The organism is Spirochaetia bacterium 38H-sp (assembly GCA_039023545.1).
In the GTDB taxonomy this organism is placed as follows: domain Bacteria; phylum Spirochaetota; class Spirochaetia; order Winmispirales; family Winmispiraceae; genus Rarispira; species Rarispira pelagica.
Genome location: JBCHKQ010000005.1, coordinates 1 through 115,343, shown reverse-complemented (window position 1 = coordinate 115,343; position 115,343 = coordinate 1). Strand labels below are relative to the sequence as shown.

The window sequence follows — 115,343 nt, the reverse complement described above, 5'->3', positions numbered from 1 at the left end:
AATCATTGATATTATTACAAATGCTTATTATCCCGACAATTCCAGCCTGTTTTGCTTCTTGTGTAATAATGAGTCTTTCTATAGCATCCTCATGTATGAGGCTTATGTGAGAATGAGAGTCAAACAACCGCATATGTCCCCTGCTTTTTTTATGGAATGTGTAAAACTTATATATAAGACAATAGCATGTTACCTTTTTTCAGTCAATAAAAATATTTTGTTTGACAAAATCTTTTTATTTGTGATAATCTATAATGTGCAATTTATAGCCAAGGAGCAAAAACGTGTCTGTGACACGAGAATATAAAAAATTGGAAAAAGGTTTTTTTTCTAACCTCTTCAAAAAGTTAAAAAGCGTTGGATATAGGGTCCTGAACGTTTTAAAAAAAGGTTTTGCCTTTTTAGGTAAAAAATATACTATAATGTTTATTCCCCATTCAGAGAATAAGGTTATAAATGTTCAGTTTTCCTTCGTCACCCTGCTTGTTTTTTCTCTGATTTTTATTTCTGTTTCTGCTGGTTTTTTATGGACAGGTTCAAAGATAGCAGGTGTTATGACAGAACTCACCAGAAAGGAATCTTCTTTGAAGCGAGCAGAGGCTAATCTGGATAGTGTCAGAGAAGAAATTATAGAACTAAGGGAAATTGCCAGCATATTTAAAAAAGCGCTTTCTGAGACTGCCGGTATAGTAGGTACCGGGCTGAGTGAGGATTCTCCTACTGGAGAGGGGGACTTGTCAGGATTGACAGGAACTTTATCCCTTACAGAAGGTGAGCTTAAGGATGTTGCTGAGCTTAGAGAGCTTAAGGTTACGCTTAGAAAGGCTATAGATTCTTTTTCTCAGATAAAGAATGTGCTTGGAGCTCAGAAGGATCTTCTTGTTAGCATACCCAGTATTTGGCCGGTTAAAGATGGCAAGGGTATAATAACGCAGTATTTTGGACCTGCCTTGCATCCTTTTTATAAAAACTGGTATTTGCATAAAGGGGTGGATATTGCCTATCCTTATCCTGTACCTGTTCTTGCTACTGCAACAGGTAAGGTTGTGGAAGCCAAATCCGATCCTCTTGGTTATGGAAATTATGTGGTAATCAGACATAAGTATGGATTCTATACTCAATATGCACATTTAAAGTATTTTACGGTGCAAAAAGGACAGGAGGTTCATCAGGGGCAGGTGATAGGTCTTATGGGGTCTACTGGCTTGTCTACGGGAAGGCATGTTCACTATGAAGTTATAATTGGTTCTGAGGTTGTTGATCCTCTAAAATTTCTGAATATTTCTGAAAATAAAACGAGTTCAAAATGAAGGCATTGAAAGAAACGCATATTAATTCTATAGTTGGTGCCGGATGTAGAATAGAAGGAAAAATTAACGGAGCTCATTTCTTAAGAATAGATGGCGATGTTATAGGTAGTCTCAGTGCAAGTGGTAAGATTGTGGTGGGAAAGAGTGCGAGGTGCGAAGGTTCTTTATATGCAAAAGAGATAAGTATAGGTGGTGTGGTCAGAGGTGATTTGATCGCAGAGGAGAAAATAATAATCCTGTCTTCTGCAATAGTCATGGGTAATATAGAAGCTCCTTATCTTGTTGTAGAGGAAGGAGCTGTTCTGCATGCCACTTGTATTGTGGGAATGGAAATCTCTTCCGGCAAGACTGCTGTTGGAGCAGGTTGATGGAATCCATAGAACCTCAAGCCGGGTACTTTTTTTCTGCGGCCAGACAGCAAAATCTGGAGAAGAAGAAAAAAAGCAAAAAATCGGAAAAAGCTACGTTCTCTAAAATACTAAGAAACAATGCTGGTAATAATATAAATGCAGAGCCAGAATTAGTGGGAAAACATGATGAGCTCTCTTTGGAAGAAATGCTGGATGACATTCACAGTCTTGGGGATAGATTAAGAAACTCTCACTCTTTTGATGATATAAAGGCCTACAGAGATGCTGTAAAAAAATTCCTTGCTTATGTGGTTGATAATATGCTGTGTTTTGAACAACATGTTTCTGGAAGTGGTATAGATAAAAGAAAAAAATATTCTCTGATAAGAATAATAGATAGGAAGATGGAATCTTTGGTCGCAGGTATAATATTAAACCAGATAAAACAGCTGGATATTCTTGAGAAGTTGGAAGAAATACAGGGCATGCTTGTTGATTTGTTGTCCTGAAAGATGTAATCTTTTGCCATGCAACATCTAAAATATAAGACATGTAATGATTGTGCTGTTTCTTGTGATAAGAAACAGCGCTATAAGATAGAAACTCATTTTGTTCTTGTAAAAGTCTTGCATACCAGTGAGACGGAAATTTGTTCTGTCCCGCAAGATTTGGAAATTTTCTCTACTGACTATGTAATTGTTCAGAGTAAGTATGGCAGGGATCTTGCCATTGTTCTTGGTCCTGCCAAATCAGAGAGAGAAAGCCTGTCAGAAGAGAAGGATACTAGCGTAAAAGAATTATATAGAAAAGCGACAGAAGAAGATATAGTTAAGTACAATAAAAACATAGAAGAGGAGAAAAAGGCTTTTGATCTTTGCCTTGATAAGATAAAAGAGCATGGGCTTGATATGAAGCTCGTTTCTGTCCATTATCTTACGGATGAACCCAAAATTCTCTTTTTCTTTACTGCTGATGGGCGTGTTGATTTTAGGGCTCTTGTCAAAGATCTTGTTTCTATGTTTAAAAAACGGATAGAGCTTAGACAAATCGGAGTCAGAGATGAGGCTAGACTTGTAGGTGGGGTTGGCGTCTGCGGAAGAAGTCTTTGCTGCCATTCTGTAACAGATCATTTGGTGCCTGTTTCCATAAAAATGGCTAAGGTCCAGAATATATCTCTTAATTCCATGAAAATATCCGGGCCCTGCGGTAGACTGTTGTGTTGTCTTGCGTATGAATATGACATATATGAGCAGGAGAGACAGGAGTATCCTGTTGAGAATACCAGGGTAGAATACGATGGGATGTTTTTTAAAGTCACGGAGGTAAATATTCTGTCGCAAAAAATATATCTTTCCGGACCTGATGGACAATTTTTGGTTGTCGGAAGAGAAAATATTGTTTATTCTAATGACAGGTGGATGATAAAGCCTGATGTTGAGTTGTGATTGACACAAAAATATATGTTGTGCTAACATCAGTTCCACTGTAAAATATATGTTGGAGGCTATATATGGGTAAGGTGAGTAAAAACGCTAAGGTTAACCGTGGTGCTCAAAAGCTCCTGTGTTCCTGTGGCGGTGAGATACAGGTTAAAGCAGTATTTGAAAACGGCAAGCTCAAAACTCATGCCGTATGCAGTAAGTGTAAAAAAACAGGGCGTCGCCCTAAAGACCTTTTTTAATAAAATATTGACGTATCAGAAATTGTGTGTTATGTTAGTCTGACAGGAGGATGGATTTGGGTTCCAAGAATGCGCAGAAGAGAGAGCGGCAGAATAAAAAAAGACAGCTGCGAAATAAGGCCGCAAAAAGCAGAGTAAGGACTGAGATTAAGAAGTTTCTTCTTGCTGTAAAAAGCAATAACAAAGAAGAAGCAGAATCGCAGCTTAAATTGGTTGTAAAACAGCTTGATACGGTTTCCCGTAAGGGAATCCTTCATAAAAATACTGCAGCGCGTAAGAAGTCCAGGCTTTATAAAAAGCTCAATGCTTTAGCTGCAGAATAATTCTTCTGGGGGGACTCCCTCCATAGTAAAGGAGTGCCTGTGGACAGAAAAATAGAAAAATTGACAAAGGCACAGATTGTCGAGAGTATTTCTCAGGATTGTGATTTGAGCAAGAAGGATATCCAGTTTGTAATTGACTCCTTCTTTGAAGAAGTGAAGAAGGCTCTAGTAGACGGTAAGACTGTGGAACTTAGAGGCTTTGGCACTTTTGAAATCAGAATCAGAAAGGGAAGAGAGAGGGCCAGAAATCCCAAGACAGGTGAGATTGTGACAGTCTCTGATCACGGCGTTGCTGTCTTTAGGCCGGGGAAAGAGCTTAAAGAGTCCGTCTGGAATGTAAAAGAATAATTTTCTTCTCCATGAAGAAGCTATTATCTTTTTTTGAAGGAAGGAGCATATCCAAGCGCTTCTTCCTCGTATTGTGTTCTGCGGTTCTGTTTGCTCTTTCTTTTCCCAATCCACTTGTCAGGGGTGGTATAGGGGTTCTTGGCTTTTTTGCTCTTCTTCCTATCTTCCCTGTTATAAGACATTCTTCTTGGAAAACCATATGGCTGTATGGCCTTTATCATGGTTTTGCTTCTTATGCACTTTATAATTTTTGGCTTGCTACGTTTCATCCACTTGCCATATTTATTGTTCCTCCTATATATGCCTTTTATGGAATTTTTTTATTTCTTGCTTTGAAACTAGCAATATATTTTTTCCCCAATCGTGGATATATATTGCAGACTTTTATCTGGGTTGCTTATGAGTATCTTAAGACCACTGGATTTTTGGGCTATCCCTATGGGATTATAGGTTATTCTCAGTATGCGTTTATACCTTTTATACAGATAGCTTCTTTGGGTGGAGTTTGGCCAGTATCCCTTATGGTAGTATTTCCCTCTGCCTTTTGGGGAAATCTGCTTGCTTCTTCTAATGTTTCTTTATCACTCAAACAAGAAAAAATCCCAGCTCTTGTCTATGTTGGGCTTTTTACGCTTATCTTGATATATGGCTTTTTTTCTCAGGTTGATTATTCTGCTTCTCCCACATGGAGGGTAGCTCTTGTACAGCACAATAAAGACCCATGGAAAGGAGGTCTTGTAGCTTATCGGGATGGTTTTAACAGGCTTAGAAGATTGTCGGAAGATGCTATAAAAGAATCTCCTGACTTGGATGCTGTAATATGGTCTGAAACAGCCTTTGTCCCATCTCTTTACTGGCATATGTATGTGAGGACAAATCCTCTTTCTACTAGGCTGGTTGAGGAACTATTGGCATATCTGGAATCAAGAAAGGGCTATACATTTGTTTTTGGCAATGATGACGGGAGACCTGTGAGGATTGATGATGGAAAAGTGGAGCGCATAGATTACAACGGAGTTTATGCCTATATAAACGGCAAACTCTCAGAGCCGCCTTACAGAAAACTGCATCTTGTTCCTTTTACGGAGCATTTTCCATATGAAAAACAGCTCCCCTTTCTCTACAATTTGCTTAAAAATGCAGATACCCATTTTTGGGAAAAAGGTACTGATTATACCATCTTTGATGATGGTAAAGCTAGATTTTTTACGCTTGTATGTTTTGAAGATACCTTTGGTTATCTTGCCAGGGAGTTTATAAAGCGCGGTGCACAGGTTATTATAAACGTCGGCAATGACAGCTGGGCTGGTGTTGTTTCCAACGAGATGCAGCATATGACAGTCGCTCTTTTTAGAGCCATTGAGAACAGACGTTTTTTTGCCCGTGCTACCAATGGTGGCATGACTGTTGTAATATCGCCAAACGGCAGAATTCTTGCACAACTAGAGCCTTTTACAGAAGATTATCTTATATATGATATACCTGTATATGATTCTGTTACAACACTTTATACCTTATGGGGCGATTGGTTTGCTTATCTTTCTCTTTATGCATCAGTTTTGGCACTGGCAGCCGGATTTGTTCTCAGACTTATAAAAAAAGGCAGGGCGGATTAGCCCTGCCGTTCGGTTTTTTTATTTTTAGACCGAACGCGTTTTGCCCAAGTCAAAACGCTTTTTTACAGAAGAGATTTTTCCAGCTCAGCTACGTGAGAGGCAAAAACTTCAGAAAGTCTTTTGTACGGAGCGTCACTCATGAGGTCTACCCCGGCTTTTTTCAGGTTTTCTATGGGGAAGGATGAGCCTCCGTTTGATAAGAATTGTCTGTATGCTTCTTTTGCTCCGGCTTTATCCTGTTTTACAGCCTCTGCAAGATTGAGAGCTGCTGTTATGCCTGTTGCATATTTGTATACGTAGAATGCTCTGTAAAAGTGAGGAATTCTTAATGATTCGTAGCAGTCTATTTCTCCTATCTCTACTGCAGGACCGAAGTATTTTTTTAGCAGTTTTTGGTAAATCTCCAGGATGTTTTGCCCGGTTACGGGTTGTCCTGCATCTGCAATGTTGTGCACAGCCAGCTCAAATTCTGCAAACATTGTCTGTCTAAAGTAGGTGCCTATCAGCTCATCTGTATGTTTGAGTATGAGTGCTGTTTTTAAGGTCTTATCCGCCTGCTTGAGCATGTAGTCCAAAAGGAGCTCCTCGTTGAATGTGGATGCTACCTCTGCTTCAAAGATTGAATAGTTATAATGTGGGAAGGGGTTATTTTTTACACTGTAATATGAGTGCATGGAGTGTCCGGCCTCATGTGCCAGTGTAAAGACGTGTCTCAGCACTGTGGGATCATAGTTGAGCAGGATATAAGGTTCTCCGGAGTAACAGCCATAGGAAAATGCTCCAGAACGTTTACCCTTGTTCTCATATCTGTCTACCCACCCTGAGGTGAGTCCTTTCTTTAAAACATTGGTATAATCCTCTCCCAGCGGGCTAAGTGCCTTGCAGACAATTTCTACAGCCTCTTCATACGGGTAATTGATTTTTGGCTCCGATGTGAGAGGAACTTTTGTATCATAGAGCTTTAGTTTATCCAGGTTTAACTTGTTTCTTCTAAGCTCATAATATCTATGCAGCACAGGGAGTGCTTCTTCTACCTGTTTTATCAGATGTGTATACAGTTCTGTAGAAACATCGTCAGGATAAAGCTTGGCTTCCAGGGATGACTTGTAGCCTCTTAACCTTGCTTCTGTTGAATTTTGCTTTACCTGAGTTGTATAAAGCGTGGATATTGTATTGTAGTGTTTCTTATATTGGTTAAGATACTGCATATATGCTTGTTCTCTTATAGCCCTGTTTCTATTTTCCATAAAGCGCATATATGAGCCATGAGTCAAAGACTCCAACCCCTTTTCTGTCTCCACAGTGCCAAATTCCATATCCACATCATTAAGAGCAGAAAAAGCCCTCTGAGCAAGAGACCTGGACTCGGAAAGTTCTGCAAGAAGTTTTTCCTGTTCTTCCGTAAGTATATATTTTTTATACCTCAAAAGCTTTTTTAACCAGATGTGATAATCTTTTTGAGAATCATCTTTGAGCACATAATCTGTTATTTCTTGAGGCAACTTTAGAATCTCTGGTTCTACAAAACTGAGTGCACTTGAAAATTGTGCGGAAAATCCCAGATAAATACCCCATAATTTTTGTCTTTCTGCTTCTCCTCCGTCCTCAGAAAGTCTTAGATATGCATATACACCTAAGGCTTCTGCTTTTTGTAATAAGGAGAAATATTTAACCAGAAAGTCCGAAAAAACTTTAACGGATTGGGAAAGCTTTCCTTTATACTCTAGCAGAACAGGAATCTCTTTTTTTATTTCTTCTAGTGTTTCTTCCCACTCTTTATCGTTTGCAAAGAGGCTAGATAAATCCCAGCAATCCTGCTTTTTTTGTTCTTTTCTTGTGATGAGTTTCATATATCCTCCAAAAGTTTTGATATTCTTTTTGCTGCCTTCCCTCTGTGGGATATCTTGTTTTTTTCCTCGGGAGATAGTTCTGCAAGGTGTTTATCATATTGTGGCAGATAGAAGATAGGGTCATAGCCAAATCCGTTTGTCCCGCGTTCCTCTGTTGCAATATAACCTTCCAGTGTTTCCTGCACAGCATATATTCTCAATGGGTTTATAAAAAGAACCATGCAGCAGACAAATGCTGCTTTTCGTTCTTTTTTGTCACCCATAAGTTCCAAAAGAAGTCTATTCTTTTCTTTCTGGTTAAGCTTTTTTCCTGTTTCCTGTTCTCCAAATCTGGCAGAATGTATTCCAGGTCTTCCGTCAAGTGCTTCAACACTAAGCCCAGAATCATCGGAAAGAACAGGTTTCTCTATCTGTTTGTATAATGTCTGTGCTTTTTGTATCGCATTTTCTATGTATGTCTTTCCTGTTTCCTCGCAGGAGAAGCTTATACCCATGTCCTGAGGCAATAGTATGGTGTGGGGATAAAGTATCTTCCCCAGTTCTTCTTTTTTGTGCTGATTGTTGCTGGCAAGGATTATTTGCATCTTTTATTCTCCGGGTACTGTTCTGTTTAAATAGCTGGAATAATCTCTCTTTATGGGCTGGTATTGCTGTTTAAACAACTCTGATGAGATAATAAAGTCTGCTGTGGATCTGTTGTTTGCTATGGGAATATTATATAGAACTGCTATTCTTAATAAAGCCTTAACATCGACATCATGTGGTTGAGGTTCCATTGGATCCCACAGGAATATAAGTATATCAACTTTCTCTTCTGCTATCATAGCGCCAAGCTGCTGGTCTCCTCCCAATGGTCCTGACTTTAATCTTATAATGGGATATGTCTGTCTGTCTCCTTCTTCCATAAGACCTGTTATGGTTTCTTGTACAAGCTTTCCTGTAGTACCTGTGCATACAAGCTTATGCTGGATAAGAGTTTTATAATTCCATCTTACCCACTCAAGTAAATCCTGCTTTCTATTATCATGTGCAACAAGGGCAATTGTCTTTACATAATCCATTTTTTCCTCCGTATAATGCATATTACTCGATAAATTACCATAAGAAAAGTATTGTCGTATTTTTTTATATATTGAGTGTTTTTAGAGTCTTATATAATCTTGTTATATGAGTTCTTACTTTATGATATCTTCCGTTTCCATGGCAGAATATACTGTAAAGCGTTCTCGTTTTATATCCTATGCTATTCCCGTGATAGATAGGGATACGGCAGAGATAGAGATAAAAAAGAAACGAGAAGAATATTCTGATGCAACTCATGTTGTATATGCATATGCCATAGGCAAGCCAGGTTCTGAGATTATTGGCATGAGCGATGATGGTGAACCACATGGAACAGCTGGAAAACCCGTTCTTTCTCAGATAACAGGAAGGAACCTGTGGAATCTCCTTGTTGTTGTTATTAGATACTTTGGTGGAATAAAACTTGGAACAGGAGGACTTGTTCATGCGTATGCGGAGGCTGCCAGACTTGCCCTTGATTCTTCCGACATTCGTGAGTATGTTCCTATGTGTGAGTTTTCCCTGTCATGTTCTTACGAACTTTATCACAGGATAAAACCGCTTGTTGACAAGTATTCTTTGAAAATAAAGAATGAAAACTATGCGAGCTCTGTTGAGCTTGATGCCTCTATTGCAGAAACTAAGTGGCATAATTTTAAAACTGAGCTTATGAAACTTTCTCAGGGAGGCAAAAACCTAGTGCTTAAATTTAATGGAGGGAATAATGAGTGCTGAAAAAATAAAAGCCTATATAAAATCCAGAAAGTCCGATATGATAGAGCTTCAGAAGCTTCTTACAGCAATTCCTGCTCTTGCTCCTGATATAGGAGGCAAGGGAGAGTGGCAGAAAGCAGAAGCTCTGATTGCTTGGCTTGACGAAAACCTCATATCTGTTGCAAAAGATAAAGGATACAATGCAACCATCTCTGTTATAGAGGTTCCTGACCAAAGAGCAGAGAGAGGCTCCAGGCCTTCTGTAATCTGTTCTATAGATAATATAGATAAAGATAATAATTCTTCTTCTTTTTGGATTATGACTCATCTTGATGTTGTTCCTCCCGGGGAATATTCTCTGTGGGAAACAGACCCTTTTTCTGCTGTTGTTAAAGATGGCAAGATATATGGAAGAGGGACAGAGGATAATCAGCAGTCTTTGGTAAGCAGCATTTTTGCAGCGCTTGCTATACTTGAGCTTGATTTGGAGCTGACTTGTTCTCTTAAGCTTCTTTTTGTAGCTGATGAAGAATTTGGCAATGAGTATGGAATAATTGCACTACTCGAGCAGCATGGAGAACTGTTTAAAGAAGGGGATGTCTTTCTGGTTCCTGATGGAGGTTTGCCTGACAGCTCTATGATAGAGGTTGCAGAAAAAAGCCTTATGTGGCTTAAGTTTACAACAAGGGGAGTTCAGTGCCATGCTTCTAGGCCTGATTTGGGTAAGAACGCATTTGTTGCCGGTTCCGAGCTTGTTGTGAGGCTTGCTTCTCTTGGTGAGATTTTTTCTACTACCAATGAGCTGTTTACTCCACCTTTTTCTACTTTTGTTCCATCCAAGAAAATGGCAAATGTTCCCAATATCAATACGGTTCCAGGAGAAGATGTTTTCTATGTGGATTGCAGAATACTTCCTGAGGTTGATCTAGACGAAGTCTATTCTAAGATAGAGTCTATCTGTAAGGAGGTCGAGAAAAAATATGGAGTGGAGATTAATATAGAGACTGTACATAGGATAACCTCTCTCCCTACCCCTTCTGATGGCAAGCTTGTAAAAGCTCTTGAAGAGGCAATAGGTGAAGTCTATGGTATAAGAGCAAAACCTATGGGAATAGGTGGTGGGACTGTTGCAGCTCCACTGCGTAATAAAGGCTTTGAAGCTGTTGTGTGGTCTACTGTTGGAGAAATGGCACATCAACCCAATGAGTATTGTCTCATTGATAATATGCTTAGAGATGCGGAAGTCATGGCTCTTCTTGTATCACGTTGTCACAGATAATAAGAATTTTACCTTCTTGTAATATTTTTCTATTTTCATCCTTTGCCAGAAGAAGTTTTATAGCTTCTTCTGGTAAGACTATATCTGTTGGATTTTTACCAAATATTGCTTTTGCCTTTATCCTAAGAGGTTTTTGACCTATTCTGTTCAGAAAAGGCTTTTCGTCATACGAATCGGTGTAAGCTGCAATGCCTGTTTTTTTTGCTGTTTTTGGATCCAGCATTTCTACTGATAATATTAATTCTCCACGGCTGTTAAATATGCGAGGAAATATAGCTGGAATCAGCTTTCCTTTATTTTCTGTACCATAAATAGGGAGTTCTCCTTTTGCGTCTATTACAAGACCAGTAAAACTATCTGCTGCAACCCATCCGAGTCTGTGAGGTATTTCTTCTGTCATACTATGATTTATAAGAAGCTCTGCTATTGACGGAAATAGCTCTATGTCTACTGATATTGTAAGACTATCAAGGTCATCGCTGTAACTTATATTTTTGTTCTTTATTTCCTTATCTATTTCCAAAAGCTGTAGATTCAATTGTGGTTGTTTTAAAAGAATATCTGATATATTTTCCCTTGAGTTTACTTGTATCTTTTCCATTGCAAGTTTTATGTAATAAGGTAGAAGGGATTCTATTTCTCTTTGTGTTATGTAAGGTGATATGGGACTTAGTTCTTTCTCTCGTGTTGATTGGGTTAGGCTTATGCTAAGCTTTCCTGATTTCCAGTCCAGAGTATATTTGAGTTCTGCTTGTTTTTCTTGTTGTGATGACAATGTTATCGAGGATATAAAAGAGAAAAACAAAAATATGATTGTTTTTTTATCCATTAGTTTATTATTCGACTTTTGGTACAGGTATCTTGAGGTTCATGCCGGGTTTTATTATTGAATTTATGCCTATATTGTTTGCTTCGCTTATCCATTCTACTTTGGTTGAGTATAATCTGGATATTCCCCATAGAGTTTCCCCATTTTTAACAATATGTTCTGTCCAAACAATATTTTGGGGCATTGATGATTTTTTATCCAAGATTTTATTCCCTACTAAAGGTATTATTATGCTACTTCCAATCTGTATTTTTCTTGGGTCTTTGTCTGGATTGTAAAGATATATAAGCGAGAGAGGTACTCCATAATCTTTAGATAATTTTGAAAGTGTTTCTCCTGTTTTTATAGTGTGTATTTTTATATCCATAAGAGGGATATTATGGTTTTCTATGATGTTTTTTGCTGTTTCATAGTATTGTTTTTTTATTTTTATTATGTGTCCTGGTGGACTTATACCCAAAATAAGTTCTGCATTAGCTTTTCTCAGCTCATGCGTAGGTATATTGCATGCTTTTGCAAGAAGATTGAGCATTATAGGTTTTTTTGTTTCCAAGCTTTTCCACTCTACGGCATCTGGCCATCTTATGCTTATGTCAAATTTGGTCTTGTTGCTTAAGATATAGGTTACTGCAATAAGCCTTGCAACATAATATTGTGTTTGGTACGGAAGAAGTCTATTATCTGTTAGTTGAAAGTAGTCTCTTGTTGAGGAAGAACTTATTATTCTGCTTATCTTACCCAATCCTGCATTGTAAGCTGCTACGGCAAGAAGCCAGTCTCCTGTTATTTCCTTATTGTATAATAATTTTTCTATTGCCGCCTCTGTAGATTTAAAGAAGTCTCTTCTTTCGTCCATCCACTGGTTGATTGTCATCCACGGATGTATGGAATTGAGCATAAATTGCCATAGCCCTGTTGCTCCAGATGATGAGACTGCGTAGATATTGTAATGAGATTCTACTATGGGAAGATATATTAGCTCCCATGGAGCTTTATATTTCACAAGCATCGTCTCTATATAATGCCAGTATTCTTCTGAGTGTATTATGCTAAGTTCTAAATCCTTTTTATTATAGCCTTGAGACAAACGTTTTATTTCTTGTTGTATTAACTGATGATTGGGGATATTGATACTATAATATTTTGGCCAGTTATGGTGATATATATCTTCTTTATGTTTTTCTACATTTTTTGTTCTATAAAAGACAGGGTTTTTTTTATTTTCCGAGAAGGAATTCCCTGCTACAAGAGCAAAAAATATGAGAGTTATCAAAGCTTTTCGCCAAAATATATGCCTGCCCATTCCCACTTTCCGTCTATTTCCGGATCAAAAGGATAATCCACCTTTCTAAAATACAAATACCATGTATTTATTCGGTATGACCAGCCCCATGTCTTTAGATATGCTTCTTTTGCATTGGACGACTTATCTATATTATCACTGAATCTGACTCTTCCACCAGAGAAAAATGCTCTGAAATCAAAGATAATCTGTGCATTTTTTGCTGTTTTTTCTTGTTCCCAAGATATGGAAAAGAAGTTTACCTTTGCTCTGTATCTTGCAAGAAGAGCCGAATTTCTTGTGTAAATTGCATACTTTATGGCATCTACAAGGCTTTCTAGATCTTCAAAAAGCCAATTTTTTGACGAGTTGTGAAAATCCAAAAGTTCCGAAACCTTGAGATATGCATTGGGTTCACCTGGTATATTGCTGTCAGGATAATTTAAAAATATCTTGTAAGTTTTGAGGGCTTCATCCCACATGCCCGCATCTTTATATGCTTCTGCAAGGAAATAATAGGCCACACCTGTATCTATCTGTGAAGGAAATTTTTGTATAAGTAGGTTATAATATTTTATCCTTTCCCACGGATCATCAAGCCTTTCTACGATTTCTTTAAGACTTTCCAAGTGTAAATGCTGGCCTTTTAGAACAAGGTCAGGATATGTGTTGACTATGCGTTTATAATAATTTATGGCAAGGTTTGTTTTGTTATTCTGTCTGTATTGTTCTGCAAGCAGAAAAATATAATATGCACTTATGTTTTCTTGAGGAGCTCTGGAAACCATATATGATAGAAAACCTGCTCTTTTTTCCCATTGTTTTGTTTCCGCTAGATAGGTTGCTATTTTCTTTGCAGCTATAAAAGAAACATCAGGAGAAGATGTTTCTATAAGCTGGTAAAGTTCTCTTAATGTTTTCTTTTCTATATTGTTTGTGCCTCCCAAATATACAGAAACCCATGGAGGAGAGGGGACAAAGAAAAAAATCAGCGATAATATACTTATACTTATAATTATAACAAGTTTATTGAGTCTCATAAACTTTGTTAATACTATCTTTTGTAAAGAGGGTTGGCAAGGTATAAGCTGGCTGTGTATAGTATTTTATAAATAAAATTTCCAAGGAGAACGCAAGTGGCGGAAAAGATAAGAAAAGAAAATGACAGGCTTATTGTTCCGGATAATCCTATTATCCCTTTTATCCAGGGCGATGGTACTGGACCGGATATATGGAATGCCTCTGTCAGAGTTTTTGATGCTGCAGTAGAAAAAGCATATAAGGGAAGTAGAAAAATAGAATGGAAAGAGGTTCTTGCGGGGGAGAAGGCTTATAAAGAAACAGGTAATTGGCTTCCTGATGAGACTCTTGATTCATTTAGAGAATATCTTGTGGGGATAAAAGGTCCTCTTACGACTCCTGTAGGCGGTGGGTTCAGAAGTCTCAACGTTACTTTAAGACAGGTTCTTGATTTGTATGTCTGTTTGCGTCCCGTAAAATATTATCCAGGAATTCCTTCTCCTGTTAAAAAACCTGAGCTTGTGGATATGGTGGTTTTTAGAGAAAATACGGAGGATGTTTATGCCGGTTTTGAATCTCCTGCTGGTGATGAAAAAACCTTAAAGATAATAAACTTTTTCAAAAACGAGCTTGGCTGGAGTATCCGTGAGGATTCTGGTATAGGAATCAAGCCTATAAGTTCCTTTGGTACAAAGAGGTTGGTTAGAGCTGCCATAAAGTATGCGATAGAGAACAACAGAAAATCGGTAACACTCGTACATAAAGGCAATATTATGAAATATACCGAGGGAGCATTTAGAAACTGGGGCTATGAGCTGGCAAAAGAGGAGTTTGGCGATAAGATTGTTACATGGGATGATATACCCGATGGTAACATCCCTGAAGGTAAAATTCTCATCAAGGATGCCATTGCGGATGCTTTTTTGCAGCAGATTCTTACAAGAGCTTCCGATTTTGATGTTATTGCCACTATGAATCTCAATGGAGACTATATGTCCGATGCTCTTGCGGCTCAGGTAGGCGGTATAGGTATTGCTCCCGGAGCGAATATCAATTTTGATACCGGATATGCTATTTTTGAAGCAACGCATGGGACTGCTCCCAAGTATGCAGGTAAAGACATGGTAAATCCAAGCTCTGTCATTCTTTCTGGTAAGATGATGTTTGAATATATGGGTTGGAGAGAGGCTGCAGAGCTTATAGAAAAGGGTATAACAAGAGCGATTGAAGCAAAAAAGGTTACTTATGATTTTGCAAGACTTATGGAAGGTTCTACAAAGGTAGCAACCAGCGAGTTTGCAGATCAGATTATTTCTCACATGTAAGGAGATATTATGTTAAACAGGAGATTGGGAGTCGCAGGACTTGTTTTTACTATAATAGGAGTTGTTCTTCTTTTAAGAACGACAGGTATTGTTGTTTCTATGACACACCTGTGGCCCTCTCTCCTCATAATTTTGGGGATTTCTTCTATATTATTTAAATTCTTTTTTGTAAAAAGCAGGAAGATAAGTATTGCTCTTGGAATAGTCCTTTGTTTCTGGGGTGTAATGCTTATTCTTTCCAACGTGATTGGTCCCTCTTTGTCTCTTGGCAGAATATGGCCTATTTTCCCAATGGGTGTGGGAATTGTACTTTTTTTCTATGGCTATGGTAGGAAACCGTCCAGATATTACTCTTTTTCCATACCCGGGATTGCTATCTTTTTTATGTCCGTATTTTTTATGCTTTTTAGTCTGGATGTGATTAAAGATGATTTTAAGTTGTTTGTCATACGTTGGTGGCCTGTTTTGTTTATAACTCTTGGGATATCTCTTTTTGTACTGTCTGTGTTTGACAGAGGGGATAAAAGACCGGATGATAAGTAAATGCATTTGCTTCTTCTATTTTGTTGACGATTTGTTTTTCTTTGCGTAATTTTCCTGCATGAGTAATGTACAAAAAACAAAAGATGCTGTTTTGAAGGCTCTGTCTTCCATAATGGATCCAGATCTTGGTAAAAATATTGTTGAGCTTGGCTTTGTAAAGGATCTTGTTATAGAAGAATCCAGAGTTTCTTTTAATCTTGAGCTTACCACTCCCAGCTGCCCCATAAAAGAACAGTTTGTTGAGCAGAGCAAGAAAGCTATATTGTCTTCTGTGCAGGGTATAGATGAAGTTGATGTTAAGCTGACATCTAGAGTACGCTCCGATAACCGAATAGCCGATAAGCTTAATGTTCCAGTAAAAACTGTTCTTGCCGTAGGAAGCGGAAAGGGTGGAGTAGGTAAATCCACGGTAACAGTTCTTCTTGCAAGGCTCCTCGCGCAGGACGGAGCAAAGGTGGGTGTGCTTGATGCTGATATATACGGTCCCAATATACCCCGTCTTCTGCCTGCAAAGCATATGCCTGCTCAGGCTGGAGAGAAAATTGTTCCTGCAAGAACTGCCGACGGGATAGTTTTTATGAGTGTTGGTTTTCTTGTGGAGGAAAATCAGGCGCTTGTCTGGCGCGGTCCTATGCTCCACAGCATGCTCAATTCCCTTATCTCTCAGGTTGATTGGCCGGAACTTGACTATCTGCTCATAGACATGCCTCCTGGTACAGGCGATGTCCAGCTCAGTGTCAGCCAGCTTCTGCCTGTTACCGGCGGAGTACTTGTTGCGACACCTCATCCGCTAGCGCAAGAAGACCTTGTGCGAGGCATAGATGCATTTGAAAAGCTGTCCATACCCCTTATAGGAATTGTCGAAAATATGGCAGGTGATGTCTTTGGCCAGGGAACAACGGCAGAAACTGCAAAACGCTTTGATGCTGATTTTCTAGGTTCTATCATGATGGATGCAAAACTCGCTGCTGCCGGAAGAAGCGGGGACTTCTCTTTTCTTACAGAGAACGATGAGTTTAAAAAGCTTGCACAAGCTGTTGCCTCCAAACTTAGCATAAAGACTGCGGAGTGATTGCAAAAAAGGCGGACAACCGCAGTGGTGTCCGCCGTTCGATATGAAAATTTGTTCTTAAGAATTTTAAAACCGAACGCCTCCTTGCGGAGGCTTTTTTATGCCCAGAGAGCTTCCTGCCTTTTGTAGTGATCCTCCAGAACGATTGCAGCCATTGCCTCTACGACAGGCACTATGCGGGGACATATGCATGCATCGTGGCGACCTTCTGTTACTATGTTAACCTCGTTTCCCTCAAGATCTACAGTGTTTTGAGGTCTAGAAATGGAGGAAGTAGGCTTTACAACAACACGGAAGACAATCTCCTCGCCTGTGGATATTCCGCCCAGAATCCCTCCTGCATTGTTGGTAACAAAACCGTCTTTATCCATAGCATCGTTGTGCTCACTGCCAAACATATCTGCAGCCTTAAATCCTGCGCCGAACTCTATCCCCTTGACAGCTCCTATGGATAGCATGGCATGTGCAAGCTCTGCGTCGAGCTTATCAAAGACAGGCTCACCCAATCCTGGATCAACACCTGTTATCCTGCACTCCACTATACCGCCTACACTGTCCTTTTTATCTTTGGCCTCGCGTATGCGCTCCAGCATGAGCTCTGCAGCCTCCATATCGCAGGCTCTGAGCGGATTTCTTTCTATAACCGAAAAATCAAGCTTCTTACACTCTACTCCTGCAGCCTTTAAAGTATATGCAGTTATTTTTACCTTTCTTTCTGCAAGCAGCTTCTTGGCGATAGCACCTGCCGCGACTCTACCTGCGGTTTCTCTACCCGATGCTCTTCCGCTTCCACGCCAGTCACGTATCCTATATTTTTTGAGATAAGTATAATCAGCATGTCCGGGCCTAAAAAGCTTGTGGATATCGTTATAATCCTGAGGTCTTGTATCCTGATTGTAAAGAATCATCATTATGGGTGTACCTGTAGTTTTGCCCTCAAAAACACCGGAGTATATGTGCACAATATCCGATTCTGCACGCGGAGTTCCTACCTCTGATTGTCCGGGCTTGCGGCGGTTGAGCTCTTTTTGTATGTCTTCTTCCGAGAGCTCAAGCAGAGGTCTTACTCCGTCCACAATAACCCCCACAGCCTTGCCGTGAGATTCTCCAAAAGTACTTATCCTAAAAGCCTTACCAAAGCTGCTCCCAGCCATATTCTGTCTCCTTTAATTTCTGTAAAAGCATTTCTTCTGCTTCCTCCGGGCTAGCACCACTTAGAGTAAGCACTATATCAGCGTATTCTTTATACGCACTATGTCTTTTATTGTAAAGTGCCACAAAGCTTTCCCACGGATTGTCAGCCGACAGAAAAGGTGGGATGCCACCTTTTCTAATCCTATCAAAAAGTACAGCAGGTTCTTCCTCAAGATAGACAATTATACCGTTTTCTTTAAGAATAGAGAGTGCTTTCCTATTGTCTATTATCCCGCCACCTGTGGCAATCACCACGGAGTTTTTCTCAGCCAGGCTTGCGGCTGCCTCAAGCTCCATCTCCCTAAAAAAAGCCTCACCTAGTTCTTTCCATATCTGTCGAGCAGTCAGTATCTTGTGGGTCTTTTTGTATGCCAGCCTCTCAAGCTCTGTATCCAGGTCGTAGAATAGCGTATCAAATGTTTTTGCAATCATATATCCCAGTGTAGACTTACCCGCATGCTTAAGCCCGGTCAAAACAATATTTTTCATTGAAGCAAGTATAGTATCTTGCCGGCATGCTTTCAATATATGTGCTTATTTGTAAGAGACACCTGCATACATAAATACATATGAGTTTACAAAAAAACGAACGTCGCAAGCGCGCTGTCTTGAGAATAAAGAAAAAGAAATGCGCGCTTTCTCCTTTTTTTGATAAAGAGTTATTATACTCATACAGAAGACAGCTTGAATGTCTTATAAAAGACAAGAGTCTGATAAAATATATTTTGCGTTATTGCCATGTTGTTTTTTGTATGTTATAAATATATAATTATCGGTAAAGCTTTTTGATATTTTAGAGAAATTTGACTTTTATGTCATTTTATTTTAAAATGTATATAGGGAAATTTCATGTCACCTGATATTTTTAAAAAAATAGTAGGTTTATTTCCTCAAGAAATTATTATAACAGATTATGCAGGCAGGGTATGTTGGTATAACTCTGCTGTAAAAAAGACGTTCTCTACACTTGAAGAAGGCACAAACCTGTTTGATGTCTTGTTTTTTTCTGACGAAGATGCATCCTCTGGTTCTGCTCTTTTAAAGATTGATTCTGAGACTGTTGTTTCACGACATGTTTCTGCTGAGGAATTTTTTGACGGTTCCGATAAGTATACAGTTTTTTTTCTGGAATCCGATAGAAAAAAAGAAAACTTGCCGCAGGGCATAAGAGATTCTCTTACTGGACTCATGCTGAGGGATACTTTTATAACGGCTGCACAAACACGTCTAGATTTTTCTGCTAGGTTAGATAAAAAACTTGTTCTTTTTATAATAGATATAGACGGATTAAAAAAAGTAAACGATGCTTATGGGCACGACGCTGGGAATAATGTTCTCAGGACATATTCCCGCAGAATATTGGAGCATGTAGGACCGAATGATCTTGTTGCAAGAAGCGGTGGTGACGAGTTTATAATTCTTTTGCAGCCGGATGATTCCTTTTCTGACTTTGGGGAAGGTTTTTCCATAGAGGAAATAACTGAGAGGATATTGAGCTCCATACGGGATGATGTGGACATAAACTCTGCAAAGATATCTCTTTCTGCAAGTGCAGGTATAAGCGTGTTTCCAGATGATGGAGAAGACTTGCCTTCTCTTATGAGAGCTGCTGATGCGGCACTAATGGCTGCAAAAAGAAAAAAGAATGCTTTTTTCTTCTGTACGCCAGAACTTCACAGTATATTAAAGCGCAGGCTATGGGTAGAGCAGGTGATACTAGATAGCCTCAAGAATCAGAATATCCAGCTTCTGTATCAGCCTATAATTGACCTTAATACTTCTTCCATACATGCAGTAGAAGTCCTTTCTAGGATGAGAGAACCTGAGGGAACGATTCTAAAGCCAGATGAGTTTGTCCCTATAATGGAAGAGAACGGGACAATTCATCTTCTTGGACAGAGAGTTCTGTATGATGCCATGATACAAGGGAGTATGTGGCAGGAAGAACACTTTTGTCCTCATATTTCTGTCAATATTTCTACTCGTGAGTTTCTTGATCGTTCTTTTCCCGGCTTTGTATCAGAGCTGCTGGAAGAAAGCGGATTTGATTCTTCTAGGCTTATTCTAGAAATAACAGAGTCATCTCTTATCAATGATATAGAAACAGCGCTTCATGTTATGAAAACTCTCCGTGAAATCGGGATAAAGATAGCTCTGGATGATTTTGGTACCGGTTATTCTTCTTTCTCTTATCTAAAGCTGTTGCCTGTGGACCTTATAAAACTCGATAAGAGTTTTCTCTCTCAAGCGGAAAACAGTCCGACTGACAGGGTAGTTCTTGCCAGCCTTATAGAAATGAGTCATGTGCTTGGTAAAAAGGTCATAGTAGAGGGAGTAGAGACTTATGAGCACAGAAAACTGCTGGAAGAATTGGGCTGTGACTTTGCTCAAGGATATTTGCTTGGCAGACCTATGAGAGAGATTGCAATCAGTCAGCTTGTATCCTATAACTACAAATAATGAGCCCTGCGGAAAAAAAACTGTCAGACCTCATGTTTCTTGCGAATATCTATCTACTGTCTTCTTATATGTATCTATCAGGAAAAAGTGTAGAAAAAATTTCTGTAGTGCTGAAAAAAATACCGCAAACAGATAAGCCTACACCGGAAGAATTAAGAAGAAGAATATTTGCCCTAATCTCTGCAGAAAAGGATATGGCCGGTTTTTTTACTAAGGAAGAAAAAGCTGTGATAAAAAAGGGAGATGCAAGGGATATTGAAGAAAGCAATTTCTATGCAATATGTCTCAGGATAGGTTTTATGAGACTATCTTCTGCTCTGTATAAAGAAGAAGAAAGAACACAGGATATGGAATACAAAAACAGACTTGCAACATACAGAGAAAAAATCGATAATCTTGCTGCTGACCTGTGTAGAATATCCTCAGTTGTGTACGGAGAAGAAAAGCTTGCTTCCTGCCTTTCGTCAATGTGTGGTCTTGCTATGAGAACGGGTAAAGAATCCTGTGAGCTGCTTTCTTCTGTATTTGAGCTCATAGAAAAGATTTATAAGGTGTTGCGGCAAAATACAGGGAAAAGAATAAGAAACAAAGAAGAGCTGCTTTTGCACATAATGGAGATAGAAGAATTTTTACAAAAAACAGAATTATAATTACTCCGGCATTATAAGCGGTTGTGGTCTGCCAAGAAAGTAACCCTGAACATAATCCACAGGAATGGATGCCAGCATGTCAAATATATCTTTATCTGATACAAACTCTGCAATTGTCTTCATTCCCATTATTCTGCCTACATTGTGTATGGTTTTTACAAGCTCAAAATCCACATCGTTTTTTGTGATTGTCTGGACAAAGGAGCCGTCTATCTTTAGATAGTCCACAGGCAGTTGCTTGAGATAAGCAAAAGATGAAAATCCCATGCCAAAGTCATCCAGAGCAAAAGAACATCCCAGATTTTTAAAGCGTTTTACAAACATCATTGCTTTTTTAAAATTCTTTATTGCTGTTGTTTCTGTTATTTCAAAGCAGAACATATCGGCTGGTAGGTTGGATTTGACAATCTTTTTTTCTAAAAAATCAGAGAAGCTTTCGTCAAGGAGTGTTGTGCTGGATAGGTTTATTGCATAGACAGTGTTGTCCAGTTTGCCTATTGCCTTTAATCTCTGTGCATACTCAAGCATCTCATCCACTATCCATCTGTCAAGAAGCGGCATTATATTGTAACGTTCTGCTATAGGTATAAACTCTCCTGGAGGTATGAGAACTCCTTCTTCTTCCATTAATCTTATTAGAATCTCTTTCTTGGGTGTGTCTTCCGATTTTACAGGTATTATATCCTGTGCATACAGTATCAGCTTATGGCCTCTCATTGCCTCGTGGAGCCTTGTTATCCAGCTAAGCTCTCCCCGTTTTTCTGTAAAGTCATTATCTTCTTTTTTGTATACTTTTACTCTGTTTCCACCTTCTTCTTTGGCTACGGAACACGCGCTGTCCGCCGCAGATATAATCTCGTATACATCACCGTATTCTCTGCTTATGTTGACAGCTCCCGCACTATAGGCAATGGGAATTTCATTGCCTTCCCACTCAAAATAGTGCTGTAAGGCGCGTATTATATTCCTTGCAATCCTTTCCGCCTTAGTAAAAGCTGTGTTCTTGATGATTATCCCAAACTCGTCGTCCCCAAGCCTTCCTAGTATGCTATTTTCTGGTATTATTTGTTTTAGCTTTTCTACAGTTTCTTTGAGAAGCATATCTCCGCCTATTTGCCCGCAGAGATTGTTGACAACCTTAAACTGATCTATATCGATAAATATGAAAAAGCTTTCTTTTTTGTTTTTTTCGTTTTCTCTGAGCATTTCTTCAATATTTATGAGTATTTGATTTCTGTTTATCAGTCCGGTAAGAGGATCATGACCACTGTGATATTGTAGTGTGGATGTGAGATTTGTGAGGGCTGTGTTATCTCGTATTACAAGGACATAGCCCTCTTCTAGATAAAAAGGCAATGGATTGTGCGTTTCTCCTTTATTCTGCAGGGATATAGGGATGATTGGTGGCTTGATTCTGGATACGCTACCTTCTATGTATATCTTATTGCCCTGTCTGTCCTTAAAATATATGTTTTTAAAATACAGTGCACCCTCAAACTCAGGGAAACTGCCCAGATGTGTAAGTGGAAACTCGAAGTCTGTCTCAGAATCAAAGAACAGAACAAATTCTCCTATTTCTTTATTTTTTATTTCATTTATATTAAAGCCAAACAGTTCTTCTGCCTTGTGGTTTAAGAATATGATTTTTTCGTTATTATCCAGTACAATAAGGCTATCTCCCATCGATGAAAGAAGTGATGTGAGCCACTCTTTTTGTATTTCTGTCTGTCTTGCCATATCGTGTTTAAAAAGTCCCAGCTCAATTGATGCTACAAGTTCTCTTTCGTTAAATGGCTTGGTGATGTAGCCTACTGTGCCTTCTTGTGATTTTATAAGATCTATGGTTGTGTCGTCCGCATAAGCTGTCAGAAACAATGCGGGTATGCCGTATCTGTTATAAGCTATTCTGGCTGTTTCTATGCCGCTTATAGGTCCATCCAGTACTATATCCATGAGCACAAGGTCTGCTTCCTGGTTTATTGCGTGTTTTAAAAAATCTTCTCCTGAGTGAAAAACCCCAGTTATCTCATATCCTAAGTTGGCTAGTCTTCTTTTTATATCAAGGGCTATGACAGCTTCGTCTTCTACTATTGCGATTCTTATGGTATCCACGTCCTCTCCTATGGACTTTAGGCTCTCTATAATAGAGTATAGTGTCGAGCATAAAAATATGCAAATCTTAGAGGAAAAAAATGATAAGTCCTGTTTTTACGAATAAGGAAGAATGGAAAGCCTTTCTGGATTATATCTATGAGAAGTATAATGATTTTTCTTATATAGGTACGGATCCTGCCATGTGGATATATCGCTTTTCCGACAGGGGAGATATGGAAAGAGCAGGGTTTTATGCTTCTTCTCTTGCCTTGGGAAATGTAAAGAGTATGAATAAGTTTTTGTTTTCTTTTTTTTCCGCACTTCCTAAACCTATGTCATTGTGTGGTGCTCTTTCTTATGATGAGATTCTTTGCAGAATAGACGGGCTTTATTACCGCTTTTTTGATTCTAGGATGCTTGCTTCTCTTGTTTTTGCAACGGAGGCAATGTATAAACGCTATGGCAGTCTGGAACTGTGGTTTAAGCATCATCTTTGTCATGTTTCTGATATGCGTCTGGTTCTCTCGTCTATGAGCAGGGAGCTTAGGGAGAATATGCCTGTGGATGTTGGGATTATGCTTCCACTTCCTGAGAGTAAGGGAACGTGGAAGAGGTTGCTTTTGTATCTCAGATGGATGATAAGAAGGGATAATATAGATTTGGGATTGTGGGAAGGTGTTTCTCCTTCTGTTTTGTATGTGCCTCTTGATGTGCATATGCAGAGGTTGTGCAGGTCAGCAGGTTTTCTCAAAAGAAAGAGCAATGATTTTAAGGCTGTATCAGAGGTTACGGATTTTTTTCGCAACTTGTGTCCTGATGATCCTGTAAGGTATGATTTTGCTCTCACAAGGCTGGGGATGAAGGCTGAGGCAGAGTCTTGATGTTTTGCTTTTTATGTGCCGCAGGCAGGAGGGATCGCTGCTTTTGTTTTTGTGCCGTATGAGCGCGCTCCCGACGTTCGGTATGTCAGTATTTTCTGTTTTGTTCCCATTTGTAGGCGGTTTTTATTATGTATTCTAGGTCATTGTGGACAGGTTGCCATCCAAGTGTTTGTTTTATTTTGCTTGAGTCTGCTATGAGTATGGCTGGATCGCCGTCCCGTCTCTCTGTTTCTTCTACTGGGAAGTCTTTGCCTGTGACTTTTTTTGCTGCTTCTATTACTTCTCTTACGCTGTACCCCTCTGAGTATCCGCAGTTGAATACGTCCGATTTTCCACCATCTGCAAGGTAGTCTGCTGCCAGCATGTGTGCGCGGGCAAGGTCGTCAACGTGTATGTAGTCTCTTATTGCTGTGCCGTCGGGAGTGGGGAAGTCTGTGCCGAATATGGAGATGCTTTTTCTTTCGCCTGTTGCTGTCTTGAGAATGAGCGGGATAAGGTGCGTCTCAGGATTGTGAGCCTCCCCTATGCTTGCATCTTCACTTGCCCCTGCTGCATTAAAGTACCTTATAGCTGTGTATTTGAGACCTGCCCACTGGCTCAGGGACTCCAGAAGCTCTTCTACCATGAGTTTGCTTGTTCCGTATGGATTTACAGGTGATTTTTTTGCGGTTTCACGGATTGGTGTGGTCTCTGGATATCCGTAAACCGCAGCCGTGGAAGAGAATATGAGTTTGTTGACACCACAGTCCAGCATTGCTTTTGTCAAAGCCAGTGTGCCCTCCGTGTTGTTGGCAAAAAATTCAAAAGGCTTTTTTACTGACACGCCAACTTCTATAAATGCTGCAAAGTGTATAACAACATCTGGCTTGTATGTTTCAAGAAGTGTTTTGAGAGTACCTGTGTGTTGTATACTGCCTACAATAAGGTCATCTGTCTCCACTGCCTCTGCATGTCCGTTAGATAGATTATCGTACACTTTTACGGTGTGACCTTGTGCCTTGAGCAGCCTATATGTATGGCTTCCTATATAGCCAGCTCCTCCTGTAAGTAAAAGCTTCATACCCTTCTCCTATGATTTTATACTGTAGTTTTATGATATTTACAGAAAATTATCTATAAATATATCACATGTTTGGCATCTTTTTATTTGGACCGAACGCACGGCCCGCTGTGCGGTCCGTGCTGCTTCCTTGCGGAAGAAGTGCAGTAAAAAGCTGCCTCTTTTGCATAATACTTGCTGCAGGCAGTAGGGATCGCGCATCTTGCCTTTGTCCTTTATGAGCGCGCTCCCTACGTTCGGCATAAATTCCCTTGTTTTTATTGTAATACGGGGATGTCTTTACTTTATCTCTTTGTTGGTATACATTTTCTCAACTTTTTAAAAAGCGGTGTTTTATGGGGCAGTATTTTCTGGGACAGATTGCAGGGCTTGCTACTGCTGTATGCTGGACTGTTACGGCTATTGTCTTTGAGCATGCAGGCAGAAGGGTTGGTTCCCTGGTTGTAAACTGGATACGTCTTGCGATTGCTCTTATAGGTTTTGCACTGCTTTCTCTTGTGCGCTACGGCTCTCTCTTACCCTACGGCGCTACGACTGAAATGTGGATTGCTCTTATGGCATCCGGTGTTGCAGGTCTTGCGCTGGGAGACCTCTTTCTTTTTGAGGCCTTTGTTATGATTGGTTCCAGACTTTCCATGCTGGTCTATACTTCTGTACCTATTCTCACGGCTTTGCTTGGCTGGATTTTTTTGGGAGAAACAATGCGTCCTGTGGAATTTGCCGGGATGCTGCTTATAATATCGGGAATTGTTCTTGCCGTAGTTTTTCGCACTCCGCCTCATGGTGCAGACAGGCCTAATATTTCTCTAAAGACGTTGCTTATGGGTGTTCTTCTTGCTTTGCTGGGTGCACTTGGCCAGGCGGGAGGTCTTGTCATAAGTAAACATGCTGCTCCGGATTTTGATGCGTTTTCTGCTACTTATATCAGAGTGATAGCCGGGCTTGCGGGATTTTCTATAATCATACCTGTTATGAGAAGGATAAAGCGATTGTTTGCAGCTTTTTCCGATTCTTCTGCTATGAGGAGCATAATAATAGGTGCCTTTTTTGGCCCTTTTTTGGGTATATCTCTTGGTCTTTTTGCTGCGCAGGCTACTACAGCAGCTCTTTCTGCTACGCTTATGGCTCTTGTGCCGGTTTTTATTATACCGCCTTCTGTAATAATTTATAAAGAGAAGCTTGGTCTTATGGAAATAATCGGAACAGTGTTAGCTGTTGCTGGGACAGTGGTGGTGTTTTTGTAATTATTTTATTTTTTCTACAGTATAGCAGAATCTGTATGAGACTGTAAGATTGGTCTTGCTCTTCTTTTATTTTTATGTATAACCAAGCATTTATTTGTAATCTATAAAAATCATATTAAAGTTTATTTCTTTCTATGATTTATATCTGATTATAAAAGAAGCAGGCAGTGGCAGCTGCCTGCAAAAAGATGCGAGAGGTTTATTGAGTAACCGTTCTTGTAGGATGATATGCGTTTTGTTTCTACGGGTCAATATATATTTTTATAGTTTTGTATCGTCTGCAAAAACAGGGGGGGGGATAGAATTTGAGATATTTGAGATTTTTAACTTTTTGTTGACTGCTACAATCAACCGGGTATATAATATGTTTACGGAAACAGACAGTGGCAGCTGTCTGCAAAAAGATGCGGGAGGTTTTTATGAAAGCATTAGAAAAAGCAATGTTTTTGTTGTTTGTATTGGTCTTTTTGTTTTCTTGTCAGATGCCTAATCTGATAGAAATAGGAAACAAAGTACTGACTGATACGGATGTAATAGTATTGAAAGCAGGCGGAAACAGTATTGTATCGCAGCATGGTATGCTTAAGGTGAGCGGAGGGAAGGTTACTGACGAGGCAGGGAATCCTATACAGCTCAAGGGTATGAGTTTGTTTTGGAGTCAGTGGAGCGGTTCTTTCTGGAATGCGGATGTGGTGCACACCCTTGCAGCAGATTGGGGTAGTACGCTTGTAAGAGCAGCTATGGGAGTGGAGATGGGAGGATATCTTACCAATCCTACAGCTGAGAAGCAGAGAGTTATTACAGTAGTGGATGCAGCAATAGCAGAGGGCATCTATGTGATAATAGACTGGCATGCACATGATATTCATACCAGTGAGGCGGTAGGATTTTTTACGGAGATGGCAGGTAAGTATAAGAATGTGCCCAATGTTATCTTTGAGATATACAATGAGCCGGATTATGAGAGCTGGGCAGATGTAAAGGCATATGCAGAGCAGGTGATAGCAGCTATAAGAGGGCAGGGAGCAAATAACTTGATAGTGGTAGGAAGTCCTACATGGTCACAGGATGTGGATATTGCAGCGAATGATCCTATAAAGGGATACGATAATATAGCTTATACGCTGCATTTTTATGCTGGGACACATAAGCAGTATCTTAGAGATAAAGCAGTGGCAGCGATGAATAAGGGACTTGCGCTATTTGTAACAGAGTGGGGCACCTGTGATGCATCTGGGAATGGAGGTTTGGATCTTGCAGAGAGCCAAGTATGGCTGGATTTTTTAAATCAGTATGGGATAAGCTGGGCTAACTGGTCACTTTTTGACAAGCCTGAGACAGCCTCTGCATTGGTTCCTGGTGCAAGTACAACAGGTCCTTGGTCTGATAGTCAGCTTACAGAATCAGGTAAGTTTGTAAAGGCTAAGATAGCAGAGGGGTCAGTCTTGCCTACAGCTACTCCGACTCCGACTCCGACTCCGACTCCGACTCCAACTCCAACTCCAACTCCAACTCCAACTCCAACTCCAACTCCAACTCCAACTCCAACTCCAACAGCTACGCCGACTCCTACTGTAAGTCCAAGTCCAACTTCTACACCTGTTTCCGGTACTTATGAGCTTATTACTCTGCCTTTTACATATGATGGTGGAGGTGAGTTCTTCTGGAAGACGGATGCTTTTAGCACTGCTGTTAACTGGAATAAGTTTATCAACTCCTGGAATGTTGATGTTCTTACGGTAAACGGTGTTGATGTTGCCAACAATTGGACTGCTCAGCATACTATTCCGGCCGAGGCTGATGGTTTCTGGTATATCCATTTTAAGGCTTCCGTGGGCTGGGCTCATGTTGAGATAAAATAGTCTTGTTTTTTTGACTACAGAAGGGGCAGTCCATTTTATGGGCTGTCCTTTTTTATACCGAACGCAGTGGATGCTGCGCATCCTCTGCTGCTTACGGGCGTAAGAATAGTTGCTGTCTGATTTATTTTTTTTGCCGTAGGCAGGAAAAAGGCGTGTTTTTTTCTACTTTGTATGACAAGAATAGGCGAGCCTTTTTCCGTTCGGTATAAAGGTAAAAAGGTACTGGTATTTTTTATTAGCTTTGGTATACTCGTTATATGTCGTACATAGAACTTGCTTCTGGTAAAAGGCTTTCTTATTCCAAAAGTCCTCTCATTATGGGGATTGTTAATGTTACGCCTGATTCCTTTTTTGCGGGTAGCAGGGCTCTGGGGATTGATGCTGCGGAAAGGGCTCTGGCTATGGTTGAGCAGGGTGCGGATATCATAGATGTTGGGGGGGAGTCTACTAGGCCTGGAAGCGATTATGTCAGGATGGATGAGGAGCTTGAGAGGGTTGTGCCTGTTGTGGAGGAGATTAGAAAGCGTTCGGATGTACCTATATCTGTAGATACCAGGAAAGCGGAGGTGGCTAGGGCTGCGCTGGATGCGGGGGCTGATGTGATAAATGATGTTTCTGCCCTGGAGGATGATGAAGCTTTGGCCGCTCTTGTTGCACAGAGGGGTGTGCCTGTTGTGCTTATGCATAAGAAGGGAACGCCCAAAGATATGCAGAATAATCCTTACTATGATAATGCCGTAGCTCAGGTTCTTTTTTATCTTTTGAAGAGGGCAGAGTATGCGGTTTCCTGTGGAATAGACAGAAGCAAGATTATAATTGATCCGGGTTTTGGTTTTGGCAAGCGGGTGGAGGATAATATTGCGTTGTTGCGTAATGCGGATGTTTTTGTAAAGTCCGGTTATCCTGTTCTTATTGGATTATCCAGGAAGAGTTTTATAGGTTTTACTGTTGGCAGGGATGTGGAGGACAGACTGGCTGGCACGCTGGCTTGTCATTATCATGCTGCAGATTGTGGGGTTGCTATATTGCGTGTGCATGATGTTGCAGAGACAAGGGATTTGCTTTTTATGCGCGAGGCGATAAAGGGGGCTTCTGGCGGGGGGACGTGTTGGAAGGTCTGAGTTATATATGGCAGAACATTCTTGTTCCTCTTTTGGATATTGCAGCTCTTTCTTTTCTTATATTCAAGGTGTATGAGTTTCTTGTTGCTACCAATTCTCTCACTGTTCTAAAGGGGCTTCTGCTTGTCGCTTTTGTCTATGCCGTAGCCTTTTTACTTAATTTGCCTACTCTCAAGTGGATTTTGGGGTTTATTGCTCCGGGGGTTGTTGTTGGTGTTTTTGTTGTTTTCCAGCCGGAATTGCGTAAGATTTTTACACAGCTTGGACAGGGTCTTGGTTTTAGGTCTGCTGCAAAGGCGGTTGAGCTGGAAGCTATTCTCAATGCTATGGAACTTTTATCCGATGCTCGCAGGGGTGCTCTTATTGTTTTGGCGAGGAATATGAATCTAAAGAATATCCTTGATACTGGAATCAGACTTGATGCTGAGCTTTCTTCCACTTTGCTTGTTACCATATTCGGTCATGATACGCCTTTGCACGATGGTGCTGTTATAGTGGATAACGGAAGGATTGTTGCTGCTTCCTGTTATCTTCCTCTTTCTGATGATCCTGGTATCAAGAAGAGTTTTGGTGCACGACACAGGGCGGCTTTGGGGCTTGCTGAGCAGACGGATGCTATTGTGCTAGTTGTCTCTGAGGAGACAGGGGCTTTATCTGTGGTTTATTCTTCCAGTTTTATTTATAATACGGGGCGTGATGAGATAGCACATATTGTTTCTTCTTTGTTTAAGAAGAGCAAGCAGCCTCAAATATCGGAGAAGATTTTGGATGAAAAATAGTATAGAAGGGATAAGAGGGCGTTTCCCTGCGCTTATTGTTTCTATTCTTATAGCTGTTACCTTGTTCTTTATCCATAGGCTTGGTTCCATAGAGGAGCGTTTCCTCTCAGTTCCGATAGAGGTCAAAATGCCAGATAATCTTATATCCAGAAATCCTCTTCCAGAGAAAGTAAGACTCACCCTTAGGGGAGAGAGCGATGAGATATATTCTGTTATTCCGGAAGACCTCTCTGTGTATGCCGATTTTACTGCTATCAGAGTACCTGGGGAGCATACTGTTGCTTTACAGCTTATAAGGAGTAGTTCTGCTACCAATGCCAATGTGGAGTATATTCTGGAACCTTCTTCTGTAAGATTGGAGCTTGCGGAGAAGCTTTCCAAGACTTTGGAGGTTATTCCACGCTTTTCCGGTGTTCCTGCACCTGGTTATACTCAGGTAGGATATACTGTTTCTCCTTCTTATGTGTTAGTGGAAGGTCCTTCTGACGTCCTTGGTGGCATAGATAGCATTTCTACAGAGCAGATAGATTTGTCTGGTAAGAAGAGTGATATTGTTTCCAAGGTAAGGCTGGTCATCCCTGCACCTGGTGTTGTAGTACCGGGAGGTAATGTCGTAGATCTTATTGTCAATATAAGGGAACTTGTGGAGGAAAGAGAGTTCTCCAATTTGGATGTGGTTTTTCTTGACCTTCTCCCTGAGCTTTCTGTAGGAAGTGAGGTGGAGAAGGGTTATATTCTTGTCCAGGGCAATAGGACTCGTATAGAGGGGCTTATTGCCAGTGATTTGCAGCTTATTGTGGATTGTTCTTCTGTTTCTGCTGCAGGTTTCTATGAGCTTCCTGTTATACCAAAAGCGCCAGAAGGAATTGCTGTGCTTGATTATAAGCCAAGAAGGGTTTCTGTTTTTATAACAGGCGCTGTAGGAGAGGAAGGAGCAGTCAGATGATTCTTGGTGTGGGACTCGATGTTGTCAGAATAGACAGGATTTCTCACTGGCTGGATAATCTTTCTCTTCTAGCAAGATTTTTTCATCCTTATGAAGTTGAAGCCTTACTGAAAAAAAAAGAGAATCCTGCGGGTTCTTTGGCTGCAAGGTTTGCTGCAAAGGAGGCTTTTGCAAAGGCTCTTGGTACGGGTCTAAGAGGGCTTGCTCTGCGGGATATTGAGGTAAAAAATGATGATAAAGGCAGGCCTCATATTGTCTTGTATGGTACTGCACGGGCTGTTTTTGAAGCTATTGGAGGGCGCTTTGTTCATGTGTCGCTTACTCACGAGAGGGATAATGCTCTTGCTGTAGTTGTTATAGAAGGGGATTGATATGGGTGATTTTTCTGATAACCAGAGGCGTATTACTTTTTTTTCCAAGAAGTCCACTACTTGTCCTGTTTGTGATACAGAGTTTTTCCGTGAAGATCTTCTTTCTGGTAGGGGAAGGCTAATAGCCGGTCCTCTTACTATGGAGTTGCGTCGTCTGTATGAGCCATCCAAGAAGTATGGTGCCGTATATCCTCTAATATATCCTATTACTGTATGCCCTTCTTGTCTTTATGCTGCTTATCCCGATGATTTTTTAAGGCCTTCTGACTCTGCTTTGCCTGTTTTGTCAGCTCAGATATCGGAAAGAAAAAAATATATGGAATCTCTTTTTCCTGATCTTTCTTTTGTAGATAATCGCAGACTGGAAGAAGGTATTGCTAGCTATATACTTGCCATGATGTGTTACGAGCACTTTGACAAGGATTTTGCTCCTACGTTTAAGATGGGTCTTTCTGCTCTGCGGGCTGCCTGGCTTAGTCTTGATTTGCAGACTGTCACCGGTGATGAGTCTTGGAATCTTCTTGCAAGACATCTCTACAGGAAGGCGCGCTTTTTGTATCTCCGTGCTGTAGAGTTGGAACAGAAGGCAAAGGAGGTTTTCTCTAGACAAAAAAACATGGGTCCGGATCTTGACAAAAACTATGGTTATGACGGTGTTCTTTATCTTGCTGGTATTCTTGATTACCGATATGGCCCAAGAGAAAATAAAGAGCAAAGAATAGCATCGCTTAAAAAGGCTAAGCAGATTGTTGCTAGGATATTTGGTATGGGCAGAGCATCCAAGAATAAACCCCAGGTGCTTCTTGATAATGCTCGGGATATATATGATGCAATGAGAGCGGAGCTTAAAGAAATGGGTGTGGAGGGAGATTAGCTGCAATGAGAAACATAAAGCTTGTGCTTGCTTATGATGGTACTGATTTTGATGGATGGCAAAGACAGCCAATGGGAAGAACAGTTCAGGAGGTTGTGGAAAAGGCTCTTGCAAAGATGCATAAACATCCTGTACATATACATGCCGCCGGCAGGACTGATGCAGGTGTACATGCCACGGGGCAGTGTATCAACTTTATAACGGATATTGATTCTATTCCTGTGGAAAAGATAGCTGTTGCATGCAATTCTTTTTTACCAAGGGATGTACGGGCTGTTAGTGCTGATTGTGTGGATGAAAACTTTCATGCACGGTATAGTGCCACTGCCAGAGAATACAGATTCTATGTTTTTCCTTCTTCTGTCCCCTATCCTCATATGAGGCGTTTCTCCTTGTGGATACCATGGGTTCCATCTCTTGATTTGCTCAACGCATATGCCATGAGAATAATAGGTGAGAATGATTTTACCAGCTTTGCTGCTCCCAGTGATCAGAGTCCCAGCAGGATAAGGCATATTTTTTCTTCTTTCTGGTATACAGAGGGTTCTTTGCTGGTTTACAAGATAATAGGTTCTTCTTTTTTATGGAAAATGGTAAGATGCCTTGTTGGTACGATGCTTGAGCTTGCAAAAAAACAGGCTCATCCTGATATGATGAAGGAGATTCTGCTTGCAAGGGACAGAAGCCTTGCCGCAGATACTGCTCCGCCTCAGGGATTGTTTCTTCACAGGGTATATTATGGAAAAGAATATAAAATCTGAGTTATGGGATATTGCCTGGTGTATCCAGGATATTGCTGATGGAGGTTGGAGAAAGGAACACCCGCCTCTTCCTGTAGAGAAAGTAATATATTCCGAGCATTCTGTGACAGCCTCGGATAATGGAGAAGAAGTATCTAGTAGAAATTCTGCCCATGATATAAGTGAAGGTACTGTATCCGTGGATATTATTACCAGTGATATACTTGAGTGCAAAAAGTGTAGACTTGCTTCTGGCAGGATACAGGCTGTGCCTGGCATAGCTATAAAAGGGCTTCCTGTTCTTGTTGTAGGGGAAGCCCCTGGAGCAGATGAAGATAGAATGGGGGAGCCTTTTGTCGGAAAAGCCGGTAAATATCTGGATAAGTGGCTCGCTGCCATAGGTCTTGAGAGAAAAAAGGATGTCAATATCCTCAATGTTGTAAAATGCAGACCACCCAACAACAGAGACCCTCTTCCAGATGAGATAGAGGCATGCATACCATATCTTAAAGCTCAGATAAGTTTGTTAAAGCCGGTTGTTATACTTACTTTGGGGCGTTTTGCGACATCTGTGCTTACTGGTTCAGAGGAAGGAATAACAAAAATAAGGGGCAAAATATATAAATATGATGGCATTCCCCTTGTTCCTACTTTTCATCCCAGTGCTGTTTTGCGCAATCAAACTCTCAAGCGTCCCGTATGGGAGGATCTTAAGCTTCTTAAAATGATTCTCAACAAGCAGCTTAAGGGTTGAGTAATATGTTTGCAGAGGTTGTTTTTAATATTCCTCATAATAATTCTTTTTTTTATCGTGCGATAGATGGTTGTCAGGTTGGTGTACGGGTAAGAGCATCTCTCAAAAGGAGAGTTCTAACCGGATATGTTATAGGTATGACAGAGACTCTTCCGTATGATATTCCTGATAGTCGTATAAAAGATGTAGAAAAGGTACTGGATAGTGAGCCACTGTTTTCTAGAGACGGGGCTTTCTTTGATATGGCAAAGTGGGTGAGTTCTTATTATATGTGTAGTCTAGGGGAAGCTCTTGCTATGATGGTACCCCTTGGCAAAACACAGAGAGAGAATCCTGTGCCTTACGAAGAACCATCAAGCTATGTAAAACATGAGCTTACGGAGGAACAAAAAGAAGCGATTGAGACTTTTTATTCATCCGATTCTTACCTGTTTTATTTATATGGGATAACTGGCTCTGGCAAGACAGAGGTTTATCTTAGCATTGCGGAAAGACTCTTAAAAGAAGAAAATGGCTCCGTTCTCTATCTTGTGCCGGAGATTTCTCTTACATCTCAGATTGTTGAAAGCATGAGAAACAGGTTCTTGGATATAACTGGTGTTGCTATTCTTCATTCTAGACTTTCTGCAGGACAGAGGCTTAATGAATGGAAGAGGATTCTTTCTGGTGAAGCCAGGCTTGTTATAGGTGCAAGAAGCGCTGTTTTTGCACCACTTAAGAATTTGTCTCTTATTATATTGGACGAAGAACACGAATCATCTTACAAGTCCGGTTCTACTCCCCGTTATCATGCCAGACAGGTTGCTATGTGGAGAGCAAGAAAGGAAGGTGCAAGACTTATTATGGGTAGTGCCACTCCTTCTTTTGAGGCCTATAGAATGATGCGGGATGGTAAACTCCCTTTCTATGCGCTTACCAGTAGGGTAGGAGGTGGTGCCGAGCCAGAGATGAGAGTGATTCATCTCAAGGAGTTTCCGGGCCCTTTGTCTGCCCCTCTCTTAGAAGAAATAGAGCGGACACATAAGGAAGGCAGACAGACCATCTTATTCTTAAATAGAAGGGGGTTCGCTCATTATATACAGTGTCTTTCCTGTGGATATGAGATGATATGTAGGCACTGTTCTGTCCCTCTTACTTATCATGAGGCTCATAATATAATGATCTGTCACTATTGCGGATACAGGACAAGACCTATAGATGTGTGCCCTAAGTGTAACAGTGTAAATGTGAGATATGGCGGACCAGGAACAGAGCAGATGGAGAAAGAGCTGTCAAGACGTTTCCCTTTTTATAGGATAAGGAGGCTTGATACCGATACCGCTGCAAAAAGTGGCTATGTGGACAAGGTTATAGATGAGATGCATAGAGGGGAAGTGGATGTTCTCATAGGAACACAGATGATAGCTAAGGGGCTTAACTTTAAAAAACTTGGACTTGTGGGGGTTGTTCTCGCTGATACAGGTCTGCACATACCCGATTTTAGGGCTTCGGAGAGGGTTTTTTCTCTTCTTATGCAGGTTGCAGGGAGGGCTGGACGCTTTTTACCCGACGGAAAGGTTATTATTCAGACCTATCTTGCCAACCATCCTGCAATTGCGTATGCAAAAAAAAACGACCTGGAAGGATTCTATCTACGTGAGTTAAAGCTTAGAGAAGAGACCAATTTCCCGCCTTTTTCTAGACTAATACGAGTCCTGGTTCGCGGTAAAAAAGAATCTCGTGTAAAGTCGGAAATTTATAAACTTGCAGATGTTTTGAGGAAAAATCTACCTGCCGGAGTAGAGCTTCTGGGACCTTCTACCTGTCCTATGGAGATGATAGCAGGTAATTACAGATATCATCTTTTTCTGCGTGCAAAAAACAGCTCTATAATGCACGCTGTGCTTAAGAAGGTTCTATCAGGTTTTGAACTTACTTCCGGATTGTTCCTTGAGATAGATATTGACCCTGTAAACGTCACCTAGCATGGTGCAAAACAATATGACGGAGGATTTATGAGTCCCTTTGAAGTTTTGATGCTACTTTGTTTTGGTTCTGCATGGCCTTTTTCTATCTATACTTCCATAGTTTCTCGTTCTACACGCGGAAAAAATCCCGTGTTTTTGGTCGTCCTTCTTGCAGGCTATACGGCAGGTATATTGCACAAGCTTTTTTACTCCATGGATGCGGTAATTATTCTTTACTGTCTCAATTGGATTATGATTGCAATAGATTCTGCTCTCTATGTAAGAAACAGAAGACTGGAAAGAGTGTCTGATGCATAATGGTCAAAAACAGTTAATCAAGTCTGTTTTGCCACAAGCCTTACCTTATACAACAGGTAAGGCTTGAGATATTTTTACCAGCACCTTCCAACCTCTTTTTTTCTACAATTCTGCCGGTCGCATTTGTAGCATATTTCGTTATCAAGGGCTTTACCCTCTGCAAAGGCCCTGATATTTTCCATCGTTGTTTCCACAATGTTGGTAACAGCTTCACGTGTGAAAAAAGCCTGATGGCTGGTTACCAGCACATTGGGAAAGGTCATTAGCCTTGCAAGCACGTCGTCCTGTATATAGCTGTCAGAGTGGTCTTCAAAGAAATAATCCGTTTCTTCCTCATACACATCGAGTCCGGCAGCACCTATATGGCCGTTTTTGAGCGCTGCTATAAGATCACGTGTGGATATAAGCTGACCACGGCCTGTGTTGAGTATAATCACTCCAGGCTTGGTCAGCGCCAGACTGTCTTTGTTGATAATATGTCGCGTGTTTTCCGTAAGCGGACAGTGCAGCGATATCACATCCGATTCTTTGTACAACTTCTCAAGCTCAACATAACTAAAACCGTTATTCTCTGCCCATTCCGTCTGAGGGTAAGGGTCTGAGACAAGTACCCTCATACCAAATCCTTTGCCCAAGATTTCTGCAACAATCCTACCTATTTTACCTGTGCCAATTATGCCTGCTGTCTTACCGTGCAAGTCAAAACCCATAAGTCCGTGCAGGCTAAAGTTAAAATCACGCGTTCTCCAATACGCTCTATGGATTTTTCTGTTGAGGGCAAGAAGCAATGCGACAGTATGCTCTGCAATAGCATGCGGAGAGTATGCAGGCACCCTTACAACATGGAGTCTACCGTACACAGCATCCAAGTCAACATTGTTGTATCCTGCAGAACGCAGAGCGATCAGCTTTACCCCGTTTTTATAAAAAATGTCAGCTACCTGTGGCGTAACATAATCGTTTACAAAGAGACTTACAACATCATAGCCATTTGCCAGGACTGCATTGTCCTCTGTCAATCTGTCAGGAATAAATTTTATAAAAAAGCCATAGTTCTTATTGAGCTTTTCAAAAAACTCTATATCATACGGCTTGGCATCAAAAACCAAAATCCTTGTGTCTGCCATAGTCCCTCCTGGAATTTTGTTTACTAAAATAATAATAAATAATATCCGTAAAGTAAATAGTCTATAAAAAAATATAGATAAAAGGCTATTTTATCCCGAAACGCTCAGCCCGCTAGTCGGGCTGAGCTGCCTCCTGGCAGGAGAAAAGCATAGAGATTTTGTCTGCTTCATCTTTTATTTGCCGTAGGCAGGCTTAACCGCAGCTTTGTTATTTTTTGTTATGCAGGCTGCGGGTAAGCTGTTCGGTATAAAACGGTTTTTATTGGACTTGTTTTGATTTTTACTGGACTTTCTATGTTTACTTGATAAAACTATATGTTAAGGGCATATTATGATATGCAAAATAGAGGAGTTGTGATGTCCGATTTATCCGGCATACTGGATGAGTTTGAAAATGCAAATTCTGTGCAGCAGAGTGATGAGCTTTCTCTTTTAAAGTATTATGACTTGTTAAAAAAGATTGGAATATATGATCAGCTGGAGTCTTACAGAAATCAGGTCAATGACCTTGAAGATATTATCTCCAATGCAGTGGAGATTCTCAGTAAGTCTTCCATAGATGATGTGCTCAATCTTGTCGTAAGAATCCTCAATGAGAAGTTTATTCCGAGTTATCTTACGGTCATTCTACAGGAAGCAGGACTCAATGGAGATATTGTCATACGTTGTTATCAGAGGCTCAAGCAGGTAGAACCGCCTTTTACTATGGATTCTATAGAAGGTTATAAGCATTTCTTTGAGGAATACAGTTCTTCTGTTGCTTTTTCTCTGTTTTCTCTCAATGTGAACGATAAGTCTCTTGTGGAGCCTCTCAAAAAAGTGCGTGCGTCTATACTTGTGCCTGTTATAGGTATGGGAGGAGTATACGGATTAATCGTTTTTGGCGAAAAGGTTCTTGGAGATGAGTATACTCAGCACGAGCTGAGTTATATTGCAAAGCTTGTCAGCTTTGTGTCCATAAGTTTACAGAATAATATTCACTATCGTTCTTCTATCATAGATTTTAAGACAGGGCTTTACAATAATTCTTTCTTCAAACGCCGATTGGAAGAGGAGTTGTACGGTGTAAGACGGTATGGAAATAATCTTAGCCTGATAATGATGGATGTTGACCACTTTAAACTCTTTAACGACCGTTATGGACATCTTGCTGGAGATGAAGTGCTTATTTCTCTTGCAAGGGCTGTAAAAACCTGTCTCAGGACAGGTGATGTGGCTGCACGCTACGGAGGAGAGGAGTTTGTTATTCTTCTACCCAAGTGTTCTCGAGAGGATGCCATAAAGGTTGCCGAGCGTATAAGAAAGACAGTAGAGGCTATGGATGTCATGTTTGGGGGACAGCTTCTCAAGGTTACCATAAGCCTTGGCGTATCCACATGCAATTACTACAGGAGAAATGTCTCATCGGAGAGGTTTATAGAAGAGGCGGATACTGCGCTCTATGAGTCCAAGAAAAATGGAAGAAACAGGGTTACTGCCTTTAGAATAGGACTTCTTACCATGGCGGCTGCCATAAGGGACAGACAAAAATCCTTGCAGGAGAAGGGCTAGATAGACTCTTGCTAAGGTATTATCTTATAGTGTATTTTACCCGGTTTGTCTCAATAGTCATCGTCTGCAATATCCTGCATTTTCTCGCCAGTGCTTGCGCCTACCAAAGCCAGGAAAAAAGCAAGTCCTCCTGATAATGCAGAGAGAATAAGTCTTCCTATGCCAAAGTGTCTGGAGTCAAGTATGATACCAAGCACAGCTATGATAAAGGCTCCTATAGCAGGCTCTTTTATTGTTATACCAGGTGATATGTATCCTGTTATAAGCCCTCCAGCATAATAAACTACTGGCTTGAGTATCAGAAAAAGCAGAAAGCCTATTCCCAATGTCATAATACCCAAAATAGAAAAAGCAATACTAAAGATTATCTGAGCTATAAAAAATATTATAATGCTTATTCCTACCCACTTCCAATCTATGTCACCCATCTTATTTCTCCTTTATATTTTCCATAGGTATTTGTATAGTTGTTTTTGTTCCCTCTCCCTCTTGTTCTATGACAAGAGCGCCCTGATAATTATTTACCAGTATTTGCTTGATTGTTGCAAGTCCCATGGCTTCTATCCCAGTATCCAGAGCCTGCTCATCAAAGGCTCTTATTATGGATTTCCTTGATTCTGCATCAAGGCCTTTTCCTGTATCTGTTATCTCTATAAAGACAACTCCGCCATGGAGATAGGCTTTTACCATTATTTTACCTTCTTCGGAAGAGGATATAATGCTGTCTGCGGATAAGAGAAGATTGTGAGCAAGAGCCAAAAACAAATGGTTTCTATCTATGGTTGTTTTTTCTTCTATCGGTGATATTGTTATGCTTATGTCTATTGTAGCCGGAAGTATTGGGACTATTTCTTCTATTGCCATTTCTATCTCTTCCGATAGATTAGTCGGATCCATGTCTGTGTGTGTAACATGGTCTTTTAACATTGAGAAATATTCCTTGATAAAGAATAGTCCGTTGCTTATTGTGCTGTGGTGTTTTAAGACTTCTCTTATCAGGACAATATCTTTTTGTAGCTCAGCCTTTGAAAAAGCAGAAAAAATCTCCTTGGTTGCTTCTGGAATATTCTTTGCCAGGACTTCCTTGTTATTTACAAGATAGTTTTTTGTGACCAGGAATATTTTTTCCATCTGTGCAAGTGCTATTGTCGGATCGTTTTGGAGGAAAAGCTCTCTGTCCTTTATCATCCTAAAGCGCTGCTTAATATTTTCATAAATTGTTAGAAACATGAGTTTCTCATAGAACATTTTTCTGTTGGAAAACTCAAGATTGTTTATTGTCCTTGTATCAAGTTTTTCTGATTTGTCTTTTTTTTGTGATTCTTCTATCAATTTTTCCTGTTCTCTGATTCTAAGCTGTGTTTCTACTCTCTTGATGAGCTCTCTTGCATCGTATGGCTTGGCTATATAGTCCTGTCCCCCCAGCTCAAGTCCCTCCATAACACTTTCTCTGTCTGTCTTCGCAGATAGAAAAATTATGGGGATTTTTTTTGTTTTTGGATTGCTCCTTACTCTCTTGCAGACTTCAAAACCGTCCATCTCCGGCATCATAATATCCAAAAGAATAAGGTCAAAGTCAGTTTTCTCCAATCTTGCAAGAGCCTCTTTACCGCTTTCTGCAAAGGATACAACATATTTGTCCTGCAATATGCTTCCAAGAAGTTGTATGTTGGCTGGTGTATCGTCTACAATAAGAATTTTTTTTCTTGTGTTTTCTGTTGTCATGTTTGCCCTCCTAATTTATGCTATTTATAAAGTTTTCTATCTTATTTATCAGCTCTTTTATTCCTGGTATGTTAAAGCTGTCTATTGCCGTGTGCATCATTTTTCCCCATATTTTGTAATATTTGCATGGTAGATTTTCTCCGTATTCTATTGCAGTATCGGCGAGCTTCTTCATATCGCTTGTAAGACCTGTATCTTGTGCAATTTCTGCTAGTTCTTTTATTGTATCATGATAAGCTTTTTTTATTTCATCTTTTATTGCAAGTTCTTCATCAGATAAAGAGTCTGGTAGCTTTTCTACTGTAGATTTTCTTTTTTTCTGTTTTTCCTGTGTTGTTGTATCTATTCCCAGGTATTTTGCAATCATCCTGTAGAGTATTTCTCTACTAACTGGTTTTGTTATAACTTCTCTAAATCCCAGTGTCTTAAAATATTGATGTCTTTCTTTTAATATGGATGCTGTAAGAGCCAGGATTGGAACTTGTCGGTTTTTTTCGTCTTTGTAATATTCTTTTATAAACTCGTCTCCGCTCATTGATGGCATTCTTATGTCCATTAGTATTATGTCTGGCGGGTTTTTTCTGACCTCCTCCAGAGCTGTTGTACCGTCATCTGCCAAGATACAGGATGCTTTTGTAGGTTCAAGATATTCTACAAGAAGATTTCTGTTGAGTTCCTTATCGTCCACTATTAGCACTTTTTTTCCTTTGAGATCGGGTATGCCAGTGTTGGATATTATTTCTTTCTCCACTTTTTTTGTAGAATATTTAAGCCCAGGTATTTCTACAGAGAAACATGAACCTTCTCCGTACTTACTCTTAAGGCTGATTTTTCCCCCCATCATTTCTATGAGTCGTTTTGATATGGATAGGCCAAGACCTGTGCCTCCATATTTCCTATTATCCTGTCCTTCGCTCTGATGAAATGTTTCAAATATTGCTTTTTGCTCTTCTTCTTTTATGCCTATGCCTGTGTCTTCTACTTTTATATGTATATCCACTGTATTATCTGTCTTGTTTTTGCAGTGAAGAGAAATTTTTATATGACCTTTGTCTGTAAATTTTATGGCATTACCTACTAGGTTAAATATCACCTGTCTTAGTCGGAGCTCATCGATTTCTATGGATGGGGGGATGTCTTCATTGTATTCTTTTATCAAATCAATGTTTTTTTGTTGGGCTGCATTTGTAAATATGGAGGCAATCTCGTTTATAAAGTCTATCATATTTACCATGGTGTACGATAATTGCATTTTACCTGCTTCTATCTTGGAAAGATCCAATATGTCATTGATAAGAAGAAGCAAATTTTTGCCGCTGTTTTTTATTGCTTCAAGATATGTGAGTTCTCTTTCATCTTCTGCAATGTTATACAATAAATCTGTAAAACCAAGAATAGCATTTAGCGGCGTGCGTATCTCATGGCTCATGGTAGCCAAGAATTCACTCTTAGCTCTTGCTGCCTGCTCTGCCTGTGTTTTTGCCATGAGGAGTTTCTTTTCTGCTTCTTTTTGTATGCTCATGTCTATGGAAATAATTCCTATATAATTTGTCATACCCATGTCGTTCTTTATAAATGTTGCTGTTGTGAGCATAGGAAAGTCTATACCGTTTTTGTACTTATGCCATATTTCTTGCGCGGGCATTATTCCTGTTTCTTCCGATTTCTTTAGCTCTTCCTTTAACTTATAGAATTGTTCTTCTGTATGCAAAACAGATAGATTCTGTCCCATTATCTCACCAATTTCCATGCCGTGTATTTTTGCGGTATACGGGTTGGCGTATATTATTCTAAAAGAGGAGTCGACAATGATGGTTCCATATGGCGCGGATTCTGATATAGCTTTAAACAGCCGCAACTGCTTTTCCATTGTTGCACGCTGGGTTATATCCAGAGCGATTATTGTTGCACCTATTATATTTTTCTCTTTGTCCAGCTTGGGCGAGACTACAACTTCCATTTCTATGGGCATGAGGGCTTTTCTGGAGAAGGAAAACCGTGTTGTTATTGTAGAGCCTTTTAATGCCCGTATAAGGTATTTTTCTGCTGCTGTTCTTATCTTCCTTATGGGGAATATGTCTAGGAGATTTTTTCCTCTCTGAGGCTGTCTCTTAAAGTACATTTTGCTTAGTCTTTCCATTGTTGGGTTAAATATTTGTATGTTTAAGTCCGTATCCATGGAACATATTGCAACGCTTTCTGTACTCCTAAGGATAGCTTCCATCTCGGTTGCAACGCGTGTGAGTTCCGCACTTTTTCTTTTTACTTCTTCTTCCAGATGTTCTCTGTATTTTGCGAGTTCTCTATCCAATTTCTTTTGTTCTGTTATGTCGTCTACAAGGACTAGTATGTGGTCTACGTCTCCCAGTGGTGTAAGTATTGGTATCTTTCTGATATTTATAATTACAGAATCTGTTTTGTCCGGAAAACTTATTTCTAGTTCTTCTATTTCTGCTTCTTTTTTGGTTGATATTATTTCCTGGTTAAGTACTGCGGTTTCTGCAAAATATTCTTGGGGAAATACCTGCTCTTCTTTTAAGCCTAGGGTTTGTGCTCTTATTATACCGCTTATTTCTTCCATGGACTTATTCCATAGTGTTATGAGAAAGTCGTTTAAGGGATCAAGAGTGTATACGCCTATGGGTGTTGCCTCCAGAACCTGCTGATAAAACTGTCTCTGCTGCATTATAAGCCGCTCTGTTTTCTTCCTGTTGCTTATGTTGTGGAATATGATAAACCATTGTGCGGCTTCATACTGTTGGTGTATGGGAAAGACGGTTGCTTCAACCACAAGTTCCTGCAGACTCATGTGCCAGGCTATTTCTCTCTGTATTTGACTGCCTAGTTTCTGTGCTTCTGTTATTAAGGGTTCTACTTTGTTTGCTATTGTTTTTGATATCTCTGGAAGAGTCTTGCCTATGAGGCTGGGGAGAGGTTTTTTCTCCATAAGATAGATCCAGCTTTCAAAGGCGCTATTGGCATACAGTATTCTCGATTCTTTATCCACTACTACTATGTAATCTGTAAGAGAGTCCATTATTATGCCCAGCAGTCTGGATTGTTCGCTCATAGAGCGTGTAAACATCCTGTCTGCATGAATATCAATAAGTATTAATATGTCCTGTTTATTATTTCTTCTTATGGGTATGAGAAGGAATTTTTTTTTGCCGTAATCTGTAACTATTGTTATTTCTTCTTCTGTAAAAGTTCTTTTTCTTATCAGTATGTCTTCTGCTGTTTTTCTTGATTCTGTTGTTATTTTTGCAAGAAAGCTTTCTAATGTAACGGATGAGAGGTCCTTATTATCTTCTCCGGGCATGATGTAGTCCACTGTGGATTTCTCTTTGTTATAAATCAGTATGCCGCTCTTAGGGGTTATAAGGTGGTCTGTGAGTGCTTTTATATATTCTGGGCTGTTTTCCTGACAGAACAGATTTTCCTCCGGCTTGTTCTCCAGTATATTAAATATGTCGTCTTTGTTTAAATCTGTTTTTGGGTTTGCAAGAGCTAGTACTGCAGCAAGTTTCTTTTGTTCTGTCAGTGGGATTAGAAGTATACTTCCGTCCATTATCTTGATGTTTCTATCCGGATTTTTCCTTATTTCCTGCAGCCATATGTCAGCATATATTCCCGATGTTTTGAGCATTGCGATTATGTTATTATTTTTGCTACTGTGTATGCTTTCTGCTATTGTGTCTTCTTCTATACGCATAAAGGAGGCGTTCTCTGCTCCACTTTTTTTGCATGTTCTTTCCAATAGTTCTTTTACTTCTTTTGTGGAGATTTTGCTAATGAGATGTGTGTTTTTTGCTTCTGTACTCATTGATTTAATTATAGGTTTTTGTGTGTGTTGTTTTCAAATTTAATCGGGTTTTTTGTTCTTTTTTGCAGAATCTCTTTGCTGTATTTTAAAAAAAGCCGGCCTGCTTGCAGGCCGGCGTTCGGTATAATGTGTTTATTCGAAATATGTATAGCCTCTTAGTCCTTCCTCAAAGGCTTGTGCTATTTGCTTTTTTTCTACGAGGTCTATTTCCTGTCTTTTTAGTGCTGCTTCTATTTTTTTTCTGAGTTTTTGCAGGATGTTTTTGGGGATGTATTCTACATAGGTTAGTATGTCTTCTACAGTGTCTCCTTCTACTTCTCCCATAAAGGATATTTCTCCGTCTTCGTCAAGGCCTATGCTGACTATGTGAGGGTCGCCAAACAGGTTGTGCAGGTCTCCCAGTGTTTCCTGATATGCGCCTACCAGGAATATGCCCAGTATGTAGTCCTCGTCATCTTGCAGCTTGTGTAGCAGCAAATAGGGTTTTGTATCATATATGTCTATAAATTTGTCTATCTTTCCGTCGGAGTCACATGTTGTGTCTGCGATTATTGCGGGGATTTCCGGTTTCTGGTCAAGTTTGTGTATCGGGACAACCGGAAAGAGCTGGTCTATTGCCCAGGAGTCCGGTAGGGACTGGAATACGCTGAAATTCCCGTAGTATATGTGAGCAAGGGCTGCTTCTGCGTCTTCTATTTCTTCTGGTATGTACTTTCTCTGTTTTGCCAGCCGGACTATTTTTTCTATGCTGTTCCAGAAATAAAGTTCTGCAAGCCCGCGCTCCCTCAGATTGACATCCCCCATAAGGAACTTGGAGCGCATCAAATCACGGTAATATATCACATCGTGGAATGCTTCCTGTACGTTCTTGACAGTTATATTATTATAAATTTCTACAAGGTCTCGCAGCTCCGTGGATGCATCCTCCTGTATACTAAGGCTCTCTGGTGGGACAGTAAGGCTGCTGGAGTCAAGCACGTTAAAAAGCAGAACACTGGAATGCGCAATTACAAAGCGCCCGGACTCGCTTATAATAGTAGGATGCTCTAAGCCTTCTGCATCCAAAAGCTCCTTGACTTCTTCTACGATATCCGTTGCATACTCTGCAAGGTCATAGTTTCTGCTGGAGTGAAAATTGGTCTGAGAACCGTCATAATCAACGGCAAGACCGCCACCGACATCTATAATACCCATGGGAGCGCCTTCTCTGCACAGAGAAACATAGTAACGTACTGCCTCTTTTACCGCACCCCTTATGTGCCTTATATCCGGTACCTGCGAGCCGAAATGATAATGGAGCAGCTTAAGATGCTGCAGCATACCTGCTGCTTTGAGCTTCTCCACGGCAGATACAATCTGATGAGCCGTCAATCCAAATATGGACTGGTCTCCGGCACTCTCTGACCACTTACCGGGTACACTGGAGGACAACTTTACCCGCAGTCCGATAAGCGGCTCAATATCCAGCTCCTTAGAACGCTCAACAATAGTATCAATCTCAGAAAGCCTCTCTACAACAATTACCACCTTGTAACCCAGCTTACGCCCGTAAAGAGCAAGGTCAATAAACTCGCTGTCCTTGTAGCCATTACATATGATAAAACTCTCTCTGTCTTTGACATAAGACAGAGCAATAATAAGCTCTGCCTTGCTGCCAGCCTCAAGCCCATAATGATAAGGCAGCCCCATCTCCGTGATATCCTCCAACACCTGCTGCTGCTGATTAACCTTGATGGGGAAAACCCCCCTGTAGACCCCCCTGTAGCCACTCTGCTTGATAGCCCTTGCAAAGGCGTTATTAAGAGCTGCAATCCTGGAACGCAAAATATCTCTAAAACGTACAAGCACGGGAAAAGAAAGCCCGCCTTTTACAATCTTCTGCGCAAGCTCGTACAAACTAACCTTCTGCTTATGCTCGCCATAAGAAAGAGACACCTCAATCTCGCCATTCTTTCCCGGGGAGAAAAACCCCTCACCCCATCTGCTTATACCGTAATATTCATCACAGTCGCTTACTGACCATGCCTTAATCTCTTTTCTTGCCATAAACACCTCTATAATTTGACATAATATACAACACAATGGAAAAATAGAAAAGGATAAAACAAGCCGAACGGCATAATGCGCGCAAACAACAAAGATTACAATATAAAGAAAACAAGCGCACATTATGCCTGCCTGCAGGCGCATAAAAACAGAGCAAAGAATCTAATAAGGCCACACGGGATCTTTACCTCTGTCCCTCTTTACAAGAAACTCCAGCAATAACAGACGCATGTTTGAGAGCACATCTTTATAGGAAGGATAATCTGCCAGATTATTACGGCAATACACATCATTATTGGCGTCCCATAAGAACTCTTTACCATCATCTTTTATAAGATATCTGTACTCCTCTGTGCGTATGGTTTTCCAGCCTCTATGCTCTGTAAGAGCAAAATCTTTATGTCTATCTCCATTTATGAGATTACATATACTCTTACCATCCAGATGAGGGGGGCGCTTTATACCTGCAAGTTCCAGGACAGTCGGCAATATATCAACACCTTCGCATATATCCTTTATTCGTATTCCTCTGCCGGGTTTGCATACATCCGATACGGATTCTGGAATTCTTATAAGAAGAGGAACTCGACTTACAGCGTCGTCTGCAGGATACCCCTTACTAAAACGCCCGCAATCGCCGAGCCATTCTCCGTGATCGGAAGTAAATACAATTATAGTATTCTCATATTCCCCAGAATCCTTAAGCGACTTGATAATTTTGCCGACATTATAATCAACCTCTGATACCATTGCTCTGTAACCCAGAATAAGCTCTTTTACTGTGTCCATAGAAATATTTGCATTTCTTAGCCTGTCTAATTCTTCCTTAGTATATTGGGGAAGCTGTATAGATGTTGCATCATATAAATTAAGAAAGTCTTTTGACGCAATCATTGGAGCGTGAGGAGCAAAAAAGCCTGCCATGATAAGCCAAGGAGAAGATGAGGAAGTAATCTTTACTGATGTTTTGTCTGCAACAAAAGAACTGTGACTGAGCTCTTTTGGGATTTTACTTATCCATGTTTTTAGAAAATCATCACGAGGAACATCCGGAAAATACGGACTGTTTATTGATTTTTTGCCCATCAGTCTGTACCAATCAAAGGCAGCCGGTGGCATGCCTGGATTTATTCTGTCTCTTATATTTTTTTCTTTTGATACTGCCCAATAATAATAATCATCTTCATATGCACCCGGCTCGTCACTTATTTCCAAGTGAGAAAAACCATAAGATGGATGCAACTCCCTGTGATCACGGTTGGCATGTGGTATAAAATGCATCTTACCAAAATATGATGTATCGTATCCGTAAATATTAAATATATGCGCAATATTTATTTGATCTTCTGGAAGAGGTATAGCCATATCCAATATTCCAAGAGAAGAAGGATATTTTCCTGTCCAAACACTTGCTCTGCTTGGCATACATAATGGATTTTGTACAAAACACATGTCAAACATATATGATTCTTTTGCTAGATTATCCAGATTTGGTGTTATGTAATTGGGGTTGTTGATTCCCAGCGCATCCCACCTTTGCTGGTCTGTGTTTATAATAAGGATATTGGGTCGTTTCATTTTGCCTCCATAATAAACCGTTTTCTATAATATATATTGGTATTTATTTTTTGTAAATATTTGTTTTATTGATAATTTTGTAATATATTGATTTTTTATAGAAAACGATTTAATAATAAGCTATGATAACGGTTATGCTAAAGCCTGTTTCTTCGCTGTGTAATCTTTCTTGTCAGTATTGCTACTATAAAGGTGTGCATTCTGATAACGTAAAGACGACGGATAGTGTTATGCTGGTTGATACTGTTGAGCTTCTTGCTTCTCAGTTTAAGAGTGCAGGTGTAAAAAAGATTGCGATAGGATTTCATGGAGGAGAGCCTCTGATTGCTGGGCATGAGTTTTATAGACAGTTTTTTTCTATTATGGATTACTCCGGTATTGATTGCGTTTATAGTATACAGACTAATGCTACAATCCTGGATTATGATTTGTTAAAATTATTCAAACAGAATAGAGTTCTTGTAGGTGTTTCTATTGATGGATTAAAACTTTTGCATGATAGAAATAGAAGGTTCCATAATGGAAGTGGTTCTTATGATATTGTAAAGAAAAATATATCTTTGTTTCAAAAAGAAGGATTGTGTGTAAACTGTCTTACAGTAGTAGATGATTTGATTTCAATAAATATAAAGAAGGTGTATGAAGCACTGAAAAAAATGAGACTTCGCTGGTTTCAGTTTATTCCACCTTTACCTTTTACCACAAAAATAACAGCTGATGAATATGCTTTTTTTCTCCACTCTTTATGGGATTTGTACGTATCCGATATTATGAGCGATAATCGTATCAGTATAAGATGGTTTGATGCTGTATTGTCCAGGGCACTGGGAAAAACGGTGTATTCCTGTGCTGCGGGAGGGAAATGCATTATTACTCCTGTCATAGAAAAAAACGGAGATGTCTATCCTTGCGATTTTTTTTGTACTGCCGAGTGGAAATTGGGTAATTTGTGGGATACTGATCTTTTTTCTATTTTAAACTCCAATACTCTTAGTGCCTTCATGAGTTTTGCAGGTGATAAGGGCTTTTGTAATAAATGCGAGGTCTTTTATCTCTGTGGTGGTATATGCTATGCTTATAGAGATTCGTATCTCTGTCCTGCTGTCAGAAGATTTCTTATTGCAAGAGAAAAGCAGATAGTATCGTTGGCAGGATATATAAAACATGCTTTTGGAGAGGCCATTGGAAAATAAATCCATATCTGAGATAGAGCTTCTTGGCACTTTTTTAAAAATAGGCGCAGTAGCTTTTGGTGGTGGTTATGCTATGATTCCTATAATCAGATACGAGGTTTGTGATAAGAAAAAATGGCTGGATTATTCTGCTTTCTCTGATATAGTAACTATTGCTCAGACTATTCCGGGACCTGTAGCTATAAATACAGTGGGGATTATTTCTTACAGGCTGAGGGGCCTGGCAGGACTTTTAGCAGCTCTTTCTGGTGTTATTCTTCCTGCTTTTTTTGTAATTCTTGTTTTTTCTGCGTTTGTATATAATTTTTCTGATAATGAGACAGTAGGGGCTGCTTTTGTTGCTGTTAGGGCTGCGGTTGGGGCGCTTGTTTTTTCTGTGTTTCTGTCCCTTTTGAAGGATATAAAAAAAACGTTTTTGTCGTTTTTGCTTGTTTTTACAAGTTTTGTTTTAATATTGTTTTTTGATGTGGAGCCTGCTTTTGTGCTTCTTACTGCGATTTTTATTGGGCTTGTCTGTTATCTTGTAGATAAAATATCCGGGAGAAACGGATGATGTTGGTTGCAAGACTTTTTGTGTCGTTTTTTAAAATAGGGATAATGGGTTTTGGTGGAGGGTATACTATAATCTCGCTTGCTTCTCATGAGTTGCTTAAAAACAATTGGGTCGATGTTGGGACTTTCTCTGATATAATAGCTATCTCTCAGATGACGCCTGGACCAATAGCGATAAATCTTGCAACATTTACAGGCTATAGGGTTGCTGGGATTTTGGGTGCTGTTGTTGCTACTCTCGGGGTAGTAAGTCCGTCTGTATTGTTGATTATGATATTTGCAGAGCTTATATCAAGGGCGGAGAAACACCCCATAAAAGAGCATGTGTTTTATTTCCTAAGGCCTGTTGTTCTTGGTCTTATTCTCTATGCTGTTTTCCTTCTTGTAAAAGGGGCGTTTTTATCAACAGGGGCTGAGCTGTCTGTAGAGATAGGAGGGAATGCTTTTTATGTGCCTGCGGTTATTGTTTTTTTTATAAGTTTTTTCCTTATAAGGAAGTTGAGATTGTCTCCTCCTTTTGTTATGGGTATAGCTGCATTTTTTGGTGTTGTTATGCACTTTATAGGTAATGCTCTATTCTGATTTTTCTGTGTCCTTTTATCTTATTTTGGTAGCTTTGATTTTCTTTGCCAAGGGCAGCGGGGCACGCATGAGTGCCCCGCGTTCGGTATAAATTTTTTATAATCAGATTTATATGAAATTACGGTTTTTTTCTGCTTTTATATTGACTATAAAATGATGATATAGTAATTTTGTTTTAAATAGGATAAAAAATGTCCTATTTAAGGAGTTGGTGTGATAAGGATTCACAGGGATATGGAGTATGCTTTGCTTGCGTTGCTCTATATGGATAAAAAAAATGAGCTTGTCTCTGCTAGAGAGCTTGCGGAGGCTGAGGGGATTCCCGAGGCAAGACTCAAGAAGCTGCTTCAGAAGCTAGCACGTGGTGGGGTGGTGGAGGCTCTTCAGGGTGCTTATGGTGGTTATAGGTTAGCTGCAAATCTTTCTACTTTGAGGTTGGGGCAGGTTGCAGAGGCTTTGAAGGATAGTTCTTCTTATCTCCCTTGTGATAAGGATACTGTTGACTGCAAGAAGACGGCGTCATGTAAGGTGAGGAGTGCTCTTCTTGGGATAATTGGTCTGATAGAAGAAAATATATATAGCCTGTCAGTAGGGCAGGTTTTTGGAGGCTTAGATGTCAGAGAATAGTGTAACAAGAGAGGCTGTGTATAATGCCTTGTCCAATGTTTACGATCCGGAGCTTGGGCTTCCTATAACGGATTTGGGGCTTGTGTACAGGGTGGATGTCAAGGATGAGAGTATAGAGATAGATTTTACTCTTACGTATCCAGGGTGTCCGCTTGAGGATGTTATAAAAGAGTCCATAAGGGCTAATGTGGCTGCTCTTACGCAGTCTCATAGGTTAGATATCAATCTTGTGTGGGAGCCTGTGTGGACTCCCGATTTTATGAGCGAGGCTGCAAGGTTTAGTCTCGGTTATCCTATATGAGGAGATGTTAATGGCAAAACTTGAGATAAGAGAGCTTTATGCTGAGGTCGAGGGTAATAAGATATTAAAGGGTGTTAATCTTGTTGTAAATGACGGAGAGATTCATGCTCTTATGGGTCCAAATGGTTCTGGTAAGAGTACGCTTGCCAATGTGATAATGGGGCATCCTTCTTATATCGTTACGTCTGGAAGTATATTGTGGAACGGTGATGATATAACGGCTTTGCCTGTAGAGGAGAGAGCAAGAGCGGGTATTTTTCTTGGTTTTCAGTATCCTGTTGAGGTCCCCGGACTTACCATAGGTAAGTTTATAAAGAGGGTTCTTGATAAGCAGGATAATAAGAGTGTCTCTGTGTCTGATATCATATCAAGACTTAAAAAATCTGTAAAAACGGTTGGGCTTCCGGAGGATTTTATCAATCGTTCTCTCAACGATGGTTTCTCAGGTGGTGAGAAAAAGAGGATGGAGATTGTTCAGATGCTTATGATGCAGCCTAAGCTTGCAATGCTGGATGAGATAGACTCTGGGCTTGATATAGATGCTCTCAAGGATGTCTCTGTTGGGGTTAATTCTTTGCGTGGAGGTGATTTTTCTGCTCTTATTATTACGCATTACCAGCGAATTCTGGAGCACATTTCTCCTGATTATGTGCATATCATGTACAGGGGGAATATTGTTAGGTCTGGAGGAAGAGAACTTGTGGAGCTTCTGGAAAGAGAGGGGTATGAGAGTATAAGGGCTGAGTACGGTATAGAGGAGAGTGATGATGAACTCGTCAAAAGTTGATATAGGCGATTATAAGTTTGGTTTTTCCGATAATGTTAAGCCTGTTATAAGAGAAGAAAAGGGTCTTTCTGAGGAAGTTGTAAGAAGGATATCGAAGCATAAAAACGAGCCTGAGTGGATGAGGGATTTTAGGCTCCTCGCTTATAGGATGTTTATATCCAAGCCTATGCCCAATTGGGGGGTTGATCTGTCAGAGCTTGATTTTGACGATATTTATTATTATGTAAAATCTACTGATAAGGCTGAGAGAACATGGGATGATGTTCCTGATACTATAAAGAAGACTTTTGATAGGTTGGGTATTCCGGAGGCGGAGAGAAAGTACCTGGCAGGTGTAGGTGCTCAGTATGATTCTGAGATGGTTTACCATAATATACAAAAGGGGCTTGAAGAAAAGGGGGTTATTTTCTGCGATCCGGAAACTGCTGTAAGAGAGCATCCTGAGCTTGTAAAAAAATATTTCGGTACGGTTATTCCTCCTGGGGATAATAAGTTTGCTGCATTAAATTCTGCAGTATGGTCGGGTGGAAGTTTTGTCTATGTTCCCAAAGGGGTTAAGGTGGATATCCCTTTGCAGGCCTATTTTAGGATAAATACTCAGAATATGGGACAGTTTGAGAGGACTCTTATAATTGCAGATGAGGGAAGTTTTGTTCATTATATAGAAGGGTGTACTGCTCCGGTATATACAACGGCTTCTCTTCATAGTGCCGTGGTAGAGATAATAGCTCTTCCCGGCGCAAGGGTCAGATACAGCACCATACAAAACTGGTCAGGTGATATTTATAATCTTGTCACAAAGCGAGCTGTTGCTTATGAAGGTGCTACGGTAGAGTGGGTTGATGGAAATATAGGCAGCAAGAAGACTATGAAATACCCCTCTGTTATTCTCATGGGTGAGGGTGCTCATGGCGAGGTGTTGTCCATAGCTTTTGCAGGGAAGGGACAGGAGCAGGATACAGGTGCCAAGATGATACACGCAGCCCCGCATACTTCTTCTGTTATTACTTCCAAGTCTATAAGTAAGGATGGGGGTGTTGCAAGTTATAGGGGGCTTGTTAAGGTAGAGAAGGATGTTAAGGATGTAAAGTCGCATGTAGTATGCGATGCCCTTATTCTTGATCCTAGTTCTACCAGTAACACTTATCCTTATATGGATATAAAGTCCAGTGATGCACGTATAGAGCATGAGGCTAGGGTTAGTAAGATAAGCGAGCAACAGCTTTTTTATCTTATGTCCAGGGGATTTTCTGAGGATGAGGCTGCAAGTATGATAGTCAATGGTTTTTTGGATCCTCTTGTTAAGCAGCTTCCTATGGAATATGCAGTAGAACTCAATAGGCTCATAGAGCTTGAGATGGAGGGCTCAGTTGGTTAAGCAAATGGATATGAATACAATAATAAGACGAGCAGAAAAAATGGCAGAGAATATGGCTCTTCCTTCCGGTTTTGAGGAAGAGTGGAGAAGGACAGATATATCAGGCATAGATTTTGACAATTTTAAGAAGAGCGACTGCAATGTCCATGTGAATGGAGCAGCTGCTCTTATGCCTTATGAGATAAAAGACAATGCCTTTATTAGTATGCAGGAGAATATGTTAAGCAAGGCTGATAATGTTTTTATTTTGCGAGCCATGTCTTCTGCTGTTACCAGATATATAAGAATAGAAAAGAACGTTGATATTGAGATAGAGCTTGAGCAGGATCTTGGAACAATCTCCGATGTGCATCTTATGTTTTTTGTGTTGCCTTCTGTTACGGCCAATGTGGTCATAAAGCATAATGCAGGTAGAGGCTCCTTTATCAATCTTGTCTGCAGTGGCCTTGTAGAGGATAATGCATCCTTAAACATATATGATCTTGGAACAGAGCTTCTTAGTCCTTACAGGATGGCGCATTCTTATGTAGAGTTAAAGAAAAATGCTAGATTTGTGCATTTTTCTGGTATGATGGGATACTCTTTTATAAAACAACGTATATGGGTAAATCTTTTTGGCAGCGGTGCGGATGCACTTCTTCTAGGTGCTTCTGTGCTGTCCGGTACTGAGCATTATGATTTTAGAACGGTACAGGAGCATTCTTCAGAGAGAACTCATAGTGTATCAAGGTATAACCTTGTAGCTGGTGATAGAGGAAGAGCAGTATATCAAGGGCTTATAGATGTAAAGGAAAGGGCAAAAGGAACGGATGCATATCTTTCCAACAAGAATTTGCTGTTATCAGATGATGCGGAGGTTTCTTCTATACCTACGTTGTCCATATCTACGGATGATGTACGATGCAGTCATGGTTCTACCAGCGGAAAGGTAGGGGATAAAGAATTGTTTTATTTGAGAAGCAGGGGGCTAGATAAGGCTCAGGCAACAGCATTGCTTTCTTCTGCTCATATCAAGGATGTCCTTGATTTGATACCTGATAGAGAAGCAAAAATAATATATAGGCTTGCAGAAAAAAAGATTAAAATGCTTTAAGGGGAAGGTGTGGCTAAGTGGTATAAGACTATCAAGGCAGATTCCTTTGATAAAAGCACAGGTGTTATGTGTGGAAAAAATAAGATAGCTTTGTTTAAGCTTGATGGAGAGGTCTTTGCTCTGGATGATGTATGCTCTCATGAATATAGTCTGCTTTCGGAAGGAATGGTGTGGAAGGAGCATGTGTATTGTCCCAAGCATGGTTCTCGCTTTGATATAAAGACAGGCAGGGTATTGGATTTTCCTGCCACAAAGAATGTTAAAAAATACGATGTTAAGATAGAAGATGGGTATGTCTATGTCAAAGTATAATAATATTGCACATATAAAAGAACAGTTTCCAGTATTAAAACAGACTATACATGGAAACCGCCTTGTATATCTGGATAATGCTGCATCAACTCAGAGGCCTATACAGGTAATAGAATCAATGACGGATTATGCAAGGAACAGTCATTCCAATGTGCATAGAGGCATACATTTTTTATCAGAAAAAGCTACTTATCTATATGAGAAATCCAGAGAGAGAGTAGCGGAGTTTATCGGTGCTAAATCAGACGAGATTGTTTTTACAAGAAATGCAACAGAGGCAATCAATCTTGTTGCAAGAACCTGGGCTGAGCAGAACTTATCAGAAGGTGATATTGTACTACTGTCCGAACTCGAACACCATAGTAATATAGTGCCTTGGCAGTTGCTTTCGGAAAGAAAAAAGATAAGACTCAGATTCCTTCCTTTTAATGATATAGGGAAAATCGATGTTTCTGTGCTGTCAGATATCTGGGATGAATCTATCAAGCTTGTTTCTGTAAGCCTTATGTCTAACGTCTTTGGCACCATTCAGCCGGTTGAAGAGATAATAAGCTATGCTCATGCAAGGGGTGCTATAGTGATGCTTGATGCCGCTCAGGCAGCAGCACATATGCCATTGTCAGTAAAGGCTCTTAATTGTGATTTTATGGCTGTTTCTGCACATAAGATCTACGGGCCTACGGGAATAGGTTTTCTTTGGGCAAAAAGGGACATACTGGAAGATATGCCCCCGTTTCTTGGCGGAGGTGACATGATATTATCCGTGGATTTATATTCTTCCTCATGGAATGATATACCTCATAAGTTTGAAGCAGGGACTCCCAATATAGAAGGGGCTGCGGGGTTTGCCGAGGCAGTTTCTTTTATTTCTTCTTTGGGCTTTGATACTATCATAAAACATGAGAGAGTGTTGACGGACTATGCAATAGAAAGGTTAGAAGATATAGAAGGGCTTACTGTCTACGGGAGTAAGGATTCTTCTCATAGAGGTGTTATTTCTTTTTATGTCGATAATATCCATCCTCACGACGTAGCTCAGATTTTGGACAGCAGAGGAGTAGCTGTAAGGGCTGGTCATCATTGTGCTCAGCCTATTATGAAGCGGCTTTCTGTCCCTGCTACTGTAAGAGCGAGTTTTGCAATATATAATACTGTAGAGGACATAGATGTTCTTGTTTCTGCAATAAAATATGCTAAGGAGTTCTTTTAATATGCAGTTTAATGATCTTTATCAGGAGATACTTCTTGATCATTATAAACATCCGCGGAATAGAAGGGATTTATCACATATTCCTGATTCTCATCTTCATAATAACCCGACATGTGGAGATTCTGTAAAACTTGAGGTTGATGTAAAAGACGGAATAATAGAAAAGGTGTATTTTGACGGTCATGGATGTGCCATAGATATGGCTTCTGCTTCTATTATGACAGATATAGTAAAGGGGAAGAGCAAAGAAGAAGCCATATCTTTTGTAGAGAACGTATTGGCTGTATTGCGAGGTGAGAGCAAGGAGCCTCTGGATAACTACGGAGATCTTGTTGTTTTCTCCGGTTTGCGCGATTATCCTGTGAGAGTAAAGTGTGCTACATTGCCATGGCATGCCTTGCTTGCAGAGTTGAAATCGCTAAAATAATTGTTTATAAAAGATGTTCCCTCCTGAGAGCGTTTTATTATATAGTATATACCTGAGTCAATTGTTCCTTTTGGAATGTTGAGAACTTCTGCTATATCGGAGTGTTTTGCACGGATTGACATCTTTTCTAGTTTTCTGTCTAGTTTTTTGAGTCTAATTTTTTTCTTTTCTATTTCCTCTATAAGTTGTATTTTTTCTTCCTCACTTGCAAGTTCAATTTGTTTTTCTAGCAGAAGTATTCTCATATTTAATGCATTTCTCTTTTTTTGTACGATTTGTCTTTTTATTATTCTGCTATGGCGTCTTTTTCTGAGTTCAGAAAAAATATATTGCAGATGGTCTGTTTCTATTTCCATTATTTCTGCTATTTCTTCCTCATAATCTGGAGGGAGGTATTCTATTTCTCTTAAAATAAGGAAAAAAAGTCTGGTTCTTTCTTTCCCTTTTGCATTTTTTAGTATTTCTGCAAGCATTGATGTTTTTTTATCATGTGCACTATTAAAGGATAGTGCTGACCTGTTTAAATATAGCTCCTGAAAGTCAGAACTTGATAGAATATCTTCCAAATTATTGCGTGTGGATATTTCTTTTAAAAAACTTTTATATTGCCATTTAATTGTCTTTCTAAGGTAATGAGAAAATGGTATTCCTTGATATTCAAATGTTTTACAAAGCTTTTTTAATCTAGGATAAAAGAATATCAGAAATCCTCCTCGGTGTTCTTCGTTTCTTGGATAATTGTAGATTTCTTCTGCTAGGATAGAAAAAATGTTTTCAAACTTTTGTCTTTTTTCTTGATACTTGATGACTTGTTTTGACAGATAGTCCATATATATCCCCCTTATGATATACTTGAGGACATATATGCAATTTTTATGCCAGAAAAATGTCTATTATTTATACTTTTTTTACAATTATTTACAATTTTGTTCGAATAGAGATTTTATTGTTTTTTTTATACTCTCCAATTTTGCTTTTGTTTCAAAACCTGCAGCATGTTTGTGACCGCCTCCTCCGAATGATTTTGCTATACTCGCTACATCCAGATATTTTTTTGACCTCATGCTAACCTTACAACCGCCATTGGGTTCTTCTCGTATAGCAGCTATTGCTTCACATTGATCTGTATCCAATACAATATTGTATAGAAGGTCTGTCTGCCTGTCTCCATCGGGATATTCATTTCTTATGGTCATTGTTTCTGAGAATATTACAAACTTTCCGTCACACAATATTTCCATATTGGATAGCATTATCCCAAGCCATTTTCTTGATTTTAATGTTTGACCTTTCTGCGTGGCAAGATAGAGATTCCTTGGGCTTATTCCGGCATCTACCAATCTGGCTGCAGACTTAAAGACATGGGCACTGCCTTCTTCCAAAAATCTGAAAAATCCGGTATCTGTTGCCAGTCCATAAAATACAAAGAAAGCTTCCTCTTGTGAAATGCTACCTGTTTTTGTTTCTATTATGCTTTGTACCATATAAGTAGTAGAAGGTGCGGAAGGCTCTTCCCATTTTAAAGTGCCAAAGTCTTCTCCTGCTATGTGATGGTCTATTACCAAAGTAGGGTATCTGTCAGTAAGGTAAGCAAATTCTCCAAGTCTATCCTGTGTGGATGTGTCCAAAACTATTATTACAGGGTTTTGCAGTCTATTGAGTTCTGTTTCTGTTATATTCTTAGTAAAAAATTTTTCGTAGCTTTTTACTTCTGTGGTTTTAAAGGCTCCTTTTGATAAAGGAATCGCAGTTTTCCCTATCCTATTTAAAAACCTGGTTATGGCAAGCTGGGAACCCACACAGTCACCATCCGGATCCTTATGTCCCAATATTAAAAAAACAGAATTATTATCTATCCATTCAAGCACATTGTTGGGTGCCTGCATAATATCTCCTGATTTGAGAGTCTGCTATTTTTATCTCAATTATATGTTAATTGCAAGCTGTTCTGTTAAAATTCCATTTCCAGAGTATCAATTTCAAATTTATCCGCTTCTTGGTCTGTTTTTGATGTAAATCCCCATGCCGGATTTCTGGGATCATCGGGTATGTAGAGAATAACTCTGTAAAATTGACCTTCTTTCCAGTATATGGACATGTATGGATAGAGTGGATCATTTCCTGGTACGATTATGGCCTTTTTTTCTTTTACCCACTTGAGCGGTATATATGCTGTCCCTATATCTAGGTTTTGCTTTACATATAATACCTTGTACCCTTGGTCATATGTATAGACTTTGGACACATATACTGTTTTTACATACAGAGAAGAAAGTTCGAAAGCAAATAGAATTGATGTTGCAGAAACCAATATCAGAAGAACCAGCAGCTTTTTTTTTGAAAAGATATTCATAAGAAGCCTCCTTGCAGCTCTGTGTCTATAGTTATATTATAAGTTAGAATCATGCATTATCAAGGAATTTTTTAACTTGTTTTTGTTTATTGCAATGTTTTAAGGAGAAAACTATGAATATTCTTATCACTGGAGCCAGAAGGGGCTTGGGGCTATCTCTTGTATCTTATTTTTTAAAAAAAGGATATAATGTATACAATATAATTAGAAGTGATTCCTATTCTTTGGATAACTTAAAGAAAGAGTATTCTGATTCTCTTTTCTTGTATTATGGAGACGTGACAAAGGAAGAAGCGCTTACTGATATTGTTTTTTCTCTTAAAAAAGATACTGATTCTTTGGATATTCTTATTAACAATGCTGCTGTACATTTTGAACAAAATGCTCCGGATATAGATGAGCTCGATTTTTCTATATATGCACCTACTTTTGAGGTAAACAGTATAGCTCCTTTAAAAGTAATAAAAAATTTCCTTCCGTTTTTAAGACGAGGTAAGAAAAAATGGATAGCAAATATTTCGTCAGAGGCAGGTTCCATTGCTAATTGTTGGAGAGAAGCGGAGTTCTCATATTGCATGTCAAAAGCGGCTCTTAATATGGCTACTGCCATATTAAGAAACAGATTGTCCAAAGAAGGTTTTACAGTGTGTGCTATTCATCCTGGATGGTTTAGCTCTGATATGGGTGGTTCTGAGGCTCCCATAAGTCCTTATGATGCCGCAGAAAAAGTAGGTAATATAATACTATCGCTTGATACCAGACCAGCATATGTTGATCTTGAAGGAAATGAAATGAGTTGGTAGTTACCAGTTAAACACATCCTTACCAAATAAGAGTTTTAATGCTTCCATGAGATTGTTAACCGGATAGAAGGTCAATGTCTTTTGTACTTCCTGAGGGATTTTATCCGTATCCTTTAGATTATCTTCCGGAAGGATTATGTTGTTTATATCATGTCTTTGTGCTGCCAGAACTTTTTCTTTTATTCCTCCCACGGGTAAGACGCGGCCAGTTAGAGTTATTTCTCCGGTTATTGCAAAATCAGCTTTTACGGGAGTATTGGTAAGAGAGGACAGTATGGCCGCTGTTATTGTTATACCTGCAGATGGTCCGTCCTTGGGAATAGCTCCTTCTGGTACATGCAGATGGATATCTTTTCCTGCAAAATCTCTTATTCCAAGGTTAAATTTTCTTGCATTGTTTTGTAAGAAGGAGAGAGCAGTTCTAGCGCTTTCTTTCATTATATCTCCAAGACTGCCTGTTAGTATTAGTCTTCCTGCTCCCTGAAATGTTACTGCTTCTACTGGCAGCAGCCTTCCTCCCACTTCTGTCCATGCAAGGCCGTTGGCTAGTCCTATTCTGTTTTGTTTATCTGTTTTCTTTTTTATGTACTTTGCAGGTCCCAGATGCTTTTCTATTGTTTTCTCTGTAATTACTCTAGAAAAATTTCTTTCTTCTTTGTTTTTTTTATGCTGTTCTTTTTTTACTGCTTCTCTGGCCAATTGTCTCATTACTCTTGCAATTTGCCGTTCTAGTTCTCTTACTCCTGATTCCATAGTGTATTGATGGATAATATTTTGCAATGCTTCTCTCTTAAAACGTATCTTTGCCCATTCTAAGCCGTTTTCTTTTTTTTGTTTTGGTATCAGATACTTTTCTGCTATGTGTATTTTTTCTATATCCGAATATCCTGGTACTTCTATGATTTCCATTCTGTCACGCAATGCATGGGGTATGGAATAAAGCGAGTTGGCTGTTGCTATAAACATAACGGAAGAAAGGTCATACGGAAGTCCTATGTAATGGTCAAAAAAGGCATGGTTTTGTTCTGGATCCAGTACTTCTAAAAGAGCTGCTGATGGATCTCCTCTAAAATCGTTACTCATTTTATCTATCTCGTCAAGCAAAAATACCGGATTTATTGTTCCTGCGCTTTTCATTCCCTGTATTATCTTTCCGGGAAGAGCTCCTACATATGTTCTTCTGTGGCCTCTTATTTCTGCCTCATCTCTTACTCCTCCAAGAGAAATTCTTACAAATTTTCTGGATAGAGCATGTGCAAGAGATTTACCCAGAGATGTCTTGCCTGTTCCCGGTGGGCCGACAAAACATAATATAGGTCCTTTTAACTTATCTGATAATTGTTTAACAGCTATAAAATCTAATATTCTTTCTTTGGGCTCTTTAAGATTATAGTGATCTGCATCGAGAATCGCTTTTGCTTTATCTATATCTCTGTTATCTTCTGTTTTTTCCTGCCAGGGTATATCTAGAAGCCAGTCTATATATGTTCTTGCGACACCTGCTTCCGGAGATAGTGGCTGAAGTTTTTTTAATCTTGATAACTCTTTATATGCCTTTTCTTTTGCCTCTTGAGAAAGTCCTTTTTCCTCTATTCTTTTCTCTATTTCACTTATTTCGTCTTCTGTAGATATATCTTGCCCCAGTTCTTTTCTTATTTCTTTTATATGCTCGTTAAGTATATATTCTTTTTGCGATCTTTCCATTTTTTCTTTTACTTTTTTTTGTATCTTATTTCTTATGGAAAGGCTTTGGATTTCTGTTTCTATTGCTTCTTCCAGTGCTGGCAGATATTGAGCCGGTTTTTCTAGGTTAAATATTAATATTTGTCTTTCTACGGGGATGGGTATACTAAACATGGCAAAGTTTAGCATAGTGAGAGGATCTTCTATCCTTGCGAGCAGTTCTTCTAGTCTTGTTTCTTTTTGTTTTGCTTCTTTTGCAAAATCCTTTATCAGGGTTTTTATTGTTCTTATATGTAGTGCTGTGTTCTCGTCTATATCTTTTTCTTCTACTATTTCTTTTATTTCTATATTAAAAAATGGTGATTTTTCCAGTATTTTTTTTATTTCTGCTCTTTTTTTGCCTTCTATAAGTAGATGATGCTCTTTTCCCTCATGTCCCTGTATTCTAAGTATTCTTGCAATAGTGCCGATTGGTGCTTCTTCTTCTGTTTTTCTTATGCCGGGATATCGTATAAAAATGCTTCCTGAGTTTTCCATGGCTTTTTTTACAGCTGCTATGTCTTCCTGTTTTGTCACCCGTATGTGGATGGGATGATTGAGAAGAGATATTCTTTCTATAATGAGTATGGATGGGAGAACAATGGGAATTGTTCTCCCTGCATTCTTTATGTCAAAAAGCTTCATGCTGATTTTTTTATGATTTTTATTTCTGGTTTTTTTTGTTTTTGGATATGTTCTTTTGTGATTAATACTTGCTTTTTACCTTTTATGGAAGGAATGTCATACATAACGTCCAGCATTATGTTTTCAAATATGGATCTTATCCCTCTTGCACCTGTTTTTCTTTCTATTGATAATTTGGCTATTTCTTCTATTGCATCATCTTCTACTATAAGTTCCACATCGTCCAATCTTAATGTTGCCTGATACTGTTTTAATATGGAGTTTTTGGGTTCTTTTATTATTCTTACTAGGTTTTCTACAGAGAGCTCATGTAGTCCAACATGGATTGGAAATCTTCCTACAAACTCGGGAATCATGCCGAATTTTATAAGATCATCTGGCTGCAATTGCTTATACAGGAAGGACAGCTCTCTATCGGAAGAACCTTTTACATCTGCACCAAAGCCTAAAACCTGCTTTTTTATCCTTGATTCTATTATTTTATCAAGTCCTACAAAAGCGCCGCCTGCTATAAAGAGAATATTCTTTGTGTTTATCCTTATCATTTCCTGATTGGGGTGTTTTCTGCCACCCTGAGGAGGGACGGATGCGATTGTACCTTCTATTATTTTTAATAGTGCCTGTTGTACACCTTCTCCCGATACATCTCTTGTTATGGATACGTTTTCTGACTTTTTTGATATCTTATCTATCTCATCTATATAGACTATGCCTCTTTCTGCAGCCGAAATATTATTACCTGCAGCCTGTATAAGCTTGAGAAGTATGTTTTCTACATCTTCTCCCACGTATCCTGCTTCTGTAAGAGTTGTTGCATCTGCTATGGCAAATGGTACGTTGAGCTTTTTTGCCAATGTTCTTGCAAGAAGAGTTTTTCCGCTTCCTGTTGGTCCCATAAGCAGTATGTTGGATTTTTCCAGCTCTACCTCATCTTCCAGAATGTTAAAGCTGTTTATTCTTTTATAGTGGTTGTATACTGCAACAGAGAGAATCTTCTTTGCATCTTCCTGACCTATTACGTATTGATCGAGATGGGCGTGTAATTCCTGCGGGGTAGGGATATCTTCTGTCATTTCCCAGTTGATTGTGTCCTGTTCTTCATCTATTATTCTTTTGCATACATTGACGCACTCGTCACATATATACACTCCGGGTCCTGCTATCAGTTTTTTTGCATATTGTACGCTTTTTCCGCAAAAAGAACATGCTCTATCGTTTTTTGCATTTCTTGCCATTTCAACCTCTTATAAGTATATCGTCAATTATACCGTATTTCTTTGCTTCTTCTGGGCTCATAAAATAGTCACGTTCAAGGTCATTGGCAATATCTTTTTCTTTTTTACCTGTATGTTTTGCCATATATGATATAATCAGCTTTTTTAATCTGACTATTTCCCTTGCCTGTATTGCAATATCTGCAGCCTGCCCTTGTACTCCTCCCCAAGGCTGGTGGATAAGTATCCTTGAGGAGGGAAGTGCCAGCCTTTTACCAGGGGCTCCTGCCGTAAGCAGCAGAGCGCCCATGGAAGCTGCTTGCCCCAGACATATTGTCTGAACATCGGGTTTTACATACTGCATTGTATCGTATATTGCAAGTCCGGCTGTTACTGAGCCTCCTGGTGTGTTTATATATACGCTTATATCTTTTTCTGGATCTTGGGATTCCAGAAAAAGAAGCTGAGCCACTACCAGGTCTGCCGTAATATCGTTGATTTCGCCGTCTATAAATATAATCCTATCTTTAAGCAGTCTTGAGTAAATATCATAGGATCTTTCCCCCATGCCTGTCTGTTCTATGACTATGGGGACAAGATTGCTCATTTTTGTTGTCATTGCTTTTCCTTTACCTTTTTGTTTATATAATTTACTCATTTGCTTTGGTTAAGTCCACATAAGATATTTTTTTGCCTTTCTTTACTTTTATTTCTTCCAATATCTGATCAAAGAGCTTTTTTTCCTTGAGGTCATAGCTAAGCTGTTCGTTGGTTAATCCCATTTGGGCATAATATTGCTTTACCTGCTCCACATCCACACCTGCACCTTCTGCTATTTCTTTATAATAGTTTTCCATCTCTTCGTCGCTGACTTCTATTTTTTTGTCTTGGATGAGCTGGTTGATTATCAGTCTTTTTTTGAGAGCTTCTGTTGCAGAAGGTTCCCACTCTTTATATATGTCCTCCCTTGTTTTTCCTTCTTTTTCCAATGCCTTGTCCAGATTTTCTTCTGTTGTCTGGTACTGGTGGGCGAGCTGGTGGTAAGAATTATCCAGTTCTGCTTTTATCATACTTTTGGGTATTGGGATTTCTGTCTTTTCAGAAAGTTTAGCAAGAAATTGATCTATTTTTTTCTGTCTTATTATGGAGTCTGCTTCTTTTATAAGTCTGTTTTCTATGTCTTTTTTGAGGTCATCGAGTGTTTCGTACTTTTCGTTTACATCCTGTGCAAAGTCATCATCTAGGTTTGGTATATTCTGTGTTTTTATGGCCTTTATTTCCACTTCTATTTTTTTTGTAGTGCCTGCAAATTCTTTTACCTGATAATCCTCTGGAAAAGTTTTTTCTATTGTTTTTTTCTCACCCTTCTTGAGACCTATAAGTTCGTCATCAAACTCATACAGGTTATACTTGGTGCCTACCGTAAAAACATAGTCTTCTCTTTTTGAACCTTCTATAGGGGAGTTGTTTTCATCCAATTCTTGATAATTTACAGTTATAATATCGCCTTCTTCTACTCTGCTGCCTTCTTCTTTCTCTACGACTATTGCGTTTTGCTTCTGCAGTTTTTCCAACTCAGCGTTTATTTCTTCTTCTGTTATGCTTACCTTGGGTTCTTCCACTTCTATGTCCGTGTAGTCTGGTACAGAGAACTCTGGATAAATGTCGTATTCTACTTCAAAGGTTATGTCCTTGGTAAAGTCTTCTGGAAAATCTGATATTAGAGTGGGAATAGAATAAGCAAGTGGTTTTTCTTCTATTTCTTTAAAGGCCTCATCAAGAGCATCCTTTATGAGATTTTCTCCTGCTTCATATCTGATTCCTCTACCAAACTTTTTTTCCAGGATTGCTGCAGGAACTTTTCCTTTTCTGAATCCAGGTATCTGAGCTTCTTTTGCATACTGAGCCAAGACGCTGTCATATGCCTTTTTTGCATCTTCCTTATCTATTGTTATTGAAAGTTTTACGGAAGAATTCTCGTTTTTTTTGATATCCTTGCTTTTAATCACAGTATTCCATCCTTTGCAAAGAGTTTTTTATGTATTTTTCTTACTATAACAAAAAAATAAACAAGAGAAAAGAACCGTTATAGTGTTATGAAAATAAAAAAAAAGTGTACCGGCAAACCGGTACACTAGAGCGGGAGACGGGACTTGAACCCGCGACATCCACCTTGGCAAGGTGGAGCTCTACCGCTGAGCTACTCCCGCGTTTTTTTCTGGTAGACTTCTGCGAGAGAAGGGACTCGAACCCTTACACCTTGCGGCACTAGATCCTAAGTCTAGCGTGTCTACCAATTCCACCACTCTCGCATCACATCGATGCGGATAGTAGCGTAAAAATTATTCCCTGTCAATAGGCAGGGCTAGGTGAGCCGTGAAGGGATCGAACCTTCGACCCGCAGATTAAGAGTCTGCTGCTCTGCCAGCTGAGCTAACGGCCCACATTTTACCACGCGCCTGGTAGGATTCGAACCTACGACCCACGGATTCGAAGTCCGGCACTCTATCCAGCTGAGCTACAGGCGCATGCCGGGTGGATGACGGGACTTGAACCCGCGACCCCCAGAGCCACAATCTGGTGTTCTACCAGCTGAACTACATCCACCGCTTTTGCGTGATGTAGATTGCAAAAAAACCGGCTCTTTGTCAAGTCCTACAGGCTGTCGTTATACTACAAAATCCTTGTTTGATTGTCAATTAAAATTGTTGTTTTTGTTTTTTCATTTCTGCAGATATTATGCAGATTTCTCTTTTCCATTGGATTTCTCTTTCTGCTAGGCTTGTTATTGCTTGTTCTCTTATTGTTTCTGTCTTTTCTACTCCCAGCTTTTGTCTCATAAAGCTGCTATAGGGGCTGTTTGTATCTCCTAGCCATTTTTCTATTTCTTGTTTTTTTATTATGCGTTTTACTCCGTATCTTATTCTTTCTGCTTTTTTTATCGCATATCCTGCTTGTATTAGCATTTCTTGTAGTGTCTCGGGCTGCCAGTTGAGTCTGGGGTCATTGTTGGAGGAATAGAACTCTTCTTCTGCCTGTTTTAATTCTTCTCTTAGTATCTCGTTGCCGCGGAAGTTTATAATTTCGTTGAGCCTTTGTCCTTCTCTATATATTGTTTCTGTTATTACGATTTTACCGTTGTTTTCTGTGAGTGTGGCGAGCTGCTTTATGATTGTCTCTTTGTTGCTTTTTGTTCCCAACAGATTTCTTACTAGTATGCGTTCGAATTGTGTGTAGCCGATTTTGTCATAGATATTGTTGTCCTCAAGTTTTTCTGGTTGATAGATGAAGGTTATGGGGGCAAGAAGGCTGTCAAATTGTTCTGCTATTGCTTTTATCTTTTCTTCTTCTTTGCTGTTTAAAAGACCTGCTGTGACCTGTCCTTCTGCTGCCTGTCTTACTGCCTGCCAGAGTATAAGGCCGGGGGGTGTCTCCAGCACCAGGACTCTGTTATGTCGTGTTATCTTTGCATGTTCTGTTATCTTTGCCAGAAGTTTTTCTGTATTTCTTTCTGCTGCTTCTTCTGTTCTGTTTTGCCATCCTGTTATGCTGTTCGGTGTAAAGCTGAGTATTTCTTCTGTGTCTTCTGTTTCTATGTCCATTAGAATTGTTCTTCTTTTTTCCACTTCCTCTGCAAGCCGGGCTTCGTATCCTGTTTTTGCCGGTCTGTAGAAGATTCTGTTTTTGAGTCCTGCCGGCAGATAGTTCTGTGCTACCCAGTGGTCTCTATATGCATGGGGATAGATGTATCCCTGCCCGTGGCCAAATCCTTTGGAGTCTCTTGATGAGTCTTTGAGATGTGTGGGGACTTCATGGCTTTTTTCTTCTCTTACGGCTCTTAGTGCATCAAAATAACCCATAACGGAGTTGCTCTTGGGGCAGGTGGCAAGATAGAGTACTGCCTGTGCAAGGTGATACTGTCCTTCTGGCATGCCCACTCTGTCAAATGCTTGTGCACAGGAGTTTACTACTTGTATTGCCTGGGGGTCAGCAAGCCCAACGTCTTCGCTTGCAAGGATTAGCATGCGTCTAAAGATGAATCTGGGGTCTTCTCCGGCGTCAATCATCCTTGCGAGCCAGTAAAAGGCTGCATCAGGGTCAGAACCTCTTAATGACTTGATAAATGCGCTTATTATGTCATAGTGAAAATCTCCTTCTTTGTCGTACAGTACTGCTTTTCTCTGGATGCTTTCTTCTGCTACTTCTTTGCTTATGTATATTGGCTCGTTGCCTTCTGGAGGAAAATTGTCCGGTGTTGTTTCTACTGCAAGCTCCAGTGCGGATAGGAGTGTTCTCGCGTCTCCGTTTGCTATGTTTATAAGGTGGGTGAGTGCGTCTTGGTCTATTTTTATGTTGTATTTGCCGTATCCTCTCACAGGGTCTGCTAGTGCGTTGAGCGCTATTTGTCTGAGGTGTTCTTCTGTAAGTGGCAGTAGCTGAAATATTCTGCTTCTTGATATTAATGCAGAGTTTACTTCAAAGTAAGGGTTTTCTGTTGTTGCTCCTATGAGTATGACTGTGCCGTTTTCTACCCATGGCAGCAATGCGTCCTGCTGGGCTTTGTTCCATCTGTGGACTTCGTCCACAAAGAGGATTGTTCTTCTCCCTCTGTATGCAAGTTCTTCCTGTGCTTTGGCTATTGCTTCTCTTACTTCTTTTACTCCGCTTAGTACTGCATTGAGTGATAAGAATGCGCTTTTTGTTGTGTTTGCTATTACGCGTGCCAGTGTTGTCTTCCCACAGCCGGGTGGTCCATAAAATATAAGCGATGATAGTCTGTCCGCCTGTATTGCTCTTCTAAGTAGTCTGCCCGGTCCCAAGATGTGTTCTTGTCCTACAAACTCGTCTATTGTTCTAGGTCTCATTCTTGCTGCAAGTGGTTCTGCTTTTTCTCTGCTTGCTGCGGAAAACAGGTTGTTGTCCATGGATATATCTTATCATTGGATGTGAGTTTTATTAAGGGTGGGGCGTTGTTTTATGTGTCTTTACTTGACTGCTCCTCATATAAGGGTCAGTGTATTGATGAAATGTCAGTTTTTTATATGCTAAGTGTCTTTTTTTGCTTTTCTCTATTTGGATCAGGAGATAATGGTGTGTCTCTATTTCTTTTGTTTACTTTTTTTACATTATCAGCTTTTGCCGAAGGCAGTCAGAAGCGCGCTTTTCCTTTTTGTTTTGCTTGTTATGGCGCGCTTTCTGACGTTCGGTATAATAATTTTTTATGATATGCAGAGTTTGTGGTAATCTTAGTCGGATTTGTCATTATTGCAGGCGATTATTTGTTTACTTTTTGTTTTTTTATGTGTATAAAAAAGAAAACCTTTCCCTTCCCGGAGGCTTTTTGTGAAGACGTTTCTTATGATTGTCAATCTTATTGGTGGGCTTTCTGTGTTCTTCTATGGTATGAGGCTTATGAGCCAGGGGCTCAGAAAGCGTGCCGGTGGCAGACTTAGACGGATTTTGCGGTCTTTTAGTGATAAACCGATAAAGGGTGTCCTTTCTGGTACACTTGTTACCAGCGTGATTCAGAGTTCTTCTGCTACTACTGTACTTGTGGTAAGTCTTGTCAATGCTGGTTTGCTTGCGATGGAGGAGGCTATAGGAGTTGTTTTTGGAGCCAATATTGGTACTACTTTTACGGCATGGATTGTGTCTTTTTTTGGATTTAAGTTTTCTTTGGGGCATCTTGTTCTGCCTGTTTTTGCAGTGTCTCTTCCCATGTTCTTTAGCAAAAGAGAGTCCGTAAGAGAGGCTGCAGAGGCACTTTTTGGTTTCTCTATGATTTTTCTTGGCCTGTCAATTATTAAAGAACAGGTACCTGATGTACAGGTTACAGAGCAGACAAAGTGGTTTTTTGAGTTTTTCCGCGATGACAGCTTTTTTTCTATTTTTGCCTTTGTCCTTATGGGCAGTCTTGCAACTATGATTTTGCAGTCGTCTTCTACAACTGTTGCTATTACTCTTACTTTGCTTTTTAAAGGCTGGATAACCTTTCCTCTTGCTGCTGCTGCTGTTCTTGGTGAGAACATAGGTACTACTATAACGGCGTTTCTTGCCTCAATACCCATGAACCGTCAGGCCAAGAGAATAGCTTATGCACATATGCTGTTTAACATAACCGGTGTTATCTGGATGCTTTTTGTATTCCGTCCTTTCATCGCATTTGTTGATTATGTGATTCCCGGTGCTGTAACGGACCACAATGCAGTAACATACCATCTTTCTGCTTTTCACACATTCTTTAACATTACAAACACATTTCTCTTTATATGGTTTGTAAAACCATATGCCAAGCTCCTATTTAAAATACTACCAGAAGAAAAGGCAGAAGATGCCCTTGTTATGGTTGCCTCTCCTCTTCCTGAGAGCCTTGAGTCCAACCTTATAATGATAGGTAAAGCCATAACCCAGATGGCAAGGCGCATATACGAGATGGCCAAGCTCTTGCACACGTCTCTTACTGGCAACATGGAAACACTGAACGAGCTCAAGGAACGCGCCTCTGAGCTTGAGATGCGCTTTGATGAGATGGAAGAAGCCATACATATAACCCTGACCAAGTGTGCAACCTCATCCATGAACCAGGAACAGGCAAACAGACTTATGGCTTATCAGGTAATGAGCCGTGCTTTTGAGAGCATGAGCGACAGCCTGTTTCGTATAGCTAGATTGCTCAGACAGAAGGAGAAGAAGAACGCTTTATTCCACGAGGAGGCAATATCCGAGCTTAGTGAATACACAGAGCTTGTTATAGAGTTTCTGCGTTATAACGTTGAGTTTCTTGAGAACGAGACTCCTGGTTATGACTTTGACTATGCATACGGACTTGAGCAGAAAATAGACAAGATGCGTGACAAACTCAGGAAGAAATCCAGAAAAACCCTTACAGAAGAAGCAGATGTGCGAGGCGAGCTTTACTTTATGGACATTGTACGCCATCTTGAGCACCTTGGAGATTACTCAATGGACATCTCCAACGCGATAAAAGATATAATAGAAAAATAATACCTCATAAGTTTATACCGAACGGGACGGATGCGTAGGCATCCGTCCCTTTTTTATAATCCGTTTTTTGTCTTCTGGAATTCTATGACAAGAAATAAGATAATACTTGCATTGAGAAAAAAACTGGGTTACTGTATCCACATAAAAACCTTAGGAGGGTGCTATGGCCGTAAACATACGAGGGAAAAGCCTGCTTACACTGCTTGATTATAGCAGGGAGCAGATAGAATATATCATAGAGCTTGCTGCATTTCTCAAGGCAGAAAGACGAGCCGGAATACGGCAGAGAAGACTTACTGGAAAAAGCATAGTACTTATCTTTGAGAAAACATCTACAAGGACAAGATGCGCCTTTGAACTTGCTGCCGCAGAAGAAGGAGCACAGGTTACCTTTCTTACCAACAGTCAGCTGGGAAAAAAGGAATCTCTGGAAGATACGGCAAAAGTCTTGGGCCGATTCTATGATGGGATTGGTTTTAGAGGCTATGAGCAGAAGACAGTAGAAGAGCTTGCCACATACTCCGGCATACCTGTCTGGAATGGCCTTACTGACATGTATCATCCCACGCAGGTACTAGCTGATGTGCTTACGATCAAGGAAAAAACCTGCAAAAACCTGTCTGATGTCAAGCTGGTATACTCGGGCGATGCAAGAAACAATGTTGCCAACTCACTTATGATAATATCCGCAATACTGGGAATGCACTATACGGCACTCTGCCCCCCGGAGCTTGCACCTGAGCCGGAACTTGTAAAAAAAGCAGAAGAGCTTGCAAAAAAAAGCGGAGGGAGCATTATAACAGGAAGCGATTTGTCTCTGGTAGAAGGAGCAGATGCCATATACACGGACGTGTGGGTATCCATGGGAGAGGAAGATAAGATATCAGAGCGTATAAAGCTGCTAGAACCCTATAGAGTGGACATGGATCTTATAAATAAGACAGGCAATCCCAATGTACTTTTCCTGCACTGTTTGCCGGCTTTTCATGATACCAATACGGAGATGGGAAAACTGGTAGAAAAAGAATACGGCATAAAAGAAATGGAAGTATCCGACGAGGTCTTCAGAAGCAGACATTCTGTTGTTTTTGAGGAGGCGGAGAATAGGCTGCACACCATAAAGGCCGTTATACTTGCAAGTTTGGGAGCCGTGTAGGGGACAACATTGGCCAATACCTATGCATATATACACCTCAAAAATCTCAGTCATAACCTTGCACGCATAAATGCGATTGCACAGGGTAGAAAAATATTGCCTGCAGTAAAAGCAAATGCCTATGGACACGGAGCTGTGGAGATTGCAAAGCATCTGGAAAAGCAGGGGATAAGTAGTCTTGCCGTTGCAACCCTGGAAGAGGCTATGGAACTTAGAGAATCGGGACTCAAAAGCGATATAGTTATTCTTGGGCTTATGTGTCCTTCCGATGCTGCTGTTGCAGTAAAGAACGACTTTTGTCTTTTTTGCTCCGATATCGGCTATATAAAGATGCTGGAAAACAGTGCAAAAAAAATAGGGCAGCCTGCGCGTATCAATTTGGAGATAGATACGGGCATGGGACGTACCGGATGTATGCCGGAAGAGGCATTTTCTATTGCAGAATATATAGACAAGTCCCCTTATCTTATGATGTATGGGATTTCCACACATTTTCCTGTATCAGAGCTTGCAGACGATGATTTTACAGCTTCGCAGATAGCCTCTTTTTACAAAACTGTGGAGCTCATAAAAAAAAGGGGCATTGATACAGGATACCTGCATCTTGCCAACTCAGGCGCTATAATCAACTATCCAGACAGTCTAGCTGATATGATAAGACCAGGAATAAGCCTCTACGGTTATGTTCCTGATACTTCTCTTTCCAATAAAGTATCTCTCAAGCCTGTCATGGAGCTTTTATCTAAGGTGATATTTATAAAGCGGGTAAAAAAAGGCAGCACTATATCGTACGGCAGAAGGTGGCAGGCGCCGTGTGATACTCTCATCGCTACTGTTGGAGCAGGATATGCGGATGGATACTGCAGGTTGCTGTCAGGCAAGGCAAAGGTAAGGATAAAAGACAGGTTGTACCCCGTTGTAGGCACAATATGTATGGATCAGTTTATGATAGACCTAGGTCCTGCAAGCGATGTAAAACTGTATGACGATGTTGTGCTCTTTGGCCCGTCTGGTCCTGATGCTCAGGACCTGGCAGAGCTTATAGGTACAATCCCCTATGAGATTACCTGTGCCGTATCATCAAGGGTAAAGAGAGTATATATAAACTGACTATTATCTAATTATTAAGGAGGTTTTTATGAACAGACCAGAAATAAAAAGAGCTTATGACAAAGATGCCAGTGCATCTTACATCGTAATACCCGGCGGGAAATTGGCTTATAAGGTATCTTCTATTGTTATGCTTGTACTGGGAATTGTCTCCGGTATTGTCTATATATTTTTAGAAGACTCTATGCCTCCATATCTTTCTCTTATCACCAAGCTTATCCCCAACTTTTTGATAGCAGCATGGCTTATGCTGCATGGGCTTAGTAATGAGAAGTGGATTGTTTTTACCGGTGTTGTTTTTGCTCTTTTATGCGATATGTGGATGCAGATTGACAGACCGCCTTTTACTCTTATTATGGGCATAGCCTCCAACTTACTTGCTTTTGTCATGTATACTGTTTTTTTCTACAGACAAGATAAAGAGCCTGCTTACAAATGGGTACTGCCTTCTGCCATAGTTTTTATGGGTCTCTATCTTGTTCTTTATCCTTACCTTGATGGTATAATAAAACTTGCTGTTTTTATATATTCTGTTTCTTATATCTTGTTTTTGTGGCGTGCATCCGCATTGCTCGCACACAGTAAAAAAAATGCTTATGTTGCTTTTCTTGGTGCTGTTATGATAGCAGTTAGCGATGGTATTCTTAGCTTTAGACTTTTTTATGATATAGGCCATTCTACTATATATAAGGCAGCCATAATGCTTTTATGGTGGGGAGGAATAATAGCTGTTTCCCGTTATGCGCGAGAAACAGCCTAAGATTCTTTATAATTACATATAGGAGCTCTGGTATGCTCCTATAGCCCATGTCGGAAGCCTGCTTATATTCTCCGCATCCAGATACAGGAGAGCTCTTATGCTGTCCGGTACTGACATCGAATCTATAACAGAAGAAAGATTGGCACCGCCTGTAAATATTCTTATATCTATGTTTTCTTTTGCCTTTAATATCGCGTTAAAAGTGGGATTTACTGACGGTAGTGAGCTACCATTGTGTATGTTGCTGGTGCCGGTATAATCTGCAGGATCTGCTGCTGCGGCGCCCGTATAATATATGTAGTTGTTTTGTGTTTTTCCTGTTATGTCAAGAGAAGCCCCTGTCATGGATGCACCTGAGGCTATGATAATGTTGTTTGCAATATATATGTCTCCGCTTTCTGCAGCTATAGCTGTTGCAGCATCTATGCTGTTTCCAAGCACATAGTACTTACCCAGTGAGTTGTCTGCAAGTTCTATTGCCTTGTTGCTTTGTATTGCATTATTGGCTATGACATAGGTGCTTGCATACTGGGTTAGTTCGTTTATAGAAAAGACTATGCCCTTAGAATATGTGTTATATTTGTCCATCGTTATAAGATTATTTACTATATGAGTATTAACAGCTCCTGTTATGCCAATAGCTGTTGCATTAGCGGATGCATTATTGTTGTTGATTGTGTTGTTTAATATATATATAGGTTTATTGGTATACGAAAAGATATCCGATATTATCACATTGACATCACCGGATGTAGCTCCACTTGTGTTTTCTATAGTAAAGCCTTCTATTAGACATCCTCCTGTGATGTATATTATTCCCGTCCCGTAAGTGGATGCCGCAGAACTTATAGTTGTCTTATAGTTTATATCTTCTCTGTCTGCTGGGGAGTAGAACTTTCTCAAAGAAAAATCATAGTTATAGCCACCCTTGAGCCTTATGCCGTCTCTGAGCTGTAGAGACTCATTGTATGTTCCTGCAGCTACTCTTATCTCAACCGGTCCTTGTGTATAGGCAATTGCATCGCTTATTGTAGAAAACGGATATTGTTTGCTTCCGTCAGGCATCTGTGCATTGGATAATGATGATACGTATACAGTCGGTACCCAGCCAGGTGCGGTCTGCAGCTTTATTCTTATCCTTGCGGTTGCTCCTGGATACAGATCTGCTCTTGCTGTACCTATAAATGCAAGGCTTTGTTCTGTGTCGTATATCTCAAGATAAAACTCCCGATCCGCTCCCGCAGGTATTGTTATAGCAATTGTCCCCGATAAAAACTTCTTCTCTATCTTTGGCATATTGGGGCCGCGTACGGTAAGTCTTACTCCACCTATCTCTATGGGAGCTCCGGTCTCAATCTGAGGCAGAGCAGACCCTCTGGATGGCATGATATCTCCTATATCTATGCTGACCTCTGCTGTATCTTCATAGGTAAGAGTGCAGGATAATGTAAGAATAATGAAAATAATACATAAAAGAACTGATATTTTTTTCATGACAACCTCTTTAATTCAGCTGAAAAACTTGTTGCAATAAAATATGCTACACTTTTTATGAAGTACAATAAAATTTCTAAGCAATTTTTTGCTGTTAGAGGCAAAAAAAACTAGTGCTTATATAATCAATATATCACTCCTTTCTGCTTATTTCAATGAAAACATGATTGCTAATAAAAAAAGCCGCCTCTAAAAGGCGGCTTTTTTGTCTTATCTATTGCTGTTGATAGGCACCTATTGCCCACACAGGTCCTCTGGAAACCCCTAGAATATCTTTGTAAAGAAGCTCTCTTATATCCTCAGGTATGTTCATAGTCCCAGATAGTGTGTCGGGCTTAGTAGCTCCGTTGGTGTATATCCTTGTATCCGAGGTAGCTTTCTTGTATATATCATATGCTGGGTCCTGTGATGTTGTGGAGGATAATTGACTTATATTATTTTTTGTAGAATCATAGCCAAAATTATCTGTTACAGGACAAAATGCATAGTTGTTGTAGACTTCTGTCGGACTGCCAGCGCCTATTATAGTTGCGGAAGATGCTTTTATCAGATTGTTGATGACAACGGCACTGGAAACATTTGCCATATTTATGCCTGTATCGGCATCTATTGTGTTACCTATTATGTATCTCACAAGATTATTAGTGTCATTTAGTTGTATGCCGGCTGTACCTATTAATACGTTGTTTGCTATAGTAAGGTCTCCTGACGCTTTTGAAGATTGATCATCGTATATTGCAACATTATATGTTTGTGAGGTATCTATATCCACGTAGTTTCCTATTATATAATAAGAAACGCTGGAAAACATGTGTATGCCTCTAGTATAATCCTGAGCGTTTGTTTGTTTTACTGTATTGTAAAATATCCTTGTGTTTTCACTTGTAATAGGCAGTTCTATACCACTGGTTTGAGTTGTGGTAGGACTTATTTCTATATAAAGGCCTTCTACCGTGCAGTTTTGAGAACCGGAAGTTATGGATACCACTCCTTCGCTTATCATGGTAATGGTATATTTTACCAAGGTCTTATAGGCTGGTTTTTCCCTGTCCTGCGGGCTTATAAATCTTCTTGTTGAAAAATCCTCACTGTATCCGCCCATAAGGCGTATATTGCTGGCAAGAAAAACCTTCTCGTTATATGTGCCTGCTGCTACCTTTATGTTTATGGGTTCTGTGTTTAAAGTATTACTAGTAATATATGTAACAGCGTCTGCTATTGTGTTAAAAGGTGCGTTGTAACTTCCGTTTCCTCCGATGGCAGCATTGTCATTGACATATACGGACGGAGCCCAGTAAGGGGCTTTTTGCATGACAATGTGCACTGTTACCGGCTCTCCCGGGTATGTGTCCAGAGTGGATTCTCCCCTGTATATGATGCTGCCGTCTATATCCAGAGCCTCCGCGATAAAGTGTCTCTCTGGCCCTGCTGTAATTGTTATTGCATAAGGTTCTGTCAAATTGGAAAAAGAAAACACTTTTTCCTGTCTTGTCATCCCGACTCCTTCTATAATAATCCTCAGCCTCTGAGGTAGATATATGGGGTTTGCTGCTCTGTTTGGGAGCTCCAATGACATCTGTACTGATTCAACTTCTGTAATGAGCGTACAGGAAGAAATAAAAAGGCTTACAACAACAGACAATGCAAAGAATATTTTTTTATTGTTTTTTTCATAACATTACCTCTAGTAATCTATAAAAATAAAAAAGGCACGGATGATTTTTATCACCCGTGCCTTGCTGTGGTTACTCCTCTACTGTCCTGTAGGAAGAGAAGGTATTTGCGGCCATTCTATTTCTATTATGATATCAACAGGTATAGCAAAGTCCTGTGGCAGAGGCGGGAGAGATGGCAACTGTCCTCCTATGGGAAGGTTGACATTGCCTATAGAGCCACCGCCTCGTAGAGCTATGCCACCGGCTCCTGCAGGTCTTGTCCCGGGATTGATTCGGAGCTCGTTTATTCCCACTTGTGTTCCGGATATTATCTGACCACCATTACCCCCTGCTATTGCAGGAAGGTTGGATAAGTCAGCAGGTGGTGGAGGAGGCAGCTGATTGTCTTCTTTATCTTGTTCTTTTTCCTTTTTATCTCCGCTCTTTGCTTCTCCCACATTGGTGCGGTTTCCGCTCTTGTTTACTACATCTGCCATCCCCTGCCATGCAAGAATACGTGCAGCATTATCTCCCAGGGTTACCACATCCAGTACAGTGCCTCTTACAGAAGCCGTTGTGCTTGCTGTTCTCACGGAGAAATCCTGCTTGAGGTCATCGGTGCTGTTGACCTGTGCCCTTACACTGCCGACATCCAGGAAAAGATCTGTCTTTACAGAACCCTCTTTTTTGAGAAGTTCTTTGAGAGACAGTCTTGTAAGCTGTTTTACTACGATCACCGAGGATTTGTCTGTTGTTTCCAAAACCGCTTTGGAGTTAAATCCAGTAGAAATAGAATCTCCTTCTTTTACCGTATCACCTTCCTTTGCAGGTTTCCATGAGCCGGAAGGACCTTTTATCTCTACCTTGCCGCTAACCTGAGTTATTACGGCAGAGAGGTTCTCTGCAGACAAAATTATGCTGCCGGAAAACAGCATAAAAAGAATAAGAAAAAAACTTACTTTTTTTTCCATAAAAAACTCCTATAGAGTAATTGATAAGGATGCAGTGATAAGTGTCTGGATGCTGTTATCCTCAAACACGCCAGAAGGCATAAACATGCCTCCGCTTATGCTAAGACCTAGGTCGGACAGTAGCCTTGCTATGATACTCATATCAACCTCTGTTCCTAAGTATAACCCATTATTGCTACTTTTCAATGTTCCGGAAGAGATGGCACCCGTAGTGCTTCTAAAAATACCAACAGGCCGTAACATAAGCATTATGTTGTCAAGAGTTTTTATCTCTGAGCCGGAAAATGGCTTTATGGTTATGTATGAGCCCACATAGAAGATATTGATTAATGCAGGGGTATATACAAAGCCCGGGTATGTCTTGCTTACTGGCAGAAATGCAGTATCATAACCCGTGGTATTTCCCTCATATACTGCAACGGAGTCTTTGTCGCCAGAACTGTATACGCCCTCAAGACTTATACTGGAGCCAAGGATTTCTGGCATGAGCAATGTGATATTCCCTCCCCCCATAAAGGCTATAATTGTATTGTTTCCGTACTGTCCCATATTGCCGTATCCATATAGAGAATAAGAGAGAGTTGCTTTGGGATTGAGAGGACCAGATATACCTATACCTGCGTACTGGGTATTGACCCTTGTTCCTTCGTGCAGATTACTGTCAGCACGCAAATCTTGCTGAAAAAGTCCACTTATGACAAGGCTTTGTCTTGCTGCAAACTCATTGAGCTTTACAGCAAGTCCTTCTACGAGTCTTGGGGATGCAAATGGTCCCCATATGGGGTTGTCATTGTTGGTGACATCATAATAGTCCGAGTTGCTCATAACTATACTGCTGGAAGGAAGCTGCAAAAGCCCTGTATATGTGGCAAAAGCGCTTATGCCAAATATTCCGCTCCCCCATTCGGTATAGAGTCCATCTCCTTTGTGTGCAAAGACCTTGCCGGAAAACTCGGAGAAGCTTGTTCTGCCTGCATTTATCTTGAGGTAAGAAGAGCCAAAATCAAGGTTGCCCATTATAAGAAGCTCGTTGAGCTCCACAAAAACATCCCTGCTTGTGGTATATTTATAGCTTGCCTCCGCAGATATTCCCCATGAGTCGGAAAACATGGTGTTTCCCCACAAGGCAACTTCCTGAGAGAAATACGGGTCTGCCCATGAGCCTGAGTACGAGCCTGCATATAAACTGTCAAGAGTTATACCTATATCGCCAGCAAAGACATAGAAAACAGACAAAAATATAAGAACAATTGGGATTAGCTTTTTATTCATCTTCCTGCCCCCTTAGAATTCTGCCAAGGATAGAAATAGCTTCCTTGCCGCTCAAGTTTCGGTAAGGACCTGGGTTTTCTGCTATATAGCCTAGATAAGCAAGCTCTCTTGCCGCATATCTGGGAGAAGGAAAAAGGCTGTACATCATTCCACCCGGTATATCAAAGGTTTTTGTTATAAGAAAAGAAAACTCCCCCAGGCTTATGGGGTCTTGGGCTTTTTTATTGGACTTTACATATCCCATGTTGAGCCATCTCTCCCATGCAGAATCGGGGCTAGTATCCTCTGATATGATCCCTCCTGCGTTAAGAATAAGATAGGCAGCATATCCGCATGTTATAGCTTTTTGGTTGAGTATTTTGTCTATCACCTCGTTGGACTGAGCAACAGCAATGGAGCTTATAAAAAGTCCTGCTAACACCGTTTTTATGATTGTTTTTTTCATATTTTTAATATACTCCCCCTTTTTTGCGTTTGCAATGTATTACTCTATTTTTTATAATTGTAGAATGAAAAAAATAAATATTGCTGTAGTAATTCCAATAGTTTTGATCATAATTTTCTCTGTTTTTAATGTTTTTGAGTTTTATAGAAACGGAGATTTGTTTTTTTTCGATGTCTTTATGAGAATGTCTAAAGGACCTGAGGAAAGAAAAGATATAGTCCTTGTAGACATAGATGACCTGTCCATCGCCAAGGTAGGTATGTATCCGTGGACAAGGGATATCATTGCAGATGGTCTTATCCTGTTAAAGGAGCTAGGCGCATCTTATGCTGTATTTGATATCGAGTTTACGGAGGAAAGCGCCAGAGGAGTCAATGGTGATTATCTTAGAACAACCCTTCCCGCACTCATAGAAAAAGAATTTGACCATGGAGAAGAGGGAATAAACTCTAGAATCATTGCTCTTTTCTCTGCTATATATTCTGGCAGCATAAGTGTTAAGGATGCTTCCGAATATGTAGAGCAGCTTACTATGCTCAATGAGGAGTCAAAAAAACGTATACTTGAGGCTATAGCACATGTTGCGCGGGATAATGACAGCTATCTTGGGCAGGCTGCCCGCTTCTTTGCTAATGCTATTTTTACGGTCAATATGCTTGCCCACAAAGAAGAGGAATACTCTAAAGAACATAAAAATTGGGTTAAAGAGCATCTCTCTATACCTCTTATGGCAGAGAATAATGTCAAACCTCTTGTAGGCAAGGATATAAGGCCAGCGATAGCTCCCATTGCGAGAAATGCCATGATGCTTGGTTTTACCAATATGCATGTTGACCCAGACGGAGTGAGAAGGAGGGTAAAACCTTTTGGCTATTATGATGGTGCATATTATATTCAGCTGGGCTTTGCTCCTGTATATGATATGCTGGGGAGACCAGAGATAGATTACAGTAAGAGCTCTATACTCTTAAAGCATGCAAATATTCCTGGTGTAGGAGTAAAAGATATAAAGATTCCTCTTGATCCGGACGGCTTTATAGTTGTTAACTGGCCTCGCAAGGATTTTGACAACTCTTTTACACATCTTTCTTATTATAATCTCGTGCTTCATAAAGATTTGGAAAAACGTCTCGCAGAAAATCTTGCAATAATGGATGAAGCTGGATATCTCAAGTATTATCAGGGTGATACGCCTCTCCTCGATCTGTATAATTATGCGGAATCCGTAAAAGAGGATGTATTTTCTGGTGGTGATGTTTCTGATGTTGAGACATATAGACAGGTAAGAGACTATTTTTTTGACGAAGTATACAAGTTCTTATCCGGACCAACCAGAGAAACCCTTGAGAAAAAAATAGATGAGATTCTTGCACGTGATGATATATCTGAGGAACAAAAATCCCAATACAGAGAAATAAAACAGTCTGTTACTGATACCTTTAAGAAGACAGAGAAGATAGCGGAAGATATCGTTGCACTCAGAAAAAAGATAAAAGACATTGTAGAAGGAGCCATATGTTATCAGGGCTGGACAGGAACCGCTACTACCGATAGAGGCATCAACCCCCTGGATAAGACCTATGACAACGTAGGAACTCATGCCTCTGTTGCCAACACAATATTGCAGGAGGCCTTTATTGATATACTTCCCCTGTGGTTGTCTATCCTTTTGACGGTTATCCTTGTCTTTGCATATTACTATATCAAGCAGAGCCTTGAACCTCTTGCTTCTCTTGTAGCAGGTCTTTTGTTTATACTGATAACACTTGCTGCGGCATTGCTCCTTTTTAATCTTACAGGTTTGTATTTTCCTGTCTTTACCCCCGTTGTAACGCTGATATTCTCTTTTATCTCTCTTACGGCATACAACTTTATAACTACAGCTCAGGAACGTTCTTTTATAAAGGATACATTTGGCCAGTATTTGTCCGATGATGTAATAAATGTTCTTTTGGATAACCCAGAGATGAGAAACCTTGGTGGACAGAAACGCTATATGACCGCTGTTTTTACGGATGTTAAGGGATTTTCTACAATCTCGGAGAAGATGGACCCCACAGACCTTGTTACCCTGCTCAACAAGTATCTGACCTGCATGAGTGATATCATAATAGAGCTTGGCGGCACCATAGACAAGTACGAAGGAGACGCCATAATCTCTTTCTTTGGTGCACCCATCTATCTGGAAGATCATGCTAGCAGGGCTTGTCTGTCTGCCATAAGGATGAAGCGGGCAGAAGACGGGCTCAACAAGGCCATAATGGCAGAAGGTCTCAGCCCGTCACCTCTTCTTACCAGGATAGGTGTTAACACTGGAGATATGGTTGTAGGCAACATGGGCACGGAGAAAAAGAAAAACTACACCATCATGGGCAATGCCGTAAATTTGGCAGCCCGTCTTGAGGGTGTCAATAAACGTTATGGAAGCTGGATACTCATAAGCCAGGACACATACGAGAACGGTGGCAGGAATTTTGCCGCGCGTATGCTTGACCGCGTGCGGGTTGTAGGCATAAATACACCCGTAAGGCTGTACCAATTAATAGAAGAAAAAGACAGAATCACCCCTGATCAGGAGCGGCTTATAAAGCTGTCGGAAGAAGGGCTTATGCTTCTGGAGGACAGAAAGTACAAAGAGGCAGAAAAAGTATTTATGGAAGCTCTCAAGATAGCACCCGACGACCCGCCGGTTAACTTCTTTATTGATAGAGCGCGCAATTATCAGAAAAATCCGCCTCCATCCGATTGGGACGGTGTATACAAGCTTACAGAAAAATAAAAAGATACCGAACGCAGCGGATGCGGGCGCATCCGCTGCTGCCTTTGGCGATAAACGACAGGCTAATATCAGCCTAAGATTTTTAAGTAATAAATAGTTAAAAGGACGGAATATAAATGAAACGTGTAGCTTTTATCGTGTTTTTTTTGCTTTTTGCATGTTTTTTTGTTTTTTCTACAGGAGATAAGGAGATTAAGTATCCTGAGTCTGTAAAACTTATGGTTCTCAAAGGCCCCGGTGCTCTTGGACTTCTTCCCCTGATTGACAAAAAAAAGCTTGCAGATGTCCCCCTTGATATCATATATGAGGACAGCCCTGTTGCAGGTTATGAGCGATTGTCTCAAGATGCTGTGGATATAGCTGTAATGCCTGTTAACCTTGCCGCAAAGCTGTACAATGAGAATGACGGCTATAAAATGTTTTCTGTATATATATGGGGAATATTGTATCTTGTAGGGCCAGAGCCTCTTACCCAAGCCAATTTTGCGGGAAAGCGTATCTTTCTGCCTTCCAAGGGTGCCAATCCGGATATTATGTTTCTTAGACTGATTGATAGCTGGGGGCTTCTTGATAAGGTTGAGATAAATTATGCAGAAAGTCCTCTTGCACTTGCAGAGGCTGTAGAGAGGAAAGATGCAGACTATGCTCTTCTTCCAGAGCCTTTTGTCAGCAGGGTGCTTTCTTCCCGTTCTGACCTTGTTGTTGCTATGGATATCCAGGATATGTGGCACAGAGAATACGGTGTACCTTTTCCTCAGACTTGTCTGCTTGTAAAGAATGAGTTTCTTTATACTTTTCCCGGTTTTTTTGAGCTTATTTCCTCTTCTCTTGCTGAGTCTGTTCTTGAGCTTTTGAGCACGAGGGATTTTTATGTATACGAGGAGACTCTTGCTGTGATTGGTCTTTCTCCCAAGCTAGCTTCTTTTGCTCTTCCCAGATGTCGTTTCTCCTATGTGGATTCCGTAAGTGTACGCTCTTCTGTGGAGGCTTATCTGTCTGTTTTGCTGGATTATAATCCCGAGCTTGTAGGTGGTAAGCTCCCTGATGACGGTTTTTATATAAGATAGTTTTTTTTGTGTTCTTTTGCCGCAGGCAGGCAGAACCGGCTATGCCGGTTCTGCCGTTCGGTATTATTTTATTTTTTTATTGATTGGGGCATAGACAGGGCTTTTTTTTTATGCAATTTTACTATTGTTTATTATATTAGTAAAAATGAGTTTTTTAAGGAGACTGTAATGGTGGATGCTCTTAAGAAGAATCCTTCTTTTAAGCCTCGTAAGGGGCCTGTCTTTTTGCTGATACTGGATGGTGTCGGTTTTGGTAAATATGAGGATGGCGATGCGTTTAGGCAGGCGCGTACTCCCAACTTTGACTGGTTGTGGAATAATTGTCCGCATACTACTCTCAAGGCTCATGGTACTGCCGTGGGGCTCCCATCCGATGCGGATATGGGAAACAGTGAGGTCGGCCATAATGCCATAGGCTGCGGCAGGGTCTTTGCTCAGGGTGCCAAGCTAGTGGAGGAGGCTATACGCTCCGGTGCTATGTTTGAGGGTGCTACGTGGAAAAAGCTTGTAAAGAATGCAGTGGATAATAACGGGACTTTGCACTTTATAGGGCTTTTTTCTGACGGCAATGTGCACAGCCATATTGACCATCTAAAGGCTATGCTGGAGCAAGCCAAGAAGGAAGGGGTAAAGCGTGCACGTGTGCATACTCTGCTTGATGGTCGTGATGTAGGAGAGACAAGCGCTCTTGAGTATATAGACCCTTTTGAGGATTTTCTTGCTTCTCTCAATGCGGATGGTGTGGATTATAGGATTGCTTCCGGTGGCGGAAGGATGTTTATCACTATGGACCGCTACGGTGCCAACTGGGATATGGTTAAGCGAGGATGGGAAACTCATGTGCTAGGTGAGGGTAGACAGTTTTTGTCTGCACATGAGGCTATCGAGACTCTCAGAAAGGAAACCGGCGCCATTGACCAAGATTTGCCTTCTTTTGTCATAGCTGAGAATGGCAAACCTGTGGGTACCATAGAGGATGGCGACTCTGTTATATTCTTTAACTTTCGTGGAGACAGAGCACTGGAGATGACAGCTGCTTTTGAAGAGGATGATTTTCCTTATTTTGAACGTAAGAGACGTCCCAAGGTGGAGTATGCGGGCATGATGGAGTATGACGGGGATAAGCATGTACCCAGGCAGTATCTTGTCTCCCCTCCTTCTATAGACAGGACAGTTGGCGAGTTCCTTGCTGCAAGCGGTATTACTCAGCTTGCAATATCGGAGACGCAGAAGTTTGGTCATGTTACTTACTTTTATAACGGTAACAGGACAGGCAAGTTTAACGAAGAGCTTGAGGACTACATAGAGATACCTTCTGATGTTGTGCCTTTTGAGTGGCGTCCATGGATGAAGTGTGCGGAGATTACGGATGTAATTCTGGATGCCTTTGCAAAAAACAAGTACCGCTATATCCGGGCCAACTTTGCTAACGGAGACATGGTGGGACACACAGGAGTTTTTGAGGCAGTAATCTGCGCGATGGAGGCCATAGATATCCAGCTTGGTAGAATAATCAAGGCTGTAAAAGAAGCGGGCGGCATACTTATAGTAACCGCAGATCACGGAAACTCAGACGATATGTACGAGCACGATAAGTCTGGGAAACTCAAAACCAACGAGCAAGGCAAGCCCAAGGCAAAAACCTCTCATTCTCTCAACCCCGTACCCTGTATCATTTATGACCCTGATTATCAGGGCGACTACGACACCACTCTGAGAGAGGGACTGGGCATAAGCTCCCTGGGTGCGACTGTGATGGAGCTCCTTGGTTTTATCCCGCCTGAGGATTATGACCCCTCTGTAGTAGAAGTAAAAAAATAAGATTTTAAAAATGCTTTTATACCGAACGTGGATTGCGCAGCCCGCAATCCACGTTTTTTATGATAAGACAGTATGGACTGAGGATGCGTAAAAAAACAAAAAAAATCTGCGTAATATTGGAGATTTTTTGCATACTACACTATACTGCTAGTAGAAAAAAGATTTTTATCGGAGGATAACATGAAGAGAAACTTAGTGATTTTTATGCTATTGATAGGTGCTTTGCTTGCCTACTCTGCGGATGTTACTATTACAGCGCCAAGTATATCAGCCAATACCGTTGATGCAACATTTAATAATAATGTCAATTCTACAATAAACCCGATGATTGATGCGCTTGCTACTAATATGCAGAAGGAGCTCAAGACTCAGTTTGAAAATTTTGAGACTCCTCTTTTTGCTGCAGGTGTTGCCAATGCGGGTGTTTTTTCTTCTTCTGTGGCGCAGATTCTTGCTGTGCAAGATTTTAAGCTTTTGCAGGTGGGTGCTGGCTTTACTGTTGCTATGCAGGCGCCTTCTTCTAATCCTGCGGATGTGGATGCAATAGCTGCGGCTCTGCAGTCCGGCGGTGATGTGCTTGCGGGCATAGGCGCTCAGGCAGGCGCTCAGGCATCGCTTAATCTTGGCTTTCTTGTGCCCAATCTTGCTGTTGGCATAAGAGCAGGAGCTCTTGATTTTAGCAAGATTGCAACTTCTATGGGAGATTCTTTGCCAGAGGGGTTTAGCGGCAAGACTGCTGTTTTTGGAGTTATTGCCAATTACAGGCTTATAAAGCCTTTTAATGCTTTTGTTTTCCAGTGGAATGGAGTTAATGTAGGGTCGGGTCTTATATATCAGAGCTTAGATGTTAGCTATTCTCCTTCTTTGGCTCCTATTACACAAAGCAATAGCATTAGTAGCGACTTAGACAGTGATTCAACTCCTGACAGCGGAACTATTACTTTGACTGCTACTCCGTCCTTGTCGCTTCGCATATCAAGCAGCACTCTTATGATACCTCTTGAGGTGAGCACTGGGGTGAGGTTGCTTATATTTAATGTCTCTGCAGGTATGGGTGCAGATCTTGCCATGGGAGGTGGCAAGATTAATATCGATGCAGAGTCTGGTCTTGCTCTATCGGGAAGCATTTATTCTTCTGCGGCAGATTCTTCTTACCAGATACCATCTACAGAGCTCAGCGTTAATGACGGTAGTGTGTCAATAAAGGCTGGTACTACTGCAAAGCCTACTTTCTTTAACTTTAAAGTTTTTGCTTCTCCTGCCATTGTGCTTCCTTTTGTTGCCCTTGAGGTGCCTCTCACCTATTATATCAATGATGGTAGCGGCTTTTCTGCAGGTATTACTCTAAGTCTTAGTTTGTGATATGCGTTTGCGTATTTTTGCCGTCTGCTTTTGCAGGCGGCTTTTTTTTGCCGGAGGCAGCGGGGATGCGTTAGCGTCCCCGCGTTCGGTATTATGTGTTTTTATTGTAGTATGTCGGTCTGGTCCGTTGCTATTGCGGGGTTGTCTGTCTGCAGGCAGAGTTTTGCAGGACAGTCTCTTACGGTTGTATCAGGGCTGAGAAATCTGCGCAGGGCTTCTCTTTTTGCTTCTCCTAGGAAGAGTACTAGGCAGTATGTAGAGCTTTCTAGCAGTGTTTTGCTTGCACTTATTCTTATGGGTGGCGGCTTTGGAGCGTCTGTTACGCTTATGTAGTAGGGGGAGTCGTCCATTATGGAGGGGTGGTGGGGAAAGAGTGAAGCAATGTGGCCGTCTTCTCCTGCGCCCAGTATGCTAATATCCGGTTTGTCGCAGATTGCGCAAAAGTCTTTTATGTAGTTTTCCAGGGCTGTATGAGGGGTATCCTGGATGTGTGTGTACGGGTGTATGTTTCCTTGTGCTATCTTGCCTTCTTCTATCAGAGAAAGAAAGAAGTGTTCTCTTAGTGCTTTGTAGTTGGAGTCTGGGTGGTCTTGGGGTACGCATCGCTCGTCTGCAAGGAAGAAGTGCAGTTTTTTCCAGGGAAGGGCTGTTTTTTTGAGTTCTTTTAATACCGGGATAATGCTTCTCCCTCCCGGAAGCAGTATTGTTATCTTGTCTTTTTCTTGTAAGTTGTTTATCTTATCTGTTATCCAGCTTGCTATGGGGCTTGTGTTCTTTGTAATTGTTATTGTCTCCATGTCCTTATTATATGCTATAATTGTGCTGAGATAAAGTAATAAGGCATTGACAAAGCGTGTTTCTTCTGATATGGTGTGCTCCACGTTATGCCTCTGTAGCTCAGTCGGTAGAGCACATCCATGGTAAGGATGGGGTCACCGGTTCAAGTCCGGTCGGAGGCTCTTATTGCTGCGGTTTGCGCAGAAAGGAGTTGGATAATGGCTAAGAAGGGTAAGGTTGTAGAGATTATCGCTCTTGCTTGTTCTGAGTGCAAGAGGAGAAACTACACGACTAAGAAAAACAGACGTAATATGCAGGGCAAGTTAGAGCTTAAAAAGTATTGTCCTCATGATAGAAAGCATACTCTCCATGTGGAGACTAAGGTAAAATAAGTAATATATAGGCCAGTAGCTCTAATTGGTAGAGCGCCGGTCTCCAAAACCGGATGTTGGGGGTTCGAGTCCCTCCTGGCCTGTATGTTTTTTAAGGAGTGCCTGTAATGCGCAAAATTGCACAGTTTTTTAGAGATGTCTGGTCTGAGTTGAAAAAGGTGACATGGCCTGACCGTGAGGATGTTGTGGCTTCTACTAAGGTCGTTATAGTTTCTGTCGCTTTTTTTGCTCTTGTTCTTGGTGTACTGGATTTGCTTTTGGTTTGGATAATAGATAAACTTTTGTAAAACAAGGTGGGATGATGGCAAGGGCATGGTACGTGCTCCATTCTTATACGGGGTTTGAGAACAGGGTAGAAAAGGCTATAAGATCTCTTATGGAGGAGCCGGAGTTTTCTGAGCGTATTTTGGATGTCAAGGTTCCAGAAGAAGAGTGCGAAGAGGAAAAAAACGGCAAGCGCAGAAAGGTTAAGCGTAAGTTTTTACCTGGGTATGTTCTGGTTGAGATGGATTTGCCTGATACAGGATGGCGTGCTGTTATCGCGGCTATAAGACGGATTAACGGAGTCACTGGGTTTGTAGGTTCTGGTGGTCAGAGTAAACCTCATCCTATTTCTCAGGATGAGGCAAAGCAGATTTTACAGAAGTCCGGAGAGCTTAAGGGGGATAGGGCGCTCAGGTTTGGCGAGACTTTCTCTCCTCGCGACAATGTGCGTGTAAAAGATGGTCCTTTTGTCGGTTTTGAGGGCGTTGTAGAGGAGGTTAATGAGGAGCGTAAGAAGGTGCGTGTCCTTGTTGGTATATTTGGTCGTTCTACGCCTGTTGATCTTGATTTTTCTCAGGTCGAGAAGATTTGATTTGTGATTTAAAAGGCGTTGCCTTTTTTTATATCTGGGAGCCTTTTACGGCGTGATTACCAGTAGGAGTTTTTTATGGCAAAAAAAGAAGTAACCGGAATTATTAAGTTGCAGATTCCGGCTCAGCAGGCCACTCCGGCACCTCCTGTGGGTCCGGCTCTTGGTCCGCACGGTGTTAGTGCGCCTCAGTTTGTGCAGCAGTTTAACGATGCTACCAAGAATATTGAGGCTGGTCTTATTGTTCCTGTTGTTATAAGTGTTTATAAGGATAGGACTTTTTCTTTTGAGATTAAGACTCCGCCTGCTGCGGTTCTTATCAAAAAGGTTCTTGGTCTCAAGAGTGGTTCTGCAGAGCCTCATAAGGTCAAGGTTGGAAAACTTACAAAGGAGCAGCTTAAGGCTATTGCGGAGCAGAAGATGCCCGATCTTAATGCCAACGATGTAGAAGCTGCCATGAAGATTATAGCAGGAACTGCCCGCAGCATGGGTGTAGAGGTGGAGGGCTGATATGAAGAGAGGAAAAAAATATCTTGATGCTGTTAAGAAGTATGCCCCTCAGGAAGCTTATCCCATAGAGAAGGCTGCGGAGATAGTAAAGGAAATTGCTTTTGCTAATTTTGACGAGACGGTGGAGCTCTCTGTAAAGCTCAACTTAAAGAAGAGTCAGACTGTAAGAGGTACTGTTACTCTTCCTCATAGGTTTGGTGCAGAGAAGAGAATTCTGGTTTTTGCCCGTGGAGATAAGGCAGAAGAAGCTAAGGCTGCTGGTGCCACATATGTAGGTGATGCGGATCTTATCCAGAAGATTCAGGGTGGATGGCTTGATTTTGATGTTGCTGTTGCTACTCCAGATATGATGAAGGATGTAGGTAAGCTGGGTGCTATCCTTGGAAGACGTGGACTTATGCCCAATCCTAAGGTTGGTACAGTGACTATGGATATTAAGGCTACTGTGGAGAATCTTAAGCAAGGTCAGGTTGAGTTTAGAGCAGATAAGACAGGAGTTGTTCATCTTGCTGTAGGAAAGGTGTCCATGGAGCCTGCTCAGGTTGTAGAAAATGCCAATATTGCCCTTGCAGAAATCAAGCATAAAAAGCCTGCAGATGCCAAGGGGCATTTTGTTTTATCCGTTGCGCTCTCTTCAACAATGGGACCGGGCGTAAAAGTAAAATGGGAAGACAGATAAGGAGTGTGCGATATGAGTGATTATTCCACACGTGTTACAGAAGAAAAACAGTCCAGAGTAGAAGAGCTTAGAGAGCTTTTTAAAGATGGCAAGGGTTATATTTTTACTGACTACAGAGGACTTACTGTAGAGCAGATCACCAAGATAAGAAATGAGCTAAGAGAGAAAAATGCTGTTCTCAAGGTCATTAAAAACAGATATGCAAAGATAGCTTTTTCTGAGCTTGAGATTTCTGACCTTGATGAGATTTTAAAAGGCCCAACTGCTGTTGCGATTGCTCATGATGATGCAGCTCCTGTTGCAAAGGTGCTTTATGATTATGTCAAGGAAACACCTGTCAAGGTAAAAGCTGGAATCATCGAGGGTAAGCTTTTTGGACCAGAAGAGGTGGAGGCATTCTCCAAGCTTCCGTCCAGGTTGGAGCTTATTGCTATGCTTATGAGTGCGATGAATGCTCCGGCACAGAACTTTGTATATGCTTTAAATGGTGTCACAACAAAGCTTGTAAGGACTTTGCAGGCTGTGGCTGATAAAAAATCAGAGGGTTGATATAGCTATTAATATCAGCGTTAGTCTTCTTGATTGATGCCATGCTATCGCTGATAAAAAATATAGAGGAGAAGTTAATATGGCAAAACTTACACCAGAAGAGATTCTTGATGCAATCTCAGAGATGACTGTCCTTGAGGTTTCCGAGCTTGTTAAGGCTATGGAAGAGAAGTTTGGCGTTACTGCCGCCGCTCCTGTTGCCGTAGCTGCTGCTCCAGCAGCCGGTGCTGCAGCTGGTGCTGCTGAGGAGAAGAGCGAGTTTGATGTGATTCTCAAGGGAGTTGCTGACGGAAAGAAAATCCCTGTAATCAAGGTTGTCAGGGAAGTTATGGGTCTTGGTCTTAAAGAGGCCAAGGATTTTGTTGAGGCTCCCGGTAAGGCGGTGAAAGAAGGCGTGTCTAAGGACGAAGCTGAGGAGCTCAAGAAAAAACTAGAAGAAGCAGGTGCAGTTGTCGAGGTTAAATAAAACGACAAAAAAATCTGTATTTTTCAAATCTCTGTACGCCACCAGACAGGGGTCTGGTGGTGTATTTTTGCATTTTTTCTGTGTTATATTTTTTAATCTTCAGACTCTGTAGGGGGAAGATTCATGTTTACAAGGCAAAATGATGTCAAGCGCATAAGCCTTTCTACGGGTAGACCGGATGTTATGGAGCTGCCCAATCTATTGGAAATTCAGTTTGCTTCTTATGAGAGGTTTCTTCAGTCCGAGCGTATGAAAAAGGGTGAGCCGCTGGAGATGCAGGGGCTGGAAGAAGCTTTTAGGACTACTTTTCCAATAGAAAGCCCCAACGGGGATATGCGTTTGGAGTATGATTATTATATTCTTGATTTTGATTCTATAAAGTATACGGAAGAAGAGTGTAAGAGAAAGGGCTTGACATATGCAGTTCCTTTAAAGGCTCAGATAAATCTTATTTTTCTTGAGACAGGAGAAATAAGGCAGAAGATGATTTATATGGGCGATATTCCTCTTATGACGGATAGAGGAACTTTTATTATCAATGGTGCAGAGCGCGTAGTTGTTAGCCAGATTCATCGTTCCCCCGGTGTTGTTTTTTCTTATGATAAGGGTGTATATGGTTCTAGAATAATCCCCTACAGAGGTTCTTGGCTTGAGTTTGAGATTGATGCCAAGAAGGATCTTGTATATGCTAAAATTGATAGAAAGAAAAAGATTTTGGGAACTCTCTTTCTCAGAGCTTTGGGATATGATACGCGAGAAAAAATCATAGAGTGTTTTTATAGTGTCAAAGAGTTTCCGTTGACTGCTGATACTAGAGATGAGCTGCTTGGAAAAGTCCTTGCAAAGGATGTCTTTGTAGAGGAGGAAGGGGAGAGCAAGAAGCTCTTAAAAGCTGGTTCCAAGATTCACCCCCATGAGGTAGACGAGCTTCTTCACTTGGGTGTTTCTAGTGTATCTATCATAGATGAATCGGATGAGAATTCTCTTCATTCTGATATAATTCTCAATTGTTTTGATAGGGAAGAAGCAAAGTACACAAGAGAAGAAGCCGGTGTGGATGAACCTACCAAAGAGGATGCATTAATAGCTGTTTACTCTGCTATAATGCCAGGTGATCCAATAACAATGGAAAGTGCAGAGAAAGACTTGCATGCTATGTTTTTTTCTGAGAGAAGATACGATCTTGGAGATGTTGGTAGGTATAAGCTAAATAAAAAGTTTGACTACAACCCACCTGTAGATTCTACGGTGTTGATCCCGGAAGATATTGTTAATACAATGCGGCACCTTATCAAGGTTTATACAGGTGAAGCTGCGATAGATGATATAGATCATCTGGGAAACAGGAGAATTCGTTCCGTAGGAGAGCTGCTTTCCGGTGATATTAAGACAGCTTTTTCTAGGATGGAGAGAATAGCAAGGGAAAGAATGTCTTTAAAAGAGAATGATACTATCAAGCCTCAGGACCTTCTTTCTATTAAGCCTATAACAGCAGCAATAAAAGAGTTTTTTGGTTCAAGTCAACTTTCTCAGTTTATGGACCAGGTAAATCCGTTGTCAGAGCTTACTCATAAGAGGCGACTTAGTGCGCTTGGTCCTGGAGGTCTGTCTAGAGAGAGAGCTGGTTTTGAGGTAAGAGATGTTCATTATACTCACTATGGTAGGATGTGTCCCATAGAAACTCCGGAAGGACCCAATATTGGACTTATTATGTCTCTTGCTCTGTTTGCAAAAGTTAATGATTATGGTTTTCTAGAGGCTCCCTATCGCAAGGTAGAAAACGGGCGCGTTACGGATAAGATAGAATATCTGTCTGCTATGGATGAGGAAAAATACTATATAGCGCAGGCTAATGCTCCCATAGACGAAAACGGTAACTTTACCACTGATCAGATTTCTGTAAGGAGAAGTGGAGATTATACAACTCGCTCTCCCGAGGAAATCCATTATATGGATGTTTCGCCTCGTCAGGTTGTCTCTGCTTCTGCATCTCTTATTCCTTTCCTAGAACATGATGATGCTAACCGTGCGCTGATGGGTTCCAACATGCAGAGGCAGGCTGTTCCTCTTATGTTTCCAGAACCTCCTAGGGTTGGTACTGGAATGGAGTTTAGAGCTGCATATGATTCTGGTGTTGTTGTCAAGGCAAAAAGAGCTGGTGTTGTAGAATATGTTTCTTCTACCAAGGTTGTTGTTAAGCCTGATGATGCTGCAGATGATAGTGACAGAGATATTTATTTTATGAACAAGTATCAGCGGACTAACCAGGATACTTGTTTTAATCACAGACCTATGGTCAAAAAAGGCCAGAAGCTTAATAAGGGTGATGTTATAGCTGACGGACCTTCTACTTTTAAAGGCGAACTTGCATTGGGTAGAAATGTTCTTGTGGCTTTTGTCCCATGGTATGGTTACAATTATGAGGACGCTATCGTTATTTCGGAGCGTTTGTTGAAGTACGATGTGTTTACCTCTATTCATATAAAAGAATTTTCTATAGAGGTCAGAGAGACTAAGCTGGGGCCTGAACGTATAACAAGAGATATTCCTAATGTTAGTGAGAAGCATCTTGAGCATCTTGACCAGGAGGGTGTTGTCAGAATTGGTGCTAAGGTTGGTTCTGGTGCTATACTTGTGGGGAAAATTACTCCCAAGTCTGATACTGATCTCACTCCGGAATTTAAGCTGCTAAACTCTATTTTTGGAGAAAAGGCAAAAGAAGTAAGAGATTCTTCTCTTAGGCTGCCTCATGGTGTAGAAGGTATTGTGATAGATGTTCAGAGGTTGAGAAGGTCAGAGGGAGATGAGCTTAGTCCCGGTGTGGAAGAGGTTGTAAAGGTTTTGATAGCTTCCAAAAGGAAGTTGCAGGAAGGAGATAAGATGGCCGGAAGACATGGTAACAAGGGTGTTATCTCAAGAGTTCTTCCTGAAGAAGACATGCCCTTTCTTGCCGATGGAACTCCTGTTGACATCTGCCTCAATCCTCTTGGTGTGCCATCTCGTATGAATTTAGGACAGATTTTGGAGACTGAACTTGGATGGGCTGCTGTTGCACTTGATGAGTGGTATGCAACGCCTGTATTTGAGTCTGCCAGTCCGGAGATGATTGAGAAAAAGCTCAAAGAAGCCGGCCTACCAGAGACTTCAAAGACTATCTTATATGATGGCAAAACTGGTGAGCCATTTCATAACCCTGTTATGGTCGGACAGATGTATATGCTAAAGCTCAACCACCTCGTTGCTGATAAGATGCATGCAAGGTCTACAGGGCCTTATTCTCTTGTTACTCAACAGCCTCTTGGTGGTAAGGCTCAGTTTGGTGGACAAAGACTTGGAGAAATGGAGGTGTGGGCTTTGGAGGCTTATGGAGCTGCTAATACCCTCCAGGAGCTGCTTACTGTAAAGTCTGATGATATGAACGGAAGAACAAAGATATACGAAAGTATTGTAAAAGGTGAGCCTTCTACTTCGCCTGGTATACCAGAATCTTTTAATGTTCTGGTTCAAGAATTGAGGGGATTAGGCTTGGATCTTACTGTTATGGATTCCAGAGGTAAGCCTGTTCCTCTCACAGAAAGAGACGAGGAATTGACAAGTAAGTCAGAAGGGAACTTTTAGGAGGCATTGATATGAATAAGGAAATGCAGGAATTTAGTTCCATTGCTATAAAACTGGCATCTCCCGAGCTTATAAGAGCAAGAAGCTATGGAGAAGTGAAAAAGCCGGAAACAATAAATTACAGAACATTAAGACCGGAAAGAGACGGTTTGTTTTGCGAGAGGATTTTTGGTACCACTAAAGAATGGGAATGTTTTTGTGGAAAATTTAAATCCATACGGTATAAGGGAGTTGTCTGCGACAGATGTGGAGTTGAGGTTACTCACTTTAAGGTAAGAAGAGAGAGGATGGGGCATATAGAGCTTGCCGCACCTGTATCTCATATATGGTTTTATCGTTCTGTACCTTCCAGGATGGGGTTGTTGCTTGATATGACTGTTTCTGCTCTACGCTCTGTTTTATATTATGAGCAGTATATTGTTATAGATCCGGGCGATACTGATCTTAAGAAAATGGAATTGTTAACAGAAGAAGAATATCTTGAGGCAAAAGAACGGTACGGAATGTCTTTTACAGCCGGAATGGGTGCAGAGGCAATAAGAACTCTCCTTAAGAATCTTGACCTTGATGCCCTTGCTGCAGAACTGAGAGCGCAGATGCTAGAAAAAGGTATTAAGGCAGACAAAAGGCTGCTTAAGAGGTTGGAGCTTGTAGAACAGTTTAGAGACTCCAATAATAAGCCGGAGTGGATGATAATGGATGTTATTCCTGTTATACCTCCCGAGCTTAGGCCTATGGTTCAGCTTGACGGCGGACGTTTTGCAACCTCAGATCTCAATGACCTCTATAGACGTGTCATAAACAGAAATAACAGATTAAAGAGACTTATGTCACTCAATGCTCCTGATATAATCATAAGAAACGAGAAGAGGATGCTCCAGGAGGCTGTTGATGCTCTTTTTGATAATTCCAAGAAGCGGAGAGCTGTCAAGGGTGCATCCAACAGGCCTTTAAAATCTCTTTCGGATATTTTGAGAGGAAAACAGGGTAGATTTAGGCAGAATTTGCTTGGTAAGCGTGTGGATTATTCTGGACGCTCTGTTATTGTTGTAGGTCCTACCTTAAAAATGCATCAGTGTGGTTTGCCTGTGAAAATGGCTCTTGAGCTTTTTAAGCCTTTTATAATGAGAAAACTTGTAGAAAAAGAAGTAGTATACAATATAAAGAGGGCAAAAACACTCGTGGAACAGGAAGCCGAAGAGGTTTGGGCTGTTCTTGATGAGGTGATTCAGGAACATCCAGTTCTTCTTAACCGTGCGCCCACTCTCCATAGGTTGGGTATTCAGGCTTTTGAGCCAGTTCTTGTCGAGGGAAAAGCTATAAAACTCCATCCTCTTGTATGTCATGCGTATAATGCTGACTTTGATGGCGATCAGATGGCTGTACATGTGCCCCTGACCCAAGCTGCTCAGACAGAATGCTGGACTCTTATGCTTTCTGCCAGGAACTTATTAAACCCTGCCAATGGTAAGCCTATTGTATTCCCCTCTCAGGATATGGTTCTTGGTATTTATTATCTTACACAGATAAAGAAAGGAGCTAGGGGAGAAGGCAAGATATTTCCTACAGAAGATGAAGCTGTCTTTGCTGCAGAATCAGGTTCTGTGGATTTTCATGCGATTGTAAAAGTCAAGATAAACAGGACTCCTCATAATGGGCAGTATGTGGAAACAACACCAGGCAGGGTTATTTTTAACCAGGTACTGCCAGAAGCTGTAGAATATGTTAACGAAGTTTTGACAGATAAGGCTCTTAGGCGACTTATTGGTAAAATATATGATAAACATGGAAGAGCTATAACAGTAAAATTCCTTGATTCTATCAAAGACATCGGATATAGCTATGCCACAAAATCAGGCTCTACCTTTTCTCTCTCCGATGTTGTTGTCCCGTCTGTAAAGAAGGAAATGATAGAAGAAGCTAATCAGAAGGTAGCTGCAATTCAGGAGCAGTACAGAGCTGGTCATATTACTAACGAGGAAAGATACAACAGGGTTATTGAAGTCTGGAGTAAGACTAACGAGGAACTAACCAACGAAATGATGGACGTTCTCAAGAAAGATCAGAATGGTTTTAATCCTGTGTATATGATGGCTCATTCTGGAGCCAGAGGTAGTAGAAGTCAGATAAGACAGCTTGCTGCCATGCGTGGTCTTATGGCAAAGCCTTCTGGTGATATTATAGAGCTTCCTATTAGGTCTAACTTTAAAGAAGGCCTTTCAGTTATAGAATATTTTATATCTACAAATGGTGCACGTAAGGGGCTTGCAGACACAGCGCTAAAAACAGCTGATGCCGGTTATCTTACAAGAAGACTTGTTGATATAGCACAGGATGTTGTTGTTAATGAAGAAGATTGCGGTACTATAAACGGATTGGAGATGAAGGCCTTAAAAGATGGTGAGGAAATAGTAGAGAGTCTTGCTGATAGAATAAGAGGTCGTTTTACCATAGAGAGGATTAAGCACCCCATCACTGGTGAGGTTATTGTTGATGTCAATGAAGAGATTACGGATGAAAAGGCCGAAGAGATAGAAGAGCTTGGAATAGAGTCTGTAAGAGTAAGAACTGTTCTCACTTGTGAAGCAAAGCATGGTGTGTGTCAGAGATGCTACGGAAGAAATCTCGCTACAAATAAAACAGTTGATATAGGAGAGGCAGTAGGAATAATTGCTGCACAGTCTATTGGCCAGCCTGGAACACAGCTGACAATGAGAACTTTCCATATCGGTGGAACTGCTACGAGAGCTGTTGAAGAAAACCAGATATCATTAAAATATCCTGTTCTCATAGAAAGCTTTGAAGGCAATATTGTTGAGCTTGATACAGGAATTAAGCTTTTTACAAGAAAGGGTAAAGCCCTTGTAAGAAGAATAATAGAAAGCCATGATATTGATAGCAGTGTTGAAGTCCTTGTTAAAGATGAACAGAAGGTTGTAAAGGGACAGGCTATTATAAGAAAAAATAACCAAGATATTTTCTGTACCCATAATGCTATTGTAAAGATACTAGATAACAAGCTTATTCTTGTCTCTCAAATACAAACCGTGGAGATTAAGAACGGATCAGAACTTTTTGTTTCAGAAGGAGCTATTCTTGCACCAGGAGAAATTATAGCTTCTTTTGATCCCTTTAGTGAACCTATCATTGCAGAACAAACCGGAAGAGTGAAATTCTATGATGTTATTTTGGGTACGACATTAAGAGAAGAAATAAATGAAGATACAGGTAAAATCGAAAAGAGAATAACAGAGCATAATCTTGAAAAACTTCAGCCAAGAATAGTGATAGAAGATGATGATGGTAATGAGCTAGGACTGTATTATTTACCAGGCGGAGCATATGTAAATGTGGAAGACGGAGAAAAAGTCAAATCCGGTAGGACATTGGCACGACTTTTGCGCGAGGGTGTTAAAACTATGGATATAACCGGTGGTCTGCCTCGGGTTGGTGAACTTTTTGAAGCAAGAAAACCTAAAAACCCCGCTGTTTTAGCTCAGGTTTCTGGTACTGTGCATTTTCAGGGAGTAGTCAAGGGTAAAAGGGTCGTTTTGGTAGAAGACGATTATGGTAACGAATATAAACATCTTGTTCCTATGGGTAGGCACTTGCTTGTAAGAGAGGGGGATAGGATTGAGGCAGGAGAGAAATTGTGTGAAGGAGCTATCAGCCCCCATGATGTTCTCAGAGTATTGGGAGAAAATGCATTACAGGCTTTTCTTGTAAATGAAGTTCAGGAAGTTTATAGGTTGCAAGGTGTAGAAATCAATGATAAGCACATTGGTGTGATCATCAGGCAGATGATGAGAAAAGTGGAAATAGTAGAGGTAGGTGATACCAAATTTATATACGGACAGCAAGTAGACAGATCTGCCTTTTTTGAAGAAAATGAGAGAGTGAAAAAACAGGGAGGACAACCTGCTGTGGGTAGACCCATGTTGCTTGGTATAACCAAAGCTTCATTGAATATCGAATCTTTTATTGCAGCTGCTTCGTTCCAGGAAACAACTAGAGTCCTTACAAATGCTGCTATTTCAGGTGCTACAGATGAACTTAGAGGGCTTAAAGAAAATGTGATAATAGGACACCTTATACCTGCTGGTACGGGAATGCAGAAATATAAGTCGATTAAACTTTTTGATGAGGAAACGGATGACCTTGATAAGAAGGTTAGGGAGCTTCTTGAGCTAAGAGAAAAAGAATTTGCTACCCAGGAAGCTGTAAATGAGGAAGCATAGTATTGACATTTTATATAAGAGCTGGTAAATTCTTGCCACGCTCAAATATATGGAGCATAAGTTAAGGAGTGGATGTAGATGCCAACGATTAATCAGTTAGTAAGATTTGGAAGAAAGCAGGTGAACAAAAAGAGTAAGTCTCCTGCACTTGATTCTTGCCCTCAAAAGAGAGGGGTGTGTACTCGTGTTATGACTGTTACTCCCAAGAAGCCTAATTCGGCCTTGAGAAAAGTTGCTCGTGTTAGATTGTCTAATGGCGTTGAGGTTACAGCTTATATACCCGGTATAGGTCATAATTTGCAAGAACACTCTGTTGTGCTTGTGAGGGGCGGAAGAGTTAAGGATTTACCAGGTGTTAGGTATCATATAGTTAGAGGAGCTAAGGATACACTTGGTGTAAATGACAGAAAGCGTAGTCGCTCCAAATATGGAACAAAAAGGCCTAAGGCATAAGGAGTTGTTGTATGTCTAGAAGAAGGGTTGCTTCTGTAAGAAAGGTTTTGCCTGATCCTAGGTATGGTAGACGTGATGTTGCAAAGTTTGTTAATAGAATGATGCTTGATGGTAAGAAATCTGTTGCGTTGAGTTGTGTTTATGGTGCTATAGATTTGCTTGCAAAGAAGACTGGTAAAGATGGTCTTGAGGTTTTTTTAAAAGCTGTTGACAATGTAAAGCCTGTTGTAGAGGTTAGATCTAGGCGAGTTGGTGGTGCTACTTATCAGGTTCCGGTAGAAGTTAGAGAGTCTCGACGGGAGGCTCTTGCGATGAAGTGGATAATTGATGCGGCTAGAGCTAGATCTGGGCGTCCTATGGAACAAAAGCTTGCTGATGAGCTTCTGGATGCCTTTAATTCTACGGGCACGGCTTTTAAGAAAAAGGAAGATACGCATAGAATGGCAGAAGCTAATAAGGCTTTTGCTCATTATCGCTGGTAGTTATAGTTATTGTTTGTTTGGTCTTTTATTGGAGAAGCCAAACCGATTGCCTTCCTTCGCTGCCGTTGGCTTTGAGAGAAGGTGTTGTTATGGGTGATGAGGTGGCTTTCTCTTTTGTCTGCTTTTTATCTGCTTGACAAAGAGATTGCCTCTCGTTACAATACTGACTTCGCAGTATGCGCTCATCTGCAGTGCAGGTGTGTTTATATTTTTTTTAGGTTAGACTTTCAGGAGGACCGTAATGGCAAAAGAGAAGTTTGAAAGGACGAAGCCGCATATAAATGTGGGTACAATAGGTCATGTTGACCATGGTAAGACTACTCTTACTGCGGCAATTTCTCAGTATTGTGCCAAGAATTTTGGTACAAAGGGTTTTAGTTATGATGATATTGATAATGCGCCCGAGGAGAAAGCTCGTGGTATAACCATCAATAGCCGTCATATTGAGTATCAGACAGATAGTCGTCACTATGCGCACGTTGATTGTCCTGGGCATGCTGACTATGTTAAGAATATGATTACTGGTGCTGCGCAGATGGATGGCGCTGTTCTTGTTGTTGCTGCGGATGATGGTGTTATGGCACAGACAAGAGAGCATGTTCTTCTTGCAAGGCAGGTTGGTGTTCCTTCTATAGTTGTTTTCCTTAACAAGGTTGATCTTGTTGATGATGATGAGCTTATAGAGCTTGTTGAGATGGATGTTAGGGAGTTGCTTAATAGTTATGAATTCCCTGGGGATGATACGCCTATTATTAAGGGTTCTGCTTTTAAGGCTATGAGTAATCCTGATGACCCAGGGGCTAATGCATGTATAAAAGAGCTTCTTGATGCTATGGATAGCTATTTTCCGCTTCCTGAGCGTGCTATTGATAAGCCCTTTCTTATGCCTATTGAGGATATTTTTTCCATACAGGGTAGAGGTACTGTTGTTACAGGTAGGATTGAACAGGGTGTTGTTAAGGTTGGAGAAGAAGTAGAGATTGTTGGTTTTGGTGAGACTAAGAAGACTGTTGTTACCGGTGTTGAGATGTTTAATAAGATTCTTGATGAGGGTCAGGCTGGTGATAATGTGGGTTGTCTCCTTAGGGGTATAGAGAAGTCTGAGGTTGAGAGAGGGCAGGTTCTTGCTAAGCCTGGTTCTATAACACCTCATAAAAAGTTTAAAGGAACTATTTATTGTCTTACAAAAGAAGAAGGGGGTCGTCATACTCCTTTCTTTAGTGGATATAGGCCTCAGTTTTACTTTAGAACTACTGACGTTACCGGTACTGTTACTTTGCCTGAGGATAAGCAGATGGTTATGCCCGGTGATAATACAGAGGTTTTTGTTGAGCTTATCACTCCTGTAGCTATGGATAAAGGGCTTAGGTTTGCTATCCGCGAAGGTGGACGCACAGTTGCAAGTGGTCAGGTTATAGAAATTATTGAGTAATACTTTTTTTGATTTGAGCCTTGCTGGTTTTTCAGCGAGGCTCAAGTTTTTGGAGGAAAGATGTCGGGCGAAAAGATTCGCGTTAGGCTGAAAGGTTTTGATACTGCATTAATAGATCAAAGTGCAAAGGCTATTGTTCAGGCTGCTCAAAAAGCAGGGGCCAAGGTTTCTGGACCTGTTCCTTTGCCGACAAAGATACGTAAATATACTGTTTTAAGGTCTCCTCATGTAAATAAGGAGTCCAGGGAGCAGTTTGAGATGCGTATTCATAAACGATTGATAGATATTCTCGACCCTACTCCTGCGGTGATGGATGCGCTTATGAAGCTGGAGCTTCCTGCAGGGGTTGATGTGGAAATCAAGCAGTAGGTGGAAAGTATGGTGGGTTTGATTGGAAAGAAGCTTGGAATGACTCAGGTCTTTGGTGAAGGCGGTGAAGTTACTCCTGTTACTGTTATAAAAATAGAAGATAATGTTGTTCTTGATAAAAGAACCGCTGATAAAAATGGTTATGAGGCTATAGTTCTTGCGGTTTCTCCAATGAAGGAGCATAGAGCTAATAAGCCGTATGCTGGCCAGTTTAAAAAGAAAGGTCTGCCTGTTTTAAAGGTTGTAAAAGAGTTTAGGTGCGAGGGGGTTGATTGGGAGGTTGGTTCTGAGATAGGAGTTGATTTTTTTGATGACATCAGGTATGTGGATGTTAGAGGTGTTTCTAAAGGAAAGGGTTATCAAGGTGTTATGAAAAGGCATGGGTTTGCGGGTGGCCCTGCTGCTCATGGTTCTAAATTCCATAGAGCTAATGGTTCTACAGGACAGGCTTCTTATCCTTCTAAGGTTCTTAAAGGCACGAAGATGCCTGGCAGGATGGGTGCCGATAATGTTTGTGTTCAAAATTTGAAAATTGTTTCTGTTGATAAAGATAATAAATGTATCCTAGTTAGAGGAGCTGTTCCTGGGCCGCGTAAGGGATATGTTGTTGTGACGCAGGCCAAAAAAAAGCGATAGTTGAGGGATTTTGCTATGGAAACACAGGTGTATTCGCTTAAGGGCGAGGGTATAAAGACGATAGAACTTAGTGATGTGGTTTTTGCTGCAGAGATAAGCGACGGACTTATATATCATGCAATAAGGAACGAACTTGCTAACAGGCGAGTTGGTACTGCTTCTGCAAAAACACGAGCAGAAGTTGCGGGAAGTGGAAAAAAACCGTGGAGACAGAAAGGGACTGGTAGAGCTAGAGCTGGTCATAAGCGTTCTCCTGTTTGGGTTGGTGGTGGGATTGTTTTTGGTCCTAAGCCAAGAGATTATAGCTATTCTTTGCCTAAAAAGATGAAGAGAGGTGCTTATAGGTCTCTCCTTAGTCTTAAGTTAAAGGAAGAGGCTCTTAAAGTTGTGGAGAATTTTTCAGTTGCTTCCGGTAAGACTAAGGAGATGAGTGAGTCTCTTTCTGTTTTTAAAGGTGATTTGTCTAGAGTGGTTCTGATTGTTTCTTCTGATGATGTTTCTACAAAGAGAGCAGGGCGCAATTTACCTTGGTTGTCAGTGTTTACTTATGATAAGCTTTCCGCTCATGACCTTTTTTATGCTGATGCTGTGTTAGTTCAGGAAGATGCTGCAGTTAAGCTTAATGATTTTTTAGGAAAAAAATAGGGAGAAGTGGATGGAAGCTACTAAGGTGATTATAGAGCCGGTTCTTACAGAAAAAGCCAATGTCTTGCGTGAGACTCAGAATAAGTATGTGTTTAGGGTTGATGCACGTGTTAATAAGCTTCAGGTTATTGCAGCTGTTAAGGAGCTTTTTTCTGTGGAGCCTGTGGATTGTAATATTGTCAATGTTAAGGGTAAGCCCAGAAGAGTTAGATATAGGATGGGTAAAACTTCTTCTTGGAAGAAAGCTATTATTACTCTTCCTGAGGGGCAGAAAATTGATATTTTTGAGACGGCTTAGGTAGGAGGAAGTTGTGGCAGTCAAGCAATATAAACCAATAACGCCTGGGCAGAGGTTTAAAACCGGGTTGGTGTATGCGGATTTAGATGATGTCTCCCCTGAAAAAAGTTTGGTTGAAGGGCTTCCCTTTAAGGCTGGTAGAGGTGCTGGTGGAAGGGTTAGTGTAAGGAGAAGGGGTGGTAGACATAAGAGGTTATATAGGATTATCGACTTTAAGCGTGATAAAAGGGATATTCCAGCAACAGTAAAGACTGTAGAATATGATCCCAATAGGAGTGCTAATATTTGTCTGCTTGCCTATGCGGATGGAGAAAAGAGGTATATTCTTGCTCCGCGCGGAATAAAGCGTGGTGATGTAGTTATTAGCGGGACAGCGGCACCTATTGCAATAGGTAATGCTCTTCCGTTAGAAAATATTCCTCTTGGTACAGTGGTCCATAATGTTGAGCTTTCTCCTGGTAAGGGTGGCCAGATTGCAAGAGCGGCAGGTGTGGGTGCTACCATTGTTGCAAAAGAGGGTGATTATGTGACATTGAGGCTCTCTTCAGGTGAGATGAGAATGGTTTTTAAGAAGTGTTATGCTACAATAGGTGTGGTAGGTAATGAAGATCATATGAATGTAACGCTGGGTAAGGCTGGAAGGTCCAGATGGCTGGGTAAGAGACCTAAGGTTCGTGGAACAGTTATGAACCCTGTGGACCATCCGCATGGTGGTGGTGAAGGAAAAACAAAAGGTGGTCGTCATCCTGTTTCACCTACTGGTATTCCTACTAAGGGATATAAAACAAGGAAGAAGAAGAAAACTTCCGATAGATTTATAGTTAAGAGAAGAAAATAGATAGGAGATAGTTGTGGCTAGATCTGTTAAAAAGGGACCATATGTAGAAAAGAGCCTGTACAAAAAGGTTCTTGCAATGAATAAGGCAGGGGAAAAGAAAATGATAAAAACTTTTTCTCGTGCTTCTACGATTATTCCTGAGATGGTGGGGCTTACTATCTCTGTTTATAATGGTAAAACTTGGGTTCCTGTATATATAACGGAACAGCTTGTAGGACATAAATTGGGTGAGTTCTCTCCTACACGATTGTTCCGCGGGCATGCAGGATCAGATAAAAAGGCTAGGAAATAGGTGGGCTTATGAAACAGATATCCGGCTATAGAGCAGTCGCAAGGTACTTGCGGATTTCTCCTAAAAAGATGAGACCTGTTGCTGACCTTGTGAGAGGGAAGTCGTACGCGGATAGTCTTGCTATTCTTGAAAATCTTCCCAACAAAGGTGCCAGGATGCTAAAAAAGGTTATTTCTTCTGCAGGTGCTAATGCTCTTTATAAGAATAAAAATTTGGATGAGGATATGCTCTATGTCAAAGAGCTCAGGGTCGATGAAGGTCCTAGGTTGAAACGTGTTTGGCCTAGGAGTAGGGGTAGGGCTGATCTCCTTCTTAAAAGAATGAGTCATGTTCTTGTCGTTTTGGATGAGAAAGAGAATTTTAGGTAATGGGGGCATAAAGTGGGACAGAAAGTTCATCCGTACGGTTTGCGATTGGGTATAAACAAAACATGGAAATCCAAGTGGTTTGTTGATAAAAAGGATTATGCTTCGGTTCTGCATGAAGATTTGCTTCTTAGGAAAAAAATAAAATCTTTGCCTGAGTATAAGTCAGCCAATGTTTCGGATATAGAAATAATCCGACACCCCCAGAGAGTGGTGATAATACTTCATACTCCTAGACCGGGTGTAATTATAGGTACTAAGGGTGCAACTATAGAACGTATTGGTGCAGAGCTGCAAAAACTGGTTTCAAAGAAGATACAGCTTAAGATTAAAGAGATAAAAAGACCAGAAGCTGATGCTCAAGTTGTAGCTCAGAATCTTGCGGGGCAGTTGGAGAACAGGGCGTCTTTTAGGCGTGCAATGAAGTTTGCAGTTTCCAATGCTGTAAAAGCCGGTGTCCAGGGGATAAAGATAAAAGTTTCTGGCCGCCTTGGTGGTGCTGAGATCGCACGTTCTGAGGTGCAAATGTCCGGGAGAGTTCCGCTTCATACTTTGAGAGCGGATATAGATTATGGTTTTGCCGAAGCTCTGACAACTTTCGGTGTAATAGGTGTAAAAGTGTGGATTTTTAACGGTGAGTCATACGGGAAAACCCAGAAGAAAGATGCTGGTACTGTGCTAAAGGCAAAAAAAACTGCCAGAGATAAAAAGAGGAGCTAGATATGCTTAGTCCTAAGAGAATAAAACATAGAAAGCAGCATAGGCGAGTGAGTGTTTTTAAGAGAAATGCTACCAGGGGAAATACTGTTGCTTTTGGCGAGTATGGACTTATGGCAATGGAGTCCGAGTGGATAACAAACAGACAGATAGAAGCTGCCCGTATAGCTATGACAAGAAAAATTAAGCGTGGTGGTAAGGTTTGGATAAGAATCTTCCCCGATACTCCATACACAAAAAAGCCTGCAGAAACCAGAATGGGTAAGGGTAAGGGAAGTCCAGAGGCATGGGTAGCTGTTGTCCAGCCTGGTAGGATAATGTTTGAACTCGCTGGTGTGGATGGTGAGCTTGCAAAAGAGGCGTTGCGCTTGGCAGGAAATAAGCTTCCCATAAAAACAAAGATTGTAGAAAGAATACATGCGGAGTAAACTATGAAAGATAGTTTCAAAGAGCTTACTTATAAGGAACTTCTTTCCAAGAGAGAAGAGTTGGAGAAAAAATACAGGGATGTCCGTTTTCAGAAGGTGGTGGGACACCTTGATGATCCACTTGAGTTGCGTACCCTGCGTCGCAAGATTGCGCGACTGAATTTTCTTATTCATAACCATAAAGATGCGCAAGGCGCATGATCCGATGAAGGAGTAAGAAGTGGAAGAGAAAAAGCCAATTAAGACTGAGGGTAAGCGCATTTTTACAGGCCAGGTTGTTTCTGATAAGATGGATAAGACTATTGTTGTGGCCGTTAAAACACGTGCTTTGCACCCTCTGTATAAAAAGTATGTTAACAAAACAAAGAAATTAAAGGCTCATGACGAATTTTCTGAAGCCCATGTGGGAGATGTTGTTAGGGTTGTTGAGTCGCGCCCCATCAGTAAGGAAAAAAGATGGAGGCTTTTAGAGATCGTTGAGAGAGCAAAGTAATAGGGGTGTGCTATGATACAGATGCAAACATATCTTAATGTTGCAGATAACAGTGGTGCAAAGCGAGTGCAGTGTATAAAGGTCCTCGGTGGCAGCAAGAGAAAAACTGCTACTCTTGGTGATATTATTGTTGTTGCCGTAAAAGAGGCCTTGCCTGATGCTCCTGTCAAGAAAGGTTCTGTGCAGAAGGCTGTTATTGTCAGAACAAAGAAAGAAGTAAGGCGTGCTGATGGAACATATATAAGATTTGATGATAATGCATGCGTTATAATAGATGCTCATAATAATCCGAGAGGTCGCCGTGTTTTCGGACCAGTTGCCCGAGAGCTCAGAGAGAGCGGAGATTTTATGAAGATCCTTTCTCTTGCACCGGAAGTTTTATAGGAGGCAAAAATGGCCAGGAAAGAGGCAGTGAAGGTTAAATATAAGATTAAGAAGAATGACCAGGTTGTTGTTATCGCTGGTAAGGATAAGGGGAAGACCGGTAGAGTTATCAGGGTTGATTCTGAGAAGGGGAGAGTTTTTGTAGAAGGCGTTAACATGGTCAGAAAAGCTGTTAGACGCAAGAGTCAGAATGAGCCTGGCGGTTTCATTGATATAGAAGCCCCTGTTCATATTTCTAATGTTATGTTTCTTGATAAGGATGGCAAACCTACCCGCCTTGGGTATAAGTTTGTTGATGGAAAGAAAGTGAGATATTCCAAGAGAACTGGAGAAGTAGTGTGATGGCAGAAGTAAAAGTTCCTGCTCTTAAAGCATTGTATGATGAAAAGATCAAGAAGGAGCTAAAAGAAGAGTTGGGGTACAAGAATATAATGCAGGTGCCTCGGCTGGAGAAGATTACTCTCAGTATGGGAGTTGGTGAGGCTATTCAGAATAAAAAGCTTCTTGATCATGCAGTTGAAGAACTTACTTTGATTTCCGGACAGAAGGCAGTTAAAACAAAGGCAAAGAAGTCAATAGCTGCTTTTAAGGTCAGAAAAGGAATGGATGTTGGAGCGTTTGTTACTCTCAGGGGTTTGAAGATGTATGAGTTTTTGTATAGGCTCATAAATATTGCCATACCTCGTGTTAAGGACTTTAGGGGACTTAATCCCAATTCCTTTGATGGCCATGGAAACTATTCCATGGGAATTACAGAGCAGATAATCTTTCCGGAAATCGACTTTGATAATATCGAGAGAGTAGCCGGTCTTAATATTACAATTGTGACCACGGCTAAGACTGATAAGGAGGCTTATAGCCTTCTTGAAAAATTTGGTATGCCTTTTAGAAAGGTAAATTAAAGAGGGGAAGATATGGCTCGTAAATCCATGATTATCAAGGCGCAGAGAACGCCCAAATACAAGGCTAGAAAGAAGAACAGATGTAAGGTGTGTGGTCGTCCTCGGGGATATATGAGAGACTTTGAAATGTGTAGAGTGTGTTTTAGAAAGCTTGCCAGTGAGGGCTTAATCCCTGGTGTTACAAAATCCAGTTGGTAAGAGAGGGGAGAAGATATGAGTGTGTCAGATCCTATTGCTGATATGCTGACAAAGATTCGCAATGCATGCATTGCTAGGCATGAAAAGGTAGATGTTGTACCCTCCAGACTTAAGTTAGAGATTATAAAAATTCTCAAAAATGAAGGGTATGTAAAAAACTTTAAGAAGGTTATGGTTCAGGATAAACCGTATATCCGTATCTTTCTTAAATACAATGATTCTCAGCAGCCTATTATCCATGAAGTGGATAGGATATCCAAACCTGGTAGAAGAGTTTATGCAGGTTATAAGGATATGCCAAGGATTAAAAACGGTTATGGTACTTTGATAGTATCTACTTCTGCTGGGGTTATCACTGACAAGAAGGCTAGGGAAAGAAAAGTCGGTGGCGAGTTGATTTGTTCTATTTGGTAGGAGAGGTGTAAGATGTCCAGATTGGGAAAATTGCCGATTCCAATACCTCAGGGTGTTGATGTTAAGATTAACGGCTCCACTATTGATGTAAAAGGCCCCAAGGGGCAGTTGACACTTGAGATACGGCCTGAGGTAAGTGTATCAGTTGATAACAATGAATGTTATGTTAATAGAGCCAATGATTCTAAGAAAGCGCGGGCTTTCCATGGTCTTTTTAGACAGCTAATCAATAATATGGTTATTGGTGTTACTGAGGGGTTTACAAAAACTCTGCTTATAAATGGTGTAGGTTACAGGGCTGAGGTTAACGGCAATATCTTGATTCTTAGTCTTGGTTTTTCTATGCCTATCGAATATTATATACCGGATGGCATAACAGTGACAGTTGAAGAAAATACCAAGATAAAAGTTTCTGGTATTGATAAGGCTCTTGTTGGTAAGGTCGCATCGGAAATAAGATCTCTTAGACCTGTTGAGCCCTATAAGGGTAAGGGTGTTCGTTATGAGAACGAACAGGTGCGCAGGAAAGTCGGAAAATCTGGTGTTAAATAGGTGGTAAATCATGAAGGTAGAAAAAAAGACTTTTGAAAAGCAGCGCAAAAGAATTAAGCGAAAGCTTAGAATAAGAAAGAAGATACGAGGCACGGCTGATAGACCGCGACTATGTGTTGTGAGAACAAATAGGCATCTTTATGCTCAGATAATAGATGATGATAAGTCACATACGATAGTTGCTGCTTCTACTCTTGAGAAGGATTTGTCTTCTCTTAAGAATGTTGTCTCTGATGCTGAGAAGTTTGGAGAGATAATTGCAAGCCGTGCAAAGGAAAAGGGAATAAATTCTGTGGTTTTTGATAGAAATGGATACCTTTATCATGGTATTGTTAGGGCAATTGCTGAGGGTGCCAGAAAAGGCGGCCTGGAGTTCTAGGAGGCATGATGGAACAGCACAAAGAATATATAGAAACATTGGTTAGTCTTAACAGAGTAGCTAAAGTGGTCAAGGGTGGTAGAAGGTTTTCTTTTACTGCTTTGAGCGTAGTAGGTGATGGCAATGGTTCTGTGGGATACGGATATGGTAAAGCCAATGATGTAACTGATGCCATACGGAAAAGTATGCAAAAAGCAAAAAAGAACATGGTAAAGGTTCCCATGCAGCATGGTACATTGCCTCATGAAATAGTAGGTAAATATAAGAGCAGTAGTGTTCTTATCAAACCTGCTGCGCCTGGTACAGGAGTTATTGCCGGTGGTGCTGTGAGAGCTGTGTTGGAAGCTGCAGGATTTACTGATGTTCTTACTAAGGCTATGGGGTCGAGGAAGAGTGTTAATGTTGTAAAGGCTGTTATAAACGGGCTTTCCAATGTTTTAAATCCTGTGGAAGTAGCAAAAAATAAGGGAAAATCCCTTTCTGAGCTTTGGAGTTAATTATGGCAAGCAAAAAGGCAAAGAAGGTGAAAATTAGGCTTGTAAAGAGCCTTATCGGTAGGAATGAAAGGCAAAGAAGAACTATCAAGGCTCTCGGACTTAAAAGGCTTAATTCCGAGGTAGAGAAGGAGCTTACTCCTGCAATAGAAGGAATGCTCAAAAAAATGGCTTATTTTGTTGAGGTTGAGGAGTTATAGTAATGAGTAAGGACCTTAGAGTACCCAAAGGGGCAACAAAGAATGCTAAGAGAGTCGGACGTGGTCCGGGCTCCGGTAACGGAAAAACTTCTGGAAAGGGCCATAAGGGCCAGAATGCTCGATCCGGAGGTGGAGTAAGGCTTGGCTTTGAAGGTGGACAAATGCCTCTCTACAGACGCTTGCCCAGGAGAGGTTTTAACAATGGCGCTTTTAGAAAAGAATATGCTGTTGTGAACCTGGAAGCCATCAATGAAAAGTTTGCTGATAATGATGTTGTAAATCTTGAAACTCTAAAGAAAAAAAGACTTATAAAAAACAGTGTTGCCAGTGTTAAAATACTTGGAAACGGAAATGTGTCCAAGAAACTAACTGTAGAGGTTCCTTCTATTTCTGCTAGCGCTAAGCTCCAGATTGAGAGTGCTGGCGGAAAGGTTGTGCTTCTTGATACCAGAGGTAAGCAGGTGACTAACAATGGCTGATAACGCTTTTTCCAGGATTTTCAGAATACCAGAACTTAGGAAGAGGGTCTTTTTTACTCTCGGGGCTCTTATTGTGTTTAGAATAGGGGCTTCTTTGCCCATACCAGGGATAGATCCTTCTGCTCTTAGGGCTTATTTTGCTACAAACTCTGGTGGCGGTGGTGTTCTGGATTATATCGATTTTTTTGCCGGTGGTGCGTTTAAGCGTTTTTCTATTTTTATGCTTGGTGTTATGCCATATATTACCATGAGTATCATTATGCAGCTTCTGACTCTTATGTTTCCTTCTCTCAAAGCTGTTGCAGAAGCTGAGGGGGGTAGAAGAAAAATACAACGTTATACACGTTATGGTACTGTTGTTGTGGCTTTGATACAGTCCTTTGTAGTAACAAACTATGCAGATAGTTTTAAGGATGTTATTACTCTTCCATCTACTCAGTTTATTGTTCTTGGAATTTTGACAGTCACAACCGGGACAATTTTCCTTATGTGGCTTGGCGAGCAGATAAACCAGAAAGGTATAGGTAACGGAATCTCTTTGCTTATTTTTGCAGGTATTGTTGCAAGATTGCCTCAGGCTTTTATTCAGCTTTTCCAACAGATACAGTTAAAAGAGCTTAATCCTGTTACTGCGCTTTTTGTTCTTGTAATGTTTGTTGCTGTTATAGTTATGGTTATTTATGAGCAGCAGGGGCAGAGGAAGATACCTATTCAATATGCAAAAAGGGTAGTCGGAAGAAAAATATATGGTGGGCAGAATTCATATATTCCCATGAAGCTTAATCCTTCCGGAGTTATCCCTGTAATATTTGCTTCAAGTGTTCTTCTTTTCCCAATTCAGATTCTTAGTGCCCTTGGTGTTAATGTTTCCTGGCTCCAACCCGGTCGTTTCTGGTATTTGTTCTTATATACTTTATTGATAGTGTTTTTTGCTTATTTCTATACACAGATAACTCTCAATCCGATGGAGTTGTCCAAGAATATACGCGATAATGGTGGTTCGGTTCCTGGGGTTAGGGCAGAGAAGCTGGAAGAATATTTTACAAATATTCTTAACAGAATTGTTTTACCCGGTTCACTTTTTCTGGCTTTTATTGCTATAATTCCAAGCCTGTTGCAGAAGTTTTTCAACTTCCCATCAGCTTTGGCCTATATAATGGGCGGTACTTCTTTGTTGATTCTTGTGGGAGTTGATCTTGATACAATGTCGCAGATTGAGGGTTACCTTAAGATGCACCATCATGATGGTTTGGTTCGCAAAGGAAGAATCAGATCCAGAAATCTGTAGGAGATTGATATGAAAGTAAGGGTAAGTGTAAAGAAGATTTGCGATAAGTGCAAAATTATAAAAAGAAGAGGGGTTGTAAGAATTATATGTGAGAACCCCAAGCATAAACAAAGGCAGAAATAGAGGGAGGACAGATGGCTCGTATAGCAGGTGTGGATCTTCCTAATAAACAGATCCAGATAGCTCTTACCTATATTTTTGGTATAGGTCATTCTTCTGCAAAGAAGATTTGTGAAATGGCAGAGATACCTTATGACACTAAGGTTGCGGATCTTAGTTCTGATCAGGTAAACAAGCTTAGGCATATTATCGAAAATGAGTTTACTGTAGAAGGACGTCTTAGAACTCAGGTGTCATTGAATATAAAGCGTCTTATGGATATAGGATGCTATAGAGGTCTCAGACACAGAAAAGGTCTTCCGGTAAGGGGACAAAGGACTAAGACTAATGCTCGTACCAGAAAAGGTAAGAGAAAAACTGTCGCAAACAAAAAGAAATAACGCAGATGGGGGTCTGCTTTGGCTAAGAGAAAAGAGAAAAAAACCGTATACGAAGGAAATGTCTATATTCAGGCTACCTTCAACAATACTATTATTACTGTTACCGATTTGCAGGGTAATGCTGTATCGTGGGCAAGTGCTGGTGGGCTTGGCTTTAGAGGTGCTAAGAAGTCAACTCCTTATGCAGCTCAGGTTACGTGTGAGACTGCTGTAAAGAAGGCAATGGATCATGGATTACAGGAAGCTCACGTATATGTTAAAGGTCCTGGTGTAGGTCGTGAGGCTGCGATCAGAGCTATTGGCGCTATTGGTGTCAGGGTTAAGTCTCTGCATGATGTAACGCCTATACCTCATAACGGATGCAGACCAAGAAAGGCAAGAAGGGTCTAAGGAGATAGCAATGGGAAGATACATAGGACCACAGTGCAGACTTTGTAGAGCAGAAGGCAGAAAGCTTTTCTTAAAAGGCGAGAAATGTCAGTCGGCAAAGTGTCCCATAGCTTTAAAGCGTCCTTTGCCAGGAAAGGGACTCAATGCTAGGACAAAAAAGCCGTCCAACTATGCTATTCAGCTTAGAGAGAAGCAGAAGCTAAAAAGAATATACGGAATGAGTGAAACGCAATTTAGACGTTTCTTTTCTATGGCAGAAAAGATGGCAGGAAAAACAGGTGATAATCTTGTTACTTTGCTTGAATGCCGATTGGATACTGTAGTTTATAGGATGCATTTTGCTTCTTCTAGGAAACAGGCCAGACAGATAATTGATCATGGCCATGTTCTTGTTAATGGTAAAAAGGTAAATATCCCTTCTTATCTTGTTAAAGAGGGTGATAAGATAGAGATAAAGGAAAAGAGTAAAAAAGCTCTGCTCTTTAAAGAGAATCTGAAAGAATATACACGCTCCGGTGTAATGCCTTGGTTGGAGGTTGATCCTGATAACCTTTCTGGATTGGTTAAACTGATTCCGCAGAGGAGCGATGTTGTTGATCTTGCTGATATTAAAGAGCAGCTGATTGTTGAGCTATACTCAAAGTAATAAAGGAGTATAAATGGCACGTAAAAATCTCCTCAAGGGATTTGTCAGGCCTGAGAGTATTACTGTTGAGCATCAGGAGTCTACTCCTAATTATGCCAAGTTTGTTGCGTATCCTTTTGAGAAAGGATACGGAACAACTATTGGTAACTCACTGAGACGCATACTACTTTCTTCTATCCAGGGATATGCTGTCTCTGCTGTGAGGATAACGTGGTATGATAAGGATGAGGTTGCTCATGTGCTTTCCAGTGAGTTTGAGCAGATTCCCGGTGTTGTAGAAGATACCGTAGAGTTTCTTGCTAATCTCAAGCTCCTTAGGGTCAAGCTTCCTGATGATGAAGAAGAAAAAACAGTTTTTCTAGAGTTTAAGGGTCCTGGTGAAATCACTGGAGCTAATTTTGAGACTGATTCTGTTGAGGTTCTCAACAAGGACCTTGTTATTATGACTCTAATGGATGATGCTCATTTTGATATTGAAATGCAGGTTAATCTCGCACGAGGTTATGTTTCTGCTGATCAGCATAAAAGTTATATCGATGTTGCGGGTACCATTCCTCTTGATTCTCTTTACTCTCCGGTAAAGAGAGTGAAGTTTGAGGTCGAGAATACCAGGGTTGGTCATCGTTCTGATTATGATAAGCTGATTATGGAGATATGGACTGATGGTTCCATATCGCCTGTTGATGCGCTTGGTGAGGCTGCTAAGCTTGCCAAGGAGCATTACACTGTTTTTATCAATTTTGATGAGGATGAGATAGAACAGATTGACAAGGTTGATGAAGAAGAAGAGCAGCTTAACAGGCTCTTGTCGACTCCTATAGAAGAACTTGAGCTGTCTGTTCGTTCCAGCAATTGTCTTAAGAATGCAAACATCAGAACTATTGGTGAGCTTGTTGCAAAGACAGAGGATGAACTTTCCAAGACAAGGAATTTTGGTAAAAAGTCTCTTATGGAGATAAAAGAAAAGCTTGCGGAGTGGAATCTTACTCTTGAGATGAAGGATAGAGCGGCATATAAGGCTGCTCTTGAAAAGATAAAGATTCCCAGCATAAATAAGGAAGAGAAAGAGGATTAAAAGATGAAGCACAAGGTAAGTTTTAACAGGTTGGGACGTCGTTCTGCTCACAGAAAGGCTATGATAAGGAACATGCTTACCTCTTTCTTCAGGTATGAGCGTATTACGACTACCGAGGCAAAGGCAAAAGAGGTAAGACGTTTTGCAGAGAAGATGATAACCAGGGCCAAGGTTGATTCTGTTCATAACAGAAGGATTATTGCCAAGCATATAAAGGATAAGGCAGTGTTAGCTAAGCTGTTTACGGATATTGGTCCGCGTTTTTCATCCAGGCCCGGCGGTTATTCCCGTATTCTTAAGCTTGGTCAGAGATATGGTGATGCTGCTGAGATGGTTATTCTGGAGCTTGTAGATAGAAAAGAGAAGGAAGAGAAGTCGGATAAGAAAAAAGCAAAGGCAAAGCCTGCTGCAAAGGAAGAGGCAAAAAAAGAAGAGGTTTCTTCCGCCGCCAAGACAGAAGAATAATTTTGTCTGTTTCTTATCAAAAGCTGCCCAAAGGGGCGGCTTTTTTTTATGTCATGCCGAACGCGCCATGACGCTGTGCGTCATGGCGCTGCCTCAGGCTGCTGTCTGCTTTGCTTTATATTTGCCGCAGGCAGGTTTGTCTATGCCCGTGCTGTTTTTGTTTGCTTAATATGGCAGAGACAAACCGTTCGGCCTTTTTTATTTTTTGCTTTATTGATATATTTTTATAGTTGATAAGTTTTTTTGCGTTTTTGCCGATGAGGTAATTAAGAATGTTATGAGTGTTTCTCAGAAGGTTTTTCTTAGTTTGCTAATTTCTATTCTCATTGCTTCTTCTGTTGCTGTTCTTGGATTCTTTGAGGGCTTTGACTTGGTTGAGCTTAAGTTTGTTCAGCCGGCTATTGAGAAGAAAGCCGCTCTTTCTGCCTTGAGACTGGATGATTTTTTGCAGGATAGGCTTTTTGCTGGTAGGGATTATCTAGATGGTGTTTTTTCTGAGCCTGCTTTTAGGCGTGTTTTCCGGACTGTTCAAAGCGAGGAGGATATAAAGAAGCGATTGGACCTGGTTTTGGAGCTTTCTTCTGCTTTTCCTGAGCTGGGTTTTGTGAGAATTGTTTCTCTGGATGGCCGGCGTGTGCATTTTAGCACTAATGCTTCTGATATTAGAGAGCAGTCTTCAGATAGGGTCCTTTTTAAGAACTTTGATGAGATTGCGGATGCTGCTTTGTATTCTTTTATTTTTTCTTCTGAGGATAAAAAGCCTGGGTTTTTTCTTCTCCCAGAGCTTTCTTCTATTGTCCTGTACTCATTTGTAGAGGATGATTTTGGTGTTTTGCAGGGAGCAGCATTCTGTTATATGAGGCTTTCTTCTTTGTCAGTTTTGCTTGCAAGAGCTAGTGTTATTTCTCCGGGTGAGAGCCTTGTTATGCTTGATTCTGGTAATATTCTTATCGATTCTGTTTCTCTTCTTCCAGAGGAGAGGGAGAGCTTCCTTGAGGCTGTCGAATCTGCGGGAGATAAAATAAGGCTTAAGAGGTCATCAGGGGAAGTTCTTGAGGGAATAAAGGTTGAGGGAAAGATTGCTTCTTATTTTTTGCTTTTCCCTGATTCGGTTTTACATCTTTCTCCTCTACTTAAGGTTTTGATTGTTCTTACTGTTTTCTGGTTTTGCTTTATTTTGCTCCTGTTTTTACTCAATCTTAGGCGAGATCCTGTTACGGTTGCTGTTCTTAGGTTAAGGCGTTTTGAACGTGAGATTATAAGCGATCTTGTTGAGAACAGAGAAAATCTCAATCTTGTAAGAAAAAAGAAAGAGTTGGAGTTGCGTAAGGAGGAGATAAAGAAACGTGTCTTGCATGGTCTTAGATTTAAAAAGGATGTTGCCGAGGATATCGAGAAACTTCTTGACAGGAGCTGGACAGAGGTTCTCAATATTCTTTCTGCTATTGCAGGCGATTATTCTTATGATTCTTCCTTAAAAAAGACTTTGGAAGATTTTATGTCTAGGCTTCTTGCTGAGGGTGGGCTTAGTATAAAGGCTTCTTCTATGGTAACTGCTTTGCCGCCGGAGTCTGCAAAAAAGGTCCGTCACACAGAAGAAGCA

General features: G+C 40.6%; 121 protein-coding genes and 7 tRNA genes (1 of these 128 running past the window's edge). 92 read left to right on the top strand and 36 right to left on the bottom strand.

From position 1 onward, the window contains the following. On the bottom strand, positions 1-133 hold the 5' end (the start) of the coding sequence (locus WKV44_09715) for a TatD family hydrolase (GenBank protein MEM5948815.1). It extends 641 nt beyond the left edge of the window; only the first 133 of its 774 coding nucleotides appear in the window; the start codon lies at positions 131-133; its stop codon lies beyond the left edge, outside the window. 289 nt (positions 134-422) lie between these two features. On the opposite strand from WKV44_09715, the gene WKV44_09710 reads away from it, so the two are divergent. The 8 genes from WKV44_09710 (at position 423) to lnt (ending at position 5,628) form a co-directional block, all read left to right on the top strand. Next, on the top strand, positions 423-1,310 hold the full coding sequence (locus tag WKV44_09710) for a M23 family metallopeptidase (GenBank protein ID MEM5948814.1): 888 nt from the start codon (positions 423-425) through the stop codon (positions 1,308-1,310). Next, entirely contained in the window at positions 1,307-1,678 is a 372-nt protein-coding gene (locus tag WKV44_09705) for a polymer-forming cytoskeletal protein (GenBank protein ID MEM5948813.1), read from the top strand. The genes WKV44_09710 and WKV44_09705 overlap by 4 nt, the downstream gene beginning before the upstream one ends. Then, a complete protein-coding gene (locus WKV44_09700; GenBank protein ID MEM5948812.1) occupies positions 1,678-2,169 on the top strand; it encodes a DUF327 family protein in 492 nt (163 codons plus the stop codon). Before WKV44_09705 ends, WKV44_09700 begins: the two co-directional genes overlap by 1 nt. Before the next feature lie 18 nt (positions 2,170-2,187). Next, complete coding sequence (locus WKV44_09695) at positions 2,188-3,105, top strand: stage 0 sporulation family protein (protein MEM5948811.1); 918 nt, start codon at positions 2,188-2,190, stop codon at positions 3,103-3,105. Positions 3,106-3,170: 65 nt separating this feature from the next. After that, on the top strand, positions 3,171-3,341 hold the full coding sequence (locus tag WKV44_09690; protein ID MEM5948810.1) for a hypothetical protein: 171 nt from the start codon (positions 3,171-3,173) through the stop codon (positions 3,339-3,341). Positions 3,342-3,397: 56 nt separating this feature from the next. Next, a complete protein-coding gene (rpsT, locus tag WKV44_09685; protein ID MEM5948809.1) occupies positions 3,398-3,664 on the top strand; it encodes a 30S ribosomal protein S20 in 267 nt (88 codons plus the stop codon). 39 nt (positions 3,665-3,703) lie between these two features. Further along, a complete protein-coding gene (locus WKV44_09680; GenBank protein MEM5948808.1) occupies positions 3,704-4,012 on the top strand; it encodes an HU family DNA-binding protein in 309 nt (102 codons plus the stop codon). 11 nt (positions 4,013-4,023) lie between these two features. Beyond that, the gene (gene lnt, locus WKV44_09675; GenBank protein MEM5948807.1) at positions 4,024-5,628 is read left to right on the top strand and encodes an apolipoprotein N-acyltransferase; all 1,605 of its coding nucleotides are present in this window, start codon (positions 4,024-4,026) and stop codon (positions 5,626-5,628) included. 62 nt (positions 5,629-5,690) lie between these two features. On the opposite strand, the gene pepF is transcribed toward lnt, so the two are convergent. Genes pepF through WKV44_09660 form a run of 3 tightly spaced genes read right to left on the bottom strand, consistent with a single transcriptional unit; the run spans position 5,691 to position 8,539 of the window. Then, entirely contained in the window at positions 5,691-7,478 is a 1,788-nt protein-coding gene (pepF, locus tag WKV44_09670) for an oligoendopeptidase F (protein ID MEM5948806.1), read from the bottom strand. Further along, on the bottom strand, positions 7,475-8,062 hold the full coding sequence (rdgB, locus tag WKV44_09665; GenBank protein MEM5948805.1) for an RdgB/HAM1 family non-canonical purine NTP pyrophosphatase: 588 nt from the start codon (positions 8,060-8,062) through the stop codon (positions 7,475-7,477). Before rdgB ends, pepF begins: the two co-directional genes overlap by 4 nt. A gap of 3 nt (positions 8,063-8,065) precedes the next feature. Next, positions 8,066-8,539 (bottom strand): methylglyoxal synthase, encoded by a 474-nt coding sequence (locus tag WKV44_09660; protein MEM5948804.1) that lies wholly within the window; start codon positions 8,537-8,539, stop codon positions 8,066-8,068. A 106-nt stretch (positions 8,540-8,645) separates the two neighbouring features. Here WKV44_09660 and WKV44_09655 point away from each other — a divergent pair, with 106 nt between their 5' ends. Beyond that, a complete protein-coding gene (locus WKV44_09655; GenBank protein MEM5948803.1) occupies positions 8,646-9,275 on the top strand; it encodes a YigZ family protein in 630 nt (209 codons plus the stop codon). Next, complete coding sequence (locus tag WKV44_09650) at positions 9,265-10,533, top strand: M20 family metallo-hydrolase (protein MEM5948802.1); 1,269 nt, start codon at positions 9,265-9,267, stop codon at positions 10,531-10,533. The genes WKV44_09655 and WKV44_09650 overlap by 11 nt, the downstream gene beginning before the upstream one ends. Here the strand turns inward: WKV44_09650 and WKV44_09645 are convergent. From WKV44_09645 to WKV44_09635, 3 genes are read right to left on the bottom strand one after another with little or no spacing between them, the layout of a single operon-like run. Further along, positions 10,499-11,362, bottom strand: coding sequence for a hypothetical protein (locus WKV44_09645; protein MEM5948801.1), 864 nt, complete (start codon positions 11,360-11,362; stop codon positions 10,499-10,501). The genes WKV44_09650 and WKV44_09645 overlap by 35 nt on opposite strands. Before the next feature lie 7 nt (positions 11,363-11,369). Beyond that, positions 11,370-12,635: a LysM peptidoglycan-binding domain-containing protein gene (locus WKV44_09640; GenBank protein ID MEM5948800.1), complete on the bottom strand. Its 1,266-nt coding sequence runs from the start codon at positions 12,633-12,635 to the stop codon at positions 11,370-11,372. Beyond that, positions 12,632-13,684: a tetratricopeptide repeat protein gene (locus WKV44_09635; GenBank protein ID MEM5948799.1), complete on the bottom strand. Its 1,053-nt coding sequence runs from the start codon at positions 13,682-13,684 to the stop codon at positions 12,632-12,634. Before WKV44_09635 ends, WKV44_09640 begins: the two co-directional genes overlap by 4 nt. A gap of 96 nt (positions 13,685-13,780) precedes the next feature. Here WKV44_09635 and icd point away from each other — a divergent pair, with 96 nt between their 5' ends. The 3 genes from icd to WKV44_09620 are packed head-to-tail and all read left to right on the top strand — an operon-like array spanning position 13,781 to position 16,604. Next, positions 13,781-14,989: an NADP-dependent isocitrate dehydrogenase gene (icd, locus tag WKV44_09630; protein ID MEM5948798.1), complete on the top strand. Its 1,209-nt coding sequence runs from the start codon at positions 13,781-13,783 to the stop codon at positions 14,987-14,989. 9 nt (positions 14,990-14,998) lie between these two features. Beyond that, positions 14,999-15,532, top strand: coding sequence for a DUF5668 domain-containing protein (locus tag WKV44_09625; GenBank protein ID MEM5948797.1), 534 nt, complete (start codon positions 14,999-15,001; stop codon positions 15,530-15,532). 58 nt (positions 15,533-15,590) lie between these two features. After that, positions 15,591-16,604, top strand: a complete 1,014-nt coding sequence (locus tag WKV44_09620) for a P-loop NTPase (protein MEM5948796.1) — start codon at positions 15,591-15,593, stop codon at positions 16,602-16,604. Positions 16,605-16,702: 98 nt separating this feature from the next. Here the strand turns inward: WKV44_09620 and aroC are convergent, their stop codons facing one another. Together aroC and WKV44_09610 are read right to left on the bottom strand one after the other, a co-directional pair. Beyond that, positions 16,703-17,758 (bottom strand): chorismate synthase, encoded by a 1,056-nt coding sequence (aroC, locus tag WKV44_09615; GenBank protein ID MEM5948795.1) that lies wholly within the window; start codon positions 17,756-17,758, stop codon positions 16,703-16,705. Beyond that, positions 17,736-18,287, bottom strand: coding sequence for a shikimate kinase (locus tag WKV44_09610; protein MEM5948794.1), 552 nt, complete (start codon positions 18,285-18,287; stop codon positions 17,736-17,738). Before WKV44_09610 ends, aroC begins: the two co-directional genes overlap by 23 nt. Positions 18,288-18,647: 360 nt before the next feature. Between WKV44_09610 and WKV44_09605 the strand changes: the two genes are divergently transcribed. Both WKV44_09605 and WKV44_09600 read left to right on the top strand, forming a co-directional pair. Further along, positions 18,648-20,258, top strand: a complete 1,611-nt coding sequence (locus WKV44_09605; GenBank protein ID MEM5948793.1) for an EAL domain-containing protein — start codon at positions 18,648-18,650, stop codon at positions 20,256-20,258. Then, a complete protein-coding gene (locus WKV44_09600) occupies positions 20,258-20,908 on the top strand; it encodes a hypothetical protein (protein ID MEM5948792.1) in 651 nt (216 codons plus the stop codon). The genes WKV44_09605 and WKV44_09600 overlap by 1 nt, the downstream gene beginning before the upstream one ends. On the opposite strand, the gene WKV44_09595 is transcribed toward WKV44_09600, so the two are convergent. Then, positions 20,909-23,020, bottom strand: coding sequence for an EAL domain-containing protein (locus WKV44_09595; GenBank protein ID MEM5948791.1), 2,112 nt, complete (start codon positions 23,018-23,020; stop codon positions 20,909-20,911). 80 nt (positions 23,021-23,100) lie between these two features. Between WKV44_09595 and WKV44_09590 the strand changes: the two genes are divergently transcribed. Next, the gene (locus WKV44_09590; GenBank protein ID MEM5948790.1) at positions 23,101-23,883 is read left to right on the top strand and encodes a TIGR02757 family protein; all 783 of its coding nucleotides are present in this window, start codon (positions 23,101-23,103) and stop codon (positions 23,881-23,883) included. A gap of 85 nt (positions 23,884-23,968) precedes the next feature. On the opposite strand, the gene galE is transcribed toward WKV44_09590, so the two are convergent. Beyond that, positions 23,969-24,943: a UDP-glucose 4-epimerase GalE gene (gene galE, locus WKV44_09585; GenBank protein MEM5948789.1), complete on the bottom strand. Its 975-nt coding sequence runs from the start codon at positions 24,941-24,943 to the stop codon at positions 23,969-23,971. 335 nt (positions 24,944-25,278) lie between these two features. Here galE and WKV44_09580 point away from each other — a divergent pair, with 335 nt between their 5' ends. The 11 genes from WKV44_09580 (at position 25,279) to WKV44_09530 (ending at position 35,898) form a co-directional block, all read left to right on the top strand. Then, positions 25,279-26,187 carry a DMT family transporter gene (locus WKV44_09580; GenBank protein ID MEM5948788.1) on the top strand — a complete coding sequence of 303 codons (909 nt, stop codon included), beginning with the start codon at positions 25,279-25,281 and terminating at the stop codon, positions 26,185-26,187. A 419-nt stretch (positions 26,188-26,606) separates the two neighbouring features. Further along, positions 26,607-28,049, top strand: coding sequence for a cellulase family glycosylhydrolase (locus tag WKV44_09575; protein ID MEM5948787.1), 1,443 nt, complete (start codon positions 26,607-26,609; stop codon positions 28,047-28,049). A gap of 257 nt (positions 28,050-28,306) precedes the next feature. Continuing rightward, positions 28,307-29,170: a dihydropteroate synthase gene (folP, locus tag WKV44_09570; GenBank protein MEM5948786.1), complete on the top strand. Its 864-nt coding sequence runs from the start codon at positions 28,307-28,309 to the stop codon at positions 29,168-29,170. Further along, positions 29,155-29,949 carry a diadenylate cyclase CdaA gene (gene cdaA, locus WKV44_09565; protein MEM5948785.1) on the top strand — a complete coding sequence of 265 codons (795 nt, stop codon included), beginning with the start codon at positions 29,155-29,157 and terminating at the stop codon, positions 29,947-29,949. Before folP ends, cdaA begins: the two co-directional genes overlap by 16 nt. Then, on the top strand, positions 29,939-30,895 hold the full coding sequence (locus WKV44_09560) for a CdaR family protein (protein MEM5948784.1): 957 nt from the start codon (positions 29,939-29,941) through the stop codon (positions 30,893-30,895). The genes cdaA and WKV44_09560 overlap by 11 nt, the downstream gene beginning before the upstream one ends. Further along, complete coding sequence (locus tag WKV44_09555) at positions 30,892-31,266, top strand: holo-ACP synthase (GenBank protein ID MEM5948783.1); 375 nt, start codon at positions 30,892-30,894, stop codon at positions 31,264-31,266. The genes WKV44_09560 and WKV44_09555 overlap by 4 nt, the downstream gene beginning before the upstream one ends. Position 31,267: 1 nt before the next feature. After that, positions 31,268-32,140, top strand: a complete 873-nt coding sequence (locus WKV44_09550; GenBank protein ID MEM5948782.1) for a DUF2225 domain-containing protein — start codon at positions 31,268-31,270, stop codon at positions 32,138-32,140. 5 nt (positions 32,141-32,145) lie between these two features. Continuing rightward, on the top strand, positions 32,146-32,901 hold the full coding sequence (gene truA / locus WKV44_09545) for a tRNA pseudouridine(38-40) synthase TruA (GenBank protein MEM5948781.1): 756 nt from the start codon (positions 32,146-32,148) through the stop codon (positions 32,899-32,901). Beyond that, positions 32,879-33,634, top strand: coding sequence for a uracil-DNA glycosylase (locus WKV44_09540; protein MEM5948780.1), 756 nt, complete (start codon positions 32,879-32,881; stop codon positions 33,632-33,634). Before truA ends, WKV44_09540 begins: the two co-directional genes overlap by 23 nt. 5 nt (positions 33,635-33,639) lie before the next feature. After that, complete coding sequence (gene priA, locus WKV44_09535) at positions 33,640-35,598, top strand: primosomal protein N' (protein MEM5948779.1); 1,959 nt, start codon at positions 33,640-33,642, stop codon at positions 35,596-35,598. A 30-nt stretch (positions 35,599-35,628) separates the two neighbouring features. Beyond that, positions 35,629-35,898, top strand: a complete 270-nt coding sequence (locus tag WKV44_09530; GenBank protein ID MEM5948778.1) for a hypothetical protein — start codon at positions 35,629-35,631, stop codon at positions 35,896-35,898. A gap of 74 nt (positions 35,899-35,972) precedes the next feature. Here the strand turns inward: WKV44_09530 and WKV44_09525 are convergent, their stop codons facing one another. Then, entirely contained in the window at positions 35,973-37,025 is a 1,053-nt protein-coding gene (locus WKV44_09525) for a 2-hydroxyacid dehydrogenase (GenBank protein MEM5948777.1), read from the bottom strand. A gap of 336 nt (positions 37,026-37,361) precedes the next feature. On the opposite strand from WKV44_09525, the gene WKV44_09520 reads away from it, so the two are divergent. Further along, positions 37,362-38,576, top strand: coding sequence for a sensor domain-containing diguanylate cyclase (locus tag WKV44_09520; protein ID MEM5948776.1), 1,215 nt, complete (start codon positions 37,362-37,364; stop codon positions 38,574-38,576). A gap of 50 nt (positions 38,577-38,626) precedes the next feature. Here WKV44_09520 and WKV44_09515 read toward each other — a convergent pair whose 3' ends face one another. The 5 genes from WKV44_09515 to WKV44_09495 all read right to left on the bottom strand — a co-directional run bounded on the left by WKV44_09515 (position 38,627) and on the right by WKV44_09495 (position 47,748). Beyond that, positions 38,627-39,004, bottom strand: coding sequence for a hypothetical protein (locus tag WKV44_09515; protein MEM5948775.1), 378 nt, complete (start codon positions 39,002-39,004; stop codon positions 38,627-38,629). A gap of 1 nt (position 39,005) precedes the next feature. Continuing rightward, the gene (locus tag WKV44_09510) at positions 39,006-40,301 is read right to left on the bottom strand and encodes a response regulator (protein ID MEM5948774.1); all 1,296 of its coding nucleotides are present in this window, start codon (positions 40,299-40,301) and stop codon (positions 39,006-39,008) included. Between the two features lie 10 nt (positions 40,302-40,311). Further along, a complete protein-coding gene (locus tag WKV44_09505; protein MEM5948773.1) occupies positions 40,312-44,124 on the bottom strand; it encodes a PAS domain S-box protein in 3,813 nt (1,270 codons plus the stop codon). A gap of 132 nt (positions 44,125-44,256) precedes the next feature. Beyond that, positions 44,257-46,170, bottom strand: coding sequence for a biosynthetic arginine decarboxylase (gene speA / locus WKV44_09500; GenBank protein ID MEM5948772.1), 1,914 nt, complete (start codon positions 46,168-46,170; stop codon positions 44,257-44,259). A gap of 162 nt (positions 46,171-46,332) precedes the next feature. After that, the gene (locus WKV44_09495; protein MEM5948771.1) at positions 46,333-47,748 is read right to left on the bottom strand and encodes a sulfatase-like hydrolase/transferase; all 1,416 of its coding nucleotides are present in this window, start codon (positions 47,746-47,748) and stop codon (positions 46,333-46,335) included. A 122-nt stretch (positions 47,749-47,870) separates the two neighbouring features. On the opposite strand from WKV44_09495, the gene WKV44_09490 reads away from it, so the two are divergent. The 11 genes from WKV44_09490 to sufU all read left to right on the top strand — a co-directional run bounded on the left by WKV44_09490 (position 47,871) and on the right by sufU (position 56,210). Then, complete coding sequence (locus tag WKV44_09490; protein MEM5948770.1) at positions 47,871-48,941, top strand: radical SAM protein; 1,071 nt, start codon at positions 47,871-47,873, stop codon at positions 48,939-48,941. Next, the gene (locus WKV44_09485) at positions 48,931-49,494 is read left to right on the top strand and encodes a chromate transporter (GenBank protein ID MEM5948769.1); all 564 of its coding nucleotides are present in this window, start codon (positions 48,931-48,933) and stop codon (positions 49,492-49,494) included. Before WKV44_09490 ends, WKV44_09485 begins: the two co-directional genes overlap by 11 nt. Beyond that, positions 49,491-50,075, top strand: a complete 585-nt coding sequence (locus WKV44_09480) for a chromate transporter (protein ID MEM5948768.1) — start codon at positions 49,491-49,493, stop codon at positions 50,073-50,075. Before WKV44_09485 ends, WKV44_09480 begins: the two co-directional genes overlap by 4 nt. Positions 50,076-50,288: 213 nt before the next feature. Continuing rightward, positions 50,289-50,702, top strand: a complete 414-nt coding sequence (locus WKV44_09475) for an Rrf2 family transcriptional regulator (GenBank protein ID MEM5948767.1) — start codon at positions 50,289-50,291, stop codon at positions 50,700-50,702. Continuing rightward, positions 50,689-51,003 (top strand): metal-sulfur cluster assembly factor, encoded by a 315-nt coding sequence (locus tag WKV44_09470; protein MEM5948766.1) that lies wholly within the window; start codon positions 50,689-50,691, stop codon positions 51,001-51,003. Before WKV44_09475 ends, WKV44_09470 begins: the two co-directional genes overlap by 14 nt. Before the next feature lie 10 nt (positions 51,004-51,013). Further along, complete coding sequence (gene sufC / locus WKV44_09465) at positions 51,014-51,790, top strand: Fe-S cluster assembly ATPase SufC (protein ID MEM5948765.1); 777 nt, start codon at positions 51,014-51,016, stop codon at positions 51,788-51,790. Further along, entirely contained in the window at positions 51,768-53,168 is a 1,401-nt protein-coding gene (gene sufB, locus WKV44_09460) for a Fe-S cluster assembly protein SufB (GenBank protein MEM5948764.1), read from the top strand. The genes sufC and sufB overlap by 23 nt, the downstream gene beginning before the upstream one ends. 10 nt (positions 53,169-53,178) lie before the next feature. Next, positions 53,179-54,261 (top strand): SufD family Fe-S cluster assembly protein, encoded by a 1,083-nt coding sequence (locus WKV44_09455; protein MEM5948763.1) that lies wholly within the window; start codon positions 53,179-53,181, stop codon positions 54,259-54,261. 9 nt (positions 54,262-54,270) lie between these two features. Further along, positions 54,271-54,573, top strand: coding sequence for a non-heme iron oxygenase ferredoxin subunit (locus WKV44_09450; GenBank protein MEM5948762.1), 303 nt, complete (start codon positions 54,271-54,273; stop codon positions 54,571-54,573). Then, positions 54,554-55,783, top strand: coding sequence for a cysteine desulfurase (locus WKV44_09445; GenBank protein MEM5948761.1), 1,230 nt, complete (start codon positions 54,554-54,556; stop codon positions 55,781-55,783). The genes WKV44_09450 and WKV44_09445 overlap by 20 nt, the downstream gene beginning before the upstream one ends. Before the next feature lies 1 nt (position 55,784). Beyond that, the gene (gene sufU, locus WKV44_09440; protein ID MEM5948760.1) at positions 55,785-56,210 is read left to right on the top strand and encodes a Fe-S cluster assembly sulfur transfer protein SufU; all 426 of its coding nucleotides are present in this window, start codon (positions 55,785-55,787) and stop codon (positions 56,208-56,210) included. Here sufU and WKV44_09435 read toward each other — a convergent pair. From WKV44_09435 to WKV44_09425, 3 genes are all read right to left on the bottom strand, one after another. After that, complete coding sequence (locus WKV44_09435; protein MEM5948759.1) at positions 56,138-57,040, bottom strand: hypothetical protein; 903 nt, start codon at positions 57,038-57,040, stop codon at positions 56,138-56,140. The two genes, sufU and WKV44_09435, sit on opposite strands and share 73 nt — an antisense overlap. Before the next feature lie 84 nt (positions 57,041-57,124). Continuing rightward, positions 57,125-58,096 carry a DHH family phosphoesterase gene (locus tag WKV44_09430; protein MEM5948758.1) on the bottom strand — a complete coding sequence of 324 codons (972 nt, stop codon included), beginning with the start codon at positions 58,094-58,096 and terminating at the stop codon, positions 57,125-57,127. A 65-nt stretch (positions 58,097-58,161) separates the two neighbouring features. Further along, positions 58,162-58,563: a hypothetical protein gene (locus WKV44_09425; GenBank protein ID MEM5948757.1), complete on the bottom strand. Its 402-nt coding sequence runs from the start codon at positions 58,561-58,563 to the stop codon at positions 58,162-58,164. A 113-nt stretch (positions 58,564-58,676) separates the two neighbouring features. Between WKV44_09425 and WKV44_09420 the strand changes: the two genes are divergently transcribed. Next, a complete protein-coding gene (locus tag WKV44_09420; protein ID MEM5948756.1) occupies positions 58,677-59,366 on the top strand; it encodes an SDR family NAD(P)-dependent oxidoreductase in 690 nt (229 codons plus the stop codon). Here WKV44_09420 and lon read toward each other — a convergent pair whose 3' ends face one another. The 10 genes from lon to WKV44_09370 all read right to left on the bottom strand — a co-directional run bounded on the left by lon (position 59,367) and on the right by WKV44_09370 (position 67,872). Next, the gene (gene lon, locus WKV44_09415; GenBank protein ID MEM5948755.1) at positions 59,367-61,733 is read right to left on the bottom strand and encodes an endopeptidase La; all 2,367 of its coding nucleotides are present in this window, start codon (positions 61,731-61,733) and stop codon (positions 59,367-59,369) included. It abuts the gene before it with no gap. Beyond that, the gene (clpX, locus tag WKV44_09410) at positions 61,730-62,968 is read right to left on the bottom strand and encodes an ATP-dependent protease ATP-binding subunit ClpX (protein MEM5948754.1); all 1,239 of its coding nucleotides are present in this window, start codon (positions 62,966-62,968) and stop codon (positions 61,730-61,732) included. Before clpX ends, lon begins: the two co-directional genes overlap by 4 nt. A gap of 1 nt (position 62,969) precedes the next feature. Beyond that, complete coding sequence (clpP, locus tag WKV44_09405; GenBank protein MEM5948753.1) at positions 62,970-63,566, bottom strand: ATP-dependent Clp endopeptidase proteolytic subunit ClpP; 597 nt, start codon at positions 63,564-63,566, stop codon at positions 62,970-62,972. A gap of 31 nt (positions 63,567-63,597) precedes the next feature. After that, positions 63,598-64,956, bottom strand: a complete 1,359-nt coding sequence (gene tig, locus WKV44_09400) for a trigger factor (GenBank protein MEM5948752.1) — start codon at positions 64,954-64,956, stop codon at positions 63,598-63,600. 129 nt (positions 64,957-65,085) lie between these two features. Beyond that, a tRNA-Gly gene (locus tag WKV44_09395) sits at positions 65,086-65,157 on the bottom strand. A 20-nt stretch (positions 65,158-65,177) separates the two neighbouring features. Then, a tRNA-Leu gene (locus WKV44_09390) sits at positions 65,178-65,259 on the bottom strand. A 58-nt stretch (positions 65,260-65,317) separates the two neighbouring features. Further along, a tRNA-Lys gene (locus WKV44_09385) sits at positions 65,318-65,390 on the bottom strand. 11 nt (positions 65,391-65,401) lie between these two features. Then, positions 65,402-65,475 (bottom strand) — tRNA-Arg (locus tag WKV44_09380). Positions 65,476-65,481: 6 nt separating this feature from the next. Then, a tRNA-His gene (locus tag WKV44_09375) sits at positions 65,482-65,554 on the bottom strand. Between the two features lie 92 nt (positions 65,555-65,646). Then, complete coding sequence (locus WKV44_09370; protein ID MEM5948751.1) at positions 65,647-67,872, bottom strand: AAA family ATPase; 2,226 nt, start codon at positions 67,870-67,872, stop codon at positions 65,647-65,649. Positions 67,873-68,290: 418 nt separating this feature from the next. On the opposite strand from WKV44_09370, the gene WKV44_09365 reads away from it, so the two are divergent. The 4 genes from WKV44_09365 (at position 68,291) to WKV44_09350 (ending at position 72,978) form a co-directional block, all read left to right on the top strand. Then, positions 68,291-69,952 carry a Na/Pi cotransporter family protein gene (locus WKV44_09365; GenBank protein ID MEM5948750.1) on the top strand — a complete coding sequence of 554 codons (1,662 nt, stop codon included), beginning with the start codon at positions 68,291-68,293 and terminating at the stop codon, positions 69,950-69,952. A 163-nt stretch (positions 69,953-70,115) separates the two neighbouring features. Next, entirely contained in the window at positions 70,116-71,108 is a 993-nt protein-coding gene (gene argF, locus WKV44_09360) for an ornithine carbamoyltransferase (GenBank protein MEM5948749.1), read from the top strand. Positions 71,109-71,117: 9 nt separating this feature from the next. Then, positions 71,118-72,218: an alanine racemase gene (gene alr, locus WKV44_09355; protein MEM5948748.1), complete on the top strand. Its 1,101-nt coding sequence runs from the start codon at positions 71,118-71,120 to the stop codon at positions 72,216-72,218. A 28-nt stretch (positions 72,219-72,246) separates the two neighbouring features. After that, entirely contained in the window at positions 72,247-72,978 is a 732-nt protein-coding gene (locus WKV44_09350) for a lysoplasmalogenase family protein (GenBank protein MEM5948747.1), read from the top strand. Between the two features lie 12 nt (positions 72,979-72,990). On the opposite strand, the gene WKV44_09345 is transcribed toward WKV44_09350, so the two are convergent. Both WKV44_09345 and WKV44_09340 read right to left on the bottom strand, forming a co-directional pair. Further along, positions 72,991-74,472, bottom strand: coding sequence for a DUF1565 domain-containing protein (locus tag WKV44_09345; protein MEM5948746.1), 1,482 nt, complete (start codon positions 74,470-74,472; stop codon positions 72,991-72,993). A gap of 214 nt (positions 74,473-74,686) precedes the next feature. Beyond that, positions 74,687-75,967, bottom strand: a complete 1,281-nt coding sequence (locus WKV44_09340) for a hypothetical protein (protein ID MEM5948745.1) — start codon at positions 75,965-75,967, stop codon at positions 74,687-74,689. A 43-nt stretch (positions 75,968-76,010) separates the two neighbouring features. Here WKV44_09340 and WKV44_09335 point away from each other — a divergent pair, with 43 nt between their 5' ends. Further along, on the top strand, positions 76,011-76,148 hold the full coding sequence (locus tag WKV44_09335) for a hypothetical protein (protein ID MEM5948744.1): 138 nt from the start codon (positions 76,011-76,013) through the stop codon (positions 76,146-76,148). A gap of 77 nt (positions 76,149-76,225) precedes the next feature. Here the strand turns inward: WKV44_09335 and WKV44_09330 are convergent, their stop codons facing one another. Genes WKV44_09330 through WKV44_09320 form a run of 3 tightly spaced genes read right to left on the bottom strand, consistent with a single transcriptional unit; the run spans position 76,226 to position 78,815 of the window. Beyond that, the gene (locus WKV44_09330) at positions 76,226-77,098 is read right to left on the bottom strand and encodes a FecR domain-containing protein (GenBank protein MEM5948743.1); all 873 of its coding nucleotides are present in this window, start codon (positions 77,096-77,098) and stop codon (positions 76,226-76,228) included. A 9-nt stretch (positions 77,099-77,107) separates the two neighbouring features. Then, positions 77,108-78,370, bottom strand: coding sequence for a hypothetical protein (locus tag WKV44_09325; protein ID MEM5948742.1), 1,263 nt, complete (start codon positions 78,368-78,370; stop codon positions 77,108-77,110). Continuing rightward, a complete protein-coding gene (locus WKV44_09320; GenBank protein ID MEM5948741.1) occupies positions 78,363-78,815 on the bottom strand; it encodes a hypothetical protein in 453 nt (150 codons plus the stop codon). The genes WKV44_09325 and WKV44_09320 overlap by 8 nt, the downstream gene beginning before the upstream one ends. A gap of 64 nt (positions 78,816-78,879) precedes the next feature. On the opposite strand from WKV44_09320, the gene WKV44_09315 reads away from it, so the two are divergent. From WKV44_09315 to WKV44_09300, 4 genes are all read left to right on the top strand, one after another. After that, positions 78,880-81,594 carry an adenylate/guanylate cyclase domain-containing protein gene (locus WKV44_09315; protein ID MEM5948740.1) on the top strand — a complete coding sequence of 905 codons (2,715 nt, stop codon included), beginning with the start codon at positions 78,880-78,882 and terminating at the stop codon, positions 81,592-81,594. 116 nt (positions 81,595-81,710) lie between these two features. Beyond that, positions 81,711-82,661, top strand: coding sequence for an ABC transporter substrate-binding protein (locus tag WKV44_09310; GenBank protein ID MEM5948739.1), 951 nt, complete (start codon positions 81,711-81,713; stop codon positions 82,659-82,661). A gap of 168 nt (positions 82,662-82,829) precedes the next feature. Beyond that, positions 82,830-84,482 carry a 2,3-bisphosphoglycerate-independent phosphoglycerate mutase gene (gene gpmI / locus WKV44_09305; GenBank protein ID MEM5948738.1) on the top strand — a complete coding sequence of 551 codons (1,653 nt, stop codon included), beginning with the start codon at positions 82,830-82,832 and terminating at the stop codon, positions 84,480-84,482. Between the two features lie 180 nt (positions 84,483-84,662). Beyond that, positions 84,663-85,844, top strand: coding sequence for a hypothetical protein (locus WKV44_09300; protein MEM5948737.1), 1,182 nt, complete (start codon positions 84,663-84,665; stop codon positions 85,842-85,844). Between the two features lie 101 nt (positions 85,845-85,945). Here the strand turns inward: WKV44_09300 and pgl are convergent, their stop codons facing one another. Beyond that, positions 85,946-86,725 carry a 6-phosphogluconolactonase gene (pgl, locus tag WKV44_09295; protein ID MEM5948736.1) on the bottom strand — a complete coding sequence of 260 codons (780 nt, stop codon included), beginning with the start codon at positions 86,723-86,725 and terminating at the stop codon, positions 85,946-85,948. A gap of 5 nt (positions 86,726-86,730) precedes the next feature. On the opposite strand from pgl, the gene WKV44_09290 reads away from it, so the two are divergent. The 43 genes from WKV44_09290 to WKV44_09080 form a co-directional block, all read left to right on the top strand. Further along, positions 86,731-86,803 (top strand) — tRNA-Thr (locus tag WKV44_09290). Positions 86,804-86,839: 36 nt separating this feature from the next. Further along, positions 86,840-87,013, top strand: coding sequence for a 50S ribosomal protein L33 (rpmG, locus tag WKV44_09285; GenBank protein ID MEM5948735.1), 174 nt, complete (start codon positions 86,840-86,842; stop codon positions 87,011-87,013). Positions 87,014-87,022: 9 nt separating this feature from the next. After that, positions 87,023-87,096: transfer RNA gene (locus tag WKV44_09280), tRNA-Trp, on the top strand. 24 nt (positions 87,097-87,120) lie between these two features. Further along, positions 87,121-87,300, top strand: a complete 180-nt coding sequence (secE, locus tag WKV44_09275) for a preprotein translocase subunit SecE (GenBank protein MEM5948734.1) — start codon at positions 87,121-87,123, stop codon at positions 87,298-87,300. Between the two features lie 14 nt (positions 87,301-87,314). Next, positions 87,315-87,869, top strand: coding sequence for a transcription termination/antitermination protein NusG (gene nusG, locus WKV44_09270; protein ID MEM5948733.1), 555 nt, complete (start codon positions 87,315-87,317; stop codon positions 87,867-87,869). A 75-nt stretch (positions 87,870-87,944) separates the two neighbouring features. Further along, complete coding sequence (gene rplK / locus WKV44_09265; protein MEM5948732.1) at positions 87,945-88,376, top strand: 50S ribosomal protein L11; 432 nt, start codon at positions 87,945-87,947, stop codon at positions 88,374-88,376. A gap of 1 nt (position 88,377) precedes the next feature. After that, the gene (gene rplA / locus WKV44_09260) at positions 88,378-89,055 is read left to right on the top strand and encodes a 50S ribosomal protein L1 (protein ID MEM5948731.1); all 678 of its coding nucleotides are present in this window, start codon (positions 88,378-88,380) and stop codon (positions 89,053-89,055) included. Between the two features lie 12 nt (positions 89,056-89,067). Further along, positions 89,068-89,604, top strand: coding sequence for a 50S ribosomal protein L10 (gene rplJ, locus WKV44_09255; protein ID MEM5948730.1), 537 nt, complete (start codon positions 89,068-89,070; stop codon positions 89,602-89,604). A 79-nt stretch (positions 89,605-89,683) separates the two neighbouring features. Then, positions 89,684-90,070: a 50S ribosomal protein L7/L12 gene (gene rplL, locus WKV44_09250; GenBank protein ID MEM5948729.1), complete on the top strand. Its 387-nt coding sequence runs from the start codon at positions 89,684-89,686 to the stop codon at positions 90,068-90,070. Between the two features lie 123 nt (positions 90,071-90,193). Next, a complete protein-coding gene (rpoB, locus tag WKV44_09245) occupies positions 90,194-93,688 on the top strand; it encodes a DNA-directed RNA polymerase subunit beta (protein ID MEM5948728.1) in 3,495 nt (1,164 codons plus the stop codon). Between the two features lie 11 nt (positions 93,689-93,699). Beyond that, entirely contained in the window at positions 93,700-97,926 is a 4,227-nt protein-coding gene (gene rpoC / locus WKV44_09240; GenBank protein MEM5948727.1) for a DNA-directed RNA polymerase subunit beta', read from the top strand. A gap of 78 nt (positions 97,927-98,004) precedes the next feature. Continuing rightward, the gene (gene rpsL / locus WKV44_09235; protein MEM5948726.1) at positions 98,005-98,379 is read left to right on the top strand and encodes a 30S ribosomal protein S12; all 375 of its coding nucleotides are present in this window, start codon (positions 98,005-98,007) and stop codon (positions 98,377-98,379) included. A gap of 11 nt (positions 98,380-98,390) precedes the next feature. Next, positions 98,391-98,861, top strand: coding sequence for a 30S ribosomal protein S7 (rpsG, locus tag WKV44_09230; protein ID MEM5948725.1), 471 nt, complete (start codon positions 98,391-98,393; stop codon positions 98,859-98,861). 241 nt (positions 98,862-99,102) lie between these two features. Next, the gene (tuf, locus tag WKV44_09225) at positions 99,103-100,293 is read left to right on the top strand and encodes an elongation factor Tu (protein ID MEM5948724.1); all 1,191 of its coding nucleotides are present in this window, start codon (positions 99,103-99,105) and stop codon (positions 100,291-100,293) included. A gap of 60 nt (positions 100,294-100,353) precedes the next feature. Further along, complete coding sequence (rpsJ, locus tag WKV44_09220; GenBank protein ID MEM5948723.1) at positions 100,354-100,662, top strand: 30S ribosomal protein S10; 309 nt, start codon at positions 100,354-100,356, stop codon at positions 100,660-100,662. A 9-nt stretch (positions 100,663-100,671) separates the two neighbouring features. After that, positions 100,672-101,298, top strand: coding sequence for a 50S ribosomal protein L3 (rplC, locus tag WKV44_09215; GenBank protein ID MEM5948722.1), 627 nt, complete (start codon positions 100,672-100,674; stop codon positions 101,296-101,298). Between the two features lie 15 nt (positions 101,299-101,313). Continuing rightward, the gene (rplD, locus tag WKV44_09210; GenBank protein ID MEM5948721.1) at positions 101,314-101,943 is read left to right on the top strand and encodes a 50S ribosomal protein L4; all 630 of its coding nucleotides are present in this window, start codon (positions 101,314-101,316) and stop codon (positions 101,941-101,943) included. Between the two features lie 10 nt (positions 101,944-101,953). Further along, positions 101,954-102,241 carry a 50S ribosomal protein L23 gene (locus tag WKV44_09205; GenBank protein MEM5948720.1) on the top strand — a complete coding sequence of 96 codons (288 nt, stop codon included), beginning with the start codon at positions 101,954-101,956 and terminating at the stop codon, positions 102,239-102,241. A gap of 13 nt (positions 102,242-102,254) precedes the next feature. Beyond that, positions 102,255-103,079 (top strand): 50S ribosomal protein L2, encoded by an 825-nt coding sequence (gene rplB / locus WKV44_09200; protein MEM5948719.1) that lies wholly within the window; start codon positions 102,255-102,257, stop codon positions 103,077-103,079. Positions 103,080-103,092: 13 nt separating this feature from the next. Next, the gene (gene rpsS / locus WKV44_09195) at positions 103,093-103,371 is read left to right on the top strand and encodes a 30S ribosomal protein S19 (protein MEM5948718.1); all 279 of its coding nucleotides are present in this window, start codon (positions 103,093-103,095) and stop codon (positions 103,369-103,371) included. Between the two features lie 8 nt (positions 103,372-103,379). Continuing rightward, positions 103,380-103,739 carry a 50S ribosomal protein L22 gene (gene rplV, locus WKV44_09190; GenBank protein MEM5948717.1) on the top strand — a complete coding sequence of 120 codons (360 nt, stop codon included), beginning with the start codon at positions 103,380-103,382 and terminating at the stop codon, positions 103,737-103,739. A gap of 12 nt (positions 103,740-103,751) precedes the next feature. Then, a complete protein-coding gene (rpsC, locus tag WKV44_09185) occupies positions 103,752-104,456 on the top strand; it encodes a 30S ribosomal protein S3 (GenBank protein MEM5948716.1) in 705 nt (234 codons plus the stop codon). A 2-nt stretch (positions 104,457-104,458) separates the two neighbouring features. Then, the gene (gene rplP / locus WKV44_09180; GenBank protein ID MEM5948715.1) at positions 104,459-104,881 is read left to right on the top strand and encodes a 50S ribosomal protein L16; all 423 of its coding nucleotides are present in this window, start codon (positions 104,459-104,461) and stop codon (positions 104,879-104,881) included. Between the two features lie 3 nt (positions 104,882-104,884). Further along, a complete protein-coding gene (gene rpmC, locus WKV44_09175) occupies positions 104,885-105,082 on the top strand; it encodes a 50S ribosomal protein L29 (protein ID MEM5948714.1) in 198 nt (65 codons plus the stop codon). A 19-nt stretch (positions 105,083-105,101) separates the two neighbouring features. Continuing rightward, positions 105,102-105,374 carry a 30S ribosomal protein S17 gene (gene rpsQ / locus WKV44_09170; protein MEM5948713.1) on the top strand — a complete coding sequence of 91 codons (273 nt, stop codon included), beginning with the start codon at positions 105,102-105,104 and terminating at the stop codon, positions 105,372-105,374. Positions 105,375-105,386: 12 nt separating this feature from the next. Next, positions 105,387-105,758 (top strand): 50S ribosomal protein L14, encoded by a 372-nt coding sequence (rplN, locus tag WKV44_09165; GenBank protein MEM5948712.1) that lies wholly within the window; start codon positions 105,387-105,389, stop codon positions 105,756-105,758. Between the two features lie 9 nt (positions 105,759-105,767). Then, positions 105,768-106,100, top strand: a complete 333-nt coding sequence (rplX, locus tag WKV44_09160; GenBank protein MEM5948711.1) for a 50S ribosomal protein L24 — start codon at positions 105,768-105,770, stop codon at positions 106,098-106,100. Next, positions 106,100-106,660 carry a 50S ribosomal protein L5 gene (gene rplE, locus WKV44_09155; GenBank protein MEM5948710.1) on the top strand — a complete coding sequence of 187 codons (561 nt, stop codon included), beginning with the start codon at positions 106,100-106,102 and terminating at the stop codon, positions 106,658-106,660. Before rplX ends, rplE begins: the two co-directional genes overlap by 1 nt. 12 nt (positions 106,661-106,672) lie before the next feature. Further along, positions 106,673-106,858: a type Z 30S ribosomal protein S14 gene (locus WKV44_09150; GenBank protein ID MEM5948709.1), complete on the top strand. Its 186-nt coding sequence runs from the start codon at positions 106,673-106,675 to the stop codon at positions 106,856-106,858. A gap of 15 nt (positions 106,859-106,873) precedes the next feature. Next, positions 106,874-107,272, top strand: a complete 399-nt coding sequence (gene rpsH / locus WKV44_09145; protein MEM5948708.1) for a 30S ribosomal protein S8 — start codon at positions 106,874-106,876, stop codon at positions 107,270-107,272. Positions 107,273-107,284: 12 nt separating this feature from the next. After that, positions 107,285-107,824: a 50S ribosomal protein L6 gene (gene rplF, locus WKV44_09140; protein ID MEM5948707.1), complete on the top strand. Its 540-nt coding sequence runs from the start codon at positions 107,285-107,287 to the stop codon at positions 107,822-107,824. A gap of 10 nt (positions 107,825-107,834) precedes the next feature. Next, positions 107,835-108,203 (top strand): 50S ribosomal protein L18, encoded by a 369-nt coding sequence (gene rplR / locus WKV44_09135; GenBank protein ID MEM5948706.1) that lies wholly within the window; start codon positions 107,835-107,837, stop codon positions 108,201-108,203. An 8-nt stretch (positions 108,204-108,211) separates the two neighbouring features. Further along, a complete protein-coding gene (gene rpsE, locus WKV44_09130; GenBank protein ID MEM5948705.1) occupies positions 108,212-108,700 on the top strand; it encodes a 30S ribosomal protein S5 in 489 nt (162 codons plus the stop codon). Between the two features lie 2 nt (positions 108,701-108,702). Then, complete coding sequence (rpmD, locus tag WKV44_09125; protein ID MEM5948704.1) at positions 108,703-108,897, top strand: 50S ribosomal protein L30; 195 nt, start codon at positions 108,703-108,705, stop codon at positions 108,895-108,897. A gap of 2 nt (positions 108,898-108,899) precedes the next feature. After that, a complete protein-coding gene (gene rplO, locus WKV44_09120; GenBank protein MEM5948703.1) occupies positions 108,900-109,376 on the top strand; it encodes a 50S ribosomal protein L15 in 477 nt (158 codons plus the stop codon). Then, positions 109,369-110,664: a preprotein translocase subunit SecY gene (secY, locus tag WKV44_09115; GenBank protein MEM5948702.1), complete on the top strand. Its 1,296-nt coding sequence runs from the start codon at positions 109,369-109,371 to the stop codon at positions 110,662-110,664. The genes rplO and secY overlap by 8 nt, the downstream gene beginning before the upstream one ends. 9 nt (positions 110,665-110,673) lie before the next feature. After that, a complete protein-coding gene (rpmJ, locus tag WKV44_09110; protein ID MEM5948701.1) occupies positions 110,674-110,787 on the top strand; it encodes a 50S ribosomal protein L36 in 114 nt (37 codons plus the stop codon). Positions 110,788-110,798: 11 nt separating this feature from the next. After that, positions 110,799-111,164, top strand: coding sequence for a 30S ribosomal protein S13 (gene rpsM, locus WKV44_09105; GenBank protein ID MEM5948700.1), 366 nt, complete (start codon positions 110,799-110,801; stop codon positions 111,162-111,164). 18 nt (positions 111,165-111,182) lie between these two features. Then, positions 111,183-111,554: a 30S ribosomal protein S11 gene (gene rpsK, locus WKV44_09100; protein MEM5948699.1), complete on the top strand. Its 372-nt coding sequence runs from the start codon at positions 111,183-111,185 to the stop codon at positions 111,552-111,554. Positions 111,555-111,564: 10 nt separating this feature from the next. Then, positions 111,565-112,200: a 30S ribosomal protein S4 gene (rpsD, locus tag WKV44_09095; protein ID MEM5948698.1), complete on the top strand. Its 636-nt coding sequence runs from the start codon at positions 111,565-111,567 to the stop codon at positions 112,198-112,200. Positions 112,201-112,213: 13 nt separating this feature from the next. Further along, on the top strand, positions 112,214-113,275 hold the full coding sequence (locus WKV44_09090) for a DNA-directed RNA polymerase subunit alpha (GenBank protein MEM5948697.1): 1,062 nt from the start codon (positions 112,214-112,216) through the stop codon (positions 113,273-113,275). Positions 113,276-113,278: 3 nt separating this feature from the next. Then, a complete protein-coding gene (gene rplQ, locus WKV44_09085; GenBank protein MEM5948696.1) occupies positions 113,279-113,740 on the top strand; it encodes a 50S ribosomal protein L17 in 462 nt (153 codons plus the stop codon). 277 nt (positions 113,741-114,017) lie between these two features. Further along, positions 114,018-115,343 (top strand): hypothetical protein (locus WKV44_09080; GenBank protein ID MEM5948695.1); only part of this gene is annotated, 1,326 nt, incomplete at its 3' end.

Coding starts and splice junctions, on each gene's coding strand:
- WKV44_09710 (MEM5948814.1), top strand. CDS start 423: ATGTTTATTCCCCATTCAGAGAATAAGGTTATAAATGTTCAGTTTTCC.
- WKV44_09705 (MEM5948813.1), top strand. CDS start 1,307: ATGAAGGCATTGAAAGAAACGCATATTAATTCTATAGTTGGTGCCGGA.
- WKV44_09700 (MEM5948812.1), top strand. CDS start 1,678: ATGGAATCCATAGAACCTCAAGCCGGGTACTTTTTTTCTGCGGCCAGA.
- WKV44_09695 (MEM5948811.1), top strand. CDS start 2,188: ATGCAACATCTAAAATATAAGACATGTAATGATTGTGCTGTTTCTTGT.
- WKV44_09690 (MEM5948810.1), top strand. CDS start 3,171: ATGGGTAAGGTGAGTAAAAACGCTAAGGTTAACCGTGGTGCTCAAAAG.
- lnt (MEM5948807.1), top strand. CDS start 4,024: ATGAAGAAGCTATTATCTTTTTTTGAAGGAAGGAGCATATCCAAGCGC.
- pepF (MEM5948806.1), bottom strand. CDS start 7,478: ATGAAACTCATCACAAGAAAAGAACAAAAAAAGCAGGATTGCTGGGAT.
- rdgB (MEM5948805.1), bottom strand. CDS start 8,062: ATGCAAATAATCCTTGCCAGCAACAATCAGCACAAAAAAGAAGAACTG.
- WKV44_09660 (MEM5948804.1), bottom strand. CDS start 8,539: ATGGATTATGTAAAGACAATTGCCCTTGTTGCACATGATAATAGAAAG.
- WKV44_09655 (MEM5948803.1), top strand. CDS start 8,646: ATGAGTTCTTACTTTATGATATCTTCCGTTTCCATGGCAGAATATACT.
- WKV44_09650 (MEM5948802.1), top strand. CDS start 9,265: ATGAGTGCTGAAAAAATAAAAGCCTATATAAAATCCAGAAAGTCCGAT.
- WKV44_09645 (MEM5948801.1), bottom strand. CDS start 11,362: ATGGATAAAAAAACAATCATATTTTTGTTTTTCTCTTTTATATCCTCG.
- WKV44_09635 (MEM5948799.1), bottom strand. CDS start 13,684: ATGAGACTCAATAAACTTGTTATAATTATAAGTATAAGTATATTATCG.
- WKV44_09625 (MEM5948797.1), top strand. CDS start 14,999: ATGTTAAACAGGAGATTGGGAGTCGCAGGACTTGTTTTTACTATAATA.
- WKV44_09620 (MEM5948796.1), top strand. CDS start 15,591: ATGAGTAATGTACAAAAAACAAAAGATGCTGTTTTGAAGGCTCTGTCT.
- aroC (MEM5948795.1), bottom strand. CDS start 17,758: ATGGCTGGGAGCAGCTTTGGTAAGGCTTTTAGGATAAGTACTTTTGGA.
- WKV44_09610 (MEM5948794.1), bottom strand. CDS start 18,287: ATGAAAAATATTGTTTTGACCGGGCTTAAGCATGCGGGTAAGTCTACA.
- WKV44_09605 (MEM5948793.1), top strand. CDS start 18,648: ATGTCACCTGATATTTTTAAAAAAATAGTAGGTTTATTTCCTCAAGAA.
- WKV44_09600 (MEM5948792.1), top strand. CDS start 20,258: ATGAGCCCTGCGGAAAAAAAACTGTCAGACCTCATGTTTCTTGCGAAT.
- WKV44_09590 (MEM5948790.1), top strand. CDS start 23,101: ATGATAAGTCCTGTTTTTACGAATAAGGAAGAATGGAAAGCCTTTCTG.
- galE (MEM5948789.1), bottom strand. CDS start 24,943: ATGAAGCTTTTACTTACAGGAGGAGCTGGCTATATAGGAAGCCATACA.
- WKV44_09580 (MEM5948788.1), top strand. CDS start 25,279: ATGGGGCAGTATTTTCTGGGACAGATTGCAGGGCTTGCTACTGCTGTA.
- WKV44_09575 (MEM5948787.1), top strand. CDS start 26,607: ATGAAAGCATTAGAAAAAGCAATGTTTTTGTTGTTTGTATTGGTCTTT.
- folP (MEM5948786.1), top strand. CDS start 28,307: ATGTCGTACATAGAACTTGCTTCTGGTAAAAGGCTTTCTTATTCCAAA.
- WKV44_09560 (MEM5948784.1), top strand. CDS start 29,939: ATGAAAAATAGTATAGAAGGGATAAGAGGGCGTTTCCCTGCGCTTATT.
- WKV44_09555 (MEM5948783.1), top strand. CDS start 30,892: ATGATTCTTGGTGTGGGACTCGATGTTGTCAGAATAGACAGGATTTCT.
- WKV44_09550 (MEM5948782.1), top strand. CDS start 31,268: ATGGGTGATTTTTCTGATAACCAGAGGCGTATTACTTTTTTTTCCAAG.
- truA (MEM5948781.1), top strand. CDS start 32,146: ATGAGAAACATAAAGCTTGTGCTTGCTTATGATGGTACTGATTTTGAT.
- WKV44_09540 (MEM5948780.1), top strand. CDS start 32,879: ATGGAAAAGAATATAAAATCTGAGTTATGGGATATTGCCTGGTGTATC.
- priA (MEM5948779.1), top strand. CDS start 33,640: ATGTTTGCAGAGGTTGTTTTTAATATTCCTCATAATAATTCTTTTTTT.
- WKV44_09530 (MEM5948778.1), top strand. CDS start 35,629: ATGAGTCCCTTTGAAGTTTTGATGCTACTTTGTTTTGGTTCTGCATGG.
- WKV44_09525 (MEM5948777.1), bottom strand. CDS start 37,025: ATGGCAGACACAAGGATTTTGGTTTTTGATGCCAAGCCGTATGATATA.
- WKV44_09520 (MEM5948776.1), top strand. CDS start 37,362: ATGCAAAATAGAGGAGTTGTGATGTCCGATTTATCCGGCATACTGGAT.
- WKV44_09515 (MEM5948775.1), bottom strand. CDS start 39,004: ATGGGTGACATAGATTGGAAGTGGGTAGGAATAAGCATTATAATATTT.
- WKV44_09510 (MEM5948774.1), bottom strand. CDS start 40,301: ATGACAACAGAAAACACAAGAAAAAAAATTCTTATTGTAGACGATACA.
- WKV44_09505 (MEM5948773.1), bottom strand. CDS start 44,124: ATGAGTACAGAAGCAAAAAACACACATCTCATTAGCAAAATCTCCACA.
- speA (MEM5948772.1), bottom strand. CDS start 46,170: ATGGCAAGAAAAGAGATTAAGGCATGGTCAGTAAGCGACTGTGATGAA.
- WKV44_09495 (MEM5948771.1), bottom strand. CDS start 47,748: ATGAAACGACCCAATATCCTTATTATAAACACAGACCAGCAAAGGTGG.
- WKV44_09490 (MEM5948770.1), top strand. CDS start 47,871: ATGATAACGGTTATGCTAAAGCCTGTTTCTTCGCTGTGTAATCTTTCT.
- WKV44_09480 (MEM5948768.1), top strand. CDS start 49,491: ATGATGTTGGTTGCAAGACTTTTTGTGTCGTTTTTTAAAATAGGGATA.
- WKV44_09470 (MEM5948766.1), top strand. CDS start 50,689: ATGTCAGAGAATAGTGTAACAAGAGAGGCTGTGTATAATGCCTTGTCC.
- sufC (MEM5948765.1), top strand. CDS start 51,014: ATGGCAAAACTTGAGATAAGAGAGCTTTATGCTGAGGTCGAGGGTAAT.
- sufB (MEM5948764.1), top strand. CDS start 51,768: ATGATGAACTCGTCAAAAGTTGATATAGGCGATTATAAGTTTGGTTTT.
- WKV44_09455 (MEM5948763.1), top strand. CDS start 53,179: ATGAATACAATAATAAGACGAGCAGAAAAAATGGCAGAGAATATGGCT.
- WKV44_09445 (MEM5948761.1), top strand. CDS start 54,554: ATGTCTATGTCAAAGTATAATAATATTGCACATATAAAAGAACAGTTT.
- sufU (MEM5948760.1), top strand. CDS start 55,785: ATGCAGTTTAATGATCTTTATCAGGAGATACTTCTTGATCATTATAAA.
- WKV44_09435 (MEM5948759.1), bottom strand. CDS start 57,040: ATGGACTATCTGTCAAAACAAGTCATCAAGTATCAAGAAAAAAGACAA.
- WKV44_09430 (MEM5948758.1), bottom strand. CDS start 58,096: ATGCAGGCACCCAACAATGTGCTTGAATGGATAGATAATAATTCTGTT.
- WKV44_09425 (MEM5948757.1), bottom strand. CDS start 58,563: ATGAATATCTTTTCAAAAAAAAAGCTGCTGGTTCTTCTGATATTGGTT.
- WKV44_09420 (MEM5948756.1), top strand. CDS start 58,677: ATGAATATTCTTATCACTGGAGCCAGAAGGGGCTTGGGGCTATCTCTT.
- lon (MEM5948755.1), bottom strand. CDS start 61,733: ATGAAGCTTTTTGACATAAAGAATGCAGGGAGAACAATTCCCATTGTT.
- clpX (MEM5948754.1), bottom strand. CDS start 62,968: ATGGCAAGAAATGCAAAAAACGATAGAGCATGTTCTTTTTGCGGAAAA.
- clpP (MEM5948753.1), bottom strand. CDS start 63,566: ATGACAACAAAAATGAGCAATCTTGTCCCCATAGTCATAGAACAGACA.
- WKV44_09370 (MEM5948751.1), bottom strand. CDS start 67,872: ATGGACAACAACCTGTTTTCCGCAGCAAGCAGAGAAAAAGCAGAACCA.
- argF (MEM5948749.1), top strand. CDS start 70,116: ATGGCCGTAAACATACGAGGGAAAAGCCTGCTTACACTGCTTGATTAT.
- WKV44_09350 (MEM5948747.1), top strand. CDS start 72,247: ATGAACAGACCAGAAATAAAAAGAGCTTATGACAAAGATGCCAGTGCA.
- WKV44_09345 (MEM5948746.1), bottom strand. CDS start 74,472: ATGAAAAAAATATCAGTTCTTTTATGTATTATTTTCATTATTCTTACA.
- WKV44_09340 (MEM5948745.1), bottom strand. CDS start 75,967: ATGACAAGACAGGAAAAAGTGTTTTCTTTTTCCAATTTGACAGAACCT.
- WKV44_09335 (MEM5948744.1), top strand. CDS start 76,011: ATGGGGTTTGCTGCTCTGTTTGGGAGCTCCAATGACATCTGTACTGAT.
- WKV44_09330 (MEM5948743.1), bottom strand. CDS start 77,098: ATGGAAAAAAAAGTAAGTTTTTTTCTTATTCTTTTTATGCTGTTTTCC.
- WKV44_09325 (MEM5948742.1), bottom strand. CDS start 78,370: ATGAATAAAAAGCTAATCCCAATTGTTCTTATATTTTTGTCTGTTTTC.
- WKV44_09320 (MEM5948741.1), bottom strand. CDS start 78,815: ATGAAAAAAACAATCATAAAAACGGTGTTAGCAGGACTTTTTATAAGC.
- WKV44_09315 (MEM5948740.1), top strand. CDS start 78,880: ATGAAAAAAATAAATATTGCTGTAGTAATTCCAATAGTTTTGATCATA.
- WKV44_09310 (MEM5948739.1), top strand. CDS start 81,711: ATGAAACGTGTAGCTTTTATCGTGTTTTTTTTGCTTTTTGCATGTTTT.
- gpmI (MEM5948738.1), top strand. CDS start 82,830: ATGGTGGATGCTCTTAAGAAGAATCCTTCTTTTAAGCCTCGTAAGGGG.
- WKV44_09300 (MEM5948737.1), top strand. CDS start 84,663: ATGAAGAGAAACTTAGTGATTTTTATGCTATTGATAGGTGCTTTGCTT.
- rpmG (MEM5948735.1), top strand. CDS start 86,840: ATGGCTAAGAAGGGTAAGGTTGTAGAGATTATCGCTCTTGCTTGTTCT.
- secE (MEM5948734.1), top strand. CDS start 87,121: ATGCGCAAAATTGCACAGTTTTTTAGAGATGTCTGGTCTGAGTTGAAA.
- nusG (MEM5948733.1), top strand. CDS start 87,315: ATGGCAAGGGCATGGTACGTGCTCCATTCTTATACGGGGTTTGAGAAC.
- rplK (MEM5948732.1), top strand. CDS start 87,945: ATGGCAAAAAAAGAAGTAACCGGAATTATTAAGTTGCAGATTCCGGCT.
- rplA (MEM5948731.1), top strand. CDS start 88,378: ATGAAGAGAGGAAAAAAATATCTTGATGCTGTTAAGAAGTATGCCCCT.
- rplJ (MEM5948730.1), top strand. CDS start 89,068: ATGAGTGATTATTCCACACGTGTTACAGAAGAAAAACAGTCCAGAGTA.
- rplL (MEM5948729.1), top strand. CDS start 89,684: ATGGCAAAACTTACACCAGAAGAGATTCTTGATGCAATCTCAGAGATG.
- rpoB (MEM5948728.1), top strand. CDS start 90,194: ATGTTTACAAGGCAAAATGATGTCAAGCGCATAAGCCTTTCTACGGGT.
- rpoC (MEM5948727.1), top strand. CDS start 93,700: ATGAATAAGGAAATGCAGGAATTTAGTTCCATTGCTATAAAACTGGCA.
- rpsL (MEM5948726.1), top strand. CDS start 98,005: ATGCCAACGATTAATCAGTTAGTAAGATTTGGAAGAAAGCAGGTGAAC.
- rpsG (MEM5948725.1), top strand. CDS start 98,391: ATGTCTAGAAGAAGGGTTGCTTCTGTAAGAAAGGTTTTGCCTGATCCT.
- tuf (MEM5948724.1), top strand. CDS start 99,103: ATGGCAAAAGAGAAGTTTGAAAGGACGAAGCCGCATATAAATGTGGGT.
- rpsJ (MEM5948723.1), top strand. CDS start 100,354: ATGTCGGGCGAAAAGATTCGCGTTAGGCTGAAAGGTTTTGATACTGCA.
- rplC (MEM5948722.1), top strand. CDS start 100,672: ATGGTGGGTTTGATTGGAAAGAAGCTTGGAATGACTCAGGTCTTTGGT.
- rplD (MEM5948721.1), top strand. CDS start 101,314: ATGGAAACACAGGTGTATTCGCTTAAGGGCGAGGGTATAAAGACGATA.
- WKV44_09205 (MEM5948720.1), top strand. CDS start 101,954: ATGGAAGCTACTAAGGTGATTATAGAGCCGGTTCTTACAGAAAAAGCC.
- rplV (MEM5948717.1), top strand. CDS start 103,380: ATGAAACAGATATCCGGCTATAGAGCAGTCGCAAGGTACTTGCGGATT.
- rplP (MEM5948715.1), top strand. CDS start 104,459: ATGCTTAGTCCTAAGAGAATAAAACATAGAAAGCAGCATAGGCGAGTG.
- rpmC (MEM5948714.1), top strand. CDS start 104,885: ATGAAAGATAGTTTCAAAGAGCTTACTTATAAGGAACTTCTTTCCAAG.
- rplN (MEM5948712.1), top strand. CDS start 105,387: ATGATACAGATGCAAACATATCTTAATGTTGCAGATAACAGTGGTGCA.
- rplX (MEM5948711.1), top strand. CDS start 105,768: ATGGCCAGGAAAGAGGCAGTGAAGGTTAAATATAAGATTAAGAAGAAT.
- rplE (MEM5948710.1), top strand. CDS start 106,100: ATGGCAGAAGTAAAAGTTCCTGCTCTTAAAGCATTGTATGATGAAAAG.
- WKV44_09150 (MEM5948709.1), top strand. CDS start 106,673: ATGGCTCGTAAATCCATGATTATCAAGGCGCAGAGAACGCCCAAATAC.
- rpsH (MEM5948708.1), top strand. CDS start 106,874: ATGAGTGTGTCAGATCCTATTGCTGATATGCTGACAAAGATTCGCAAT.
- rplF (MEM5948707.1), top strand. CDS start 107,285: ATGTCCAGATTGGGAAAATTGCCGATTCCAATACCTCAGGGTGTTGAT.
- rplR (MEM5948706.1), top strand. CDS start 107,835: ATGAAGGTAGAAAAAAAGACTTTTGAAAAGCAGCGCAAAAGAATTAAG.
- rpsE (MEM5948705.1), top strand. CDS start 108,212: ATGGAACAGCACAAAGAATATATAGAAACATTGGTTAGTCTTAACAGA.
- rpmD (MEM5948704.1), top strand. CDS start 108,703: ATGGCAAGCAAAAAGGCAAAGAAGGTGAAAATTAGGCTTGTAAAGAGC.
- rplO (MEM5948703.1), top strand. CDS start 108,900: ATGAGTAAGGACCTTAGAGTACCCAAAGGGGCAACAAAGAATGCTAAG.
- secY (MEM5948702.1), top strand. CDS start 109,369: ATGGCTGATAACGCTTTTTCCAGGATTTTCAGAATACCAGAACTTAGG.
- rpmJ (MEM5948701.1), top strand. CDS start 110,674: ATGAAAGTAAGGGTAAGTGTAAAGAAGATTTGCGATAAGTGCAAAATT.
- rpsM (MEM5948700.1), top strand. CDS start 110,799: ATGGCTCGTATAGCAGGTGTGGATCTTCCTAATAAACAGATCCAGATA.
- rpsD (MEM5948698.1), top strand. CDS start 111,565: ATGGGAAGATACATAGGACCACAGTGCAGACTTTGTAGAGCAGAAGGC.
- WKV44_09090 (MEM5948697.1), top strand. CDS start 112,214: ATGGCACGTAAAAATCTCCTCAAGGGATTTGTCAGGCCTGAGAGTATT.
- rplQ (MEM5948696.1), top strand. CDS start 113,279: ATGAAGCACAAGGTAAGTTTTAACAGGTTGGGACGTCGTTCTGCTCAC.